The organism is Streptomyces sp. NPDC096013 (genome assembly GCF_044763565.1).
Taxonomy (GTDB): Bacteria; Actinomycetota; Actinomycetes; order Streptomycetales; family Streptomycetaceae; genus Streptomyces.
On the sequence record NZ_JBIWGK010000011.1, the window covers coordinates 1 to 115343 of the forward strand.

The 115343-nt window shown below is 70.9% G+C and carries 98 protein-coding genes, 1 tRNA gene and 1 pseudogene (1 of these 100 running past the window's edge); 63 read left to right on the forward strand and 37 right to left on the reverse strand.

Features of this window, described 5'->3' with window-relative positions:
- Positions 1-133: 133 nt before the first annotated feature.
- The gene (locus ACIRB1_RS31440) at positions 134-2425 is read right to left on the reverse strand and encodes a (Fe-S)-binding protein (protein WP_403467760.1); all 2292 of its coding nucleotides are present in this window, start codon (positions 2423-2425) and stop codon (positions 134-136) included.
- A gap of 240 nt (positions 2426-2665) precedes the next feature.
- Here ACIRB1_RS31440 and ACIRB1_RS31445 point away from each other — a divergent pair, with 240 nt between their 5' ends.
- The 6 genes from ACIRB1_RS31445 to ACIRB1_RS31470 all read left to right on the forward strand — a co-directional run bounded on the left by ACIRB1_RS31445 (position 2666) and on the right by ACIRB1_RS31470 (position 9419).
- The gene (locus ACIRB1_RS31445) at positions 2666-3688 is read left to right on the forward strand and encodes an MraY family glycosyltransferase (protein ID WP_403467761.1); all 1023 of its coding nucleotides are present in this window, start codon (positions 2666-2668) and stop codon (positions 3686-3688) included.
- 96 nt (positions 3689-3784) lie between these two features.
- A complete protein-coding gene (gene dnaK / locus ACIRB1_RS31450) occupies positions 3785-5629 on the forward strand; it encodes a molecular chaperone DnaK (protein ID WP_266770130.1) in 1845 nt (614 codons plus the stop codon).
- A complete protein-coding gene (grpE, locus tag ACIRB1_RS31455; RefSeq protein ID WP_352183868.1) occupies positions 5626-6300 on the forward strand; it encodes a nucleotide exchange factor GrpE in 675 nt (224 codons plus the stop codon). Before dnaK ends, grpE begins: the two co-directional genes overlap by 4 nt.
- A gap of 60 nt (positions 6301-6360) precedes the next feature.
- Positions 6361-7548: a molecular chaperone DnaJ gene (dnaJ, locus tag ACIRB1_RS31460; protein ID WP_352183869.1), complete on the forward strand. Its 1188-nt coding sequence runs from the start codon at positions 6361-6363 to the stop codon at positions 7546-7548.
- Positions 7549-7553: 5 nt separating this feature from the next.
- Positions 7554-8006, forward strand: a complete 453-nt coding sequence (locus tag ACIRB1_RS31465) for a heat shock protein transcriptional repressor HspR (protein WP_033284884.1) — start codon at positions 7554-7556, stop codon at positions 8004-8006.
- A gap of 306 nt (positions 8007-8312) precedes the next feature.
- The gene (locus ACIRB1_RS31470) at positions 8313-9419 is read left to right on the forward strand and encodes a substrate-binding domain-containing protein (protein ID WP_352183870.1); all 1107 of its coding nucleotides are present in this window, start codon (positions 8313-8315) and stop codon (positions 9417-9419) included.
- A 243-nt stretch (positions 9420-9662) separates the two neighbouring features.
- On the opposite strand, the gene ACIRB1_RS31475 is transcribed toward ACIRB1_RS31470, so the two are convergent.
- From ACIRB1_RS31475 to ACIRB1_RS31485, 3 genes are read right to left on the reverse strand one after another with little or no spacing between them, the layout of a single operon-like run.
- Positions 9663-10505, reverse strand: coding sequence for a transglutaminase domain-containing protein (locus ACIRB1_RS31475; protein ID WP_403467762.1), 843 nt, complete (start codon positions 10503-10505; stop codon positions 9663-9665).
- Position 10506: 1 nt separating this feature from the next.
- Positions 10507-11439 (reverse strand): alpha-E domain-containing protein, encoded by a 933-nt coding sequence (locus tag ACIRB1_RS31480; RefSeq protein WP_352183872.1) that lies wholly within the window; start codon positions 11437-11439, stop codon positions 10507-10509.
- On the reverse strand, positions 11436-12980 hold the full coding sequence (locus tag ACIRB1_RS31485; RefSeq protein WP_352183873.1) for a circularly permuted type 2 ATP-grasp protein: 1545 nt from the start codon (positions 12978-12980) through the stop codon (positions 11436-11438). The genes ACIRB1_RS31480 and ACIRB1_RS31485 overlap by 4 nt, the downstream gene beginning before the upstream one ends.
- Positions 12981-13242: 262 nt before the next feature.
- Between ACIRB1_RS31485 and ACIRB1_RS31490 the strand changes: the two genes are divergently transcribed.
- The gene (locus tag ACIRB1_RS31490; protein WP_352183874.1) at positions 13243-14304 is read left to right on the forward strand and encodes a helix-turn-helix transcriptional regulator; all 1062 of its coding nucleotides are present in this window, start codon (positions 13243-13245) and stop codon (positions 14302-14304) included.
- Here the strand turns inward: ACIRB1_RS31490 and ACIRB1_RS31495 are convergent.
- A complete protein-coding gene (locus ACIRB1_RS31495; RefSeq protein ID WP_403467763.1) occupies positions 14267-15238 on the reverse strand; it encodes a LuxR C-terminal-related transcriptional regulator in 972 nt (323 codons plus the stop codon). The two genes, ACIRB1_RS31490 and ACIRB1_RS31495, sit on opposite strands and share 38 nt — an antisense overlap.
- Complete coding sequence (locus tag ACIRB1_RS31500) at positions 15235-16272, reverse strand: helix-turn-helix transcriptional regulator (RefSeq protein ID WP_352183876.1); 1038 nt, start codon at positions 16270-16272, stop codon at positions 15235-15237. Before ACIRB1_RS31500 ends, ACIRB1_RS31495 begins: the two co-directional genes overlap by 4 nt.
- 297 nt (positions 16273-16569) lie before the next feature.
- On the opposite strand from ACIRB1_RS31500, the gene ACIRB1_RS31505 reads away from it, so the two are divergent.
- Positions 16570-16905 carry a hypothetical protein gene (locus ACIRB1_RS31505; protein WP_266770105.1) on the forward strand — a complete coding sequence of 112 codons (336 nt, stop codon included), beginning with the start codon at positions 16570-16572 and terminating at the stop codon, positions 16903-16905.
- A gap of 140 nt (positions 16906-17045) precedes the next feature.
- Here the strand turns inward: ACIRB1_RS31505 and ACIRB1_RS31510 are convergent, their stop codons facing one another.
- Positions 17046-17459: a pyridoxamine 5'-phosphate oxidase family protein gene (locus tag ACIRB1_RS31510; RefSeq protein WP_403467764.1), complete on the reverse strand. Its 414-nt coding sequence runs from the start codon at positions 17457-17459 to the stop codon at positions 17046-17048.
- 132 nt (positions 17460-17591) lie between these two features.
- On the opposite strand from ACIRB1_RS31510, the gene clpB reads away from it, so the two are divergent.
- Positions 17592-20213 carry an ATP-dependent chaperone ClpB gene (gene clpB / locus ACIRB1_RS31515; protein ID WP_352183879.1) on the forward strand — a complete coding sequence of 874 codons (2622 nt, stop codon included), beginning with the start codon at positions 17592-17594 and terminating at the stop codon, positions 20211-20213.
- Positions 20214-20338: 125 nt separating this feature from the next.
- Complete coding sequence (locus tag ACIRB1_RS31520; protein ID WP_352183880.1) at positions 20339-20872, forward strand: YbjN domain-containing protein; 534 nt, start codon at positions 20339-20341, stop codon at positions 20870-20872.
- A 140-nt stretch (positions 20873-21012) separates the two neighbouring features.
- Here the strand turns inward: ACIRB1_RS31520 and ACIRB1_RS31525 are convergent, their stop codons facing one another.
- Entirely contained in the window at positions 21013-22242 is a 1230-nt protein-coding gene (locus ACIRB1_RS31525) for a pyridoxal phosphate-dependent aminotransferase (protein ID WP_352183881.1), read from the reverse strand.
- A gap of 129 nt (positions 22243-22371) precedes the next feature.
- On the opposite strand from ACIRB1_RS31525, the gene ACIRB1_RS31530 reads away from it, so the two are divergent.
- The 11 genes from ACIRB1_RS31530 (at position 22372) to kynU (ending at position 34186) form a co-directional block, all read left to right on the forward strand.
- Positions 22372-22668: a hypothetical protein gene (locus ACIRB1_RS31530; RefSeq protein ID WP_352183882.1), complete on the forward strand. Its 297-nt coding sequence runs from the start codon at positions 22372-22374 to the stop codon at positions 22666-22668.
- A gap of 1092 nt (positions 22669-23760) precedes the next feature.
- Positions 23761-24342: a DUF2617 family protein gene (locus ACIRB1_RS31535; RefSeq protein WP_403467765.1), complete on the forward strand. Its 582-nt coding sequence runs from the start codon at positions 23761-23763 to the stop codon at positions 24340-24342.
- 148 nt (positions 24343-24490) lie between these two features.
- The gene (locus ACIRB1_RS31540; protein WP_403467766.1) at positions 24491-26086 is read left to right on the forward strand and encodes a polyamine aminopropyltransferase; all 1596 of its coding nucleotides are present in this window, start codon (positions 24491-24493) and stop codon (positions 26084-26086) included.
- Between the two features lie 164 nt (positions 26087-26250).
- On the forward strand, positions 26251-27150 hold the full coding sequence (locus ACIRB1_RS31545; RefSeq protein WP_403467767.1) for an SRPBCC family protein: 900 nt from the start codon (positions 26251-26253) through the stop codon (positions 27148-27150).
- A gap of 44 nt (positions 27151-27194) precedes the next feature.
- Positions 27195-28016, forward strand: a complete 822-nt coding sequence (locus tag ACIRB1_RS31550) for an aldose 1-epimerase (protein WP_403467768.1) — start codon at positions 27195-27197, stop codon at positions 28014-28016.
- A 162-nt stretch (positions 28017-28178) separates the two neighbouring features.
- Positions 28179-28727: an orotate phosphoribosyltransferase gene (pyrE, locus tag ACIRB1_RS31555; RefSeq protein ID WP_352183887.1), complete on the forward strand. Its 549-nt coding sequence runs from the start codon at positions 28179-28181 to the stop codon at positions 28725-28727.
- Between the two features lie 175 nt (positions 28728-28902).
- On the forward strand, positions 28903-29934 hold the full coding sequence (gene fbaA, locus ACIRB1_RS31560) for a class II fructose-bisphosphate aldolase (protein WP_328830608.1): 1032 nt from the start codon (positions 28903-28905) through the stop codon (positions 29932-29934).
- A gap of 70 nt (positions 29935-30004) precedes the next feature.
- Positions 30005-31477 (forward strand): MFS transporter, encoded by a 1473-nt coding sequence (locus tag ACIRB1_RS31565; protein ID WP_352183888.1) that lies wholly within the window; start codon positions 30005-30007, stop codon positions 31475-31477.
- Between the two features lie 92 nt (positions 31478-31569).
- On the forward strand, positions 31570-31983 hold the full coding sequence (locus tag ACIRB1_RS31570) for a DUF3151 domain-containing protein (RefSeq protein WP_352183889.1): 414 nt from the start codon (positions 31570-31572) through the stop codon (positions 31981-31983).
- A 153-nt stretch (positions 31984-32136) separates the two neighbouring features.
- Entirely contained in the window at positions 32137-32976 is an 840-nt protein-coding gene (locus ACIRB1_RS31575; protein WP_352183890.1) for a tryptophan 2,3-dioxygenase family protein, read from the forward strand.
- Complete coding sequence (gene kynU, locus ACIRB1_RS31580) at positions 32969-34186, forward strand: kynureninase (protein ID WP_403467769.1); 1218 nt, start codon at positions 32969-32971, stop codon at positions 34184-34186. The genes ACIRB1_RS31575 and kynU overlap by 8 nt, the downstream gene beginning before the upstream one ends.
- A gap of 15 nt (positions 34187-34201) precedes the next feature.
- Here kynU and ACIRB1_RS31585 read toward each other — a convergent pair whose 3' ends face one another.
- Complete coding sequence (locus ACIRB1_RS31585; protein ID WP_352183892.1) at positions 34202-34918, reverse strand: TetR/AcrR family transcriptional regulator C-terminal ligand-binding domain-containing protein; 717 nt, start codon at positions 34916-34918, stop codon at positions 34202-34204.
- 259 nt (positions 34919-35177) lie between these two features.
- Here ACIRB1_RS31585 and ACIRB1_RS31590 point away from each other — a divergent pair, with 259 nt between their 5' ends.
- From ACIRB1_RS31590 to ACIRB1_RS31605, 4 genes are all read left to right on the forward strand, one after another.
- Positions 35178-36104 carry an alpha/beta hydrolase family protein gene (locus ACIRB1_RS31590; protein ID WP_403467770.1) on the forward strand — a complete coding sequence of 309 codons (927 nt, stop codon included), beginning with the start codon at positions 35178-35180 and terminating at the stop codon, positions 36102-36104.
- A 122-nt stretch (positions 36105-36226) separates the two neighbouring features.
- Complete coding sequence (locus tag ACIRB1_RS31595; RefSeq protein WP_403467771.1) at positions 36227-37585, forward strand: sensor histidine kinase; 1359 nt, start codon at positions 36227-36229, stop codon at positions 37583-37585.
- Positions 37582-38250, forward strand: a complete 669-nt coding sequence (locus ACIRB1_RS31600; RefSeq protein WP_266770069.1) for a response regulator transcription factor — start codon at positions 37582-37584, stop codon at positions 38248-38250. Before ACIRB1_RS31595 ends, ACIRB1_RS31600 begins: the two co-directional genes overlap by 4 nt.
- Positions 38251-38327: 77 nt before the next feature.
- Positions 38328-39551, forward strand: a complete 1224-nt coding sequence (locus ACIRB1_RS31605) for a cytochrome P450 (RefSeq protein ID WP_403467772.1) — start codon at positions 38328-38330, stop codon at positions 39549-39551.
- A gap of 20 nt (positions 39552-39571) precedes the next feature.
- On the opposite strand, the gene ACIRB1_RS31610 is transcribed toward ACIRB1_RS31605, so the two are convergent.
- On the reverse strand, positions 39572-40255 hold the full coding sequence (locus ACIRB1_RS31610; protein WP_403467773.1) for a TetR/AcrR family transcriptional regulator: 684 nt from the start codon (positions 40253-40255) through the stop codon (positions 39572-39574).
- A gap of 154 nt (positions 40256-40409) precedes the next feature.
- Here ACIRB1_RS31610 and ACIRB1_RS31615 point away from each other — a divergent pair, with 154 nt between their 5' ends.
- Positions 40410-41105, forward strand: coding sequence for an MBL fold metallo-hydrolase (locus ACIRB1_RS31615; protein ID WP_403467774.1), 696 nt, complete (start codon positions 40410-40412; stop codon positions 41103-41105).
- Positions 41106-41208: 103 nt separating this feature from the next.
- Here the strand turns inward: ACIRB1_RS31615 and ACIRB1_RS31620 are convergent, their stop codons facing one another.
- Complete coding sequence (locus tag ACIRB1_RS31620; protein ID WP_403467775.1) at positions 41209-42819, reverse strand: ABC transporter permease; 1611 nt, start codon at positions 42817-42819, stop codon at positions 41209-41211.
- On the reverse strand, positions 42816-43748 hold the full coding sequence (locus ACIRB1_RS31625; RefSeq protein ID WP_403467776.1) for an ATP-binding cassette domain-containing protein: 933 nt from the start codon (positions 43746-43748) through the stop codon (positions 42816-42818). The genes ACIRB1_RS31620 and ACIRB1_RS31625 overlap by 4 nt, the downstream gene beginning before the upstream one ends.
- A 74-nt stretch (positions 43749-43822) precedes the next feature.
- On the opposite strand from ACIRB1_RS31625, the gene ACIRB1_RS31630 reads away from it, so the two are divergent.
- Positions 43823-44320: a GbsR/MarR family transcriptional regulator gene (locus tag ACIRB1_RS31630; protein ID WP_403467777.1), complete on the forward strand. Its 498-nt coding sequence runs from the start codon at positions 43823-43825 to the stop codon at positions 44318-44320.
- 31 nt (positions 44321-44351) lie between these two features.
- Here the strand turns inward: ACIRB1_RS31630 and ACIRB1_RS31635 are convergent, their stop codons facing one another.
- Positions 44352-45863 (reverse strand): APC family permease, encoded by a 1512-nt coding sequence (locus tag ACIRB1_RS31635; RefSeq protein WP_352183900.1) that lies wholly within the window; start codon positions 45861-45863, stop codon positions 44352-44354.
- Between the two features lie 150 nt (positions 45864-46013).
- Between ACIRB1_RS31635 and ACIRB1_RS31640 the strand changes: the two genes are divergently transcribed.
- The 3 genes from ACIRB1_RS31640 to ACIRB1_RS31650 all read left to right on the forward strand — a co-directional run bounded on the left by ACIRB1_RS31640 (position 46014) and on the right by ACIRB1_RS31650 (position 49136).
- Positions 46014-47402 carry an ethanolamine ammonia-lyase subunit EutB gene (locus tag ACIRB1_RS31640; protein WP_352183901.1) on the forward strand — a complete coding sequence of 463 codons (1389 nt, stop codon included), beginning with the start codon at positions 46014-46016 and terminating at the stop codon, positions 47400-47402.
- On the forward strand, positions 47399-48160 hold the full coding sequence (gene eutC / locus ACIRB1_RS31645; RefSeq protein ID WP_352183902.1) for an ethanolamine ammonia-lyase subunit EutC: 762 nt from the start codon (positions 47399-47401) through the stop codon (positions 48158-48160). Before ACIRB1_RS31640 ends, eutC begins: the two co-directional genes overlap by 4 nt.
- Before the next feature lie 262 nt (positions 48161-48422).
- On the forward strand, positions 48423-49136 hold the full coding sequence (locus ACIRB1_RS31650; protein ID WP_352183903.1) for a DUF4232 domain-containing protein: 714 nt from the start codon (positions 48423-48425) through the stop codon (positions 49134-49136).
- Positions 49137-49449: 313 nt separating this feature from the next.
- On the opposite strand, the gene ACIRB1_RS31655 is transcribed toward ACIRB1_RS31650, so the two are convergent.
- Entirely contained in the window at positions 49450-50325 is an 876-nt protein-coding gene (locus ACIRB1_RS31655) for a diacylglycerol kinase (protein ID WP_352183904.1), read from the reverse strand.
- A gap of 186 nt (positions 50326-50511) precedes the next feature.
- On the opposite strand from ACIRB1_RS31655, the gene ACIRB1_RS31660 reads away from it, so the two are divergent.
- From ACIRB1_RS31660 to ACIRB1_RS31670, 3 genes are all read left to right on the forward strand, one after another.
- Entirely contained in the window at positions 50512-51795 is a 1284-nt protein-coding gene (locus ACIRB1_RS31660; protein WP_403467778.1) for an adenylosuccinate synthase, read from the forward strand.
- 164 nt (positions 51796-51959) lie between these two features.
- Entirely contained in the window at positions 51960-53768 is a 1809-nt protein-coding gene (locus ACIRB1_RS31665; protein WP_352183906.1) for a 5'-nucleotidase C-terminal domain-containing protein, read from the forward strand.
- A gap of 157 nt (positions 53769-53925) precedes the next feature.
- A complete protein-coding gene (locus tag ACIRB1_RS31670) occupies positions 53926-54216 on the forward strand; it encodes a hypothetical protein (protein WP_352183907.1) in 291 nt (96 codons plus the stop codon).
- Positions 54217-54220: 4 nt separating this feature from the next.
- On the opposite strand, the gene ACIRB1_RS31675 is transcribed toward ACIRB1_RS31670, so the two are convergent.
- On the reverse strand, positions 54221-54436 hold the full coding sequence (locus tag ACIRB1_RS31675; protein ID WP_352183908.1) for a 4-oxalocrotonate tautomerase family protein: 216 nt from the start codon (positions 54434-54436) through the stop codon (positions 54221-54223).
- A gap of 134 nt (positions 54437-54570) precedes the next feature.
- On the opposite strand from ACIRB1_RS31675, the gene ACIRB1_RS31680 reads away from it, so the two are divergent.
- Entirely contained in the window at positions 54571-55443 is an 873-nt protein-coding gene (locus tag ACIRB1_RS31680) for a helix-turn-helix transcriptional regulator (protein WP_352183909.1), read from the forward strand.
- Here the strand turns inward: ACIRB1_RS31680 and ACIRB1_RS31685 are convergent.
- From ACIRB1_RS31685 to ACIRB1_RS31700, 4 genes are all read right to left on the reverse strand, one after another.
- Complete coding sequence (locus tag ACIRB1_RS31685; protein WP_328830633.1) at positions 55440-56090, reverse strand: hypothetical protein; 651 nt, start codon at positions 56088-56090, stop codon at positions 55440-55442. The two genes, ACIRB1_RS31680 and ACIRB1_RS31685, sit on opposite strands and share 4 nt — an antisense overlap.
- Before the next feature lie 90 nt (positions 56091-56180).
- Positions 56181-58586: a dolichyl-phosphate beta-glucosyltransferase gene (locus ACIRB1_RS31690; RefSeq protein ID WP_403467779.1), complete on the reverse strand. Its 2406-nt coding sequence runs from the start codon at positions 58584-58586 to the stop codon at positions 56181-56183.
- A 41-nt stretch (positions 58587-58627) separates the two neighbouring features.
- Positions 58628-59329, reverse strand: a complete 702-nt coding sequence (locus ACIRB1_RS31695; protein WP_352184082.1) for a GntR family transcriptional regulator — start codon at positions 59327-59329, stop codon at positions 58628-58630.
- Between the two features lie 150 nt (positions 59330-59479).
- Positions 59480-60835 carry an aspartate aminotransferase family protein gene (locus ACIRB1_RS31700; protein WP_352183911.1) on the reverse strand — a complete coding sequence of 452 codons (1356 nt, stop codon included), beginning with the start codon at positions 60833-60835 and terminating at the stop codon, positions 59480-59482.
- A gap of 291 nt (positions 60836-61126) precedes the next feature.
- Between ACIRB1_RS31700 and ACIRB1_RS31705 the strand changes: the two genes are divergently transcribed.
- Both ACIRB1_RS31705 and ACIRB1_RS31710 read left to right on the forward strand, forming a co-directional pair.
- Positions 61127-63898, forward strand: a complete 2772-nt coding sequence (locus ACIRB1_RS31705) for a protein kinase (RefSeq protein WP_403467780.1) — start codon at positions 61127-61129, stop codon at positions 63896-63898.
- Positions 63899-64039: 141 nt separating this feature from the next.
- Positions 64040-65566, forward strand: coding sequence for a substrate-binding domain-containing protein (locus ACIRB1_RS31710; protein ID WP_403467781.1), 1527 nt, complete (start codon positions 64040-64042; stop codon positions 65564-65566).
- Between the two features lie 30 nt (positions 65567-65596).
- Here the strand turns inward: ACIRB1_RS31710 and ACIRB1_RS31715 are convergent, their stop codons facing one another.
- On the reverse strand, positions 65597-66307 hold the full coding sequence (locus tag ACIRB1_RS31715; RefSeq protein WP_403467782.1) for an SLATT domain-containing protein: 711 nt from the start codon (positions 66305-66307) through the stop codon (positions 65597-65599).
- A gap of 262 nt (positions 66308-66569) precedes the next feature.
- Between ACIRB1_RS31715 and ACIRB1_RS31720 the strand changes: the two genes are divergently transcribed.
- From ACIRB1_RS31720 to ACIRB1_RS31730, 3 genes are all read left to right on the forward strand, one after another.
- Positions 66570-66917, forward strand: a complete 348-nt coding sequence (locus ACIRB1_RS31720; RefSeq protein ID WP_328830639.1) for a YbaB/EbfC family nucleoid-associated protein — start codon at positions 66570-66572, stop codon at positions 66915-66917.
- A gap of 69 nt (positions 66918-66986) precedes the next feature.
- Positions 66987-67586: a recombination mediator RecR gene (recR, locus tag ACIRB1_RS31725; RefSeq protein WP_403467783.1), complete on the forward strand. Its 600-nt coding sequence runs from the start codon at positions 66987-66989 to the stop codon at positions 67584-67586.
- Positions 67579-68238 (forward strand): DUF5063 domain-containing protein, encoded by a 660-nt coding sequence (locus ACIRB1_RS31730; protein ID WP_352183919.1) that lies wholly within the window; start codon positions 67579-67581, stop codon positions 68236-68238. The genes recR and ACIRB1_RS31730 overlap by 8 nt, the downstream gene beginning before the upstream one ends.
- Before the next feature lie 37 nt (positions 68239-68275).
- Here ACIRB1_RS31730 and ACIRB1_RS31735 read toward each other — a convergent pair.
- A pseudogene (locus ACIRB1_RS31735) lies at positions 68276-68513 on the reverse strand (sulfite exporter TauE/SafE family protein); the annotation flags it as partial.
- 167 nt (positions 68514-68680) lie between these two features.
- On the opposite strand from ACIRB1_RS31735, the gene ACIRB1_RS31740 reads away from it, so the two are divergent.
- Positions 68681-69193 (forward strand): SgcJ/EcaC family oxidoreductase, encoded by a 513-nt coding sequence (locus tag ACIRB1_RS31740; protein WP_352183920.1) that lies wholly within the window; start codon positions 68681-68683, stop codon positions 69191-69193.
- On the opposite strand, the gene ACIRB1_RS31745 is transcribed toward ACIRB1_RS31740, so the two are convergent.
- Both ACIRB1_RS31745 and ACIRB1_RS31750 read right to left on the reverse strand, forming a co-directional pair.
- Complete coding sequence (locus ACIRB1_RS31745; RefSeq protein ID WP_403467784.1) at positions 69159-70448, reverse strand: ATP-binding protein; 1290 nt, start codon at positions 70446-70448, stop codon at positions 69159-69161. The two genes, ACIRB1_RS31740 and ACIRB1_RS31745, sit on opposite strands and share 35 nt — an antisense overlap.
- A complete protein-coding gene (locus ACIRB1_RS31750) occupies positions 70445-71131 on the reverse strand; it encodes a response regulator transcription factor (protein WP_403467785.1) in 687 nt (228 codons plus the stop codon). Before ACIRB1_RS31750 ends, ACIRB1_RS31745 begins: the two co-directional genes overlap by 4 nt.
- A gap of 187 nt (positions 71132-71318) precedes the next feature.
- Here ACIRB1_RS31750 and ACIRB1_RS31755 point away from each other — a divergent pair, with 187 nt between their 5' ends.
- The 4 genes from ACIRB1_RS31755 to ACIRB1_RS31770 all read left to right on the forward strand — a co-directional run bounded on the left by ACIRB1_RS31755 (position 71319) and on the right by ACIRB1_RS31770 (position 76069).
- Entirely contained in the window at positions 71319-72590 is a 1272-nt protein-coding gene (locus tag ACIRB1_RS31755; protein ID WP_352183923.1) for an aspartate kinase, read from the forward strand.
- Positions 72590-73657 (forward strand): aspartate-semialdehyde dehydrogenase, encoded by a 1068-nt coding sequence (locus tag ACIRB1_RS31760; protein ID WP_352183924.1) that lies wholly within the window; start codon positions 72590-72592, stop codon positions 73655-73657. Before ACIRB1_RS31755 ends, ACIRB1_RS31760 begins: the two co-directional genes overlap by 1 nt.
- Positions 73658-74180: 523 nt before the next feature.
- On the forward strand, positions 74181-74756 hold the full coding sequence (locus tag ACIRB1_RS31765) for a SigE family RNA polymerase sigma factor (RefSeq protein ID WP_019063113.1): 576 nt from the start codon (positions 74181-74183) through the stop codon (positions 74754-74756).
- The gene (locus tag ACIRB1_RS31770; RefSeq protein ID WP_352183926.1) at positions 74753-76069 is read left to right on the forward strand and encodes a hypothetical protein; all 1317 of its coding nucleotides are present in this window, start codon (positions 74753-74755) and stop codon (positions 76067-76069) included. The genes ACIRB1_RS31765 and ACIRB1_RS31770 overlap by 4 nt, the downstream gene beginning before the upstream one ends.
- Positions 76070-76172: 103 nt before the next feature.
- On the opposite strand, the gene ACIRB1_RS31775 is transcribed toward ACIRB1_RS31770, so the two are convergent.
- On the reverse strand, positions 76173-76988 hold the full coding sequence (locus ACIRB1_RS31775) for an SURF1 family protein (RefSeq protein ID WP_403467786.1): 816 nt from the start codon (positions 76986-76988) through the stop codon (positions 76173-76175).
- Between the two features lie 150 nt (positions 76989-77138).
- Between ACIRB1_RS31775 and ACIRB1_RS31780 the strand changes: the two genes are divergently transcribed.
- Positions 77139-78938, forward strand: a complete 1800-nt coding sequence (locus ACIRB1_RS31780) for a prolyl oligopeptidase family serine peptidase (protein ID WP_352183928.1) — start codon at positions 77139-77141, stop codon at positions 78936-78938.
- Between the two features lie 230 nt (positions 78939-79168).
- Here the strand turns inward: ACIRB1_RS31780 and ACIRB1_RS31785 are convergent, their stop codons facing one another.
- Entirely contained in the window at positions 79169-81088 is a 1920-nt protein-coding gene (locus tag ACIRB1_RS31785; RefSeq protein ID WP_403467787.1) for an NAD-binding protein, read from the reverse strand.
- Between the two features lie 180 nt (positions 81089-81268).
- On the opposite strand from ACIRB1_RS31785, the gene ACIRB1_RS31790 reads away from it, so the two are divergent.
- From ACIRB1_RS31790 to ACIRB1_RS31815, 6 genes are all read left to right on the forward strand, one after another.
- Positions 81269-82411 (forward strand): permease, encoded by a 1143-nt coding sequence (locus ACIRB1_RS31790; protein WP_403467788.1) that lies wholly within the window; start codon positions 81269-81271, stop codon positions 82409-82411.
- Positions 82408-83181 (forward strand): TIGR03943 family putative permease subunit, encoded by a 774-nt coding sequence (locus ACIRB1_RS31795; RefSeq protein ID WP_352183931.1) that lies wholly within the window; start codon positions 82408-82410, stop codon positions 83179-83181. The genes ACIRB1_RS31790 and ACIRB1_RS31795 overlap by 4 nt, the downstream gene beginning before the upstream one ends.
- A gap of 275 nt (positions 83182-83456) precedes the next feature.
- Positions 83457-84203, forward strand: coding sequence for a hypothetical protein (locus tag ACIRB1_RS31800; protein ID WP_403467789.1), 747 nt, complete (start codon positions 83457-83459; stop codon positions 84201-84203).
- A gap of 136 nt (positions 84204-84339) precedes the next feature.
- Positions 84340-84729 (forward strand): MerR family transcriptional regulator, encoded by a 390-nt coding sequence (locus ACIRB1_RS31805; protein WP_352183933.1) that lies wholly within the window; start codon positions 84340-84342, stop codon positions 84727-84729.
- A 203-nt stretch (positions 84730-84932) separates the two neighbouring features.
- A complete protein-coding gene (locus ACIRB1_RS31810) occupies positions 84933-85136 on the forward strand; it encodes a cold-shock protein (protein WP_019063123.1) in 204 nt (67 codons plus the stop codon).
- A gap of 150 nt (positions 85137-85286) precedes the next feature.
- Positions 85287-85619: an SCO5918 family protein gene (locus tag ACIRB1_RS31815; protein ID WP_352183934.1), complete on the forward strand. Its 333-nt coding sequence runs from the start codon at positions 85287-85289 to the stop codon at positions 85617-85619.
- Positions 85620-85709: 90 nt separating this feature from the next.
- Here the strand turns inward: ACIRB1_RS31815 and ACIRB1_RS31820 are convergent, their stop codons facing one another.
- On the reverse strand, positions 85710-86768 hold the full coding sequence (locus ACIRB1_RS31820; RefSeq protein WP_403467790.1) for a PucR family transcriptional regulator: 1059 nt from the start codon (positions 86766-86768) through the stop codon (positions 85710-85712).
- Positions 86769-87039: 271 nt separating this feature from the next.
- Between ACIRB1_RS31820 and ACIRB1_RS31825 the strand changes: the two genes are divergently transcribed.
- The 3 genes from ACIRB1_RS31825 to ACIRB1_RS31835 all read left to right on the forward strand — a co-directional run bounded on the left by ACIRB1_RS31825 (position 87040) and on the right by ACIRB1_RS31835 (position 95005).
- Entirely contained in the window at positions 87040-87699 is a 660-nt protein-coding gene (locus ACIRB1_RS31825; protein ID WP_403467791.1) for a hypothetical protein, read from the forward strand.
- Between the two features lie 250 nt (positions 87700-87949).
- Complete coding sequence (locus ACIRB1_RS31830; RefSeq protein WP_403467792.1) at positions 87950-90097, forward strand: flotillin family protein; 2148 nt, start codon at positions 87950-87952, stop codon at positions 90095-90097.
- A gap of 96 nt (positions 90098-90193) precedes the next feature.
- Complete coding sequence (locus ACIRB1_RS31835) at positions 90194-95005, forward strand: DNA repair ATPase (RefSeq protein ID WP_403467793.1); 4812 nt, start codon at positions 90194-90196, stop codon at positions 95003-95005.
- Between the two features lie 285 nt (positions 95006-95290).
- Here the strand turns inward: ACIRB1_RS31835 and ACIRB1_RS31840 are convergent, their stop codons facing one another.
- Positions 95291-95650, reverse strand: a complete 360-nt coding sequence (locus ACIRB1_RS31840) for a hypothetical protein (RefSeq protein ID WP_352183939.1) — start codon at positions 95648-95650, stop codon at positions 95291-95293.
- 288 nt (positions 95651-95938) lie between these two features.
- Positions 95939-97432 (reverse strand): helix-turn-helix domain-containing protein, encoded by a 1494-nt coding sequence (locus ACIRB1_RS31845; RefSeq protein WP_403467794.1) that lies wholly within the window; start codon positions 97430-97432, stop codon positions 95939-95941.
- Between the two features lie 220 nt (positions 97433-97652).
- Between ACIRB1_RS31845 and ACIRB1_RS31850 the strand changes: the two genes are divergently transcribed.
- Positions 97653-98450 (forward strand): DUF4232 domain-containing protein, encoded by a 798-nt coding sequence (locus ACIRB1_RS31850; RefSeq protein WP_403467795.1) that lies wholly within the window; start codon positions 97653-97655, stop codon positions 98448-98450.
- Positions 98451-99483: 1033 nt separating this feature from the next.
- Here ACIRB1_RS31850 and ACIRB1_RS31855 read toward each other — a convergent pair.
- The 3 genes from ACIRB1_RS31855 to ACIRB1_RS31865 all read right to left on the reverse strand — a co-directional run bounded on the left by ACIRB1_RS31855 (position 99484) and on the right by ACIRB1_RS31865 (position 101757).
- Positions 99484-99557 (reverse strand) — tRNA-Pro (locus tag ACIRB1_RS31855).
- Positions 99558-99611: 54 nt separating this feature from the next.
- Positions 99612-100394: a Pr6Pr family membrane protein gene (locus ACIRB1_RS31860; RefSeq protein WP_403467796.1), complete on the reverse strand. Its 783-nt coding sequence runs from the start codon at positions 100392-100394 to the stop codon at positions 99612-99614.
- 436 nt (positions 100395-100830) lie between these two features.
- Positions 100831-101757 (reverse strand): metallophosphoesterase, encoded by a 927-nt coding sequence (locus ACIRB1_RS31865; protein WP_403467797.1) that lies wholly within the window; start codon positions 101755-101757, stop codon positions 100831-100833.
- 140 nt (positions 101758-101897) lie between these two features.
- On the opposite strand from ACIRB1_RS31865, the gene ACIRB1_RS31870 reads away from it, so the two are divergent.
- Positions 101898-102365, forward strand: coding sequence for a GatB/YqeY domain-containing protein (locus ACIRB1_RS31870; protein ID WP_266769940.1), 468 nt, complete (start codon positions 101898-101900; stop codon positions 102363-102365).
- A 106-nt stretch (positions 102366-102471) separates the two neighbouring features.
- On the opposite strand, the gene ACIRB1_RS31875 is transcribed toward ACIRB1_RS31870, so the two are convergent.
- Positions 102472-104760 carry a transglycosylase domain-containing protein gene (locus tag ACIRB1_RS31875; RefSeq protein WP_403467798.1) on the reverse strand — a complete coding sequence of 763 codons (2289 nt, stop codon included), beginning with the start codon at positions 104758-104760 and terminating at the stop codon, positions 102472-102474.
- A 406-nt stretch (positions 104761-105166) separates the two neighbouring features.
- Between ACIRB1_RS31875 and wblA the strand changes: the two genes are divergently transcribed.
- Positions 105167-105505 carry a transcriptional regulator WblA gene (gene wblA, locus ACIRB1_RS31880; RefSeq protein ID WP_019063745.1) on the forward strand — a complete coding sequence of 113 codons (339 nt, stop codon included), beginning with the start codon at positions 105167-105169 and terminating at the stop codon, positions 105503-105505.
- A 93-nt stretch (positions 105506-105598) separates the two neighbouring features.
- Here the strand turns inward: wblA and ACIRB1_RS31885 are convergent, their stop codons facing one another.
- Positions 105599-107035 carry an ArsA family ATPase gene (locus ACIRB1_RS31885; protein ID WP_352183960.1) on the reverse strand — a complete coding sequence of 479 codons (1437 nt, stop codon included), beginning with the start codon at positions 107033-107035 and terminating at the stop codon, positions 105599-105601.
- Positions 107032-108009, reverse strand: a complete 978-nt coding sequence (locus ACIRB1_RS31890) for an ArsA family ATPase (protein ID WP_403467799.1) — start codon at positions 108007-108009, stop codon at positions 107032-107034. The genes ACIRB1_RS31885 and ACIRB1_RS31890 overlap by 4 nt, the downstream gene beginning before the upstream one ends.
- 95 nt (positions 108010-108104) lie before the next feature.
- Here ACIRB1_RS31890 and ACIRB1_RS31895 point away from each other — a divergent pair, with 95 nt between their 5' ends.
- The 4 genes from ACIRB1_RS31895 to ACIRB1_RS31910 all read left to right on the forward strand — a co-directional run bounded on the left by ACIRB1_RS31895 (position 108105) and on the right by ACIRB1_RS31910 (position 110890).
- Positions 108105-108263 (forward strand): DUF4177 domain-containing protein, encoded by a 159-nt coding sequence (locus tag ACIRB1_RS31895; RefSeq protein ID WP_019063748.1) that lies wholly within the window; start codon positions 108105-108107, stop codon positions 108261-108263.
- The gene (locus tag ACIRB1_RS31900; RefSeq protein ID WP_352285342.1) at positions 108260-108727 is read left to right on the forward strand and encodes a RidA family protein; all 468 of its coding nucleotides are present in this window, start codon (positions 108260-108262) and stop codon (positions 108725-108727) included. Before ACIRB1_RS31895 ends, ACIRB1_RS31900 begins: the two co-directional genes overlap by 4 nt.
- A gap of 407 nt (positions 108728-109134) precedes the next feature.
- Positions 109135-110004, forward strand: coding sequence for an NUDIX hydrolase (locus ACIRB1_RS31905; protein ID WP_403467800.1), 870 nt, complete (start codon positions 109135-109137; stop codon positions 110002-110004).
- 55 nt (positions 110005-110059) lie between these two features.
- Positions 110060-110890, forward strand: a complete 831-nt coding sequence (locus ACIRB1_RS31910; protein WP_403467801.1) for an MBL fold metallo-hydrolase — start codon at positions 110060-110062, stop codon at positions 110888-110890.
- Here the strand turns inward: ACIRB1_RS31910 and ACIRB1_RS31915 are convergent.
- The 3 genes from ACIRB1_RS31915 to ACIRB1_RS31925 form a co-directional block, all read right to left on the reverse strand.
- Positions 110887-111711, reverse strand: a complete 825-nt coding sequence (locus ACIRB1_RS31915; RefSeq protein WP_403467802.1) for a nucleotidyltransferase domain-containing protein — start codon at positions 111709-111711, stop codon at positions 110887-110889. The genes ACIRB1_RS31910 and ACIRB1_RS31915 overlap by 4 nt on opposite strands.
- Before the next feature lie 92 nt (positions 111712-111803).
- A complete protein-coding gene (locus ACIRB1_RS31920) occupies positions 111804-112847 on the reverse strand; it encodes a PQQ-binding-like beta-propeller repeat protein (RefSeq protein ID WP_403467803.1) in 1044 nt (347 codons plus the stop codon).
- Positions 112848-112970: 123 nt separating this feature from the next.
- Positions 112971-113645: a Crp/Fnr family transcriptional regulator gene (locus tag ACIRB1_RS31925; RefSeq protein ID WP_019063754.1), complete on the reverse strand. Its 675-nt coding sequence runs from the start codon at positions 113643-113645 to the stop codon at positions 112971-112973.
- Between the two features lie 252 nt (positions 113646-113897).
- Here ACIRB1_RS31925 and nth point away from each other — a divergent pair, with 252 nt between their 5' ends.
- Both nth and ACIRB1_RS31935 read left to right on the forward strand, forming a co-directional pair.
- Complete coding sequence (nth, locus tag ACIRB1_RS31930) at positions 113898-114776, forward strand: endonuclease III (protein ID WP_403467804.1); 879 nt, start codon at positions 113898-113900, stop codon at positions 114774-114776.
- Between the two features lie 75 nt (positions 114777-114851).
- Positions 114852-115343 carry the 5' portion of a CoA pyrophosphatase gene (locus ACIRB1_RS31935; protein WP_352183983.1) on the forward strand. 204 nt of this gene lie beyond the right edge of the window, so 492 of the gene's 696 nt are visible here — the first part of the coding sequence; the start codon lies at positions 114852-114854; the stop codon falls past the right edge of the window.

Here is a 115343-nt window from a genome sequence, read left to right on the forward strand (position 1 = left end):
AAACACTCGGCTGGAAAACCCCAGCCGAGCGCCTGCGTGATCTACTGACAGCCGCGTAAGCCATCAGGTGTTGCGAGGACCCCAAGAATCCGCCGTGTGAGGGCGCGGGGCGTCGTCGTAGCCGAACGGGGTGTTACTTCACCGGCTGGGGCTCCGGGGCGTTCTCCGGTTCCGAGGTGCCCGCCGGGGGCTCGTCCTCGGTCGGCTTCTTGACCGAGTCGAGGAGGAGCTGGGCCACGTCGACCACCTGGACCGACTCCCTCACTGCCCCGTCGTTCTTCTTGCCGTTGACGGAGTCGGTCAGCATGACCAGGCAGAAGGGGCAGGCCGTGGAGACGATGTCCGGGTTCAGGGAGAGGGCTTCGTCGACGCGTTCGTTGTTGATGCGTTTGCCGATGCGCTCTTCCATCCACATGCGGGCGCCGCCGGCGCCGCAGCAGAAGCCGCGTTCCTTGTGGCGGTGCATTTCCTCGTTGCGCAGGCCGGGGACGCTGGCGATGATCTCGCGCGGGGGTGTGTAGATCTTGTTGTGGCGGCCCAGGTAGCAGGGGTCGTGGTAGGTGATGATGCCCTCGACCGGGGTCACCGGGACCAGCCTGCCCTCGTCCACCAGGTGCTGGAGGAGCTGGGTGTGGTGGATGACCTCGTAGTCGCCGCCGAGCTGCGGGTACTCGTTGCCGATCGTGTTGAGGCAGTGCGGGCAGGTCGCGACGATCTTCTTCGCCGACCTCGGCTTCGCCGACGCGGCGACCACCGCGCCGTCGTCGTCGAGTTCCTCGCCGAAGGCCATGTTCAGCGCCATGACGTTCTCCATGCCGAGCTCCTGGAACAGGGGCTCGTTGCCCAGGCGGCGGGCGGAGTCACCGGTGCACTTCTCGTCACCGCCCATGATCGCGAACTTCACGCCCGCGATGTGCAGGAGTTCCGCGAAGGCCTTCGTGGTCTTCTTCGCCCGGTCCTCCAGCGCGCCCGCGCAGCCCACCCAGTACAGGTACTCGACCTCGGTGAGGTCCTCGATGTCCTGGCCGACGACGGGGACCTCGAAGTCGACCTCCTTGAGCCATTCCAGGCGCTGCTTCTTCGCCAGGCCCCAGGGATTGCCCTTCTTCTCCAGGTTCTTCAGCATCGTGCCGGCCTCGGAGGGGAACGCCGACTCGATCATCACCTGGTAGCGGCGCATGTCGACGATGTGGTCGACGTGCTCGATGTCCACCGGGCACTGCTCCACACAGGCGCCGCAGGTGGTGCACGACCACAGGACGTCCGGGTCGATGACCCCGCCCTCCTCGGCCGTGCCGATCAGGGGGCGCTCCGCCTCCGCCAGGGCCGAGGCGGGGACATCCTTCAGCTGCTCCTCGGTGGCTTTCTCCTCGCCCTCCATGGACTTGCCGCCGCCCGCCAGCAGGTAGGGGGCCTTGGCGTGCGCGTGGTCCCGCAGCGACATGATCAGGAGCTTGGGGGAGAGCGGCTTGCCGGTGTTCCAGGCCGGGCACTGCGACTGGCAGCGCCCGCACTCCGTGCACGTGGAGAAGTCCAGCAGGCCCTTCCACGAGAACTGCTCCACCTGGGAGACGCCGAAGACGTCGTCGTCACCGGGGTCGGCGAAGTCGATCGCCCTGCCCCCCGAGGTCATGGGAAGCAGGGCGCCGAGGGAGGTGGCGCCGTCCGCGTTGCGCTTGAACCAGATGTTCGGGAACGCCAGGAAACGGTGCCAGGCCACACCCATGTCCGTCTTGAGGGCGACCGTGATCATCCAGATGAAGGAGGTCGCGATCTTCACGCCCGCGAAGAAGTACGTGAGGTTCTGGAGTGTGGAGACGTCCAGGTGGCGCAGCGCCGAGACGACGGGGTACGAGATGAAGAACGAGGCCTCGTAGGCGTCCACGTGGTGCTGGGCGCCCTCCAGGGCGTGCAGCATGAAGATGCACACGCCGACGATGAGGATGACGGCCTCTACGAAGTACGCCTGGCCGAAGTTGGAGCCGGCGAAGCGGGACTTGCGGCCCGGCTTGTTCGGCTTGTTCAGCTGGCGGATCGCGATGAGGACCAGGATGCCGAGGACCGTCATCGTGCCGATGAACTCGACGAAGACGTTGTACGGCGCCCATTCGCCGATGACCGGCAGCAGCCAGTCGGCCTGGAAGAGCTGGCCGACGGCGTTGACGATCGTCAGCAGCAGTGAGAAGAAGCCCACCGCCACGAACCAGTGCGCGACGCCGACGACACCCCAGCGGTTCATCCGGGTGTGGCCGAGGAACTCCTTGGCCACGGTGACGGTGCGCTGGACGGGCTCGTCGGTGCGGGTGCCCTTGGGCACGTTCTGGCCGAGTCGCATGAAGGTGTAGATCTGGAGGACGGCGCGGGCGAACAGCGCCACACCGACCACGATCAGAACCAGCGACACGATGATCGCGGCGAGTTGCATTTCAGGGCTCCTCGGGCCTGCGAGGGGTCAATGGCATCACCGCTCAGCACATTACTAAGCGGTAACTTAATCGGTTCGACCGAGACTACCCCTATCTTGCGTCGCACTGTAGCCAGCCGTGCGGTGACGTGCGTCGCTGAGGGTCGCCTAAAAAGACCTGCTCCGGGCAGTTCTCAAGCTTGTTACGGTCTGATCGTGTTATTCGTACTGAATTGGTACATTTGCGGCTAATTTGGATTCGTGCTCTACGGGATTCTCGCCGCCACGACCGCCCTCCTCCTCTCCGCCCTGCTCGCCGCACTGCTCCGAGTGCCCGCGCTCCGGGCCGGACTCGTCGACCGGCGGCGACGGACCCGACCCGTTCCGCTGCTCGGGGGACTGGCGGTCGCCCTCGCCGTCTCGGCGGTCACCTGGGCGTGCGACCGGACCGGACTCGCCCCCCTCGGCGACGGCGTCGACGGCCTGCTGGCCGCCGGGGGCGCGGTCGCCGGGCTGGGGCTCGTCGCCGACGTCTGGCGGCTGAAGACCCGGTTCCTGGTCCTCGGTACGACCGTGGCGGCCGCCTGTGTCGTGCCGTACGGCGAGATCGGGGTGCCAGGCGGGGCGCTGGCCGTGGTGTGGATCGTGTTCGTCGCTGGTGCCTTCAAGGGGCTCGATCACGCCGACGGGCTCGCGGGGACCATCGGGGTGATCACCGCCTTCGGGGTCGGGGCCTGTGCCGCGATGGAAGTGATGGACGGGCTCGCGGTGTTGCTCAGTGTGCTGGCCGCCGCGCTCACCGGGTTCCTGATGCACAACTGGCATCCCGCGCGGATCGCGCTCGGCGCGTGCGGGTCGCTGTTCACGGGGTTCCTGCTCGCCTCGGCCGCCGTGCTCACCCAGGCCGGGCGCGCTCCGGGTGACGGTGCGGGCGTGCTGTTCTCGCTCACCGCCGTCGCCAGCGCCGACGCCGTACTGGTGCTGCTGTCGCGGCGGCTGGCCGGGCGGGCGCTGCTGCGGGGCGGGCCGGACCATCTCGCCCACCGGCTGCGGCGGTTGGGGCTCACTCCGCAGGGGGCGGTGGTCCTCCTGGCGATCGGAGGGTTCTCCGGGGTGCTCGTCGGGGTGCTCGTGCACAACGGGTGGGTGGACGGTTCCGCCGTCATGTGGGTGGTGGGTGGGGCCCTTGTTGTCGTGTTCGGGCTGCTTAAAGTCTCGGTCTACGGGGGACGGCGTGCCGTATCGACGCAGGTCAGGGCGCAGTTGCGTGTAAGGAACGGATAAGAGTTGAGTCCGCCCGACTCAGCTCTGTTGACCCAGCGGTGAGTGTCGTGCACACTTGAGTCCGTTCCACTCAAGTCATTGCTGGAGGAATCAACCATGGCACGTGCGGTCGGCATCGACCTGGGCACGACTAACTCCGTCGTCAGCGTTCTTGAAGGCGGCGAGCCCACCGTCATCACCAACGCAGAGGGCGCCAGGACCACGCCGTCCGTCGTCGCCTTCGCCAAGAACGGCGAGGTGCTCGTCGGAGAGGTGGCCAAGCGCCAGGCGGTCACGAACGTTGACCGGACCATCCGTTCCGTGAAGCGCCACATGGGCACGGACTGGAAGATCGAGCTCGACGGGAAGAACTTCAACCCGCAGCAGATGAGCGCGTTCATCCTGCAGAAGCTGAAGCGCGACGCCGAGGCGTACCTGGGCGAGAAGGTCACGGACGCGGTCATCACCGTCCCGGCCTACTTCAACGACTCCGAGCGTCAGGCGACGAAGGAGGCCGGCGAGATCGCGGGCCTGAACGTCCTGCGCATCGTGAACGAGCCGACCGCCGCGGCGCTGGCGTACGGCCTCGACAAGGACGACCAGACGATCCTCGTCTTCGACCTCGGTGGCGGCACCTTCGACGTGTCCCTCCTGGAGATCGGTGACGGCGTCGTCGAGGTGAAGGCCACGAACGGCGACAACCACCTCGGTGGTGACGACTGGGACCAGCGCGTCGTCGACTACCTGGTGAAGCAGTTCGCCGCGGGCCACGGCGTGGACCTGGGCAAGGACAAGATGGCCCTCCAGCGTCTCCGCGAGGCCGCCGAGAAGGCCAAGATCGAGCTGTCCAGCTCCACCGAGACCTCGATCAACCTGCCGTACATCACGGCGTCCGCCGAGGGCCCGCTGCACCTGGACGAGAAGCTCACCCGCGCCCAGTTCCAGCAGCTGACGGCCGACCTGCTGGAGCGCTGCAAGACGCCGTTCCACAACGTCATCAAGGACGCCGGCATCTCGATCAACGAGATCGACCACGTCGTCCTCGTCGGTGGCTCCACCCGTATGCCGGCCGTCGCGGAGATCGTGCGCGAGCTGACCGGCGGCAAGGACGCCAACAAGGGCGTCAACCCGGACGAGGTCGTCGCCATCGGCGCGTCCCTCCAGGCCGGTGTCCTCAAGGGCGAGGTCAAGGACGTCCTGCTCCTCGACGTGACCCCGCTGTCCCTCGGCATCGAGACCAAGGGAGGGATCATGACCAAGCTCATCGAGCGCAACACCACGATCCCGACCAAGCGGTCCGAGATCTTCACCACCGCCGAGGACAACCAGCCCTCCGTGCAGATCCAGGTCTACCAGGGCGAGCGCGAGATCGCGGCGTACAACAAGAAGCTCGGGATGTTCGAGCTGACCGGTCTGCCGCCGGCCCCGCGCGGTGTCCCGCAGATCGAGGTCTCCTTCGACATCGACGCCAACGGCATCATGCATGTCACGGCCAAGGACCTCGGCACCGGCAAGGAGCAGAAGATGACCGTCACCGGCGGCTCCTCGCTGCCGAAGGACGAGGTCGACCGCATGCGCCAGGAGGCCGAGCAGTACGCGGACGAGGACCACCGCCGCCGCGAGGCCGCCGAGTCCCGCAACCAGGGCGAGCAGCTCGTCTACCAGACGGAGAAGTTCCTCAAGGACAACGAGGACAAGGTCCCCGGCGAGGTCAAGACCGAGGTCGAGGCCGCCGTCGAGGAGCTGAAGGCCGCGCTCAAGGGCGAGGACACCGCCGAGATCCGCACCGCCACCGAGAAGGTCGCCGCGGTCTCGCAGAAGGTCGGCCAGGCCATGTACGCCGACGCCCAGGCCGGTCAGGCCGCCGGCGGCGACGCCCCGGGTGCCGAGGCGCCCAAGGCGGACGACGACGTGGTGGACGCCGAGATCGTGGACGACGAGCGCAAGGACGGTGCCGCGTGACGGAGGAGACCCCGGGCTTCGAAGAGAAGCCCGACGTCCCCTCCGGCGCCACCCCCGACGACGCCGAGCCGCAGGCCGCCTCCCCCTCCAGCAGTGGGGAGGGGGCGGCCCCGGCAGGGGACGCAAGTGCACAGATCGCCGGTCTGACGGCCCAGCTGGACCAGGTGCGCAAGGCGCTCGACGAGCGCACCGCGGACCTCCAGCGGCTCCAGGCCGAGTTCCAGAACTACCGCCGCCGGGTCGAGCGCGACCGGATCGCGGTCAAGGAGATCGCCGTGGCGAGCCTCCTGACCGAACTGATGCCCACGCTCGACGACATCGGTCGCGCGCGGGAACACGGTGAACTCGTCGGCGGTTTCAAGTCGGTGGGCGAATCCCTGGAGACCGCCGCGGCGAAGATGGGGCTTCAGCAGTTCGGCAAGGAGGGCGAGCCCTTCGACCCGACGATCCACGAGGCCCTGATGCACTCGTACGCGCCGGACGTCACGGAGACGACCTGCGTGGCGATCCTCCAGCCCGGGTATCGCATCGGCGAGCGCACCATCCGCCCCGCGCGGGTGGCGGTCGCGGAGCCGCAGCCCGGCGCCGCGCAGACCGGCAAGGCGGAGTCCTCGGACGCCGCCGAGACGGCGGACGACGACAAGGAGAGCGGTGGCCCGGACGAGGGCTGACATCGCACCCCACGGGACTCGCACGGCGAGTAGCACCAGAGGAAAGGAGGGACGTCGAGGATGAGCACCAAGGACTTCATCGAGAAGGACTACTACAAGGTCCTCGGCGTCCCCAAGGACGCCACCGAGGCCGAGATCAAGAAGGCGTACCGGAAGCTCGCCCGCGAGTTCCACCCGGACGCCAACAAGGGCAACGCCAAGGCCGAGGAGCGCTTCAAGGAGATCTCCGAGGCCAACGACATCCTCGGTGACCCCAAGAAGCGCAAGGAGTACGACGAGGCCCGCGCCCTGTTCGGCAACGGCGGCTTCCGCCCGGGGCCGGGCGGCGCGGGCGGCGGCAACTTCAACTTCGACCTGGGCGACCTCTTCGGAGGCGGCGCCCAGGGCGGTGGCGCCGGGGGTGCCGGCGGCTTCGGCGGCGGGATCGGTGACGTCTTCGGGGGCCTGTTCAACCGGGGTGGCGCGGGCACGACCCGTACCCAGCCCAGGCGCGGCCAGGACATCGAGTCCGAGGTCACGCTCAGCTTCACGGAAGCGATCGAAGGGGCCACGGTGCCGCTGCGGATGTCCTCGCAGCAGCCCTGCAAGGCCTGTTCGGGCACCGGCGACAAGAACGGCACACCGCGCGTGTGCCCGACCTGCGTCGGCACCGGCCAGGTGGCGCGCGGCTCCGGCGGCGGCTTCTCCCTCACCGACCCGTGCCCCGACTGCAAGGGCCGCGGCCTCATCGCCGAGCACCCCTGCGTCGAGTGCAAGGGCAGCGGGCGCGCCAAGTCGTCCCGGACCATGCAGGTCCGGATCCCCGCGGGGGTCACGGACGGCCAGCGCATCCGGCTCCGCGGCAAGGGCGCACCGGGCGAACGCGGCGGACCCGCGGGCGACTTGTACGTCATGGTGCATGTCGACGCGCACCCGGTGTTCGGCCGCAAGGACGACAACCTCACGGTGACGGTCCCGGTGACGTTCGCCGAGGCGGCACTCGGCGGCGAGGTCAGGGTGCCCACCCTGGGCGGGCCCCCGGTGACGCTGAAGCTGCCCCCGGGCACGCCGAACGGCCGGACGATGCGCGCCCGGGGCAAGGGCGCGGTCCGCAAGGACGGCACGCGGGGCGACCTCCTCGTCACGGTCGAGGTGAGTGTCCCGAAGGACGTCACGGGGAATGCTCGTGACGCACTGGAGGCGTACAGAGAGGCGACCGCGGGAGAGGACCCGCGGGCGGAGCTGTTCCAGGCCGCGAAGGGAGCATGAGAGTGATGGACGGCCGTCGACGCAACCCGTACGAGCTGACCGAGGAGACCCCGGTCTACGTCATCTCGGTGGCGGCCCAGCTCTCCGGCCTGCACCCGCAGACGCTGCGTCAGTACGACCGCCTCGGCCTGGTCTCCCCGGACCGCACGGCCGGGCGCGGCCGGCGCTACTCGGCCCGCGACATCGAACTGCTGCGCACCGTCCAGCAGTTGTCGCAGACCGAGGGCATCAACCTGGCGGGCATCAAGCGCATCATCGAGCTGGAGAACCAGGTGGTCGCGCTCCAACAGCGCGTCGCCGAGCTCCAGTCGGCGGTCGAGGGCGCGGCGGCGACGATGCAGCAGCGCGAGGCCGCGGTGCACGCGTCGTACCGGCGCGACCTGGTGCCGTACCAGGAGGTCCAGCAGACCAGTGCGCTGGTGGTGTGGCGGCCGAAGCGGCAGCAGTCCTCGGACTGACGTCCACGCACACACGGAAGGGGCCCGGAGTTTTCTCCGGGCCCCTTCCGCATGCCGCCTGGCGCGGAGAGGGCGGAGTCGGTCGCGCCGATCTTTGCCCTTTCATGAACTTCCGCTGGATGGAGGGTCCGTAAAGGGTGTTTGAAGGTGATTTCGCGAGGTCTCCACATGCCGAACGGAACGTGGCGTTGCCATCTCGTTAAGTGGTTCCGCTTGACGGCGGTGGTCGCATCCGCGTTGGCTTTTCAGTCACCTGGGTTGCAATGCTGCACCCTCGTCCGGACGGCACCAGAAGTGAGCACCCCAATGCGTCGTATCGCCATACCCGTGGCCGCGTTCTCGCTGGCCCTCCCCCTGGCCGCCTGTGGCGTCCTCAACTCCTCGGGGAGCAGCTCGGACGCGACTCCGGCGAAGGGCAACGACATCACGGTGGGCGTGCTCATGCCGGAGAAGACGAACACGCGGTACGCGGAGTTCGACTACCCGATCATGAAGGCGAAGATCCAGGAACTCACCGCGAACAAGGGCAAGGCCGAGTACGAGAACGCCGGTGGCGTCGCGTCCGTCCAGGACAAGCAGATGCAGAAGATGATCGACGAGAAGGTCGACATCATCGTGCTCGACGCCGTCGACTCGCACGCCATCCGGACGATGGTGGCGAAGGCCAAGGCGGCCGGCATCCCGGTCATCGCCTACGACCGTCTCGCCGAGGGCCCGGTCGACGCGTATGTCTCCTTCGACGGCGAACTGGTCGGCGAGGTGCAGGGCCGCTCCCTGCTCGAGGCGCTGGGCGGCAACGTGGACACCTCCGACAAGATCGTGATGATCAACGGCTCGCCCACCGACCCCAACGCCGCGGTGTTCAAGGGCGGCGCGCTGTCCGAGTTGCAGGGCAAGGTGACGATCGCCGAGAGCTACAACACCAAGGCCTGGGACCCGGTCGTGGCCCAGAAGGAGATGACCGAGGCGATCGGCAAGCTCGGCAAGGGCAACATCGCCGCCGTGTACTCCGCCAACGACGCGATGGCCGGCGGCATCATCAAGGCCCTGAAGGCCTCGGGCCTGACGAAGCTGCCCCCCGTCACCGGCCAGGACGCCGAACTCACCGCCGTGCAGCGGATCGTGACCGGCGAGCAGTACATGAGCGTCTACAAGCCGTACCCCGACCTCGCCGAGGCCGCCGCGAAGATCGCCGTCGCCAAGGTCCAGGGCAGGGACATCGAGTTCGACGCCCTCACCCGTGACAACGTGGACAGCCCCACGAACAAGAAGATCCCCTCGCAGCTGGTGTCCGTGGTCGCGCTGACCAAGGACAACATCAAGACGACGGTGGTCGCGGACGGGATCTACAAGATCTCCGACATCTGCACCTCCGACTACAAGAGCGCGTGCGCGACCATCGGGCTGAAGTAGCGCCCGGTCGGCCGCTGTCGGCGACGACCGGGGTGGTGCGGACCGGGCCCGTGGCCGTGAAGCGCCGTCCGTGCCCCACCAGTGGCCGCGTCGAGGGCGTGGAGGCGCTCGTGGTCGTTCCCCGCGCACAGGGTGCCGTCCGCGCCCGTGGGGCCGACCGGACGGCCCCACGGGCGCGGAGGCGCGGTTCGTCGACTCGTCGACCGGCCGGCATGGTGAGGGGCGTGGCCCGCCGCCGTGCGCTCATGCCACCCGGGTGAACTCCACCGTCACCTCCGGCGGCCCGCCCGCCACTCCTCGGTAGATCCCCTTGTGCGGGGTCACGTCGTCGTAGTCCCGCCCCCGCCCGACCACCACATGGGACTCGTCGGGCCGGGTCCGGTTGGTGGGGTCGTAGCCGCACCAGTCGCCCGCCCAGTACTCGATCCAGGCATGGCTCTGGCCGGCCACCGGGCGGTGCAGCTCGGCCTCCCGCTCCGGGTGGAGATACCCGGAGACATAGCGCGTGGGCAGGCCGAGCCCCCGCAGCAGCGCGATGGTCACATGGGCGATGTCCTGGCAGACCCCGGCGCCCTGCTCCCAGGCCTCGGTGGCCGAGGTGTTCACGCCGGTGACGCCGGGCAGGTAGGCCACCCGGTCGGCGACCAGCGCGGAGACCGCCACCGCCGTCTCGTGCGGATCGAGCCCTACGGCGCTCCTGCGCGCCTTCTTCAGCAGCTTGGGCGGGACCGTCGTACGGACGGTGGGGCCGAGGAATTCCAACAGGCGCGAGTTCGCGGCCCGTTCGGTCACCTCCTGCCAGTCGGGCGCGGGCCCGAGCTCCTCCGGCGGGGACGTCTCGACGAGGCTCGACGCGGTGATCGTGAGATCGGCGTGCGGGTCCATGAGGTCGAAGCCGGTGACCTGGGTGCCCCAGTAGTCCCAGTACGACCAGGTCGGCGTCGTCGGGTTGACGGTCACGCGTGCGTCCAGCGTGGTCTGGCCGGGCAGCGTGAGCGGTGTCATCCGGACCTCGTTGTGGGAGGAGACGGCCGCCTGGGTGTACGACACGTGGGTGGTGTGACGGATGCGAAGCCTCCGGGTCATCTCAGGCTCCTTCCTGGGCCCACTCGACGGGCCCCTGGTACGGGAAGAACAACTCCGCGACCGCTTCCGCCGAGTCCATGCAGGCGTGCTGCAAGTCCTTGAGGAGGGCGGGCAGTTGCTCTTCCAGGGCGTGCGAGTCCAGGTATTCGAGACGGGTGCGCAGCCGGCCGATGGGACGGCGCGCCGGGTCCTGCCGCTGGCGCCCGAGCGCGGTCAGGCACTCCTCGGCCGTCGTCAGCGCGTGCAGCGCCGAGCGCGGGAAGTCCCGGTCCATGAGCAGGAATTCGGCCACGCGCGGGGTGTCCCCGAACCCGCCGTACACCCGCGCGTACGCCTCGTCGGCGCCGCTCGCGCTGAGCAGCGTCGGCCAGTCGGGCGCGTGCGCCGCGTCCAACACCCGTACCGACAGCAGCCGTACGGTCATGTCGACCCGTTCCAGGCTCCTGCCGAGGACGACGAAACGCCAGCTGTCGTCCCGGCTCATCGTCGAGTCGGCGAGCCCGAAGAACAACGCGGCCCGTCTGCGCACGAGTTCGAGATAGGAGTACGGGCCGGTGCGGCGGGCCGCGAGGCGCTGGTCGGCCAGGGCGTGCCAGGTGGAGTTGAGGCACTCCCACATCTCCGAGGAGACGGCCTCCCGGGCGCTGCGGGCGTTGAGGCGGGCGGCGCCGAGCGCGCCCTCGATGGAACAGGTCGACCGGGCGTCGAACGCGAGCTGGTCCAACACCTGCTGCATGTCCACGCGTTGACCGCCCGCGTCGACCCCGAGGATCGCGTACAGCGACCGGCAGGCCGCGTCCTCGTCGCGCCAGGGGTCCTCCAGCAGACGGTGCAGATAGGCGTCGAGGATGCGCCCGGTGGCGTCCGCCCGCTCGACGTAGCGGCCCGTCCACGTCAGGGCCTCGGCTATCCGGGAGAGGATCACGTCGTTCACTGCTGCGCCCCTTCCTGTACGACCGTGGGGTTGCCGTCGGGGCCGAGCTGGCGGGGTGCCACCTCGGGCAGTGCGCCGTCCGGGGCGGCCGGTTCGGGCTGTTCGGCGGGGCCCTCCGCGAGCACCCAGGTGTCCTTGGAGCCGCCGCCCTGGCTGGAGTTGACGATCAGGTTGCCCTCCTGGAGGGCGACGCGGGTGAGGCCGCCGGGCAGCACCCAGACGTCGGTGCCGTCGTTCACGGCGAACGGCCGCAGGTCGATGTGGCGCGGTGCCATGCGTTCGCCCGCGAGGGTGGGGGAGGTGGAGAGGGCGACCGGGCGCTGGGCGATCCAGCCGCGCGGGTCGGCGGCGACGGCTTTGCGAGTGCGTTCGAGGGTCTTCGCGTCGGCCTTGGGTCCGATGACGATGCCCATGCCGCCCGCGCCGTCGACGGGCTTCACGACCAGCTGGTCGATCTGGTCGAGGACCGCCTCCAACTGCCCTGGCTCGTCGGGCCGGTAGGACTCCACGTTGGGGAGAACCGGTTCCTCGGAGAGGTAGTAGCGGATGAGGTCGGGGACGTAGGTGTAGAGGAGCTTGTCGTCCGCGATGCCGTTGCCCACCGCGTTCGCGAGTGTGATGTTCCCGGCCTGGGCGGCGTTCATGATGCCCGGGCAGCCGATCACCGAGTCGGGGCGGAAGTGCAGCGGGTCGAGGAAGTCGTCGTCGAGCCGCCGGTATACGACGTGGACGGGCACCTCGCCGCGCGTGGTCCGCATCCACACCCGGTTGTTGCGGCAGACCAGGTCGTGCCCCTCGACCAGCTGCACGCCCATCAGCCGTGCCAGCAGGGCGTGTTCGAAGTAGGCGGCGTTGCTCGGCCCCGGGGTGAGGACCACGACGCGCGGGTCCTGGGTGCCGGCGGGCGCGGCGGCCCGCAGCGCGGCGAGCAGGCGTTGCGCGTATCCGTCGACGGGGACCACGTGCTGCTCGGCGAAGAGGGAGGGGAAGATCCGCGTCATGGCCCTGCGGTTCTCGATGACGTACGACACTCCGCTCGGCACCCGGACGTTGTCCTCGAGCACCCGGAAGTCGCCGGCCTCGTCACGCACGAGGTCGATGCCGGCGACGTGGATGCGGACCCCGCCCGGTGGCTCGACCCCCTGCGCCGCCCGGTGGAAATGGGTCGAGTTGAGAAGCAGCCGCCAGGGCACGACCCCGTCCTCGAAGGCGCGGCAGTGCGAGTACGCGTCGGAGAGATAGGCCTCCAGTGCCCGCACCCTCTGCGCCACCCCGCGCTGGATGAGGTCCCACTCCAGCGCGTCGATGATCCTCGGCACCAGGTCCAGGGGCCATGGTCGTTCCTCGCCCGCGAAGGCGTAGGTCACGCCGCGGTCGGTGAAGGCGCGGGCCATCTGGTCGGCCCGGAAGCGCAGTTCACTCGGCTCGATCGGCTGGAGTGCCGCCAGTACCGGCTCATAGGCGGCTCTGACCTCACCCGGCCGCACAAACATCTCGTCCCACGCATCGGCCAATGCGTATGCGTCAAATATGTCCGCCATGAGGGGACGTTAAGTGCGATACGTAACACCGTGATCTCTGAGTGATTTCCGGCAGCTCACGCGGAAAGTGATACGACGAGAGGCTCGATGGCACTGGCCGGACACCCCCCAGCTTGTTGCAAGGTGAGCCACGGAGGCCGGGATATAGCGGGCGATACCGGAGGTTTTCGGGGGCTGTTCGAGGGGGAGGCGTGTTGCGGAGCAGGTCGGGTCCGCGCATAGTTGCGCTGCAAAGAGGCGGGAAGCGGGGGTGGGATGGGCGATGGCCGGGCACGGGACGGACGAGCATCCACACGGTGCTGACCGACTCTGCGGCCCCGGGGACCGTGTGTACTCCCGGGCCGTACGGCGGGGCCGAGTGCCGCGCACGGACGCCGAACCGGTGCCGTGCCTGCTGGAGCTGGCCCTCCTCCACCCCGACCCCGACGACATGGCCTGGCTGGTGCCGACCTCCCCGCAGGAGGTCATGACCCGCCTGCTGCGCGGGGTCTACGACGAGGTCAGCGAGAGCCACCGGCGGGTCGGCTCCGCGGTCGCGGCCTTCGAGCGGTACGCCGGTCTCGGCCGCCGTATCCAGGCGCCCGCGACGGCGTCGGCGGCGCTGGAGGGCGGTGCCGCGATCCGCGTCCTGGACGGGCTGTCCCGTATCCAGGCGGCGATGGACGACGCGACGGAGGCCTGCACCGGCGAGGTCCTCACCGTCCAGCCCGGCGGCATCCGTCGCGAACCGGAACTCACCGAGGGCCTGCACCGCGCCCTCGCCCTGCGCTCACGCGGGGTACGGATGCGCGACCTGTACACCCATGTGGCCCGCCACGGCCAAGGCCTGCTGAACTACCTGGAGTTGATGGGCGACGCGGTGGAGGCGAGGACGCTCGACGAGGTCGTCGACCGCCTGATCCTCTTCGACCGCACGGTCGCCTTCATCCCCGCCAACGCCGACCACACGATGGCCCTGGAGCTGCGGCATCCCGCGCTGATCGAGTACTTCGTCACCGTCTTCGACCGCCTGTGGCGCCTCGCCATCCCGGTCGCCGCCCCCCTGCCCGACACCGGCATCGAGGGCATCTCCCACCGCGAACAGTCCATCGCCGCCCTCCTCGCGGACGGCCACCAGGACGCGGTGATCGCCGAACGCCTCGGCATAAGCGTCCGCACCTGCCGCGCCCACATCGCCCGCCTCTCGGAGACCCTCGGCGCGGCCAGCCGCACCCAACTCGGCGTCCGCATAGCGCAGGTGGGCCTGGACGGCCCCACGTCCCGCCACCCGGACGTCCCGGTCCAGCTCACCCCGGCGGATCGAGAATCCCCGACTGCCCGATGAGATAGCCGAGTTGGGCCCGGCTCTCGCTGCCGAGGGTGGCGGCGAGTTTGGCGATGTGGACGCGGGCGGTGCGGATGTTCATGCCGAGGCGGTCGGCGATGACGGCGTCGGTGTGGCCTTCGACGAGGAGGTTCGCTATGGCTCGTTGGCGGGGGGTGATGCCGTTCGTGGACGGGCGCTGGACCGCCTCGGGATACATGGGGGTGGCGAGGCGCCAGAGGCGGTCGAAGGTGGTCGCGAAGTAGTCGATCAGCGCGGGGTTGCGGACCTCCAGGGCGAGGCTCCGGTCCCTGCTGGCGGGGATGAACGCGACCCGGCGGTCGACGACGATGAGCCGGTCGGTGACCTCGTCCAGGGTGCGGGCCTCCGCGTCGCCCCGCAGCTGCTCGTAGCGGGCCAGGACGAGCGGCTTGTGACGCTGGGTGTGCTGGTACAGGGTGCGGATGCGGCCACCGCGGTCCAGCAGGGCCTGGTCGCGGACGAGCGCGACGGCCTGGGCCTCCTCGCTGCGCGGGGTGACGTTGGGCTGGATGGCGAGAAGCTCGTCCGTGGCGTCCGCCATGGCCTCGGTGATCGCCTCGTTGATGCGCGCCTTGTCACCGAGGACGGTGAGCGCGGGGGAGTCCGCGGCCGTACGGGACCCGTCGAGCCGCAGCAGCGGCGCGAAGGCGGTCTCCAGGCGCTCCTCACGGCGCCGCTCGTCCGCGATGCGCTCGGCCGACCGCCGCAGCAGACGGTGGAGCACGGAGGCGGGAGCGACCGGGCGCAGCCGCCCGGGATCGGCTTCGTCGGGATGCAGCAGTCCGAGACCGGCCAGGCAGGGTGCCGTGTCCGCGTCCTCGGCAGGGACTCGCCCGTCGCGCAGCGCGCGGATGTACAGGCTCAGGCCTTCCGCGCACAGTTCCTCCGCTCCGTGCGTGTGCGCCTCGGTCACGGCGGGCTGTCTCCCTCCTGCGCCGGCTGGTCCTTCTGAAGGATTCCCGACTGAGCTATGAGGAAGCCGAGTTGGGCGCGGCTGCCGCTGCCCAGGGCGGTGGCGAGCTTGGCGATGTGGGCCCGGCAGGTGCGCACGTTCATGCCCAGGCGCCGGGCGATGGCCTCGTCGACGTGGCCCTCGACCAGCAGCTTGGCGATGGAGTGCTGGATGTCGGTGATGCCGTCGGGGGCGGTCTCGTAGGGACTGCCGGCGCTCAGCGGGACCGCGCGGCTCCACATGAACTCGAAGACCTTGATCAGATAGCCGACGAGCCCCGGGTGGCGCAGCTCCAGGGCGACCTGCCGGTCGTCCCGGATGGGGATGAAGGCGACCGTCTCGTCGCAGATGATCAGGCGCTCGACCAGCTCGTCGATGGTCCGGTACTCCGCCTTGCCGTTGGCGAACTGGTCCACGTAGGCCAGCCGCTCGGGGATGTACCGGGCGGTGTGCTGGTACAGGGTCCTGATGCGCACGCCGCGCTCGATCAGGGTCCTGTCGCGCTCCAGGCCCTCGATGATCCGGCGCTCGGGATGGCGGACGCTGGGCTGCACCGTGAGCACCTCGTTGCGGCACTGGTCCGTGGCCAGGTCGAGGGCTCCGTTGATGCGGTCGAGGCCCTCCAGCACGGTGATCGAGTGCGCCGGGGCCGAGCCCTGCGCGGTGAGCGTCATGAACGGCTCGAAGACCTCGGCCAGCTCCATGGACGTGCGTCTGCGCTCGGAGATCTCGCGTTCGAGCGGGTTGAGCCGCAGGGACAGCGCCACCGCGGGGGGAACCGGCCGGAGCCAGTTCTCGTCGTCAGGATCGGCGTGCAGGAGGGCGAACTCCATCAGACAGGGAGCGGCCTCCACATCCACACGGGCGACCCGTCCTGTGCGCAGAGCGTTGGCATATACGCGCCTCCCCTCCTCACACAGTTCAGCGACGGTGTGGGGATGTGTCGCTTCTGTCGGATTTGTCGTCAAATCTCCACCCCCCAGGGTCCTGAACATGCAGGAACATGATGCACTCATTGTGTGGTCATGACGTGCCTGAATGAGCCATCGTCTTATCAGACGGGGGAAGAGGGGACCTTCAAGTGAGGACGAAGCCGACTATGCGTAAGAGAATGCTTCGCTCGGTGCTTGTCGCCGCCTTCTCCGCCGTTGTGGCCTTCGGAACGCTGAGTGGCCTCTCTGGTGCGAAGAGCGACATGCGAGCGGGGGACACCCAATGGTCAGCGGTGAGGGCCGACGCGGTCGTCAGCGATGCCGTTGTGGCCACACCCGGCGACACCCAATGGTCTTAACATGACAACACCTCCTGACGACCGCAGCTTCCGTCGCGAAATGGCCACGGCCTACCGCTCCGGCTGGCACTTCATCGACCTGGCCACCGCCATCCCCCACAGCGGTGACTCGCTCATGGTGACCGTGTTCGGTGAGCCGGTCGTCGTGACGCGGGACGAGGACGAGGACGTACGGGCGTACCGGTGTCTGCGGCGGCCTCGGGGGGCGCCGCAGCCAGTGCGATGTGCCATTCGGTACGGAATGATCTTTGTGAATCTTGACCAGCGAGACCACCGGCTGGTGGAACCGGATGCCCCCGACGTCCAGACCATCTCAGCCACCCCCCGCAGTGCCTGACGCGATTCCCCCGTCGTAAAAGATCGCTCAGGTGCTTCCCCCCGCAGCGGCGTCACCGTGACCTGAACACGGTGACGCCGCTGCAGTTTGTGCGGAATGTGCGGGTATGCCCCCCGCCGTAGTGGCCGGAAATGATCGCTTCAGCGCTTTCCCATGGCCCGTGTCAGCTCAATCTCGATCACCACGCGCGACGGGTTCGGCGACGGCGTCCGCCCATAGCGCTCCGCGTACCGGCGCTCCGCCTCGGTGACCCGGTCGCGTTCGGCGCGTACGAAGGCCCGGCCCTCCAGCGTGGCCCAGCGCCGCCCGTCCACCTGGCAGACGGCCACCCGCGCGCCCTCGGGGCCGGCGGCCAGCACGTTCGCCACCTTCCTGCTCGACTTGTTCGCGATGACCCGAGCGAGGCGCGCCTCCGGGTCGTATGTCACTCCGACAGGGACGACATGCGGGCTGCCGTCCGGGCGCGGGGTGGTGAGGGTGCACAGGTGCCGTTCCTGCCAGAAGCCGAGGTACGACGGGTCGGGGGCGCCCGGGTCGGCGGGGTGGGTGGTCATGTCTCCGGAACTTAGTCGCCGGATCGCTCCCACCACTGCCTTGAGTGGAATAGACTCAACTTTGTGCACGTTGACCGTGTCATTCCGTGCACGAAGGTCGCACGCAGGTCGTAGGAGGAGGAGTACCGGAACGTGGACGCCGAGCTGACCAACAGGAGCCGGGACGCGATCAACGCGGCCAGCAACCGTGCCGTGACCGGGGGGCACGCCGACCTGACCCCGGCGCACCTGCTTCTCTCGCTGCTCGCGGGAGAGGACAACGAGAACATCACCGACCTGCTGGCCGCCGTCGACGCCGACCAGGCCGCCGTACGCTCCGGGGCCGAGCGGGTGCTCGCCGGGCTGCCCAGCGTGACCGGGTCGACCGTCGCGCCCCCGCAGCCCAGCCGTGAGCTGCTCGCGGTGATCGCGGACGCGGGCGAGCGTGCCAGGGAACTCGGCGACGACTACCTTTCGACCGAGCATCTGCTCATCGGTATCGCCGCGAAGGGCGGGGCGGCCGGGGACGTACTCTCCCGGCAGGGCGCCGGTGCGAAGCAGTTGCTGGACGCGTTCCAGAAGAGCAGGGGAGGGCGCCGGGTGACCACACCCGACCCCGAGGGTCAGTACAAGGCGCTGGAGAAGTTCGGTACGGACTTCACGGCCGCCGCGCGCGAGGGCAAGCTCGACCCGGTCATCGGGCGGGACCAGGAGATCCGCCGGGTCGTCCAGGTGCTGTCCCGCCGCACGAAGAACAACCCGGTGCTGATCGGCGAGCCCGGCGTCGGCAAGACCGCCGTCGTCGAGGGGCTCGCGCAGCGGATCGTCAAGGGGGACGTGCCGGAGTCCCTCAAGAACAAGCGGCTGGTCTCGCTCGACCTGGGCGCGATGGTCGCGGGCGCGAAGTACCGCGGTGAGTTCGAGGAGCGGCTCAAGACCGTCCTCGCGGAGATCAAGGACTCCGACGGCCAGATCATCACCTTCATCGACGAACTCCACACCGTCGTGGGCGCGGGCGCAGGCGGCGACTCCGCGATGGACGCCGGCAACATGCTGAAGCCGATGCTGGCCCGCGGCGAACTCCGCATGGTCGGCGCGACCACCCTCGACGAATACCGCGAACGCATCGAGAAGGACCCGGCGTTGGAGCGCCGCTTCCAGCAGGTGCTGGTCGCCGAGCCGAGCGTCGAGGACACGATCGCGATCCTGCGCGGCCTGAAGGGACGCTACGAAGCGCACCACAAGGTCGTCATCGCGGACAGCGCGCTGGTCGCCGCCGCGACCCTCTCCGACCGCTACATCACCTCCCGCTTCCTCCCCGACAAGGCGATCGACCTCGTCGACGAGGCGGCGTCCAGGCTGCGGATGGAAATCGATTCCTCCCCGGTCGAGATCGACGAACTCCAGCGCTCCGTCGACCGGTTGAAGATGGAGGAGCTGGCCCTCGACAAGGAGAAGGACGCCGCCTCCATCGAGCGCCTGGAGAAGCTGCGCCGCGACCTGGCCGACCGCGAGGAGGAACTCCGGGGTCTCAACGCCCGCTGGGAGAAGGAGAAGCAGTCCCTCAACCGCGTCGGCGAGCTGAAGGAGAAGCTCGACGAACTCCGCGGCCAGGCCGAACGCGCCCAGCGCGACGGCGACTTCGACACCGCGTCCAAGCTGCTCTACGGCGAGATCCCCTCCCTGGAGCGGGACTTGGCGGAGGCCTCCCAGGCGGAGGAGGCGTTGGCATCGGCCGCCTCCGGCGGGGGCGCCAAGGACACGATGGTCAAGGAGGAGGTCGGTCCGGACGACATCGCGGACGTCGTCGGCTCCTGGACCGGCATCCCCGCAGGCCGCCTCCTGGAGGGCGAGACCCAGAAACTCCTGCGCATGGAGGAGGAGTTGGGCCGCAGGCTGATCGGCCAGCGCGAGGCGGTGGAGGCGGTGTCGGACGCCGTACGGCGCACCCGCGCGGGCATCGCGGACCCCGACCGCCCGACCGGCTCCTTCCTCTTCCTCGGCCCGACGGGCGTAGGAAAGACGGAACTCGCCAAAGCACTGGCGGACTTCCTCTTCGACGACGAGCGGGCGATGGTCCGCATCGACATGTCGGAGTACGGCGAGAAGCACAGCGTGGCCCGGCTGGTCGGCGCCCCGCCCGGCTACGTCGGCTACGAGGAGGGCGGTCAGCTCACCGAGGCGGTGCGCAGGCGGCCGTACTCGGTGATCCTGCTCGACGAGGTCGAGAAGGCGCACCCGGAGGTCTTCGACGTCCTGCTCCAGGTACTGGACGACGGCCGTCTGACCGACGGCCAGGGCCGCACGGTCGACTTCCGCAACACGATCCTGATCCTCACGTCCAACCTGGGCAGCAACTTCCTGATCGACCCGGTCACCGGCGAGGAGGAGAAGAAGAACCAGGTACTCCAGGTGGTGAGGGCGTCCTTCAAGCCGGAGTTCCTGAACCGGCTGGACGACCTGGTCGTCTTCTCCGCCCTCAACCGCGAGGAACTCGGCCGCATCGCCGCCCTCCAGATCGACCGGCTGGCCAAGCGCCTCGCGGAACGCCGCCTCACCCTGGAGATCAGCGACGAGGCCCTGACCTGGCTCGCGGACAACGGCAACGACCCGGCATACGGCGCACGCCCGCTCCGCCGTCTCGTCCAGACCGCCATCGGCGACCGCCTCGCCAAGGAGATCCTGGCGGGCGAGGTCAAGGACGGCGACACGGTCCGGGTGGACGGGTTCGGGGATGGGTTGATCGTGGGGCGGGCGACGGGGAAGACGCTGTAGGTGGCACCGTAGGGCCCTGGGCCGACTGGATCAGGTCAGCCCAGGGCGGACAGTCCCGGCAGGGGTTGCCACCCCCCTCCCCGGATGGGGGAGGATGGCGGAATCCGTACGAAGGGAAATACACGGTGAGCATCGACCCGTCCTCGATTCCGAACTTCGGGGGCCAGCCCGAGCCGAACCCCCAAGGACCGGCGGGCCCCGTCGTCCCGGATCAGGACCTTGTGAAGCAGCTCCTCGACCAGATGGAGCTGAAGTACGTCGTCGACGACGAGGGTGACCTCGCGGCGCCGTGGGAGCAGTTCCGTACGTATTTCATGTTCCGGGGCGAGGACGACCAGCTCGTCTTCTCGGTGCGGACGTTCTACGACCGCCCGCACGAGATCGACGCCAAGCCGCAGCTGCTGGAGTCCATCGACGACTGGAACCGTCGCACCCTGTGGCCCAAGGTCTACAGCCACACCCATGACGACGGCACCGTCCGTCTCATCGGTGAGGCGCAGATGCTGGTCGGTACCGGCGTCGACCTGAACCACTTCGTGTCCTCGACGGTCAGCTGGGTGCGCGCCGCGATCGAGTTCGACCGCTGGCTCGTCGAGCAGCTCGGCCTCACCGAGGAAGTCGACGAGGCCGCGGAGAAGCCCGAGGACGACGAGGAGTAGGTCTTCTCGGTCCTCCGGGTTCCGCCCGGTCCGGTACGGTACGGTCCGGTACGACGTACGACCTACGTCGTACGACGCGTGACGCACGGCCTGCGCCCGTCCACAGCCTGTGGACGGGCGCAGGCCGTTGTGCCTCGGTCTCAGCCGGCCAGCTTCTTCAGCCGGTCCACCGCTTCTTCCAGGACGCTCACCTTCTTGCAGAACGCGAACCGGACGAACGGCGCGCCCGCGTCACGGTGGTCGTAGAAGACCGCGTTCGGGATGGCGACGACCCCGGCGAGTTCCGGGAGCGCGCGGCAGAAGGCGAAGCCGTCGCCGTCTTTGGACAGCTCCGCGCCGAGGGGGCGGATGTCGGTGGTGACGAAGTAGGTGCCGGCCGGGCGGAAGACCTCGAAGCCCGCGTCCGTGAGGCCGGTCGCCAGGACGTCCCGCTTGGCCTGCATGTCCGCGCGGAAGGCGTCGAAGTACGAGTCCGGCAGCGCGAGGGCCTCCGCGACCGCGTACTGGAACGGGCCCGAGGCCACATACGTGAGGAACTGCTTCGCCGACCGTACGGCGGTGACCAGCGGGGCCGCGGCCGTCACCCAGCCGACCTTCCACCCCGTGAACGAGAACGTCTTGCCCGCCGACCCGATCGACACCGTCCGCTCCCGCATCCCCGGGAAGGTGGCGAGCGGGATGTGCTCGGCGCCGTCGAAGACCAGGTGCTCGTACACCTCGTCGGTGATCACCAACAGATCGCGTTCTACGGCGAGTTCGGCGACGGCGGTGAGTTCCTCGCGGGTGAGGACGGTACCGGTGGGGTTGTGCGGGGTGTTGATCAGGAGCAGGCGGGTGCGGTCGGTGACGGCGGCGCGCAGCTCGTCCAGGTCGAGGCGGAAGTGCCGGTGTGCGACTCCGTCGCGGGGGACCTCGGAGGGGCGCAGGGTGACCGGTACGCGGGTGCCGCCCGCCATGGCGATGCAGGCCGCGTAGGAGTCGTAGTACGGCTCCAGGGCGATGACCTCGTCGCCGGGCTCGACCAGGGCGAGGAGAGCCGCGGCGATGGCCTCCGTCGCGCCCGCCGTGACCAGGACCTCGGTGTCGGGGTCGTAGGAGAGGCCGTAGCGGCGCTGCTGGTGGGCGGTGATCGCGGTGCGGAGTTCGGGGACGCCGGGGCCGGGCGGGTACTGGTTGCCGCGTCCGTCGCGCAGGGCGCGCACCGCCGCCTCGCGGATCTCCTCGGGGCCGTCCGTGTCGGGGAAACCCTGGCCGAGGTTGATCGAACCTGTCTTCAGGGCGAGCGCGGACATTTCGGCAAAGATCGTGGTCCCGAACTCGGCGAGCCGGCGGTTGAGGAGGGGGCGTGCGGTGGAGGTCATGCCGGTCATCCTGCGCCCAAGCTCTGGAGTTCCTCAACTCTGCTTTGGCAGATGAGACGGCCGGGCATCTCTGCTTCACGCACCAACCGAGGCGCCCACGGGGGGCCGCTTCGGGGGAATCGGAAGGAGGGTGGGGCCATGTTCATCGGCATCATCCTGGCGATCATCGCAGTGGCTTTCGTAGGCGCGGTCGTCCGCGCCGGGCGCAAGGACAAACTCAGCAAGGGATCGCGTCGGCGGTCGGGGCTCTCCGGCGGCAGCGCGGCCGGTTCGACCAGCTGGTGGGCAGGGGACGGGGGTTCGTCGTCCTCGGGCGGCGGCGGACATCACGGGGGCGGCCACCACTCCTGCGGCGGCGGCCACTCGTCCTGCGGCGGAGGCTCCTCGTGCGGCGGGGGGTCGTCCTGCGGGGGCGGCTGCGGCGGGGGGAACTGAGCGGCGGGGGGTGCAGCGGGCGGGGTGACTCGGCCCCGGGGGGGGGGCGGATCGGCAGGGGGTTGCCGAGCGGGGTGACTCGGCCTCGGAGGGGGGATCGGCAGGGGGTTGCCGAGCGCCGGGAGACCGGCCCTGCGGGGGCGGGGCCGGCTGATCACCGCGAGGCGCTTCGCGCGGGCGGCGGTCGGGCGTTGTGGGGCGTCTCGGGTGGGGGTGGTCCATCCCGCGCGGGGCGCCTCCGGCGGTTGGGCGGGCACTGGGAGGCGTTTTGCGGGGGGATGGCTGGTACCGGGAGGCGTTTTGCGCGGGGTGACTCAGCACCGTTGGTCGTATCGGGCGACGGCGGTTACGTGCCGGGCGAGAGGCCGGGCGGGGTGGCTGGGTGCCGCGAGGGGTGTCGAGCGGGGCGACTGTGCACCACGGCAGGTATCAGGCGCGGTCGGCTACGCACCCCCCAAAGACATCCAGCCGCAAAGGCAACTGCCCCGTCTCAAGGCATCGGAGCGCAAAGGCACCGCCCCCCAAGACATCGGACCGCAGAGGCAATCGCCCCCCACGGCATTGAGCCGCAGAGGCAACCGCGGCACCCCAAACACACCGTGCCGCCGAGCCAAGCCCACCCCCCAAACCCACCGCTCCGCCGAAGCACCCCCACCCCCAACACACCGCCCCGCCAAGCGAACCCCACCCCCCAACACACCCCCCGCCCCAGCCAACCCCACCCCCCGAAAACATATCGAAAGCTATCGAAAAGTACCGGTCGGAACCCCACCGCTCCCGTCATGCCGCCGCCCGCGCCCCCCGCTCCGGCGTGCGCCTGACACGCGTGGGCGTACGCCTTGGTTGAACAGTTGAGCTGTGCAGCCCCCTGAGGGATGGAAACCCCACGAAGTTGGGTAAAAACGCTGTGGTGGCGCCATCGCTCATGATTCCCTCTAATACATCAACGCAGCCCCAACGCAGCCCCTCGGACGCCCGCAGGCACCTTCTCCTGACTGGGCTGACGGGCTGGCCGGGCCCCTCTCCCGGTGTCGAACGGGGTGTGCCGGACCCCACTCCTCCCCTTTCTTTGCGTGCTAGCGGAGCCGATCCATGCTCACGACCCTGAAGACCTCCTACACCGATACGCGCGCGGCCGACCTCGCCTGGACCCTGGGACGCGAGCCGCTGCCCGCCCTGGCCGCGCTCGATCTCGAACTGGCCGGTGCGAAGCTCCAGTTGAGACTGCTCGGCGCGTCCCACCAGGTACTCCTGGACGAGGAGCGGGGCAGCTGTTCGGAGACGGTCGCGTGCATCCCGGGTTCCAGCACACCGCTGCCGCTCGGCGTGGCCAAGCGGGTCGGCGACTGGGAGTACGAGTTCGCGGCCCGGGTCGAGGTGCTGTCGCCGGGACAGTTCGCGGGCCGCGCCCAGGAACTGCTGGCCCTCGTCGCCGACCATCCGAACGGCCTCGCCGGGGTCTTCCCCGGCAGCCCGCACGCCTTCACCGCGATGCTCGCCCAGCGGTACGAGGGCCAGGTGCACTGGCGCACCTGGCACGCCTATCCGCAGGACGGCCAACTGGTCGCCACCCGGACACGGGTGGGGGTACGGGTGCCGGTGGGGGCGGTCGGGGTGGTTGGGGCGACGGGGGCGATGGGGGCGGTGGGGCACGCGATTCCGTCGCCCGTATGAACCCCGGCCAGCCCCGACGACCCCGGTCGGCCACGGCCAGCCCTGACGAGCCCTCACGACCCCCGTCGGCACCGACCCGGGTCGCCGTAAACACATTCCACACGTGTGGGTGACGAAGCGTGCCCATCATGTGACGTAACGTCGCAGCGTGATCGAACCGCACGCCCCGGCCCGTCCGGGCACCCAGCCGCCGTGGGAAGGCCCCGCGCGGCTGCCCGTGCGGCCGGGTACGGGACGGTTCCTGGTGCTCGCGGGTGTCTTCGTCTGCGCGGCCTGCGGACTCGTGTACGAACTCGAACTGGTCTCCCTCGCCTCGTACTTGATCGGCGACTCGGTCACCCAGGCCTCCGTCGTCCTCTCGGTGATGGTCTTCGCGATGGGCATCGGCTCCCTCGCGGCGAAGCGGCTGCGCTGGCACGCGGCGGCCGGTTTCGGCGCGGTCGAGGCGGCCCTCGCGCTGATCGGCGGTTGCAGCGCGATGGCGCTGTACGCGGTCTTCGCCTGGACGGGGAACTGGGGCGGCCCGTGGGCCCAGGGACCGCGCTGCCTCCTGGTCGCCTTCTCCCTCGCCATCGGCCTGCTGATCGGCGCCGAGGTCCCGCTGCTCATGGAGCTGATCCAGCGCATCCGCCGCCAGGACGCGGGCGGCGCGGTCGCGGACCTGTTCGCGGCGGACTACGTGGGCGCGCTGGTGGGCGGCCTGGCCTTCCCGTTCCTCCTGCTTCCCTTCCTGGGCCAGCTGACCGGCACCCTGCTCACCGGCACGGTCAACGTGGTCGCCGGCGGCTCCCTGGTCCTCGGCCTGTTCCGCCGCGACCTCACCCGCCGGGGCCGCTGGCTCCTGGTCATCGCCAACCTCACCGTCCTCGGCCTGCTCGCCTCGGCCGCCGTCCTGGTCGACGACTTCGAACGGGCCGCACGGCACGCGATCTACGGCAAGGACGTCCGCGTCGCGCTCCAGACCGACGTCCAGGAGGTCGTCCTCACCGGCGGCGACCACGGCCGCCCCCTCGACCTCTTCCTCGACGGCCGCCTCCGGGTCAGCGGACGCGACGAGCACCGCTACCACGAGGCCCTCGTGGACCCCGCGATGAACGGCCCCCACGCGCGCGTGCTCGTCCTCGGCGGCGGTGACGGCCTCGCCGCCGCCGAGGTGCTGCGCCACGGGGGCGTGCGCCGCGTCGACATCGTCGAACTCGACGCGGGAGTCGTCCGGCTGGCCCGCCACGACCCGGCCCTCTCCGCCCTCAACGACCACGTCTACGACGACCCGCGCGTCCACGTCACCACGGGCGACGCCTTCGACCGCCTGCGCGCGGTCCGCCCCGGGACGTACGACGTGGTCGTCGCGGACCTCCCCGACCCCGGCATCACTGCCAGCACGAAGCTGTACTCCCAGGAGTTCTACGGCCTCGCCCGCCGCGCGCTCACGGACCGGGGCCGGCTCGCGGTGCACGCGGGCCCGGTCGCGTCCCGCCGTCAGGTCTTCTGGACGGTGGTCTCCACGATCCGCGCCGCCGGCCTCCACCCCGTCCCGTACCGCGTCGGCGGTCGCGCCTCGGGCTACGCGGCGGGCCCCGACCGTACGACCGGCACGTCCCGGGCACCGGGCGACTGGGGGTTCGTGCTGGCGGCGCGGGGAGCGACGCCCGCGGAGCCGGGACTGGAGAGCGAGGAACGGGCGGCGGAACGGACACGGGTGCCGGGGCTCGCGGCTTCCACGCTGGTGCACCCGCGGTACTGATCCCGTTGGCGCATCCGCGGTACTGATCCCGCTGGTGCACCTGCTGCCCTTCAGGGCCAAGCGGGGTCGGGGCGCGCGACCCCCGGGGACGCCCGCGTCAACACGCCGGTACTTCGCGGCAACGACAGGTGCACCCCCGGTCAACCTGGGTAGGCTCGGCAAGCATGGAGCATGAGGTGCACGTTCCGGTTCCGCCCGCCCGGCTGCGATCCGCGCTCGCGGACCCCGCGAGGATCGCCCGCGCAGTCCCCGGCCTCCAGCAGGACGCCGGCACCGAACCCGTCGCCGGCCGTCTGAAGGTCCGCGTCGGCAGCCACTCCATCACCTACCGGGGTGCGCTGCGCGTCTCCGTACGGGACGACGGTTCGTACGCCGTGGAGGGCGACGCGACGGAGACCCGCGGCACCGGCTCCGTCAAACTCGCCCTCACCCTGCGCGTCCACGACGCGGACGACGGCTCCACCGTCACCTTCGACGGCACGGCGACCGGAGACGGCCGTATCACCGAACTGGCCCCGGACGCGGTGCGGTCGGCGACGACGAGGCTGCTGGACCGGTTCGCGGAGAACCTGGGGGCGGATCTGGAGGAGCAGCCGGGACAGCCCGAACCCTCCAGCCTCGCCCCCGAGTTGGAGGCGGCGGAAGCAGGTGAGCCCGCCGACAGTGAAGCGCGCGATGCCGTCGAAGCGGCCGACGACAGCGATGCGCGCGACGCCGTCGAGGCGGCCGACGACGTCGACGACCCCGATGACGTCGACGGCATGCCCGAGATCGCCGACACCGTCGCCGGCATCGGTGACATCGGCGGCCTGGACGACCCGCACGTCTCCGAGACCTTCGACGAGACCCCCGTACCCCCCGCCGAAGCCGCGCACGCGCGCCGCACGATGATCGGCCGCAGCGCGGAGGAGGTCGACCACGCGCCCCCGCGGGGCCGTTACGCCCCCGTCCCCGCCCCGCAGAACGTCGCGTCGAATGCCACGCTCCGCTGGGCCGCCCCCGCCGCCGCGCTGGTCGTGGCCTCGGCGATCGTGGTCAACAGGGTGCTGCGCAAACGCCGTTGACGGGTCGCCGTCGGCCCTTCCGATCGGCCCAGTAGGGTCGTGCCGTGAGTAACGAAGAGATCACGCTGACCGCGGGCGACGCGGAAGTGACGGTGCAGCCGGGCAACGGCGGCCGTATCGGAGGACTGCGGATCGGCGGCACCGAACTCCTGCGCCAGGGCGAGCGGTTCGGGTGTTTCCCGATGGTCCCCTGGTGCGGGCGGATTCGGGACGGCCGTTTCCTGGACGGCGGGACCGTCCACCAGATGCCCCTCAACTCCCCGCCGCACGCCATCCACGGCACCGTCCGCGACGGCGCCTGGCGCACCGCCCGCCGCACGCCCGACGAGGCGGTCATCACATACGACCTGGTCGAGCCGTGGCCCTTCCCCGGCCGTGTCACCCAGGCCGTCGAGCTGACCGGCGACGCCCTGACGGTCACGATGGCGGTGGAGGCGCACGGGGACTCGTTCCCGGCGCAGATCGGCTGGCACCCGTGGTTCCACCGCAACCTCGGCGGCGAGGACGTGACCGTCGACTTCACCCCGGCCTGGCAGGAGGAGCGCGGCGACGACCACCTCCCCACCGGCAAGCGCGTCGACCGCACACCGGGCCCCTGGGACGACTGCTTCGGCATGCCGGGCGGTGTCGACGTCACGCTGACCTGGCCGGGGCAGCTGGAGCTGAAGGTGACGAGCCCGGAGGAGTGGGTCGTCGTCTACGACGAGCAGGAGGCCGCCGTGTGCGTGGAACCGCAGACCGGCCCGCCGAACGGCCTCAACACCCTGCCCCGCCTGGTCACCCCGATCGAGCCGCTGGAAGCCACGATGACCTGGACTTGGACGCGCCTCTCGGGCCTGCCCGGCGGACCACGTCGACTGCAGTGAACGGCGCCTTCGAGTACCGGTGAGCGGGGTCTGGTGCGTGCAACTGCAAGGCGGAGGAGGGAGGCGACGCGGAGCGTCGGCGACCGACGACAACGCCGCAGGTGTGCGTGCCAGACCCCGCGGCCCGACGTGGTCCGCCGGGCAGGCCCTAGGCTGACAGGCATGACGGACGTACGCGGCGTGGTGCTGCAACAGATCAAGGACAAGGCCGTGGTGCACGGCAAGGTGACCCTGTCGTCGGGTCTGGAGGCCGACTACTACATCGACCTCCGCCGCGTGACCCTCGACGGCGAGGCCGCCCCGCTCGTCGGGCAGGTGCTGCTGGACCTGACCGCGGACCTCGACTTCGACGCGGTCGGCGGGCTGACCATGGGCGCCGACCCGGTCGCCACGTCGATGCTGCACGCCGCCGCCGCGCGCGGCCGGACGCTGGACGCCTTCGTCGTGCGCAAGGCCGCGAAGGCGCACGGCATGCAGCGTCAGGTGGAGGGACCGGAGATCAAGGGCCGCCGCGTCCTGGTCGTCGAGGACACCTCCACCACCGGCGACTCCCCGCTCACCGCCGTCGAGGCCGTGCGCGCGGCCGGTGCCGAGGTCGTCGCCGTCGCGACCATCGTGGACCGGGCGACCGGAGCCGCCGAGAAGATCGAGCAGGGCGCGGGAGTGCCGTACCTCTTCGCCTACTCCAAGGACGAACTGGGCCTGGACTGACGCCCTCCGCCCCCGCGTCCGCCCGGGTCATCCACAGGGCGAGACGGCGGGGGCCACCAGCCGGCCGGGTCTGGAAAGATGGGGCCGACGATGACGTCGCACCCAAGGTCTAGGTCAGGGCCGTAGCACGCAGATCGCGAAGATCGCCAACCCGCAGATACCAAGGAGCGGACAGATGCCCATCGCAACCCCCGAGGTCTACAACGAGATGCTCGACCGGGCGAAGGCAGGCAAGTTCGCCTACCCGGCCATCAATGTGACCTCGACCCAGACCCTGCACGCTGCGCTGCGCGGCTTCGCGGAGGCCGAGAGCGACGGCATCGTCCAGATCTCCACGGGTGGCGCGGAGTTCCTGGGCGGCCAGTACGCCAAGGAGATGGTCACGGGTTCCGTGGCCCTGGCCGAGTTCGCGCACATCGTCGCCGAGAAGTACCCGGTCACGGTCGCGCTGCACACCGACCACTGCCCCAAGGACAAGCTCGACGGCTACGTCCGTCCGCTGCTCGCCGTCTCCGAGGAGCGTGTGAAGGCCGGCGGCAACCCGCTGTTCCAGTCGCACATGTGGGACGGCTCGGCGGAGACCCTCGCCGACAACCTCGCCATCGCGCAGGAGCTGCTGGCCCGCGCCGCCGCCGCGAAGATCATCCTTGAGGTGGAGATCACCCCGACCGGCGGTGAGGAGGACGGCGTCTCGCACGAGATCAACGACTCCCTCTACACCACGGTCGACGACGCGATCCGTACGGTCGAGGCGCTCGGCCTCGGCGAGAAGGGCCGCTACCTGCTGGCCGCCTCGTTCGGCAACGTGCACGGCGTGTACAAGCCGGGCAACGTCGTGCTGCGCCCCGAGCTGCTCAAGGAGCTGAACGAGGGCGTGGCCGCGAAGTACGGCCAGCCGGCCGGCAGCAAGCCGTTCAACTTCGTCTTCCACGGCGGCTCCGGCTCCACCCCGGAGGAGATCGCCACCGCGCTGGAGAACGGCGTCGTGAAGATGAACCTCGACACCGACACCCAGTACGCGTTCACGCGCCCGATCGCGGACCACATGTTCCGCAACTACGACGGCGTCCTGAAGGTCGACGGCGAGGTCGGCTCCAAGAAGACCTACGACCCGCGCACCTGGGGCAAGCTCGCCGAGGCGTCGATGGCCGCGCGCGTCACCGAGGCGTGCGCGAACCTGCGCTCCACGGGCACGAAGATCAAGTAACCCGCACCGCATCACTCACGGGCCCGGCGCTGTCTGTCTACGGCGCCGGGCTCGCTGTATACCTAGGGGCATGTCCGATGTCCGGCTCGCCTCGCCCCAGGGCAAGTGGATCCTGCTGACCACCGTCCTCGGTTCCAGCATGGCCATGGTGGACTCCACCGTCGTCAATGTCGCCCTGCCCCGCATCGGCCAGGATCTCGACGCCGATCTGGCCGCCCTCCAGTGGACCGTCAACGCGTACATGCTCACGCTGGCCGGTCTGATCCTCCTCGGTGGTTCGCTCGGCGACCGCTACGGCCGCCGCAGGATCTTCGTCCTGGGCGTGGTGTGGTTCGCGGCGGCCTCGCTGCTGTGCGGACTCGCGCCGAACGTGGGTGTCCTCGTCGCCGCCCGCGCGCTCCAGGGCATCGGCGGCGCGCTCCTCACGCCGGGCTCCCTCGCCCTCATCCAGGCCTCCTTCCACCCCGACGACCGGGCCAAGGCGGTCGGCCTGTGGTCCGGGTTCGGCGGCATCGGCGCGGCGGTCGGCCCGTTCCTGGGCGGCTGGCTGGTGGACGGGCCCGGCTGGCGCTGGGTGTTCTTCATCAACGTCCCCATAGCGCTCATCTGCGCCCCCATCGCCGTCCGGCACGTCCCCGAGTCCGATGGGGGAGGCCGCAAGCACGGCCGCTTCGACGTGCTCGGCGCGGCCCTCGGCGCCGTGGCGCTCGCGCTGGTGACGTACGCGCTGATCGAGGCGGGCGACGGTTCGCTCGTCGTCGTGGTGCTGACCGCCGTCGCGGGAGTGGCGGCGGGCGTCGCCTTCGTCCTCGTCGAGAAGCGCAGCCCCGATCCGATGATGCCGCCGGACATCTTCGGCTCGCGCCAGTTCACGGCGGTCAACCTCGTCACCCTCTGCGTGTACGCGGCCTTCGGCGGCTTCTTCTTCCTGACCGCGCTCCAACTCCAGGTGGTGGCGGGCTACTCGGCGCTCCAGGCAGGCACGGCCCTGCTCCCGACGACCGCCCTGATGCTCCTGTTCTCGGCCCGCTCCGGCGAACTGGCCCAGCGGATCGGCCCCCGCATCCCCCTCACGGTCGGGCCATTGCTGTGCGCGGCGGCGATGCTGATGATGCTCCGGGTCGGTCAGGACGCCTCGTATCTCGCGGACGTGGTACCGGCGCTGCTGGTGATGGGCACCGGCATGGTCACCCTGGTGGCCCCGCTCACGGCCACCGTCCTCGCCTCCGTCGACACCGCCCGCGCGGGCCTGGCCAGCGGCATCAACAACGCGGCGGCCCGCTCGGCCGGCCTCATCGCGATCGCCGCGCTGCCGCTGCTCGCCGGGATGGGCCCGGAGGCGTACCGCTCGGCCCCGGCCTTCGACCACGCCTTCGACCGGGCGATGCTGTGGTGCTCGGGCGTCCTGGTGGTGGGCTCGGTCCTGGCCTTCGCGACCGTACGGCGCCCGGCGCCGGGCTGTCGTCGCCCGGAGTGCCTGACCCATGGGTCGATCACGGCTCCGCCGCTGGAGCCCCAGGTGGGGAAGGGGCGCCTGGAGTAGCGGCTCGCCGGCGTGCGGCGCCGGGATGCCCGGACCGGGATGCCCGGACCTGGATGCCGGGCAATCGCCGTCGCTGGGGGAGACTGGAACCCATGACGATTCACGAGAACCTCCTCGGGGGCCCGCCCCCGACCCACCTCCCCGAAGACCCCGGCCCGCGCGACCTCCTCGCGGGCGGTACGGCGCCCGCCGATGTCGCCGCGAAGTACCCGACCTCCTCGCTCGCCTGGGCCCGGCTGGCCGACGACGCGTACGAGCGGGGGAGCGTCGTGGAGTCGTACGCCTACGCGCGTACGGGCTACCACCGCGGCCTGGACGCCCTGCGGCGCAACGGCTGGAAGGGCCACGGCCCGGTGCCCTGGGAGCACGAGCCGAACCGCGGCTTCCTGCGCGCCCTGCACGCCCTCGCCCGCGCCGCGCAGGCGATCGGGGAGCAGGAGGAGTACGCGCGCTGCTCGCAGTTCCTGAAGGACTCCTCGCCCACGGCGGCCCAGACGCTCGGCTAGTCCGGGGGCTCTGACGCAGGTCCGCCTGGTGTGACCAGGCGGACCTTGCGGACTCGGGGGACGATTGTGGAGGATGCCCGGTGGGGACCGGGGCCCCCGTGTCGGTAACGGCAGGGGCGGACCGCTACCCGGAGTACGCATCAGGAGACAGCGATGTCCCAGCCGGCTCAGGAAACCCAGGAGCCCGAGGCCCCGCATCTCGACTTCCAGGGGACCACCCCGTACGAGGACTACGTCCAGGCCGACGTCCTCACCCACCTCCAGCACACCCGCTCCGACGACCCCGGCGAGATGGTCTTCCTCGTCACCACCCAGGTCATGGAGCTGTGGTTCACCGTCATCGTCCACGAGTGGGAGACCGCCGCGCGGGCCCTGCGCGAGGACCGGGTGCCGGTCGCGGTCGACGCGCTGAAGCGTTCCGTACGGGAGCTGGACGCGCTCAACGCGTCCTGGCGGCCCCTCGGACAGCTCACCCCGGCCCAGTTCAACTCCTACCGCTCCGCTCTCGGCGAGGGCTCCGGCTTCCAGTCCGCGATGTACCGCCGGATGGAGTTCCTGCTCGGCGAGAAGTCCGCGTCCATGCTCGTCCCGCACCGGGGCGCGCCGCGCGTGCACGCCGAGCTGGAGAAGGCCCTGCACGAACCGAGCCTCTACGACGAGGTGCTGAGGCTCCTCGACCGGCGCGGGCACGCGGTACCCGAGGCCGTGCTGACGCGTGACGTGACGCTGCGGTACGAGCCGTCGGAGCAGGTGGAGGAGATCTGGACCGCCCTCTACTCCGGTGCCGCCGACGACGAACTCGCCCGGCTCGGCGAGGCGTTGACGGATGTCGCCGAGCTGGTGTGGCGATGGCGCAACGACCATCTCGTCGCCACCCGGCGCGCGATGGGCGCGAAGACCGGCACGGGCGGCTCCGCCGGGGTGGCCTGGCTGGAGAAGCGCGCGCAGAAGAACGTGTTCCCCGAGCTGTGGACGGCGCGGTCCCATGTCTGAACTCGCCGTTGAAGCGGAGAAGCTGGACGCCGTCGACGAACTGGCGGGCGTACGCGCGCAGTTCGTCCTCGACACCGCGTCCGATGATGCGGCCGACACTGCGGGCGTCTACCTGGACGGGAACTCGCTCGGCGCGCTGCCGGCCGGTGTCCCCGGCCGGGTCGAGGACGTCGTGCGCCGGCAGTGGGGCGAGCTGCGCATCCGCTCCTGGGACGAGAGCGGCTGGTGGACCGCGCCGGAGCGGATCGGCGACCGGATCGCCCCGCTGGTCGGGGCGGCGGCCGGGCAGATCGTCGTCGGCGACTCCACAAGTGTCAATGTCTTCAAGGCACTTGTCGGTGCCGTGCGCCTCGCGGGGGAGGGCCGGGACGAGATCGTCGTCGACGCGACGACCTTCCCCACCGACGGGTACATCGCCGAGTCGGCGGCACGGATGACCGGCTGCACCCTGCGGCCGGTGACCCCGGCGGAGGTGCCGGGCGCGCTCGGCGACCGTACGGCGGCGGTGCTGCTCAACCACGTCGACTACCGCACCGGCCGCCTGCACGACCTGCCCGCGCTGACGGCCGCCGTGCACGCGGCGGGTGCCGTGGTCGTCTGGGACCTGTGCCACAGCGCGGGCGCCCTGCCGGTCGGGCTCGACGAGCACGGGGTCGACCTCGCGGTCGGCTGCACCTACAAGTACCTGAACGGCGGCCCCGGTTCACCCGCGTACCTCTATGTGCGCCGCTCGCTTCAGGACCGCTTCGACTCCCCGCTGCCGGGGTGGAACTCGCACGCCGAGCCCTTCGGCATGCGGCCGGCCTACGAACCGGCGGCGGGTGCGCTGCGCGGTCGCGTCGGCACACCGGACATCCTGTCCATGCTCGCCCTCGAAGCCGCCCTGGAGGTGTGGGACGGCGACGGCGTCTCGATCGAGGCGGTGCGCGCCAAGTCCCTCGCCCTGACGGACTTCTTCCTCAGGTGCGTGGAGTCGTACGTCCCCGCCGGGCGGGTGGAGTCGGTGACTCCGGCCGCCCACGCGGAGCGCGGCAGCCAGGTCGCGCTGCGCTGCCCGGACGCCGGGGACGTGATGAAGCGGCTGATCGAGCGGGGCGTGGTCGGCGACTTCCGGCACCCGGACGTGCTGCGGTTCGGATTCACGCCGCTGTACATCGGGTTCGCGGACGTGGAGCGGGCGGCGCGGGTGCTGGGAGACGTGGTCCGCTAGAGGCTGTACCTGAATCTAACCGTCGTAAGGCGCGGAAGCGGTTAGTTTTTCGGTGGGCTTCGTGACGTACACCCCTGCCACGGCGGCGGCCCACGCGGCGCGTGCGGCGCGTTCGGCGGCGGGGGTGTCCGGGGCGGTCCCGGTGGTCAGCAACTCGTAGTAGAGGGGCGCCGACACGGCCCGTACGACCTGGGAGGCATCGGTTCCGGCGGGCAACTCCCCGCGCGCCACGCCCTGTTCGACGCAGGGCGCCCACTCGGCGACCCGTACCTCATAGAAGTGGCGCAGGGCATCGGCCGTACGGTCGTCGCAGGTCGCGGCGGCGATGACGGCGCGGAACAGGGCGCCCTGCCGGGGGTCGGCGAGGGTGCGCCGCACCAGCAGCGCGTTGGCGCGCAGGTCTCCGAGCAGCGAACCGGTCTCCTCGCGCGGCAGCGACTGCTCGGCCATGTCCACGAGGAGGTCGGCGACCAGCGCGGTCACCGAACCCCAGCGCCGGTACACCGTCGTCTTGCCGACCCCCGCCCGCCGCGCGACGTCCGAGAGGTCGAGCCGGTCGACGCCCTGCTCGGCCAGCACGTCACCCGCGGCCCGCAGCACCGCCGTACGCACGCGTGCGGTACGGCCGCCGGGGCGCAGGGTGCCGGGTTCGGGACCGGTTTCCGGACTGGCTTCCGGACCGGGCGCTGGGCCGGTTTCCTGGCCGGATTCGGGGCCGGGCTCGGCGGACATGGGGTCTCCTTGGAGTGCCGGGTGACGTGCCGGTGAGGTGCCGATGAAGTGCGGTGACGGGCACGGCGTCAGCGTAACGAAACAGGAGAACCGTTTAATCCTCACCCAGCGTGACATCCGCGTGTCCGCGCACGTCACCGGCCTGGTAGCGTCCCGCCCACGGCCGCAGTCTTTCCAGGTCCGTCACATCCGAACCATCCAAATCCTCCCCCAGTGCCGAAAGCCTGGGAGGTGCCCATCGTCGCTGAGAGGTTGGAGCATGCCGGACGCCGCCGCACATGCCGCCGCAGAAGAGGAGTCGGCCTTCTCGCACCCCGCCGTCGCCCCCGACTCCACCGCCGCGTACGGCGACCACCCCGACCAGGTGATCGACTTCTACGTCCCGCGCGGCGAACGCATGCCGGGCGAGGCCGCACCCCTGGTCGTCGTATTGCACGGGGGCGCCTGGCGTGCCCCGTACGACCGCGGGCACATCACCCCGTTCGCGGACTTCCTGGCCCGGCGGGGCTTCGCGGTGGCCAATGTGGAGTACCGGCGGGGTCCGGCGAGCCCCGCGGAGGGCGCCTCGATCCCGGCGCAGAGCGGTCCTGGCGGTTCCGCCGAGACCGCTGCCGGGGGCCTCGTCGCGGGCCGCTGGCCCGACACCTTCGACGACATCGCCGCGGCGCTGGACGCGCTCCCCGCGCTCGTGCGGGAGGCGCTGCCGCAGGCCGACCCGCGCCGCACGGTGCTCACCGGGCACTCGGCGGGCGGCCACCTCGCCCTGTGGGCGGCGGCCCGGCACGTCCTGCCGAAGGACGCCCCCTGGCACACCGCCGCCCCCGCCCCGCTGCGCGGTGTCGTAGCCCTCGCCCCGATCGCCGACTTCACGGTCGCCGAGAAACTGGCCGTGTGCGGCGGAGCGGCAGCCCAACTCCTGGGCGGCCCGGCCACGTTCGCGGAACGCCTCCCGTACGCCGACCCCTCCCTCCTCCTGCCCACCGGCATCGCGACCACCCTGGTCCAGGGCCGCGCCGACCTCGACGTCCCCCAGGCGGTCGCCGAGTCCTACGCGGACGCGGCGGCCAGGTCCGGCGAGGTCGTGGGCCTTACGCTCCTGGAGGATGTCGGCCACTTCCCCCTCATCGACCCGGCGGCGGACGCGTGCGCGGTGGTGGCGGAGGAGATCGCCCAGCTCGCGTGGTGAACGGCCTGGCGACGGGTCCCGTCCGGCCGGCCCGGTCGTACCCGTAGTACTTGAGGCGGAGGCTCCAGGACCCGTCTCACAGGTGACGACGGCTGCCCGCCCCGCCGCCTACCGTTCTGAGGGTGACCGAGACGACCCACACGCAGACGACGCCGCAGGGCGGCACGTTCGACGCCTATCAGCCGCGGAGCCCGGAATTCCGGGCTGCCGTGGACGCCCTGCGCGGAATGCGGCAGGACCTGTTCCACGACGCCTTCGCCTACCGCCCGCTCGCCCGCTCCACCGCCGACGGCCCGCTGACCAGGCGTCTGAAGGGGCGGGCCCGGGAGTACGCGGCCTGGGGCCCGCACGCCCTGATCGTCATGACCGGCCTGGTCGCGATGTACGTCGCGACGAACGACGAGGCCCGCGCCGCGAGCAGCAACGTCATCCTCGGTCTGCTCGCCCTGGCGCCGGTGCTGCTGACCATGGTGCGGCCGGTCGGCGCGTTCTGGCTGTCCATGGCCGCCACCCCGGTCGCCACCGCCCTGGCGACCGGGTTCTCCGGCCAGTGGCCGTGGCGGAACGGCAGCTTCGTCTGCCACCTGGCGGTGCTCACGATCGTGGCGATACGGACCCGCCCGCGCACGGCCGCCTGGATGTGGGCGCTGACGGCGTTCTACGGCATCGCCGCCACCACCGTCGCCGGCGGCCATGCCTACGGCTCGGACACCGCGCAGATGCTGTTCCTCTCCGCCATGCTCCTGTTCGGCGTCACGGTCCGCAACGTACGCCACGAGGCCCGGCGGGAAGTGACCGCGCAGCAGACCGTGACGGCCCACGAGCGGTCCCGGCGGACCCTCCTGGAGGAGCGCACGACGATCGCCCGCGAGCTGCACGACGTGGTCGCACACCACATGTCGGTGGTCGCCATCCAGGCGGAGGCCGCGCCCTACCGCGTGGAGAACCCGCCACCGGAGCTGGAGCGGGCGTTCGTCACGATCCGGGAGAACGCGGTGGCGGCCCTGACCGAGCTGCGCCGGGTCCTGGGCGTGGTCCGCGCGGAGGACTACGAGGCGCCGGACGCCCCGCAGCCCACCCTCGCCGACATGGACGCGCTGCTCGCCAATGTGCGCGACGCGGGCCTGAGCGTCGACAAGGTGGTGACGGGCGCGGTGCGTGAACTCCCGCAGGGCGTCGAGCTGTCGGCGTACCGGATCGTGCAGGAGGCGCTCAGCAACACCCTGCGGCACGCGCCCGGTGCGAGTGCCCGCGTGGAGATCGGTTACGTGCTGGGCGGGTTGGGCCTGCGGATAGTCAACGGCCCGATGCCCGAGCCGAGTCTGGTGAAGCCCTCGCCCGGCGCGGGGCACGGCATCACCGGGATGCGCGAGCGGGTCTCCATGCTGAACGGCGAGATGACGGCGGCCCCGGCGGACGACGGCGGCTACGAGGTGACGGTGTTCCTGCCGGTCCCGAGTGCGAGTGAGGGGGACGCATGACCATCCGCGTGCTGATCGCGGACGACCAGATGATGGTGCGCGAGGGCTTCTCGGTCCTGTTGGGCGCGATGCCGGACATCGAGGTCGTCGGCGAGGCGGTGAACGGACGCGACGCGGTGGAGCGCGTACGGGAACTGGCCCCGGACGTCGTCCTGATGGACATCCGCATGCCGGAGCTGAACGGCATCGAGGCGACCCGGGAGATCGTCGCGGCGGACGGCGCGGCGAAGGTGCTGGTGCTCACCACGTTCGACCTCGACGAGTACGTGTACCAGGCGCTGCGGGCGGGCGCCTCCGGCTTCCTCCTCAAGGACGCCTCGGCACGTCAACTGGCCGACGGGGTGAGGGTGGTGGCGGCCGGCGAGGCGCTGCTCGCCCCCTCCGTCACCCGACGGCTGATCACGGAGTTCTCGAAGCTGGCCGAGTCGCCCCGGGTGATGCCGGCCGCGGCACAGGGGACGTACGGGGAGCTGACCGAGCGGGAGACGGAGGTGCTGGTCCTCATCGCGCAGGGGCTGTCGAACGGGGAGATCGCCGAGCGGCTGGTGGTCGCCGAGTCGACGATCAAGACCCATGTCAGCCGCGTCCTGGTGAAGCTGGGGCTCCGGGACCGGACGCAGGCGGCGGTGTTCGCGTACGAGGCGAGGCTGGTGAGACCGGGGTGAGCCCGCGCTCCCCGGGGCGGCGCACGCCACGGAGGACACCCCTGGTCAGAAGCTCGTCCAGGGGTTAGCGTCCGTCCATGGCAGCTGCTGACGACCTCGTCTTCGACCCCTGGGACCCGGCGTTCGTGTCCGACCCGTACCCCGCCTACGCCGAACTGCGCGAACGCGGCCGGGTCACGTACTACGCGCCGACCGACCAGTGGCTCGTCCCCCGCCACGCGGACGTCTCGGCACTGCTGCGCGACCGCCGTCTCGGCCGTACCTACCAACACCGCTTCACCCACGAGGACTTCGGCCGTACGGCACCCCCGCCCGAGCACGAGCCCTTCCACACCCTCAACGACCACGGCATGCTCGACCTGGAACCCCCGGACCACACCCGCATCCGCCGCCTGGTCTCGAAGGCGTTCACTCCGCGCACGGTCGAGCGACTGAAGCCGTACGTCGGCCGGTTGGCGGGCGAACTGGTGGACGGCCTGGTGGCGAAGGGCGGCGGCGACCTGCTGACGGACGTGGCGGAGCCCCTCCCCGTCGCGGTGATCGCCGAGATGCTGGGCATCCCCGAGTCGGACCGCGCCCCGCTGCGCCCCTGGTCGGCGGACATCTGCGGGATGTACGAACTGAGCCCGTCCGAGGAGACGGCGGCGAAGGCGGTCCGGGCGTCCGACGAATTCTCCGCGTATCTGCGCGAGTTGATCGCGGCCCGCCGCAAGAACCCGGGCGACGACCTCATCTCCGGCATGATCGCGGCCCACGACGAGGACGACGTCCGCCTCACCGAGCAGGAGCTGGTCTCCACCGCCGTACTCCTGCTGAACGCGGGCCACGAGGCGACCGTGAACTCCACGGTGAACGGCTGGTGGGCCCTGTTCCGCAACCCGGACCAGCTGGCGGCCCTCCGCGCGGACCACTCCCTGATCCCGTCCGCCGTCGAGGAGTTGATGCGCTACGACACCCCGCTCCAGCTCTTCGAGCGCTGGGTGCTGGACGAGATCGAGATCGACGGTACGACGATCCCGCGCGGCGCGGAGATCGCGATGCTCTTCGGCTCGGCGAACCACGACCCGGCGGTCTTCACCGCCCCCGACCGCCTCGACCTGACCCGCGCCGACAACCCGCACATCAGCTTCAGCGCGGGCATCCACTACTGCATCGGCGCGCCCCTGGCCCGTATCGAACTCGCCGCGTCCATGGGGGCGTTGCTGGAGAAGGCGCCGACCCTGCGACTCGCGGCGGAGCCGGAGCGCAAGCCGAACTTCGTGATCCGGGGGCTGGAGGGCCTGAGCGTCGAGGTCGGGTGACCGGTCGCCCAGGTCGGCGGTCAGCCGGGTGCGGGGGCGGGCGGGAAGGCGAGCCGGCCGATGATCTCGTCCTCCAGGGGGCCGGGTGGCGGCCACGGGAACCGGGGAATCCGGGCGCGGAGCAGGATGAGGCCGTGCAGGGCCGCCCAGAGAGCGGTCGCCGTGGTGAGCGGGTCCTCCGCACGGGACGTGCCGTCGTGCATCGCGTCGGCGACGTCGCGCAGGAGTATCGAGAACGCCTCGGCGGGAGCGAGCTGACTCGCGACGGTCTCGCCGACGATGGGCGCGAGGAGGCGTACCGCCTGGTCGACGCGTTCTTCCGTGATGCTGCTGCCCCTGGGGCGCGGCCGGGAGAACAGCAGGGCGTAGAGCTCGGGCCGCTCGGCACCGAAGGCGAGATAGGCGCGGCAGTCGGCCAGAAGTCTCTCCCGCGCGCTTTCCGCTCCCGCCCGGGCGGTCTCCAGCTGACGCACCAGCAGTGAGCGGGTCTCGGTGACCACGGCCTCCACGATCTGGTCGGGCGTGTCGAAGTGCGCGTAGATCGACGGTGGCGCGATGCCGACCTTGCGGGCGATCGCCCGCAAGGTGACCGCGCTGTCCGATCCGGTCTCGATCAGCAGCTCGCGGGCTGCGGTCACGATCTCGTCGCGGAGCTGACCTCCCTGACCTCGGGGGTTGCGTCGCCGTGCTGCCGGTGGAGCCATGACGATGACTTTACAGTCGTAAGGTCTCGTGCTCTACTTACAGCTGTAAAGTTACATGCGTAGGGCGACAGAGGATGGTCATGGACCCTTCCGTTCGTATATCCACAGCCGACGGCCGCACGAGCGCCGGTGCCGGTGCGTCGCGGTGCGGCGCATGAGCGCCACGACCGTCACCCCGCTCTCCATGGGCAACAGCAACGCCTACCTCCTGCGGGGCGAGCAGGCCGTCCTCGTGGACGCGGGCGGACCGGAGGACGGCGACCGCCTGCGCGACGCGCTGTCCGCGCAGGGCCTTCGGCCTCGCGACATCGCCCTGGTCCTCCTGACCCACGGCCACAACGACCACAGCGGCACGGCGGCGTCGTTCGCGGACGCCGGCGTGCCGGTCGCGGTCGGCCTCGGCGACGAACAGCTCCTGCGCACCGGGCGCATCGGCGCACTCCCGGTCGGCCATCCGGCCGGTGCGCTGCTGAAGCCCGTGGTCCTCCGCGCCAAGGCCCGGCCGGTCGAGGCCGACATCCTGGTCGAGGACACGTTCGACCTGGGTCCCTACGGCGTCGACGCGCACGCCGAGCGGTTCGGCGGCCACACCCCCGGCTCGCTCGTCGTCCGCGTCGGCGACGACACGCTCGTCGGCGACCTGGTCCGCGGTGGCGTGCTGCGCCCGCGGAGCCCGAAGCGCCATTTCTTCACCGAGGACGCCGCCGGAGTGCGCAGGGCGCTCACGGCCGAGCTCGGCCGCCGTCCGCGGCGCCTGCTCCCCGGCCATGGCGGGCCCCTCGACGCGGACGAGACCCGGCGACGCCTCGACAAGGTCGCTCCGGTGCCCGGTCGCCGAGCGGCACCATGACTCCGCCCCACGAGCCCAACTCCCGCGCCCGGTAAGGCCGTCGGACATCCCCGGGCGGCCCGCGCACGCTGTCCCCCACCGGGGTTTCCCGCGCCGCCGTCGGTCAGGTGACGAGGTCGCGTCGCCGCAGACCCGTCAGGCCTACGGCGACCAGGGCCGCGGCGATCGCCGTGAGGACGACCACCGGGCCCCAGGCCATGTCCCCGCCGGGGAGCTTCGGGAGGTGGCCGAAGGGGGAGAGGTCGAGGACCGCCTGGGGGAGGTTCAGCGCCGGGCCGACCCAGCCGAGCGCCAGGGCCAGTCCCGCCACCGCCCAGGACGCGGGGGCGAGCCGGGGGGAGACGCCGTGGAGGAGGACCGCGAGAGCGCCCAGGGTCCAGATCGCGGGGACCTCGACCAGGCAGGCCACGAGGATCGGGCCCAGGTCCGCGCCGTGGCCGAGGGCCAGGCCGAGGCCGCTCAGCAGCATGATCAGGATCGCGCCGCCGAAGGCGATCAGCAGGTGGCCACCCGCCCAGTGCAGACGGCCCACCGCGTTCGCCAGGATCGGTTCGGCGCGGCCACCCGTCTCCTCGCTGTGCAGGCGCAGCACCGACGCGACCGCGTACAGCGCGGCCAGCATGCCGAACAGGCCGACCATCGTGGCCAGGAACGCGTTCTGGAGGCCGGACTGGCCGCCCATCCGCTCGATGATCTCGCGGGTCCTGGCGTTGTCGCCGACCAGGTCCGCCGCGCCCTTCGTGATCCCGCCGAACGCGACCCCGGCCGCGAGGAAACCCAGGCTCCAGCCGAGGACGCTGCCGCGCTGGAGCCGCCAGGCCAGCGCCGCCGCCGTGCCGAGACGGCCGTGGGCCGGACCCGGGCGGGCGGGCAGGAAGCTCATGCCGACATCCCGGCGGCCCGCCAACTCGTAGGCCAGAAAGCCCTGGACACAGGTCGCGGCCGCGAACAGGGCCAGTACCCACCAGCGTTCGGCCGCGAACGGGCGCAGGTTCTCCAGCCAGCCGATCGGGGAGATCCAGGTCGCAGGGGAGGAACCGTCGGTGCTGGTCGAGTCGCCCACCGCGCGCAGGACGAAGGCCGCGCCCACCAGCCCGCCCGTCAGGCCCTTCGCCAGACGGCCGCTGTCCGTGAACTGCGCGACGATCGCCGCGAGCGTCCCGAACACCATGCCGACCCCGCCGATGCCGAGTCCGAGTGCGAGGGCTCCAGCCGAGCCCTGCCCTGCCAGACCGCCCCAAATGAGCAGCGCGAGCGCGGAGTTGGCGGCCAGTGCCGTCAGCAGGGCAGCCGTCAGCGGTGCGCTGCGGCCCACCATCGCCGAGGAGATGAGTTCCTGGCGGCCGCTCTCCTCCTCGTCACGGGTGTGCCGTACGACGACGACCAGGCTCATGATCCCGGCGAGGATCGCGGCGTAGCCGCCGATGCGCCATGCGGTGAGACCGCCGAGCGAGTCGCTGAACACCGGGCCGTAGGTGGCACGCAGCGAGCTGTTGGTGAGCATCTGGCGGGCGATGTCGGCGCGTTGGGCGGGCGTCGCGTACACGCTCTTGAGGGAGCCGGGGAGGGAGAGGACGAGGAGGCCGGTCACGGCCACCCAGGCCGGGATCACCACGCGGTCGCGGCGCAGGTTGAAGCGCAACAGAGCGCCGGTACCGGCGAGTTGGCGTGAGGTGCCGCCCCTGCGTACGGCGAGGGTGGCGGCGGCGGTCATCGGGACACCGCGCCTTCCGCGGCCGTACCGCTGCCCGTATCGCCGTCCGCGTCCTGGTAGTGGCGGAGGAACAGCTCCTCCAGTGTCGGCGGCTTCGAGGTCAGGGACCGTACGCCCGACTCGCTCAACGAGCGCAGGACGGCGTTGAGTTGGTCGCTCTCCACCTGGAGCCGTACCCGCTTGCCCTGGATGTCGAGGTCGTGGACGCCGACCAGGGTTCCCAACCTGCCGGGGTCGCCGATCAGTTCGGCCGTCACGCTGGTGCGGGTGAGGTGGCGCAGGTCGGACAGGGAACCGGTCTCCACCGTGCGGCCCCTGCGGATGATGCTCACCCGGTCGCACAACTCCTCCACCTCGCTGAGGATGTGGGAGGAGAGCAGGATCGTCCGGCCCCGGTCGCGCTCCTCTTCGACGCAGCGCTGGAAGACCTCCTCCATCAACGGGTCCAGGCCCGACGTCGGTTCGTCGAGGATCAGCAGGTCCACGTCCGAGGCGAACGCGGCGACGAGGGCGACCTTCTGGCGGTTGCCCTTGGAGTACGTGCGGCCCTTCTTGGTGGGGTCGAGTTCGAAGCGGTCGATCAGGTCGGCGCGCCGGGACCTGTCGAGGCCGCCGCGCAACGTGCCGTAGAGATCGATGACTTCGCCGCCGGAGAGGTTGCGCCACAGCGTGACGTCGCCGGGGACGTAGGCGACCCGGCGGTGCAGTTCGACGGCGTCGGTCCAGGGGTCGCGGCCCAGGAGCCGGGCGGCGCCGGAGTCCGCGCGGAGGAGGCCGAGCAGGACGCGGATCGTCGTGGACTTGCCGGAGCCGTTCGGGCCCAGGAAGCCGTGCACCTCGCCGGCCTCGACGTCCAGGTCGAGACCGGTGAGGGCATGCGTCGTGCCGAACGACTTGTGCAGCCCGGAGACGCTGATTGCCTTCGTCATGGTTCAGAACGTACGCTTCGTTCAGAAATTTGTGAAGTTAAGGAAGTGTGTGAAGCCCGGGTTAGGGTGAGGGCATGACGGATACACCTGGTGCGCGTGACGCGGAGTCCGTGTCGAAGTTCGTCGAGTCGTTCGCGGCGCAGCTCGTGGAAGCGGGGATGCAGCGGATGCCGGCGCGGATCTTCGCCGCGCTGCTCTCCTCCGACGAGGGGGCGATGACCTCCGTCGAACTGGGGGAACAGCTGCGGATCAGTCCTGCGGCGGTGTCGGGTGGGGTGCGGTACCTGGCTCAGCAGCACATGGTGGCCCGCGAGCGGGAACCCGGGTCGCGGCGCGAGCGGTACCGGGTGCAGGGGAACCAGTGGTACGAGGCGTTGACCAACCGCGAGGCCGTGCTCAAGCGGTGGGAGGCCGCGTTGGGCGAGGGGGTGGCGAGTCTCGGCGCGGATACGCCCGCGGGGCGTCGTATGGCGGAGACGCTCGCGTTCTTCGAGTTCGTCGAAGGGGAGATCGCGGCGATGATGGAGCGGTGGCGGGTGCACCGGGAAGCACGGTTCGGCGACACCCCTTGAGGGGCGCGGTTCCCCGCGCCCCCGGGGCGATTCAGCGTTCCTTCGTCTCCTCCAGCACCGTCCGCCCCAGCAGCGCGTACCGCTCGGGCGCCCGGCGCTTCAGGTACTGGGCGTAGCCGATGCCCGTGGCCGCGACCAGGAGCACCAGCCACGGGGTCGCCTTCAGCACCGGCGAGTCGGACTCCGAGCCCGCCGCGACGCTCATGTTGGACACCAGGAGCAGCACCACCGCCAGCATCGCGATGCCCCCGACGAGAGGCGCGGTGAACGTCCTGAACCAGTGCCGGCTCTCGGGGTGGTTCGTGCGGAAGTACGCCAGCACCGCGAACGAGCACACCGCCTGCACCACCAGGATCGCCATGGTGCCGAGGATGGCGAGAAGGACGTAGAGCGCGTTGGCCGGGTCCTTGGTCGTGGCCCAGAACGCGACGATCAGGACGGCGCTGACCACGGTCTGCACGAAGCCCGCGATGTGCGGGGAACCGTGCTTGGCGTGGGTGCGGCCGACCGTGTTCTTCAGGGAGGGGAGGACGCCCTCGCGGCCCAGCGCGTACATGTAGCGGCTGGCGCAGTTGTGGAAGGCCATGCCGCAGGCGAGCGAGCCGGTGATCATCAGCCACTGCATGAGGTCGACCGCCCAGTGGCCGACGTAGTGCTCGGTGGGGTTGAAGAAGAGGGCGAGCGGGTTCGCCGACGAGGCGACCTTCACCGCCTCGCCCTCGCCGTTGCCGATGATGGCCATCCAGGAGACGAAGACGTAGAAGACGCCGACGCCCAGGACGCTGATCATCGTCGCCTTGGGGATGATCTTCTTCGGGTCGCGGGACTCCTCGCCGTACATCGCCGTCGACTCGAAGCCGACCCACGACCAGAACGCGAAGAACAGGCCGAGACCCGCGCTGGTGCCCTTGAAGGCGTTGACCGGGTTGACCGGGCCGAAGGTGAAGCCGTGCGGGCCGCCGCCGTGCAGGGCGACCGAGATCGCCATCGCGGCGAGGACCGTCACCTCGGTCCCGAGGAGGACGACGAGCAGCTTCTCGGCGACCGAGACGCCGAACCACGTGCCCGTCGCGTTGACGGCCAGCATGACGATCGCGAAGACCCACCACGGGACGTCAAGTCCCGTCTGGTCCTTGAAGGTTCCGGTGGCGAAGGTGGAGAAGATGCCGATGAGGGCCGGCTCGAACACCATGTAGGCGAAGGTGGCGAGCATCCCGGACGCGAGTCCGACGGTGCGGCCGAGGCCGTAGGAGATGAAGCCGTAGAAGGCGCCCGTCGAGGTGATGTGCTTCGCCATCGACGTGAAACCGACGGAAAAGATTGCCAGGACGACCATTGCGACGAGATAGCTCGCCGGGGCGCCTATGCCGTTGCCGGACGAGACCATGAAGGGCACGTTGCCGGTCATCGCGGTGATCGGGGCGGCGGTCGCGACGGCCATGAAGACCACGCCCAGCAGGCCGATGGCGTTGGGCTTGAGCCGGTGAACGGCGCCATCCTCGCTTACGCCCGGCGCGGGGGCGACTCCTTCGTCCACTGCCATCGGGATGGCTCCTCTCCTGCTGCTCGGCTGGTGTGTCGAACCGGAACTCTGTAGGCCGAATAAGTCGGGCAAGGGTTGCGGGACGTTAAATGTTTGTCAACCAGACCATTAGAAATCTGGCCGCAACACGCCCCTCGTACGGTCACCGGCATGAGTACGTACACCTCCACGCTCGGCGGCCACCGCTACCGCTTCGGCTCCCTCGCGCGCCTGCTCGCCGCCGCGAGCCCGGAGCGGTCCGGGGACCGGCTGGCGGGGCTGGCCGCCGAGTCCGCGCAGGAGCGGGTGGCGGCTCGCTGGGCGCTGGCGGACGTGCCGCTGACCGCGTTCCTCGCCGAGCCGGTGATCCCGTACGAGACCGACGACGTGACCCGGCTGATTCTCGACACGCACGACACGGGCGCGTTCACGGCGGTGGCCGGGCTGTCGGTCGGCGGGTTCCGGGAGTGGCTGCTCGCGGCGGACAGCGGTGAACTGGCCGCCGTGGCGCCCGGGTTGACGCCGGAGATGGTGGCCGCGGTGTCCAAGCTGATGGGCAACGCCGACCTCGTCGCCGTGGCGCGCAAGGTGCGGGTCGTGACCGCCTTCCGCTCGACGATCGGTCTGCCGGGACGGCTCGCCACCCGCCTTCAGCCCAACCACCCCACCGACGATCCGGCCGGTGTCGCCGCGGCCCTCCTCGACGGGCTGCTGCTCGGCTCCGGTGACGCGGTGATCGGCATCAACCCCGCGACGGACAGCCCGAAGGCGGTACGTGACCTGCTGGAACTGCTCGACGGAGTCATCCAGCGGTACGCCATCCCCACCCAGTCCTGCGTCCTGTCCCACGTCACGACCAGCATCGACCTGATGGCGTCCGGCGCCCCCGTCGACCTCGTCTTCCAGTCCATCGCGGGCACCCAGGCGGCGAACGCGTCCTTCGGCGTCACGCTCGGGCTGCTCGACGAGGCGTACGAGGCGGCGAAGGCGCTCGGCCGGGGCACCGTCGGCTCCGACGTCATGTACTTCGAGACCGGGCAGGGCAGCGCCCTCTCCGCCGACGCGCACCACGGCGTGGACCAGCAGACGGTCGAGGCACGGGCGTACGCGGTGGCCCGGCGCTACGACCCGTTCCTGGTGAACACCGTGGTGGGCTTCATCGGCCCGGAGTACCTGTACGACGGCCGCCAGATCCTCCGCGCCGCCCTGGAGGACCACTTCTGCGGCAAGGTGCTCGGCCTGCCCATGGGCCTGGACATCTGCTACACCAACCACGCCGACGCGGACGACGACGACATCGCCACGATGCTCACCATGCTCGGCGTGGCCGGCGCGTCCTTCGTGATCTGCACCCCGGGCGGCGACGACATCATGCTCAACTACCAATCCGCCTCGTACCACGACGCGTTGTACCTGCGCGAGGTCCTCGGGCTGCGCCCGGCACCGGAGTTCGAGTCCTGGCTCGACTCGATCGGCCTGCTGGGCGAGGGCGGCGCGATCCGGGACGTGTCCGGCACGGCCCACCCGTTGACCGCGATCGGAAGGGAACTGGCCGCATGACGAACAGTCACGTTACTTCCGCGGAGCGGGACTTGTGGCCCGCCCTGCGCCGGCACACGCAGGCGCGGATCGGGCTGGGGCGGGCCGGGTCGGGGCTGCCCACGCGGCACCGGCTGGAGTTGCAGGCCGCGCACGCGGCGGCCCGGGACGCCGTGCACTCACCCTTCCGGCCGGACCTGGTGGCGGGGGCGCTGCGGGGTGAGCCGACCGTGCGGGTGCGCAGTGCGGCGCCCGACCGGCTGGCCTATCTCCAACGGCCCGATCTGGGACGCCGGTTGGATGCCGCCGACCGGGCGCACCTTCCGGTGGGGGAGTGGGACGTCGTGTTCGTCGTGGCGGACGGGCTGTCCAGCCGGGCGGTGCACGAGCACGGGGCGGCGATGGTGCGGGCCACCACGGCGCTGTTGCCGACGGTGTGGCGGGTGGCGCCGGTGGTGCTCGCGGAGCAGGCGCGGGTCGCCCTCGGCGATGACGTGGCGTGTGCGATGGGGGCGGCGATGGTCGTTGTGTTCGTCGGTGAGCGGCCCGGGATGTCGGCGGCGGATTCGCTGGGGGCGTATCTGACGTACCGGCCCGTGCCGGGGGTCACGACGGACGCGTCCCGTAACTGCCTCTCCAATATCCGGCCGCCGTCGGGGATGGCGTACGAGGTGGCGGCGGGGAAGTTGGCGGGGCTGATGGGGAGGGCGCGGGAGTCGGGGGTCACGGGGGTGGGGTTGAAGGACGACGCGGACGTGGTGGTGGGGCTCTCGGGGTGAGGGCCGGAGGGGGCCCGTGTCGGCGGGGTTCGCCGGGTGGGTCACGGGTTTGTCCCAACGGGGGTTCGGCGCGGGCGGGTTGACGGCAGGGGCCGGAACGCCTGTCGGGGCCGGGCTGTGGGCGGTGACCGGGGTTTTCGTGTCGGTAGGTGTGTGTAACAGGCATGTCTTGGGAGGGGGGCGGGGGGAACGGCGGGGCGGTGCCGGACGCTCCTCCTGGTCGGAAACGCTCACTGCCGACCGACCCCGAGGAAACAAGACGATGCGCGTTCACAAGCTCACCTTCGCCGCCCTGGCCGTCGCCGCCGGTCTCTCGCTCACCGCCTGCCAGAGCGGGAACGACAACGCGGGCCAAGGGCAGAGCGACCCGTCGTCCACCTCCTCCGCGTCGACCGGGGCCGGGTCCAACTCCGGCTCCAACTCCGGCGCCAACTCCACTTCCACGAGCGGCAGTTCGGGTACGAACGCCTCCGACCGGAGCGGTGCCTCGACGGGGACCGGCAGCTCGTCAGGTTCCGGCTCCGGCTCGGGCTCGGGCACCGGAGCGAGCGCCAAGACCGGCAAGTGCCGTACCGCCGATCTGAGGATCACCGCGCAGGACGGCACCATCGGCGGTGACACCGACGGCACCGTCGTCGTCACGCTGACCAACCGCAGCGGCCATGGCTGCACCGTCGCCGGGTACGCGGGCGTCGACCTGAAGACCGGCGCGGGGACGCTGTCCGCGAAGCGCACCGGTCAGGGGACCGTGTCGGCCGTGCTCAAGAACGGCGAGTCGACGTACTTCCCCGTCAGCTACCCGCTCAACACATCGGGCGGCTCCGGCGTCCGGATCACCGGGCTGGTCGTGACCCCGCCGGACGAGACCCACTCGGTCACCCTCGCCTGGCCGGGCGCCACGTCCCTGCCCGTCACCGACGGCTCCGGCGCCTCGGTCAAGGTCGGCCCGCTCGGCAGCGCCGGCCAGGGCGGCTGAACCGTACATCCGCCGGTCCCTCCGGCCACCGATACACCGGAGGACGACCACACCCCGCCCGCCCGGGTTCCCCAGGGGCGCGGGGACTGCGCGCCCAGCCACGTCGGTGGCCCGCTCGGCAGCGCCGGCCAGGGCGGCTGAACCGTACATCCGCCGGTCCCTCCGGCCACCGTTGCGCCGCAGGACGACCACACCCCGCCCGCCCCGGTCCCTCAGGGGCGCGGGGAACTGCGCGACCAGCCACGTCGGACCCGCACTCCGCACACAACCGGAACCACCCACCCCACCCCGGCCCGCCACCAACCTCAGGACCTCACCCCGGCAACGTAAGCCCCCAGGCCCCCTCCCGAACCACCCACGTCCGGGTCCGTACCGGCCCCCCGACCACCGCATCCGCCCGGTACCGGAAATCCGCCCCCGACACGGTCACGCTCCGCCCCCGCGCGTACAGCGGTGACGCCTCCGCGCCGACCGAGACGGGCCGCACCTCCACCTCGGCGAAGCCGGCCGCACCCGGGGTCACGGACACGCCGTCCACCGGCTGGTCCAGGTCCACCAGGGTCACGCCGTCCACCTCGACCCGCAGCCGCGCGGGACCGAGCCGGGTGACGCCGGTGAGGGGTTCCCGGGACGGCCGGGGCGGTACCAGGGTCCGTACCAGGGACTGGCAGGTCCGCAGCCAGGACGCGTGGCCGGTACCGGACGGCACCGGGGTCCGCTCCTCCGCCGGAGCCGCCCGCACCGGCAGCGAGGGTATCCGCAGGGCGCCGAGCACCACCCCGTCGCTCTCGTCGACGAGCAGGTCCTTCCGCCGTACGACCCCGTCGAGCACCGCGCGCGCCGCCGCGACCGCGCCCGTGGGGACGCCCAGCGCCCCCGCGAGGGAGAGGGCGGCTCCCACCGGCACCATCGACAGGGCACATCCGGCCAGTTCCCGCTGCCGGTACAGCAGGGACACCGCGCGGAGCAGGGCGCGGTCGTCGCCGATCACCACCGGGCGGCGCGAGCCCCGCCGGGCGAGGACCCGGGCGAATTCCTCGGGCCCGTCCGGCAGGCACACCTTCGTCGCCGCACCCGCGCTGAGCACGTCTTTCGCGATACGGACGGACTCCGCGTCGGCGCGCCGGGCGACCGGATCGATGACGACCAGCAGCTGATCTGAAGTCGCGAAAGTCGCCACCTCGGCCATGCCTCGCTTCCTCGGGTAGCATCTTTGTGCAAGAGCCCCTTGCGCTATTGCGCCAGGGGCTTCGTCTATTCCGGGGCATCCGGTCCGACGGGTTGCGGCCGACGAGGGTCGCGGGCGTACGAGGCACACCTGTGTCACGTACGCCTCTGACCTTGGACATGCCCCGCCCGGAAGGGGTGTACGCGCGTGCCCGCACTTGTGCTGCTCGGTGCTCAGTGGGGTGACGAAGGCAAGGGAAAGGCGACGGACCTGCTAGGTGGGTCGGTCGACTATGTGGTGCGCTACCAGGGCGGCAACAACGCCGGCCACACGGTAGTCGTGGGCGATCAGAAGTACGCCCTTCACCTGCTCCCTTCCGGGATCCTCACACCGGAGTGCACTCCGGTCATCGGAAACGGTGTCGTCGTCGACCCGTCGGTCCTGTTCTCCGAGCTGGACGGGCTGAACGAGCGCGGCGTCGACACGTCCAAGCTCCTGCTCAGCGGCAACGCCCACATCATCACGCCCTACAACGTGACGGTGGACAAGGTGATCGAGCGCTTCCTCGGGAAGCGGAAGATCGGGACGACGGGCCGCGGTATCGGGCCCACCTACGCGGACAAGATCAACCGCGTCGGCATCCGGGTCCAGGACCTCTACGACGAGTCGATCCTGACGCAGAAGGTCGAGGCTGCCCTCGACGTCAAGAACCAGATGCTCACCAAGCTCTACAACCGCCGCGCGATCGCCGTCGAGCAGGTCGTCGAGGAGCTGCTGGGCTACGCGGACCGGCTCAAGCCGTACGTCGCCGACACCGTCCTGATCCTCAACAAGGCGCTGGACGACGACAAGGTGGTCCTCTTCGAGGGCGGCCAGGGCACGCTCCTGGACATCGACCACGGCACGTATCCCTTCGTGACGTCGTCGAACCCGACTGCGGGCGGTGCCTGCACGGGTGCCGGTGTCGGCCCGACGAAGATCAGCCGGGTCATCGGCATCCTCAAGGCGTACACGACCCGCGTCGGCTCGGGCCCGTTCCCGACCGAGCTGTTCGACGAGGATGGCGAGGCGCTGCGCCGCATCGGCGGCGAGCGGGGTGTCACCACCGGCCGTGACCGGCGCTGCGGCTGGTTCGACGCGGTCATCGCCCGCTACGCGACCCGCGTGAACGGCCTGACCGACTTCTTCCTCACCAAGCTCGACGTCCTGACCGGCTGGGAGGAGATCCCGGTCTGCGTGGCGTACGAGATCGACGGCAAGCGCGTCGAGGAACTCCCGTACTCGCAGAGCGACTTCCACCACGCGAAGCCGATCTACGAGACCCTGCCCGGCTGGAGCGAGGACATCACGAAGGCCAAGACCTTCGCGGACCTCCCGAAGAACGCGCAGGCGTACGTGAAGGCGCTGGAGGAGATGTCCGGCGCGCCGATCTCCGCGATCGGCGTCGGGCCCGGCCGTACGGAGACGATCGAGATCAACTCGTTCATCTAGCGCGGCGGTTGGCTGGGGTGCTTGGGCCGGTCTTGGGAATCCTTGACCGGCCCTTGGGCTGTCCGTGGTTACGCCGGTAACGGGCGGAGGCCAACATCTACGCGGGTAGTCCGCCGCGCCCCGTATGCCAGCACCAGCCCTCTGCGCCCCTTCAGGAGTCCTGAATGCCCGTCAATCCCATGAATCGCCGCGAGTTCGTGCAGAAGTCCGCCGTCACGGGCGCTGTCGCGGCCGTCGCGGGGACGGCGGCGGTGACCCCGGCCGAGGCGGCCGACCGCCACCACAAGCCCCGTCCCCGGCCGAAGACCTGGTCGTTCTCCATCCTGGGCACGACCGACCTGCACAGCCACGTCTTCGACTGGGACTACTACTCGGACAAGGCGTACTCGGACAGCAAGGGCAACTCCGTCGGCGTCGCCCGCGTCGCCACCCTCATCAAGCAGCAGCGCGAGGCGAAGGGCGAGGGCCGCGTCCTGCTCGTCGACGCCGGTGACATCATCCAGGGCACCTCGCTGGGCTACTACTTCGCGCGCGTGGACCCCATCACGAGCGGCGCCAAGCACCCGATGGCCACGGCCATGAACCACATGCGCTACGACGCCGCAGCCCTCGGCAACCACGAGTTCAACTACGGCATCGACACCCTGCGCAAGTTCGAGCAGCAGTGTCACTTCCCGCTGCTCGGCGCCAACGCGCTGGACGCGAAGACCCTGCGCCCGGCGTTCGCGCCGTACACGGTGAAGCGCATCTGCGTCCCCGGCGCCCCCGACATCAAGGTCGGCATCCTCGGCCTGACCAACCCGGGCATCGCGCTGTGGGACAAGGACAACGTCAGCGGCAAGATGGTCTTCCCCGGCCTGGTCGAGCAGGCGAAGAAGTACGTCCCGCGGCTGCGCGCGCTCGGCTGTGACGTCGTCTTCCTCACCGACCACTCGGGCCTGGACGGCAGTTCGTCCTACGGCGACGAGCTGCCGTACGTCGAGAACGCCTCCAACCTCGTCGCCGAGCAGGTCCCCGGCATCGACGCGATCCTCGTGGGCCATACCCACGTCGAGGTCCCGTCGTACACGGTGAAGAACGAGCAGACCGGCGCGGACGTCCTCCTCTCCGAGCCGTACTGCTGGGGCTACCGCCTGAGCGTCTTCGACTTCGAGCTCGAACTCGTCCGCGGCCAGTGGAAGATCACCGGCAAGACGGCGCAGACCCTCAACCCGAACACGGTGGACGAGGACCCGGAGATCAAGAGGCTCCTGGAAGCGGACCACGAGCTGGTCGTGAAGTACGTCAACACGGCGGTCGGCACCTGCACCGAGGACCTCTCGGCGGCGGAGTCCTGCTGGAAGGACGTCCCGATCATGGACTTCATCCAGCAGGTGCAGATGGACTCGGTCAAGGCGGGCCTCTCGGCCGCCGACGCGGCCCTCCCGCTGATCTCGGTCGCGGCCCCCTTCAGCCGCACGGCCGACATCCCCAAGGGTTCCGTCACCATCAAGGACATCGCCGGCCTCTACATCTACGACAACACCCTCTACGGCAAGAAGCTCACCGGCGCCCAGCTCAAGGACTACCTGGAGTACGCGGCGAAGTACTACCACCAGGTCCCGGCGGGCACGAAGGTCGACACCGCGACCCTCACCAACGCCAACAGCTTCTGGGACTACATGTACGACGTGGCCGCGGGCGTCTCCTACGACATCGACATCGCCCAGGCCGAGGGTTCGCGCATCAAGAACCTGACGTACAACGGCACTTCGGTCACGGACGACCAGGTCTTCGTCGTCGCGGTCAACAACTACCGCGCGAACGGCGGCTCCGGCTACCCGCACATCGCGGCGGCGGAGACCGTCCACAGCGCCCCCGACCAGGTCCGCGATCTGATGATCGCCTACGTCACGGCGAAGGGCAGCCTGGACCCGGCGGACTTCGCGGCGGTGAACTGGAAGCTGACCCAGGCCGGTACGCCGGTCTTCTAGCCCGACCGCCCCGCCCCGCCCGGTCCGTCGTCGAGCCTGGCGGGGTGCGCACGGTGTACCGCGCGCACCCCGCCAGGCTCATCGAACATCAGCCGCATATCGGGCATATCCTGACGGTGTCCGTCTCGCGCACGCCAACCCGAAGAAGGTGACTGCGATGCGCATGATGCTGAAGGCGTCCATGGACACCGAGAAGGCCAACGACGCCATCCGGAACGGGACCCTGGGGAAGCTGATCCAGGAGTCCATGGAACAGATCAAGCCCGAGGCCGCGTACTTCACGGCGGAGAACGGCAAGCGGACCGCGTTGATGTTCTTCGATCTGAAGGACCCGACCGACATTCCGGCGATCAGCGAGCCGCTCTTCCTCAACCTGGGGGCCGAGCTGACCTATGTGCCGGTGATGAACCCGGAGGAGGTCGAGGCGGGTCTCGGCAAGGTGCGGTAGGGCCTCATTCCCGCGAGGTGCCCTGGATCTTGGCGAGGGTCAGGACACCGCCGCCGATGCCCCAGCCCGCGTCGGCGACCTCTTCGACCAGGACGAGGGTGGTGGCGCGGGCGCCGTCGCCGAAGATCTCGGCGTACAGGTCGGTGGTGCGCGTGATGATCTGCTCCTTCTGCTCCGCGGTGAGGGCGCCGGCGGGGACCTTGAAGTTGGCGAAAGGCATGGTGCTCTCTCTCCTCGTGGTGCTGTGCGGGACGGCTCAACCCTGCGCCCCCGGCACCCGCCCGGCCAGGGCTGAGCCCACCCGGGGGTTGGCGGCCCCTGGCTCGGACCTCGGGGAGAGGGCACGATGGGCGGGTGGACCTTCCCGAGCTCGCGGCGTTCCTGAAATCCCGGCGTGACCGCGTCCGGCCGGCCGACGTCGGGCTGCCCGTCGGGCCCCGGCGCCGGGTGCCCGGTCTGCGGCGGGAGGAGGTCGCGCAGCTGGCGGGGCTGTCCGCCGACTACTACACCGAGCTGGAGCGGGGGCGTGGCGCCCAGCCCTCCGCGCAGACCCTGTCCGCGCTCGCCCGTGCGCTGCGGCTGGGCGGCGACCAGCGGGACCATCTCTTCCACCTCGCCGACCGGCCGCTGCCGGAGTCGGCGCACGGCGTGGGCGCACGGCACGTCCAGCCCGCCCTGCTGGGGCTGCTGGACCGGCTGACGACGACCCCGGCCCAGGTGATCACCGACCTGCACGAGACCCTCGTACAGAACGAACTGGCGGTGGCGCTGCTCGGGCGGGCGCCGGAGCCGCGTGGGCCCGTCACCGGGTTCGCGTACCGCTGGTTCACCGATCCGGGCTCCCGCGCGATCTATCCGCCCGAGGACCACGCGCACCACTCGCGGGTCTTCGTCTCCGACCTGCACGCGGTGGCCGCCCGCCGCGGCCGGGACAGCGAGGTCGCCGGGATGACGGCCGCGCTGCGGCGGCGCAGCGCGGAGTTCGCAGCGCTGTGGGACACGCAGGAGGTCGGCCTGCGGCGCACCGATCACAAGCGGATCGTGCATCCCACGCTGGGCGTCATCGAGCTGGACTGCCACAGCCTGTTCAGCGAGGACGGCCGTCAGCGCCTCCTGTGGTTCACCGCCCCGCCCGGCACCGAGGGCGCCGCCCAGCTCGAACTGCTCGGCGTCATCGGCACACAGGACATGGCGGCGGACGAGGACTCCTCCCGGACCGCCGGTTAGCTGAACACGATCATCGAGCCCTGGGCCAGGCTGCGGGTCGCCGCGGCGTGCAGGCCCAGCCACACGTGCCGCTCGCGGGCGAACGGGCTGGGATCGTACGGCGCGGGGACGGCCGGTTCCTCCAACTCCGTCGGAGCGGCGGGGGGTTCGGGTGTCGCCGGCGGGTTCGCGGGGTCGATGCCGATCGTCGGGGCGACGAACTCCAGCTCGCGGAGCAGGGTCTGGGACGAGCCCAACGGGCCCCCGCCCGCGAGGAGTTCGTCGTTCGAGAGCGGGTGCGGGAAGTCGACCGGGACATAGGCGCCCGCGTGGTCGTAGTGCCAGACCAGGTGGGACTGCTGGGCCGTGTTCTCGAACATCTCCAGGAGCTGTTCGTAGTCGCCGCCGAGTTCGTCGACCGGCGTCACCGGGAGGCCGCAGACCTGGAGCAGGTAGGCCCGGCGCAGGAAGTGCAGCGCGTCGTAGTCGAAACCCGCGACCGGGGCGACCTCGCCGGAGAGTCCCGGCATGTACTGGTACACCGGCACCGGGGGGAGCCCGGCCTCGGCCAACAGGGAGTTGTAGAGCGCGAGTTCGTCGGCGAACGGGTTGTCGGGGGTGTGGCACAACACGTCGACGAGCGGGACCAGCCACAGGTCACAGGCCAAAAGGGGGCTCCTCGGTTACTCGCTGCGCATCGTGGATCTCGCATGGTGGTCAGGCAAGAGTAGGGGGAAGAGTAGTCGGTGCGGCCCGGGTCAGCTCCCCTCGTGCAGGTCCCATACCCACACACCGTCCACCCACTTACCGGGGCGCCCCACCAGCTTCTCCACCGCCGTGCGGAGCTTGTCGTCGTTGGGCTGCGGCGCGATCACCAGCGCGCCCGCGTGCCAGTACGCGAAGTCGGCCTTGGCCTGCGCCCGCCAGTTCTTGCCGATGGTCGGGATGACGCCGGTGTAGCGGACGTCCCGCAGCATGTTGGAGGTGTAGCGGGGCGGGGCGCCGTAGATGCCGATGCGGTCGTCGCCGTAGGGACCGTTGAAGTAGCCGCCGGGCATCTTGAAGCCGAGGCCGGCGGCGGTCTGCCAGTGCAGGGGCTCCGCCGCGCCGGGGTCGGCGAGGGGGAGCGGGACGATCGATTCGCCGGCGCGGACGTACGACGTGTAGGTGCCGTCGGTGAAGAAGGCGGGCACCGTCGCCCGCTCGACGGCCTTCAGGGGCGCGGGGATGATCGGGATCAGGGCCATGGACACGGCGAGCAGGCCCACGTACTGCGTGCCGGGCTGCCGGGTCGCCGCCAGCTTGTCGACCGCGATCGCCAGCAGCATGCCCAGCGCGGGCGCGCAGATCATCGCGACCCGGCCCTCGATCACCGACTCGAAGAGCGGCTTGTGGGCGAGCAGGGCCCAGGGGCCGGGGTAGACCGTGTCCGTGAGCGGGATGCGGATCTTGGGGCCCATGGAGAGGATCGCGGCCGCGACCGCGGTGAACGCGAGCGCCTTGACGAGGGCGTGCTCCCACAGCCGTACGACGATGGCGAAGGCGAGGGCGACGAGCGGCCAGCCGTAGAAGGCGTTCTGCTCGGTGGGGTTGAGGGAGAGGGAGTTCGCGCGGACCTCGTTGCCCGCGATCAGGGAGCGTTCGGCGAAGGAGAGCAGCGCGAGGGGGCTGTTGCCGGCGTTGTCGCCGTGCAGGACGCTCTTGTAGCTCTGCGGGCCCGCGAACTGGTAGTAGATCGGGATCAGGATGATCGGGGCGCAGACCGCCGCCGCGATGCCCAGGCCCTTGAGGAGCGGGCGCCAGGACGCCTTGACGACGTCCCGGTTGAGGACTCCGTAGGCGGCGGCGAACAGGATCATGCCCATCGTGGCCAGGAGCAGGGGCTCCTCGCCGAGGAAGATCTGGTAGGCCGCCATCAGGCCGAGCACGATCCCGTCCCGGACGACCCGGGTGCCCGCGCACAGGCGCAGGGCGCGGTCGATGATCAGCGGGATCATGAAGAGGATGACGAAGTTCGGGTGCGCGTTGGCGTGGCTGACCATCGGCGGGGCGAAGGCGGCGAGCGAGGCGCCGACGAAGGCCGCGGCCCGTTGCCGTACGACGCGCTTCACGATCAGCCAGTACCAGGCGGCGGCCGTGACCGCGAGGCCCAGCGCCATGCAGACGCTGAGGGAGACCGCGGGGCCTGCCAGCAGGGTGAGGGGCGTGAAGGGGACCGAAAGGCCCAGCATGACGGTGTTGGCCATGAGGTTCACGCCGTCGGGGAAGCCCTGGAGGTCCGTGAAGAGCGGGTTGTGGAAGTGGGCGACGTTGTGGGCCGTGACCGCGAAGAACCACTCCCACTGGTTCTGGTCCTGGAGCGAGTCGACCAGGTAGCGGTGGTTCGGGTCGAAGAGGCGGCCCGAGTAGAGGCCGACCGACATCAGGAGGAAGAGGACGACGACCAGGACGTCGGCGGGGCGCAGGGCGCGGGCGCGGAGGCGGCCCAGTTCCGTGAGGACCTTGGCGTAGTCGAGGGGTCGTACCTTCGAGCCGGACTGGTGGGCCCAGCGCACCGGTACCTCGGCGACCTCCCAGTCGGCCCGGCGGAAGTGCTGGAGGACTTCCACGTCGATGCCCCAGCCGTTGATGCGGGAGGCGGCGAAGGCCTCGCGGGCGCGGTCGCCCTCGAACAGCTTGAAGCCGCACTGGGTGTCCCGTATGCCGGGCACCGCGGCCTGGCGTATGAGGAAGTTGCCCGCGCGGCCCAGGAGTTCACGTATCGGGTGCTGGTGGCTCTCGATCGTCGCGCCGGGCGCGGCGCGGGAGCCGATCGCGGCGGCGCGGCCCTCGCTCAGCTCCTTGTCGAGCTTCTCCAGCTCCTCGATGGGCGCGGCCAGATCGGCGTCCGTGACCAGCACCCGGTGGCCGCGCGAGGCGGCGACGCCGAGGCGCAGGGCGTGGCCCTTGCCTCGGTTGCGGGGGCTGGTGACCAGCTGCACCCGGGGGTCGGCGCGGGAGGTGACGACCTCGCGGGTCCCGTCGTCGGAGCCGTCGTCGGCGACGAGGATCTCCCACTCGCCGAAGCGGCCCTCGTTGTCGGCGAGATACGTGGTGATCGCGTCGAGCGTCGGCCCGAGCCGCCGTTCCTCGTTGTAGGCGGGCACGACGACGCTGAGGTCCACGCAGGCACTGTCCACGGCCGGAGCGGCCCTTTCCGGTCCGGTCACCGGGCGGCCAGCCGCTCGATGAGGTCGAGGGAGTGCGTGTTGTACGCGAGGATGATCGAGCGGGCGGCCGGGGTGTCGCGGCGCGCCAGGGCGTCGACCAGTTCGGTGTGCTCGGACCACAGCCGGCCGCGCAGATCGGTCAGCCGGCGCAGATGCTGCACGGTGCACACCCAGGACTGGACGCGCAGCCGGTGCAGGAAGTCGCCGAGGTAGGGGTTGCCGAACATGGCACTCAACTCGCGCCAGTAGCGCAGGTCGTAGCCGATCAGCACGGAGAGGTCACCGGCGTCGGCGGCGCGCTGGGCCTCCTCGCCGCGGCGGCGGACCCCGGCGAGCGCGGCGACCGTGCGCGGGTCGTCGGTGCGGTCGAAGACGGGGTGGCCCTCGATCATGGCCAGGAACATGCCCTCGGTGACCAGGGCGCGGGCCTCGATCATCCCGCGGTGGTCGGCCACCGAGTACTCGTGGACGCGGAAGCCGCGGTGCTGGTCGGCTTCCAGGAGTCCCTGCGCGGAGAGATCGACGAGAGCTTCCCTGACCGGGGTGGCGGAGACGCCGTACTGCTCGGCGATCTCCTTCACCGTGAACTCCTGTCCGGGCTGGAGCCGGCCGGCCAGGACCTCGTCGCGAAGCGCGTCGGCGATCTGCTGCCGCAGGGTGCTGCGGGTCACGGCGCCGCTGCCGCTGCTTCCGGGCATCGTCGGGGCGTCTCCCTCGTCGCGTTCGATGGCGTACTCGTATATGTCTACGAGCACGCCACCTTACGCGTTCGGGTTCCCGCCCTGCCCGGATGCGGGCACCCACTCCGTGGAAGGGCTGATTCCGGTCCCCGTCCGGGGACGCGTGGACTATTCCGTGAACTCGTCCGCCACGGAAAGCGCCGTGTCCAGGGCGGCGAGGCCCTCCTTCAGCTCGGCCTCGCTCACGTTGCAGGGCGGGACGACGTGGGTGCGGTTCATGTTCACGAACGGCCACAGCCCCTGCTGCTTGGCGGCACCCCCGAAGGCGGCCATCGCCGCGTTCGCCTCACCGGCCGCGTTGTACGGCACCAGCGGCTCCCGCGTCTCGCGGTTCCTCACCAGCTCCAGCGCCCAGAACATGCCGACCCCGCGCACCTCGCCGACGCTCGGGTGCCGCTCGGCCAGCGCCCGCAGAGCGGGTTCGAGGACGGTCGTACCGAGGGTCCTGGCATTCTCCACGACCCCCTCCTCGGCCATGACGTTGATCGTCGCGACCGCGGCGGCACAGGCCAACGGGTGCCCGGAGTACGTCAGTCCGCCCGGGTAGGGCCGTGTGCCGAAGGTGTCCGCGATCGCGCCGGAGATGGCGACACCGCCGAGCGGGACATAGCCGGAGTTCACACCCTTGGCGAAGGTCATCAGGTCCGGTACGACGTCGAACAGGTCGGCCGCGAACCACTCACCGGTCCGCCCGAACCCGGCCATCACCTCGTCCAGGACGAAGACGATCCCGTACTTGTCGCAGATCTCACGGACCCCGGCGAGGTAGCCGGGCGGCGGCACCATGATCCCGGCGGTGCCCGGAATGGTCTCCAGGACGATCGCGGCGATGGTCGCCGGGCCCTCGAAGGCGATCGTCGTCTCCAGGTGTTCGAGCGCGCGCTCGCACTCCTGCGCCTCGGTCTCGGCGTAGAAACGGGACCGGTACAGGAAGGGCGCCCAGAAGTGCACCACCCCGGCCGCGCCGCTGTCGCTGGCCCAGCGGCGGGGATCCCCGGTGAGGTTGATCGCCTGCTGCGTACCGCCGTGGTACGAGCGGTAGGCGGAGAGCACCTTCGGGCGACCGGTGTGCAGCCGGGCCATGCGCGTCGCGTGCTCGATGGCGTCGGCGCCGCCGTTGGTGAAGAAGATCTTGTCCAGGTCGCCGGGCGTGCGCTCGGCGATCAGCCGGGCCGCCTCGGAGCGGGCCTCGATCGCGAAGGCGGGCGCGAAGGTGGTGAGGGTCGCGGCCTGCTCCTGGATCGCGGCGACGACCTTCGGGTGCTGGTACCCGATGTTCGTGTAGACGAGCCCGCTGGTGAAGTCCAGGTAGCGCTTCCCGTCGTAGTCCCAGAAGTACGACCCCTCCGCGCCGGCCACGGCGAGCGGGTCGATGAGCTCCTGCGCGGACCAGGAGTGGAACACATGCGCACGGTCCGCGGCCTTCACGGCGGCGCCGGCCTGGGGATGGGGCTGAGGGGTCATGCGGTGAGGGTAAATGTCCGCGATGCGGAAGCGGTATCGGCGTCCTGTCTGCGGTCGGCCGCTTTCCGCGACAGGTTGTCCAGGGGGGTCGCCGGAGGCTGGGGGTAAAACTACCCGCTGTGCGGGCGGATGACCGGTTAGAAAAGGTCCCAGCCTGCGGAGGGTGCCCAGGGTCTCCTGTTACGGAACCGTAGACACCGCCCCGGTCATCGGGCCCGGTCCCCGCACTATTGTCGGTCTCGCGCAGGGCACAGGGGTGTGACCGGGGATTTCGGGGGAGGCGGCGCGGCCATGGAGAAACTGGGGGCGGCCGATCCGCAGCGGATCGGGGCGTACCGGCTGGTGGCCCGGCTGGGTGCCGGCGGCATGGGGCAGGTGTACCTGGCCCGCTCGGACCGGGGACGCACGGTCGCGGTGAAACTGGTGCGCGAGGATCTGGCCGCGCAGGAGGAGTTCCGGGCCCGGTTCCGGCAGGAGGTGCGGGCCGCGCGGCGGGTCGGCGGCCACTGGACGGCACCGGTGCTGGACGCGGACACCGAGGCCGAGGCGCCGTGGGTGGCCACCGGGTATGTCGCGGGACCCACGCTGCAACAGGTCGTCGGGCGCGACCACGGGGCACTGCCCGAGCGTTCGGTACGCATCCTCGCGGCCGGGCTCGCGCACGCGCTTCAGGACATCCACGCCGCCGGGATCGTCCACCGCGACCTCAAGCCGTCCAACGTGCTGGTGACCATCGACGGTCCCCGCGTCATCGACTTCGGCATAGCGCGGGCCCTGGAGACACTCGCCGGGGACGGGCTCACCCGCACCGGCTCGCTGGTCGGCTCGCCCGGGTTCATGGCACCGGAACAGGTGCGGGGCGACCGCATCACCCCGGCCTGCGACGTCTTCTGCCTCGGCTCCGTCCTCGCCTACGCGGCGACCGGCACCCTGCCCTTCGGCACCGCCGGCAGCGGAGTCCACGCCCTGATGTTCCGCATCGCCCAGGAGGAACCCGACCTGTCGGGCGTCCCCGAGGGCATCGCCGACCTGGTCCGCGACTGCCTCCGCAAGGACCCGGCGACCCGCCCGACCCTCCACCACATCCTCGACCGCACGGGCGCCGACGACACGGTCTCCGACGGCCGCTCCCGCGACCCCTGGCTCCCCAACACCCTCGTCGCCCAACTGGGCCGCCACGCAGTCAAGTTGCTGGACACGGAGGACCCGGAAACAGCGGAACGCGAACGGATGCCTCTGACGGCGACGGCGCCAGCGCCGGGCTCGGAGGAGCCGACTCGGGAGAGTGCCGGGCGGGAGAGCGCCGGTCGGGTGGGTGCCGCTTCGGTGGGTGCCGGTCCGGAGAGCGCCGGTCGGGAGGGTGCCGCTTCGGTGGGTGCCGGTCCGGAGAGCGCCGGTCGGGAGGGTGCCGCTCTGGAGGGTGCCGGTCCGGTGGGTGCCGGTCTGGAGGGTGCTGCTTCGAAGGGCGCCGGTCGGGAGGGCGTCGGTCTGGAGAGCGCTGCTCCGGAGGGCGCTGGTCCGGTGGGTGCCGGTCTGGAGGGTGCCGCTTCGGGCGGTGGCGGTCCGGAGGGTGCAGCTTTTGAGGGCGTCGGTCCGGAGGACGCCGATCCGGAGGGTGCCGGTCTGGTACGGGCTGGCTCGGAAGGTGTCGGCTCGGGCCGGCCCGACTCGGAGCGGCCCGGCTCGGGGTCGGCGTCTCCGGGTCGGATGAGCCCGGAGGGGCAGGCTCCGGAGACGCGGAGCCCCGGCGAGCAGAACCCGACCGCCCAGATCCCGACCGGCCAAGACCCGGGCGCCCAGATCCCGACCGGCCAAGACCCGGGCGCCCAGATCCGGACCGGCCAGGACCCGGGCGCCCAGATCCCGACCGGCCAGGACCTCGGCGTCCAGAACTCGGCCGTCCAGAACTCGGCCGCCCAGAATCCCGGCGTCCAGAATCCCGGCGGCCAGATCCCGACCGCCCAGAACCCCGGCGGCCAAAACCCTGCCCTGCGGAACCCGGAGGCGCACGGCGCGGCGGCGGCCGAAGAGACCGTGCCCACCGTCCCGCCCGTCCCCCCGGTCACTCCCGTCCCCCCGGCCACTCCCGTCACCCTGGAGAAACCGGAAACCCTCCTCCGCGAAACCCCCACCCCCGCTTCCTCCGAGGCCTCCCCCGAACACGCCCCCGCCTCCGACGACTCCTCCCCGACGCCCACCGCACCGGACAACCCCCTCCCCACGGCGGTCGCCGACGGGACGGGAACACCCCGCACCCAGAACCCGCCCGCCCCGCACCCGGCCTACGGCTCCCCGCAGCAGCACCCCCAGCCCACCGCCTACAACCCCCCGCCACCGCCGGCCGCCTATGGCTACCCGCAGGAGCCCCCCGCCCGCCAACTCGTCGGCTGGGGCGGCCAGGTGCCCTACAACCCCTACCCCCACAACCACGACGTCGGCCTCGGCCCCACCCCGCCCTACGGCCCGGTCCGGGGCGGCGAGCCCCAGGCGCCGCCCCGCAACGGGCGGTCGACCGCGCTGCTCGTCGTGGTCGCGCTGATCGTCGCGCTGGGCGCCGGCGGTTCGGTGTACGCGCTGATGAAGGACGGCGGCAACGGCAGCCGCACGAAGGCCGGTTCGGGCGGCGGCCCGGCCACCGGCACCGCGCCCACCACCCCGGGCCCGAGCACCGGTGAGCCGAGCGCGTCGCCCTCCCCGTCGGCCACCCCGACCGGCGACGGCGCCGTACCGGCCGGCTATCTCGGCACCTGGAACGCGTCCATCGACAACGACACCGGCCACAACACCCGCCAACTCACCATCCGGCAGGGAAAGGTGGGCGACCCGGTGCTGACGCTGGTCGCGGACGGACCCGGCTACCACTGCGAGTTCAGCGCCGACCTCGCCCAAGAACCGGGCGGTGAGAGCCCGTTGGCGATCGGCGCCTCCACCGTCACCTCGGGGCAGCCGCGTTCGTCCTGCAACCCGGGCGCCGCCACCGAGATCACCCTGCTGTCGGACCGCACGCTCCAGCGCGTGAACACCAGCACCGGCGAGAAGCTGACGTACACCAGGTCGGGCTGAACACTCCCGGCACGTCCCGGCAACTCCCTTCACCACGGCTCCAGTTGAACGTCACGCGAACTTCGGCCAAGACCCCCTGCGGGTTTCCCGGTGCCGCTCGTACCGTGACCCCACGATCCGGCTGGGGAGCGGGGGCCCGCAGTGGAGTGGCTGAGCGCGGAGAACGTCGTCGCCGTCGGCACGGCGGTGCTCGGCATCGTCGCGTCCGGCGTGATGGTCTGGTACGAACGCCGGGTGCCGCGCCGCAAGCGGATCGGCTACCGCGTCCAGATGGACAACCCCATCGGCGACGACGTCCGTTCGGGCCGCGCCAACAGACGCCTCGGCCTCTTCGACGAGGCCCCCGGCATGTCCGACGCCACCCTCGTCCTGCTGCGCATCGAGAACGACGGCTCCCAGAGCATCGCCGACAACGACTACACCGGACGCGAACTCCACGGCCTCACCGCGGTGTTCACCGACCGCACGATCCGCGGCGTCTCCGTCACCCAGCCCGTCGGCACCGACCATCTGATGGACCACTTCACCCCGGCGGCCGGCCTCGGCTACGACGGCAACACCCTGCGCATCCCGCGCGTCCCGCTCAACCCCCGCGACCACTTCAAGCTGCTGGTGCTGCTCTCCGGCGGTGACGTCGGCTGCCCGATACGGCTCATCGGCGGCATCCGCGACGGCGAGGTGCACCCCAACCGCAGCGCGACCCCGGACGACAAGGCGCCCCTGTTCAGCCGCGCCTCCCGACTGATCACCATCATGCTCACGGTGTGCGTGGTGACCCTCGCGGCGATCGTCGTGCTCCGCGACGACTCCCCGCCCCCGATCGGCTGCGCGCGCGGCACCCTCGCCGTCACCGGTTCCACCGCGTTCGCGCCGGTGGTGGAGGAGGTCGCGAAGAAGTACGCGCGGGACTGCGAGGGCGCGCACATCACCGTCGACCCGCACGGATCGACCGCGGGCGTACGGGAGTTGGAGGCCACCGGGCTCGCCGCGAAGAAGGGCTCACCGGCCGTCGTGGCGCTGTCGGACGGCCCCAAGCCCAGCGACATGCCGCAACTGCGGGAGAACCGGATCGCGGTGTCGGTGTTCGCGATCGTCGTCAACAACGGCATCCCCCTGAAGAACCTCTCCACCGCAGACGTACGACGGCTGTACCGGGGCGAGATCAGGAACTGGAAGCAGCTCGGGGGACCGGACCTCGCGGTGCACCTGGTCAGCCGGGACGCCAACTCCGGGACGCGCCAGGTGTTCCAGCGCCGGGTGCTGAAGCGCGGCGAGATCGCCAACTCCTCCGTCGACTGCGTGCACAAGGACGACCCGACCGCGCCGGTCATCCGCTGTGAACTCGACTCCACGGACCAGGTGTTGACCCAGGTCGCCGCACTCCCCGGGGCCATCGGCTACAGCGAACTCACCCTCGCCTCCGGCGCCAAGGGCCTGCACACCCTCGGCCTCGACGGCCACCCGCCGTCCGTGGACGCCATCGAACACGGCACGAGCGACTACCCGTACCGCGAGATCGAGTACGCCTACACCTACGGCCAGCCCCCGGCCGACTCCCTCGCGTCGAGCTTCCTGACCTATCTGTCCCGGGGCAACGGCCAGGACGTGATCCGCACCCACGGCCACATCCCGTGCTGGACCCCGGAGGGCCTGAAACTCTGCGCCTAGCGTCAGCCGGCGGGCCGGCTCACGGCCGACTCACCGGGGCTCCGGCGGCCGCTGCCTCGGCATGTTCGGCCGCGTCCCCCCGCCCGGCCCCGGCGGCATCGGGAACCTGCCGTGCACCACGGTCCCCTCCTGCCGCCCGCCCGGCACTACCGCCGACTGGATGCCCAGCGGCCCCGCCCCGGTCCGGAACTCCACCATCCAGTCGGCGGTCTCCACCCGGACCAGTTCCGTCAGGTCCTCCGAGAACCGCCGCAGCACCGCGAGGCACCGGTCCGCGGCCTCGCTCGCCGTGCCCTCCGCGGGCCCCAGGAACTCCCGGACACCCTCCGAGGCCCAGTCGAACTGGAGCACCTGAAGCCGCCGCTGCACGGCCTGCGCCGTCGCCACGTCCCGCATCCACCCGGACGTCATCCCGAAGAATCGGTCCCCGGCCACGCACGCGGCCCCCAGCAGCAGCGCCAGATAGCCCCACGGTGCCGCCCCGCCCGCCGCCCCGGTCAGGTCGAGCAGCGGCAGCGCCGCCCCCGCCACCGCGCCCAGCGCCGCGCCCGCGCGCAGCACCCGCGCCCCGCGCCGCTTCCACACCCGGCCGGTGAGATAGCAGGAGGCCGTCTCCAGCGCCCCGCGCTCGACCCACCGGTACAGCTCGTCCAGCCGGGCCGTCGGCTCGCCCCAGTCCCCGAGCGGGAACGGCCGCCCGGCCAGATCGCCACCTTCGGGCTGAATCTCGGGCTGACCCACCCGGCACTCCCTTACGTCGTGTGACATCTGATGCTGATGTGCCGGACCCTTCCTACCGCCCAATGGGTGGCGAAGGATCTGGTTTCACCTCTTTTCCGCCCGGAAGTGGGTCTTGATCAGGTATAGGACACGGTGAAGACTCACTCGAAAGAGTGCTGAAGCGATGACTGCCCGGACCACGTAGGCTCGTGCCGAGCGGGGAAAACCTTCGCCCATGCAGCCGTATCCATGACTGACAGCCGTACGAAACCAGGAGCTGATCGTGATTCCCGGTGGTGGCCAGCCCAATATGCAGCAGCTGCTGCAACAGGCCCAGAAGATGCAGCAGGACCTGGCGAACGCGCAGGAGGAGCTGGCGCGGACCGAGGTCGAGGGACAGGCGGGCGGCGGGCTGGTCAAGGCCACCGTCACCGGCTCCGGCGAGCTGCGCGCGCTGAAGATCGACCCGAAGGCCGTCGACCCGGACGACACGGAGACGCTCGCGGACCTGATCGTCGCGGCCGTCCAGGCGGCCAACGAGAACGCGCAGACCCTCCAGCAGCAGAAGCTCGGCCCGCTGGCCCAGGGTCTCGGCGGCGGCGGCAGCGGTATCCCCGGTCTGCCTTTCTAAGACGGCCCGCGGCCAACTACGGTACGTACGGCACGTACCCGCACGACTCCAGGAAGGGCAGGCAGTCCGTTGTACGAAGGCGTGGTCCAGGACCTCATCGACGAGTTGGGGCGACTCCCCGGCGTCGGTCCCAAGAGCGCGCAGCGGATCGCCTTCCACATCCTTCAGGCGGAGCCGACGGACGTCCGTCGGCTCGCGCAGTGCCTGATGGAGGTCAAGGCGAGGGTCCGCTTCTGCGCGACCTGCGGCAATGTCGCGCAGGAGGAGCTGTGCAACATCTGCCGCGACCCGCGCCGCGACCTCACGGTGATCTGTGTCGTGGAGGAACCGAAGGACGTGGTCGCGATCGAGCGGACGCGTGAGTTCCGGGGCAAGTACCACGTCCTGGGCGGCGCGATCAGTCCGATCGAGGGGGTCGGACCCGACGACCTGCGTATACGAGAACTTCTCGCGCGGTTGGCCGACGGTTCCGTCACGGAACTGATCCTTGCCACGGACCCGAATCTGGAAGGCGAGGCCACGGCCACGTACCTCGCCCGCATGATCAAGCCCATGGGCCTCAAGGTCACCCGCCTGGCCAGCGGCCTCCCGGTGGGCGGCGACCTGGAATACGCGGACGAGGTGACTCTCGGCCGCGCCTTCGAGGGGAGACGACTCCTAGATGTCTGACGCCACGCTGCATGACACTGCGCAGGACCCGGACGACTTCGCGGTCCAGATCGCGGACCAGGTCGAGAGCTTCCTGGTGGCCGTGTCGGAGGTAGCCAAGGGCGAGGACCCCGATTCGGCGGTCCCCTTCCTGCTCCTTGAGGTGTCCCAACTCCTCCTGGCGGGCGGCCGGTTGGGCGCGCACGAGGACATCGTCCCGGACGAGCGCTACGAGCCCGACCTGGGCCCGGAGGCGGACGTGGACGAGATCCGCGAGCGCCTCGCGGTGATGCTGGAGCCGATCGACGTGTACTCGGAGGTCTTCGACCCCTACGAGCCGCGCAAGGCCCCGGTCCCGGCCCGTATCTCCGACGACCTCGCCGACGTCCTCACCGACCTCCGCCACGGCATGGCCCACTACCGCGCCGGCCGCACCACGGAGGCCCTGTGGTGGTGGCAGTTCTCCTACTTCTCCAACTGGGGCTCCACGGCCTCGGCCGCCCTGCGCGCCCTCCAGTCCCTGGTCGCCCACGTCCGCCTCAACCAGCCCCTCCCGGAACTGGACGGCCTGGACACGGACGTCAGCATGGGCGACGAGACCCTCGAGTTCGAGGCGGGCGCGGTCATGGCGCAGGAGATCGCGGGCCCGCTGGGCATCAGGCCGGTGAAGTAACCGCACCACTGCCGGACAGAAGGGGGCTCGGCGGGCGTCACAGCCCCCAGGCCCCCTTTCCCACAGCCGTGAGCCCACCCGCCGGCGCCGGCGTCAACACCAGTGCCCGCGCCCGGTGTTCGGGAATCCGCCCGGCGAGAAGGCGTTGACGACGACGCCGTAGAACCGCGCGTTGGGGACGAACTCCCGTACCGCCCAGCCGCGTTGACCGCGTACAGGGAGATCGGCGGCCTGCCCACGCCCGCCGCCGCGTTCATGAAACCCCCGCCGCTCCCGCCGCGACGCACATGGGGCGACATCATTCAGGGGCGGTGCCCGGCCCGCCACAGCGCGTGAATTGGATCAGCCCTTGCCGACCCCTGTACGTCCGCTGCACAGGCCCTAACCAGCTGAAAGCCAGTCTGGAGTCATCCCAAGAGGCACCAGTACCACTGGAGTTGAGATGACCCGCCGGTCCATGAGCAAGCGCGCAGCCGTCGTCACCGTCACCACCGTCCTGGCCCTCGGCACCGTCGGCACCGTCGCCGCGACCGCCGGACCCGAGCGTGGCGGGCACCAGGACGCCAAGCCCGCCAAGAAGCAGATCGCCGCCCTCTTCGACGGCTGGAACCGCGCGTTGCGGACCGGCGACCCGGAGCAGGTCGCCGCCCGGTACGCGCCGGACGCCGTGCTGCTGCCCACCGTCTCCAACAAGATCCGCACCGACCACGCCGAGATCGTCGACTACTTCGAGCACTTCCTGGCCAACAGGCCGGTCGGCAAGAAGGTCGAGACCATCGTCAACGTGCTCGACGGCAACTCCGCGATAGACACCGGGATCTACGAGTTCACCCTCACCGACCCGAAGACCGGGAAGAAGCGTGTCGTCGAGGCCCGCTACACCTACGAGTACGAGAAGCGCGGCGGCACGTGGCTGATCGTCAACCACCACTCCTCGGCGATGCCCGAAGGGTGATGACCACCGACAGACCGCCCCCGGGCGCGTCCCGCAGGGTCACCGTCCCGCCGTCGTCCGCCACCAGCTGGCGTACGACGGCGAGGCCCAGGCCCGAACCGGCGCGCCCGGTGAGGCCCTGACCGCGCCAGAAGCGGTCGAAGGCACGGGACTTGTCCGCGTCGGGCATGCCGGGACCCTCGTCCAGGACCGCCAACTCGACCTCGTCACCCCGTGATCGCGCCCGCACGGTGATCGTCGCCCCGTCCGGCGACACCTCCAGGGCGTTGGAGAGCACGTTGTCCAGGACCTGTTCGAGATGACCGGGACTGGCCAGCACCAGCGGCCGGCCGTCGGCCACTTCCCCCCTGAGCGCGATGTGGACTCCGCGCTCGTCGGCGGCCGGTCTCCACACCGAGAGGCGCTCGGCGACGATCTCCTTCAGCGGCAGCGGTTCGGCCGCCGTCACCTTCGCCTCGGCCCGCGCCAGCACCAGCAGTCCGTTGACCAGTCGGCTCATCCGGACCACCTCGGCGGTCGCCTGTTCCACGTCCTCGCGGACGGACCCGTCGTCCGTGCCGTCCGCGATGTTGTCCAGCGACAGCCGCAACGCCGTGAGCGGGGTGCGGAGTTGGTGCGAGGCGTCGGCCACGAAGATGCGCTGCGAGGCGATCAGGGTGTCCAGCCGTTCGCCCGCCTGGTTCAGGGTGCGGGCGAGCGTCTGCGTCTCGTGCGGGCCCGCCACCGGAGTGCGTGCCGTCAGGTCGCCGTCGCTGAACCTGCTCGCCATGTCGTTGAGCTGACGCAGCGGGCGGGTCAGCCGGCGGGCCACGAGCGCCCCGAGACCGGCCGCCACCGCCAGCACCGCCAGCGCGAGGACCGCCCGGAAACCCCAGATGCGCCACAGGCGTTCGGTCAGATCCGAGGTCGGATACGTGATGCGGACGGCGCCCACGGTCCGGCCGTCGCGCTCGGCCGGCTCGGTCACCTCCAGCGCCCCGTCGCCCCAGTGCGTCGCGGTCTTGGCCCGCGCCGCCGGCAGCACCTCGGCCGTGCCGGGGGTCTCCTGCGCGTACGCCACCACCATGCGGTCCAGCGCGGCGCGCGAGGCGGCGTCGCCGCTCAGCAGCAGGGCCATCGTCCGGGCCTCCCGCCGCACGGACTGCTCGGTGTCACCGCGCAGTTGGGAGGTCAGCGTGAACGCCACGGGCACGGTGAACGCGGTCAGCGCCACCGCCACCAGGAGGACGTAGCTGACGATGAGCTGCCGGATCATGAGGGCGTCGCGCCGTCCGTGATCTCCAGCCGGAAACCGACCCCCCGTACCGCCTCGATCGTGACCGCGCCCGCCAGCTTCCGTCGCAGCGCCGCCACATGGACGTCGAGCGTCTTCGTCGGGCCGAACCAGTTCGCGTCCCAGACCGCTTCCATGATCTGCTCGCGCGACATCAGCGCGCCCGGCTCCTCGGTGAGGAACGACAGCAGGTCGTACTCCTTGGGGGCGAGCGGCACCTCCTCGCCGTCGAGGCGGACGCGGGCCGCCTTGCGGTCGATGGTGAGGCGGCTGCCGTACGCGTCGGGACCGGCCGCCTCCGCGACCGCCTTCGGCTGCGCGCGGCGCATCACCGCCCTTATCCGCGCGATGACCTCCCGCACCCCGAACGGTTTCGACACATAGTCGTCGGCGCCCAGCTCCAGGCCGACCACCCGGTCCGTCTCGTCGCTGCGCGCGCTGATCACGATGATCGGCACGTCGCCGCGGGCGCGCAGCGCCCTGCACACGTCGAGGCCGTCGGTGTCGGGCAGGCCGAGGTCGAGGAGGACGACGTCGTAGGGACCGGGATGGCTCAGTGCCGCCGTGCCCGTGGTGACCCACTCCACCTCGAAGCCGTAGCGCAGCAGACCGCGGCGCAGCGACTCGGCCACCGGTTCATCGTCTTCCACCAGAAGTACGCGCACACGGCGCACCTTAGTGCGGTAAAACCAATTCCTCGGGGTCACCTGTGACACTCGGCACTTTTCCCGCAGCTCGTAAGTGGGCATGCGCTGACCTGGGCGTCCGAATCTCACCATGCGATACCGCGGAAGCGAATTTCGGGCGCTCGTTAAACTGAGCCGACACACCAGGACTGAGCGAGGAGCGCACGTGGGCCTTGTCGTGCAGAAGTACGGAGGCTCCTCCGTAGCCGATGCCGAGGGCATCAAGCGCGTCGCCAAGCGAATCGTCGAAGCGAAGAAGAACGGCCACCAAGTGGTCGTCGTCGTTTCCGCGATGGGCGACACGACGGACGAGCTGATCGATCTCGCCGAGCAGGTATCTCCGATGCCCGCCGGGCGTGAGTTCGACATGCTGCTGACCGCCGGAGAGCGGATCTCCATGGCGCTGCTGGCCATGGCGATCAAAAACCTGGGTCATGAGGCCCAGTCGTTCACCGGCAGTCAGGCAGGCGTCATCACCGACTCGGTCCACAACAAAGCGCGGATCATCGACGTCACGCCCGGTCGTATCCGCACCGCGTTGGACGAGGGCAACATCGCCATCGTCGCCGGGTTCCAGGGTGTGAGCCAGGACAAGAAGGACATCACCACGCTGGGCCGCGGCGGCTCGGACACGACCGCCGTCGCGCTCGCCGCCGCGCTCGACGCCGAGGTGTGCGAGATCTACACCGACGTCGACGGTGTGTTCACCGCCGACCCGCGCGTGGTGCCGAAGGCGAAGAAGATCGACTGGATCGCCTTCGAGGACATGCTGGAGCTCGCCGCCTCCGGCTCCAAGGTGCTGCTCCACCGCTGTGTGGAGTACGCCCGCCGATACAACATCCCGATCCATGTGCGGTCCAGCTTCAGCGGACTTCAGGGCACCTGGGTCAGCAGTGAGCCGATTGGGGACCAGAAGGTGGAGCAGGCCATCATCTCCGGTGTCGCGCACGACACCTCCGAGGCCAAGATCACGGTCGTCGGCGTGCCCGACAAGCCGGGCGAGGCCGCGGTGATCTTCCGGACGATCTCCGACGCGCAGGTCAACATCGACATGATCGTGCAGAACGTGTCGGCGGCCTCGACCGGTCTCACGGACATCTCGTTCACCCTCCCCAAGGCGGAGGGCCGCAAGGCCATCGACGCCCTGGAGAAGAACCGCGGCGGCATCGGCTTCGAGTCGCTGCGCTACGACGACCAGATCGGCAAGATCTCCCTGGTCGGCGCGGGCATGAAGACGAATCCCGGCGTCACCGCCGACTTCTTCACCGCCCTGTCCGACGCGGGCGTCAACATCGAGCTGATCTCGACCTCCGAGATCCGTATCTCGGTGGTCACCCGCGCCGACGACGTCAACGAGGCCGTCCGCGCCGTGCACACGGCGTTCGGCCTGGACTCCGACAGCGACGAGGCCGTCGTCTACGGAGGCACCGGCCGCTGATGGCCAGCACCGGAGCGACCCCGCGTCCGACGCTCGCCGTGGTCGGCGCGACCGGGGCCGTCGGCACGGTCATGCTCCAGATCCTGTCCCAGCACGCGGACATCTGGGGCGAGATCCGCCTGATCGCCTCCCCGCGCTCGGCCGGCCGCAAGCTGGCCGTGCGCGGGGAGCAGGTCGAGGTGGTGGCCCTGACGGAGGAGGCCTTCGACGGGGTCGACGTCGCCATGTTCGACGTCCCCGACGAGGTCTCCGCCCAGTGGGCGCCGATCGCCGCCGCCAAGGGCGTGGTCGTCGTCGACAACTCGGGTGCCTTCCGGATGGACCCGGAGGTGCCCCTGGTGGTCCCCGAGGTCAACCCGCACAAGGTGCGGCACCGGCCGCGCGGGATCATCGCCAACCCGAACTGCACGACCCTGTCGATGATCGTCGCCGTGGGCGCGCTGCACGCCGAGTTCGGGCTGCGCGAGCTGGTGGTGTCGTCGTACCAGGCGGTGAGCGGGGCGGGCCGGGCCGGGGTCGACACCCTGCGCCAGCAGCTCGCCCTCGTCGCCCACACCGAGCTGGGCACCAAGCCCGGTGATGTGCGGCGGGCGGTGGGCGACAACACCGGGCCGTTCCCGGAGCCGGTCGCGCTCAACGTCGTACCGTGGGCCGGGTCGTTGCGCGAGGACGGCTGGTCCTCGGAGGAGATGAAGGTGCGGGACGAGTCCCGCAAGATCCTCGGTCTGCCCGCGCTGCCGGTCGCCGTCACCTGCGTGCGGGTGCCGGTGGTCACCACGCACTCCCTCACCGTCCACGCCCGCTTCCAGGGCGAGGTCACCGTCGACGGCGCGCGCGAGATTCTCGCCACGGCCCCGGGGGTCGTCCTCTTCGACAATCCGGCCGCCGGGGAGTTCCCCACGCCCGCCGACGTGGTGGGCACCGACCCGACCTGGGTGGGGCGGCTGCGGCGGGCGCTGGACGATCCGACCGCGCTCGAACTCTTCGTCTGCGGGGACAACCTGCGCAAGGGAGCCGCCCTCAATACCGCGCAGATCGCCGAGCTGGTGGCGCGCGAACTGGCCTGAGCGCGGACCCAACTCGCCCTGCCCGACCGTAAATCCGCTGGCCAGTGGCGCACGAGTTTGTAGGATCGGCGTGCGCGATGTGGTCGGATTAATGGTTGGTAACCCTTGAATCCGGCCACCTCCGCATCCGAAGATTTCACTCCCCGCTTCCCGCAACCATGCGGCGAGCGGGGAGCGTCTTTGCGAACGCCCTTCAGGTGGGCGCGCGGTGACGCGGTAAGGGGCGTGGGGACGCCCCGGACTTTCGTGACACAGGGGAAGAGCGGGTAGGCATGAGGGTGTTCGACGCACTGCCGGTTGCGCTGCCTGACACCAGACGGGTGGGTGATGTCGCCGGACGGCTGGGCGGTGGCGCCGGCCGGTCGGGTGGACGGTGTGTTCCGTCTGACGTAAATGTGACGGCCGACGCGTACAACCCCCAAGGGGGGAAGCGTGTCCAACTGGCGTGGCTCAGGTACTCGACTTCTCTGCGGCACGCGGCACGGCCCTCCGGCCCCCGCGTGGATCCCGTGCGCCCGGCGGCATGCCGGTGATCGCGCCGATGCCCGCAGCGCGGCCCGCCCGCATCCCGAACCAGCGCGACGGTGTCGACGACGCCGTCGCGGCCGGCACGACGGTCGACCATCTCACCGAGACCTACCGGGCGCACTACCGCTCGCTGCTGGGCCTGGCCGCACTCCTCCTCGACGACACCGCGTCCTGCGAGGACGTCGTCCAGGAGGCGTTCATCCGGGTCCACTCGGCGCGCAAACGCGTCCGTGACCCCGAGAAGACCCTGGCCTATCTCCGCCAGACCGTCGTCAACCTCTCCCGCTCGGCCCTGCGCCGCCGCATCCTCGGCCTCAAGCTCCTCTCGAAGCCGATGCCGGACATGGCCAGCGCGGAGGAGGGGGCCTACGACCTCCTGGAGCGCGACTCCCTCATCAAGGCCATGAAGGGACTGCAACGCCGCCAGCGCGAGGTCCTGGTCCTGCGTTACTTCGCGGACATGACGGAGGCGCAGGTCGCCGAGTCGCTCGGCATATCGCTGGGCTCGGTGAAGGCGTACGGCTCGCGCGGGATCGCCGCCCTCCGGATCGCCATGGAGGCCACGGCATGACCGACAAGGCCGACGGAAACGGAAACGGCTCGCACGCACGGCGTGAGCCGGACGTCCGGCGCGGCCCGACCTGGGCGCGCAGGGAACAGCCGAACGAAACACACGCTGGGAACGGAACTGTGAACCACGGCCCCGACGAACAGAGCCCCACCGGGCCGAGCCTCGACGGGAACCTCGAGAACCGGGAGAACCCCGAGAACTCCGCGGACACCGAGGACATCGAGGAACGGCCCCCCGTCGAACCCGGAGGACCCCTGGGGTTCCTGGGGGCAGCGGGACAGGGCTCCCACGACCACGCCGACGACCTCCACGCCCCCGAGGGCTTCGGCCCCGACGAACTGGCCCTACGGCGGCTGCTGCACCAGGCCGTCCAGGAGGTCGAGCCGCGCGACGGCACGCTGGACCACCTGCGCAAGGCGGTACCGGCCCGCCGGGCCCGCAAGCGCCAGGCCCTCGTCGGCATGGCCGCCACCCTGCTCTTCTTCGGCACCGCGATCCCGGCTCTCGTGCACGTCTCGAACTCCACCGGCTCCAACCCGGACCCGTCCATCGCGGGCAACAGCTCCCAGGCACAGGGCGGCACCAGCCAGGGCAAGGGCCCCGACGGCGGCGCCGGCACCACGGGCGGCGCCCCGGGCCGGGCCTCGGAGAACCCCGGCGGCCACAAGGACGACGGCGCGGGCAAGACCCCCGGCCACGGCACGGTGAGCGCGAACCCCTCGGCCAGCGCCGGGACGGCGTCCGCCGTCTGCACGGCCGCACAACTCGGCTCGTCCAGCTCGACGGTCGACGCCCCCGACGCGTCGGGCGTCGTCTACGGCACGTTCACCGTCACCAACACCTCCGGCACCAGCTGCACCGTCGGCGGCCCCGGCACGGTCGGCACCTACGCGATCGGCGCGGCCGACAACTCCAAGATCACCGTGGTGCAGCACAGCGCGGGGGACCCGGCGGCCGGACTGCCCGACCCGTCGACGGAGACCTCCCAGCTGGTGCTGGCACCGGGCTCCGCCTACCTGGTCAAGTTCGCCTGGGTGCCCTCCGAGACCTGCCCCACCAGCGGCACCAGCACCGGCGGCACCACCACCGGCGGTTCGACGGCCAGCCCGTCGCCCACGGAGGACGCCGGCACGAGCAGCGGTTCCACGACCGGCGACACCGGGACGACCACCCAGCTCCTGGAGGACGGCACGCTCGACGGCAGCGTCCAGGTCACCCACACCCCGTCGACGGGCTCGCCCTCGGTCACGGCGACCGTGACGAACGCGTGCGCGGGCACGGTGTACCGGACGGGCGTGCTGGCGGGGTCGTAGGAAGGGCGGGGTCGAAGGCCGTCGGCCACGGGGGACCGGCGTCACCCGGCGGACGTCAGGCGATGGATGTCAGAGGACGGCGGATGTCATACAGCGACGGATGTCATACGGCGGTGACACGCGCCTGGTCCGGCGCGTCCTCGGTCTCGCCTTCCGGAATCAGGCCCAGCTCGGCGTCGCGGGCGAACTCCACCTCGCGGCGCAGCAGCCGGAACCACATGAAGACGACGAAGCCGGCGAAGACGAACCACTCGCCGGTGTAGCCGAGGTTCTGGAAGGCCTTGAGGTCGAGGCCGGTGTTGGCGGGCGCGGTGGCCGGCACGGCCTTCATCCCGGAGTCGCCCTTGTCGAGGGTGATCCACGCGTCGTACAGGTGGTACGGGACGAGGTTCACCAGCGAGGCCGCGCTGATCGCGGCGGTCTGGCCGGACGGGAGGCCGCTCTGCGCGCTGACGCCGTTGTCGCCGGGGGTCTCGGACGCCTGGAGCGAGCCGGTGACGGTGACCTCGCCGGTGGGCGCGGCCGGTGCCTTCGCCGCGTCGGGCTCGCCGGGAATCCAGCCGCGGACGACGGGGAGCGCCTTGCCGGTGTCGGTGCGCAGCAGGGTGAGGACGTAGAAGCCGTTCTTCCCGTCCAACTGGCGGTCGGGGACGAGGAGTTGCTTGCCGTAGCGGCCGGTCGCGGTGGTCTGGCGGCCCGAGGTGCTCTGGTCGACCGGCAGCAGTGAGGCGAGGGGGCGCGCGGTCTCCGTGCGGTCGGTCTCGACCTGCTTGGTGGCCTGATGGCTGCTGTCCACGCGTGCCTGGAACCGGCTCAGCTGCCACGACCCCATGAAGACGCAGAAGGGGATGGCGAGCAGTACGAAGACGTTGATGCCCCACCAGCGCGATGTCAGCAGAAACCGGTACACGCCTTCCACGGTACGGGGCTCCCGCGGGGCCCTTGGCCCGGGGGTCGGCCCGAGGGTTCACCAGGCGTCGGCAATGCTCCGACCGGGACTTGGTCGAAGTTATCCACAGGCTGAGGATCCGGCCAGTGCAATGTCGTCGTGGGCGGGCAGTATGGGGCCATGACTGAGAGCAACGGGTCCGAGAACACACCGGACTGGGAGAAGCGCTTCCGGGCGCCCCGCGTGTCCCTGCCCGACTGGGCGGAGGACGCACCCGACCGTTCCCTGTTCGTGTCGAACGCGACGGGGACGTATGAGCTGTACGCCTGGGACCGTGCGTCGGGCGAGCAACGCCAGGTGACGGACCGGCCGAACGGCACGACGGACGGTGTGCTCTCCCCGGACGGGGAGTGGATCTGGTGGTTCGACGACAAGGACGGGGACGAGTTCGGCGTCTGGCGCCGCCAGCCCTTCAAGGGCGGCCCCGACGAACCGGCGGTACCGGGCCTGGAACCCTCCTATCCGGCAGGACTGGCCCTGGCCCGCGACGGGAGAACGGCGGTGGTGGGCCGCTCCACGGACGAGGACGGTACGACGATCCACCTCGCCCGCACCGGTGAGGAGACGACGCTGATCTACCGCCACCGCGAGTCGGCGGGCGTCGGCGACCTCTCGCACGACGGTTCGCTGATCGCCATCGAGCACACGGAGCACGGCGACGCGATGCACTCCGCGCTGCGCGTCCTGCGCCCGGACGGCACCGCGGTCGCCGACCTGGACGACACCAAGGGCGGCACCGAGGAGCTGGGCCTTGAGGTCCTCGGCTTCGCCCCGGTGGACGGCGACACGCGTCTCCTCATCGGCCATCAGCGGCGCGGCCGCTGGGAGCCCCTGGTGTGGGACGTGGTGAAGGGCGGCGAGACGGACCTGTCCCTGGACCTGCCCGGCGATGTGAGCGCGGAGTGGTACCCGGACGGCTCGTCCCTCCTCATCGCGCACAGCTTCGAGGCCCGCAGCGAGGTCTTCCGCTACGACCTCGCGTCGGGCGAGCTGGAGAAGGTGCCCACCCCGCCCGGCACGGTCTCGGGCGCCACGGCGAGGCCGGACGGCAGCGTCGAGTACCTCTGGTCCTCCGCCGCGGAACCCTCCGCCGTGCGCTCGACGACGGGCGAGGTGGTCCTCGACCCGCCCGGCCTGAAGTCACCCGGTTCGGTCCCGGTGGAGGACGTGTGGGTGGAGGGCCCCGGCGGTCGCATCCACGCCCTGGTCCAGAAGCCGGCGGGCGCGACGGGCCCGCTCCCCACGGTCTTCGACATCCACGGCGGCCCGACCTGGCACGACAGCGACTCCTTCTCGGCGGGCCCGGCGGCCTGGGTGGACCACGGCTACGCGGTCGTCCGGGTCAACTACCGCGGCTCCACCGGCTACGGCCGCGCCTGGACCGACGCCCTGAAGCACCGGGTCGGCCTGATCGAGCTGGAGGACATCGCGGCGGTCAGGGAGTGGGCGATCGACTCCGGCCTCGCCGACCCCGCCCGTCTGATCCTCACCGGCGGCTCCTGGGGCGGCTATCTCACCCTGCTCGGCATCGGCACCCAGCCCGACGCGTGGACCCTCGGCATCGCGGCGGTCCCGGTCGCCGACTACGTCACGGCGTACCACGACGAGATGGAAGCCCTGAAGGCCATGGACCGCACGCTGCTGGGCGGCACCCCGGAAGAGGTCCCGGCCCGCTTCGAGGCGTCCTCCCCGCTGACGTACGTCGACGAGGTCACCGCCCCGGTCTACATCTCGGCGGGGGTGAACGACCCACGCTGCCCGATCCGCCAGATCGACAACTACGTGAAGCGGTTGGAGTCCCGGGGCGCGGTGCACGAGGTGTACCGGTACGACGCGGGGCACGGGTCGTTGGTGGTGGACGAGCGCATCAAGCAGGTGAAGCTGGAACTGGACTTCGCGGAGCGGCATTTGGGGAGCTGACGCCGGGGCCTCCGAGCGCGGGTCGGCCCAGTCCAGCCTGTCCGGCACCTGTCCAGGACAGACCGCCAACACCCAGCCCGTCCGGCACCTGTCCAACTCAGGGCCGCCAATACCCAGCCCGTCCGGCGTTTGAGGACGAGGCCCCTTCAGGGCCGAAGCGGGGGTCTGGGGGCGCAGCCCCCGGCAACGCCCGCTTCGGCACCGGGTACCTGCTCAAGTACAGGGCACCGTCACGCCCCCGCGCGATTCCGGGGCCGCCGCCCCAGCAACTCCGCCAGGCCCCGACGGGTAGCCGCGAGCACCACCCGGTCCGACCCGGCCAGCACATACGAGTCGGGCAGGTCCCACACCAGCCCCGACCGCCGCACGTCCTCCGCCGCGTCCCGCGTGGCCGTGTCCAACGCCAGCACCCGCCAGGACCCCGCCCGGAACGCCTCCGCGACCGTCTTCCCCTCCAGCTGCGGATGCCCGCCCACGGTCATCGCCGCGAACAACAACACCCGCCGCTCGACGGGAATCGCGCCCAGAATCTGCCGCCCCATCATCGCCCCGGCGAAGGCGGGCGCGGCCAGATGGGACACACTCCGGCTCCGGGTGAGGGCGCCGGGGTGAGCCGCCCGCAGGGTCCGGTAGACGGCGGTGGCGAAGTCGTCGTCGTACAGCCGGAGCACGACCCGCAGATCCGGCCGCACGGACCGTGCGTACAGCACCGCTTCGAGGTTGGTCGTGTCGGAGCTGGTGACCGCGAGCAGCGCATGGGCCCGATGGATCTTCGCGGATTCGAGGACGCCCTCCTGGGTGACATCACCCAGGATCACCGGCACCCGCAGCCGCCGTGCGACAGCGAGCCCCCGCGCCTCGGGATCGGCCTCGACACACACGACGGGGATGTGCAGTTCACGCAGCCGGGTCAGCACCCGGGTACCGATCTTCCCGAGCCCGAGCAGCACGACATGCCCGCCGAGACCACGCGGCGGCTTGCGCAACGCCGACGCCGTACGGAACGTACCGAGGGCTTCGAGCACCGCGGCCAGCAGCACCGGAAGCATCAGCAACCCGACGAGCCCGGAGAGGAGTTGAAGGATCTGCCGCCCCAGAGGTGCCCCGATCGCGGGGTTGTCGATCGCGAACAGATCGAGCAGGGTCAGATAGAAGGCGGTCAGCGGATGGATCTGCGTCACCAGCCACAGCGAGACGGCGAGCGCGATCACACACGCCACCATGCCCGCCAGCGACCACCGCAGCCGCCGCGAGAACAGCGAGGAGAACGCGGGCACGACCCCGCCCCCGCGCCCGCCGGGCAACTGCGGTCCGGCGTACGACACCTGCTCCAGGACGACGGTCCCGCGCCCGGTGGCGGAAGCGACCGCCGCCGCGTCGGGCAGCAGCCGTGGGCCCTGTTCGCCCATGCCCTCGGAGCCGTCCGCACCGGCCGGGTCGCTGCTGGTCGCCGAGAGCAGGGCGAGCGTGGCGAGCCCCGGGTCGGCGACCTCCCCGGGGGCCGGCGGCGGCCGTTCCACCGCGCGCAGCAGCAGCCCGTCGGTCTGGACGACCTTGCTGGTCCCGGCCAGCGCGGTCGCGGCCAGCGCGGGCGCGGCCGTGTCGGCGTCGGACAGCACGGTCGTCGACGCGTCGAACCCGGTACCGGACCCGCCGCCCGCCCCGCCGCCCGTGCCGTCCCCGGTCGCCAACGCGGCGGCCTGGTCGAGGAGTTCCTCGATGTGCTGGCCGAGCCGCCGGTTGTAGAGGCGGATCACCAGCCGGATACGGGGGTTGAGGCGGCGGGCGGTGAGGGCGGCCCGGATGTTGGTCTCGTCGTCGTCATAGACGAGGGCCAGCGCGGTCGCCCGCTCCACACCGGCTTCGGCGAACACGGCCTCGGTCAGCTCGGCGACCTCCAACACCCGTTCCCCGCGCGGGGGTTCGGGGGAGACGGTGCCGCCGTTGGCGCCACCGTTGGCACCCGTCCTGCCCACCGCCGCGTTGACCCGGTCGAGCAGCGCGGCCGAGGCGGCACGCGCGCGGCCCACGACGGGCGGCCGTGCGGTGGCCTCGGAGAGCGGGACGACGAGGGTGATCTGTTCGCCGTAGACACTGCGGAGTTCGGCGGCGAGCCGGTGCGCGAGGGCGTCGTCTCCGCACACCAGCATGTGCGCACGGGGACCGCCCGGCGGGGTCTGATTCGGAACGCTGCTCGCCACGAGGGGAAAGACTGCCCCAAGGAGGCGGGTGGTTCCAGTATTCCGCTGAACACCCGTGCCCCGGCTGCCGTATGCAGAGACAGGGAGCAAAACTCGCGAAACCAGGCGTCTGCCGGAGGTATCTCACCCGTGGCCATCACCACCGAACCAGCCGCGCCGACCACCGGGACGCCGCCGGACCCACAAGCGGGCCGACAAACGGACCCACAGGCGGGCCCACAAACGGAGCCGGGCACGGAACCGGAGACGAAACCGGGCACGAAACCGGCCGCGCCCGCCCAGGCGTCACAGGGCGCCGAGCCCGCCAAGGCGTCGAAGGACGGCTGGCAGCTCAACTCGCCCCTCGTGCTCACCATGGTGCTGCTCGTGGTGGTGCTCGCCCAGGGCCCGATCCGCCAGGCGCTCTCCGCGCCCGTGATGCAGAGCTGGATGACGGTCTTCGTCGCCGTGGTCGTGCAGGCGCTGCCCTTCCTGGTGCTGGGCGTGCTGCTGTCGGCCGGGATCGCGGTGTTCGTACCGGCGACCTTCTTCGCCCGCGCGCTGCCCGACAACGCCGTGCTGGCCGTGCCGATCGCGGGCATGGCGGGCGCGATCCTGCCCGGCTGCGAGTGCGCGTCGGTGCCGGTGGCCGGGGCGCTGGTGCGGCGGGGCGTCACCCCGGCGGCGGCGATCGCGTTCCTGCTGTCCGCCCCGGCGATCAACCCGATCGTGCTGACGGCGACGGCGGTGGCGTTCCCGCGCAACCCCGAGATGGTGCTCGCCCGGTTCGTCGGCAGCCTGCTCGTGGCCTGTGTGATGGGCTGGCTGTGGACGCGCCTAGGCCGCACCGACTGGCTGCGCCTGCCCGCTCACGAGCCGCACGAGGGGGAGACCAAGGGGGCCGCGTTCTGGGGCTCGGTCCGGCACGACGTGATGCAGGCCGGCGGATTCCTGGTGCTCGGCGCGATGTCGGCGGCGACGCTCAAGGCGGTCGCACCGGCGAGCTGGCTGCGCACGGCCGCCGACAACCCGGTGGTGGCGATCCTCGCCCTCTCGATCCTCGCCGTCCTGCTGTCGATCTGCTCGGAGGCCGACGCGTTCGTCGCCGCGTCGCTCACCCAGTTCTCGCTGACGGCCAAACTCGCGTTCCTGGTGGTGGGCCCGATGATCGACCTGAAGCTGTTCGCCATGCAGGCGGGCACGTTCGGCCGCGGCTTCGCCCTGCGCTTCGCACCCGCCACCTTCGTCCTCGCCATCACCGGCGCGGTCGTGACCGGGGCGGTGCTCCTGTGAACCGGCAGGCACAGGCGGCGGTCCTGTTCCTGGTCGGCGCGGCCCTGCTGCACGCGGGCTTCACCAACCTGTACCTGCGCTACGTCAAGGCAGGCCTCCAACCGCTCCTCCTGCTCTCCGGCGCGGTCCTCATCGTGACGGCGCTGGCGACGGCGTGGTACGAGTGGCGCCGGACACGGCTGGAGAAGGCGCACGCCGAAGCCCAGGCGGAAGCGCACACGGAGGCTCACACCGAGGCCGGCGCTCACGGGGGCCACGTCCACCGCGAACCCCGCATCTCCTGGTTCCTGATCCTCCCCCTCCTCGCCCTCATCCTGGTCGCCCCGCCCGCCCTCGGCTCCTACAGCGCGGTCCGCACCGGCACGGCCATCCAGCAGCCGTACGGCCTGCTCAAGCTCCCCGACAGCAACCCGCTCACCATCGGCCTGGTCGACTACGCGAGCCGCGCGGTCTACGACCACGGACGGTCCCTGGGCACCCGGCAGTTGAAGGTCACCGGCTTCGTCGCGCTGGACAGGTCGGGGTCGCCGTTTCTCGTCCGCATGGCCCTCAACTGCTGTGCCGCGGACGCCCAGCCGGTGAAGATCGCCCTGACGGGCAAGGTCCCGCCGGTGCTTCAGCCCGACACCTGGCTGGAGATCACCGGCACATACAGCCCCCGGCAGACCAAGGACCCCATCAACAACCGCCCGATCCCCTACTTCCAGGTCACCCAGGCCAAACCGGTCCCGACGCCGAAGGACCCGTACGACGAGAGCTGGAACCAGTAACGGCCGGAGCGACCAACTCCCGCCACCTCACCTGAGGTTGACGACCGCGCCCGGTCGAGCGGCGGGCCGCTGCGCTCCACGCCGGGAGCCGTGCGGAGGTCCGCGTCGCCATGGGCGGCCGGGTCCGCGCCGGAGGCAGGCCGCCCCCCTGCGCGATCCGTGGGCGTACCGTGAAGAGACCGGGAATCTCTCGTGTGCCGGATCGCACCGGTGCCGTTCCCGGCGAACCACGACGCCGGGCCGGACGTGTCCGCGCCCGGGGCAGGGCTCGGCCCATGACCGTGAACGTGCCCGGTCGGCCGGCGGCCGCGGAGGCGACCGCGGCCCCCGGCGGGGACGGTGCTGCCGGTACGGCGGCCGGGGCGGACTCCGGTTCCGCCCGCGACCGCGGCCCCTCGCCCTGGCAGGGCGACCGCGTCCGACCGCTCAGCCGCCGCCAGATCGAGGACCGCCTCCAGGACCTGGGCGTCCTGTACGAGGAGACCTGCGGTGGCGGCCGCGACGGCGACCGCGCCGCCTTCCTCCGCCGCCTGTCCGGCGAGGTCCGACGCCCCGGTTTCACCCTGCTCATCGCCGAGAACACCACCCTGACGGCCTGCGCCTACGGCTTCCCCGTCCGCGCCGCCGACCCCTGGTGGCAGGGCCATGACGCCCGGCTGCCCCGGCGCCTGCACGGCCTCGCGCTGACCGGCGGGCTCTTCGCGGTCTCCGGGATCGTCGTCCCGCTCCGCGTGCGCACCCACTACCAGGACCGCGACTGGAACCTCGCCCGCCGCCTCCAGCGCCGGCTGCTCGCCGACCACGCCCCGGCCGTCGGCGTCACCCTGATCCCCCGCACGGACACCGCGACCCTCGCGGCGTACCGCGCGTGGGGCTGGCAGGAGGTCGCGCCGCGCGCCGCGGCTGACCCCATACGTCCCGTACGCCCCGTGCGAGCCGCCGAACGAGGCTCCCCGGGGGACCCGAATGGCCTTGATCCACGGCTTCCGGGCTCCTGCCGGGTGCTGATCCTGAGCCTCTGAACGCGCCGATCGGCGTCAGGACATCTGTGTTCGCCGCGACAGGGATTCCACCGGTGCGACTAGAGTTCCCTCACGGGGGAACCAGGTCTCCCGGGGGCGGCCGTCCCGACCCCGGTGGTCCGCAGGAAAGGTGTACATGCCCGCAGAAAGCCAGCAGCCCGCGGCCGACCGGCTCGACGACGACGACTACCCCGCCTACACCATGGGCCGGGCCGCCGAGCTGATCGCCTCCACCCCCGGTTTCCTCCGGTCACTGGGTGAGGCCGGGCTGATCACCCCGACGCGGTCGGACGGCGGTCACCGCCGCTACTCGCGCCGTCAGCTCCGTACGGCCTCCCGCGCCCGCGAACTGGTCGACCAGGGGACCCCCATCGAGGCCGCCTGCCGCATCATCAGCCTGGAGGACCGGCTGGACGAGGCGCTGCGGGTCAACAAGGAGCTGCGGTCCCCCGACCGGCTGCATGTCCATGACGGACAGCATGCGCACGACGGCCTTCACGGCTCGTCCCATGGTGAGAAAATCTGATGTCCCCGAAACAGAAATTCACCGTTTCGGGCGGCCCTTTTCGAGCCCAATTCCCCCGTCGCGAAAATGGGTTCCGTGCTAGGCTGACATCAGTTGCAGTTGTGGTTGCCAATTTTGAACCGGACATCCGGTGCAGGTGATCATCACGGCGATGGAGGAGATTCGTAAAGTGCGGATCTCGTGCACTGCCTAGGAGTTAAGACATGGCCACCGGTACCGTGAAGTGGTTCAACGCGGAAAAGGGCTTCGGCTTCATCGAGCAGGACGGCGGCGGCGCTGACGTCTTCGCCCACTACTCGAACATCGCCACCCAGGGCTTCCGCGAGCTGCAGGAGGGTCAGAAGGTGACCTTCGACATCACGCAGGGCCAGAAGGGCCCGCAGGCGGAGAACATCGTTCCCGCCTAAGCACGCGAGACTGCGAAACAGGGGCCCGCACCTTGGGTGCGGGCCCCTTTTCGTATCTGTTCATTTACCCGCCGTTCCACGGCCGTTGTTCGCTTTCCCCGAGGAGAAATCCTCCCCTCTCCTCCCGCTCGAACCCCTTGGTGAGGCACCATGCGCTGCGTGATCGCCCGTTACCCCTTCGATCTGACGAAGAGCGAGGTGGAGGAGATGCTCAAGGGCATCCGGCCGGAGCAGCCCGTCACCGGTCCCTGCGCCGTCATCAGTCGCAAGCTGTACCCGGTGAAGCAGGTCGGTGAGGTGATCACCAAGCAGGACCGCCGTGACTTCACCGCCTTCGAGGTGACCAGGGCCCTGACCCGGCTCGGCTTCACCTGCCACGAGACGCCGCCCGCGCCCGCCACCCCCGCGCCGGCCCCCGCCGCGGAGAACCCCGGGGACTCGGGCCCGGACTCGACGTCGTACATCGGCACCACCCTGGGCTGACGCCTCCGCCCGCACGTCCCCGCACACCCCGAGCGACCACGCCGCCGTAGAACCATTCGGGCGCGAGGTCGCTCTTTGCTTTCCCGCCGGTCACAGCTCCTTGTCGGGCCAGTCCAGCAGGCGGGCCCCGATCACCGCCGTCTGGAGCGTGTACCGCTGGCCGGGGTCGGCCGGGTCCGCGCCGGTGAGCTGGTGGATGCGCTCCAGCCGGTAGGTCAGCGCGCGCACGCTCAGTGACAGCCGGCGGGCGGTCTCGGCGGCCACACAGCCACTGTCGAAGTACGTCGACAGCGTCTCCAGCAGTGGCCGCGGGCCGCCGCGCGCCCTGGTCAGCGGGCCCAGCGCGTCGAGCACCAGGTCCGTCATCGCCTGCCGGTCGCGGGTGAGCACCGGGTAGACCAGCAGGTCGGCGGCGCGCAGCAGCGGGCCCTCCAGCTGGAGCCGCTCGGCGAGTTCGAGCGTGTTCAGGGCCTCTTCGTACGACTGGACGATCCCGCCCGCACCCGGCCGCACCCGGCCGATCGCCGCGCGGCTGCCCTCCGCGGCGGCGTACGCCTGCTTGGCGAAGTGGGTGAGGATGTCGTCCTGGTCGCCGGGCGCGACGCACAGCATCCGGCCGGCCTTCGTGGTGAGCAGGATGTTGCGGTCACCGAAACGGCTGATCATCGCGCGCTCCACCTGACGCGGCACCGGCGCGCTCTCGTCGTACGGCGTCGGGCCCTGGACGACCGCGACGGCATGCGTGTGGGAGAGGCGCAGACCGAAGCGCTCGGCGCGCTCCGCGAGCCGGCCGAGGTCGCTGCGGCCGTAGAGGAGGTCGTCGATGAACTCCCGTCGCGCCGCCTCCTCCTGGCGTACGGCGAGCCGCTGCGCGCGTTCGTAGCCCTCGGCGAAGGCGTCGACGGCCTGCTGCACCGCGGCGAGGGTGCAGTCGGCGGCACCCGGGATCTGCGGCCAGGCGGCGCGGGTCGCGGCGAGATGGGCGCTGACCAGGGCACGCAGTTCGTGGCCCGCCTCGGCGGCCTGCTCGCCCAGGGTGCGGCGGGACGCCAACTCCGCCCGGGTCAGACGGCGTCCGGTACCGGAGACCTCCGCCAGGAGCCGCGCGTACCCCGCCAGATACTGCTCAGGTATTCCGCGCTCCGGCAACTCCGCCCCCGTTTACCTTGACGCCCCGATGACGCTTTCTTAGCGCGTCACCGGCATCAAGACCCTAATGAACACTGCCGGGTTCCGGCAATGCGCGGGCGTGCACCCCGCGTGCACCATGGCGCCAGGGGAGCACCGCGGAAGGTACCGGTGCCGGACACCGGCAGGTGTCCAGCACCGGTACCGCGATCCGCGCATCCCCGGAATCTTGACGCGTGCCGCACGCGCGACACGCGTCGCGGGCACTGGACGGGGACGGGGGGCCGGGATCATGGGGGCGTTTCTCGCTGCCGCGGCCGGTTTCCCCACCGTCGTCTTCACCGCGGCGCTCGTGGTCGTCGTCCTGTTCTGGCTGCTGGTCGCGCTGGGCGCGGCGGACGCGCACGGACACGCTCACATGCACCTCAACTCCCGTGCTCACGGCGAGGGTTGGGGCCTGGGCGGGGTCCCGGTGACCCTCGCCTTCTCGCTGTTCGTCGCCATCGGCTGGCTGATCAGCTACTGCGCGAGTGTGCTGCTCGTCCCCTCCGGGCCCCTCGGATTCCTGGTCGGGGCGGCCGTGCTGATCGGCACGGTGTACGTCTCCTGGCGCGCGACCAGGCTGTTCGTACGCCCCCTGCACCGCCTGTTCCCCGACGAACCCGGACCCTCGCGGCTGGACTTCGTCGGCCTGACCTGCACGATCCGCACCGGACGGGTGGACACCGGGTTCGGCCAGGCCGAGGTCAGGGCGGGAGACGGTTCGGCGGCGGTGGTCCAGGTCCGGCTGCCGGCCGGCGACGCCGCGACGGGCGTGCTCGGCAGCGGCAGCACGGGGTTGCTCTACGCCTACGACGAGGTGGGCGAGTTCTTCTGGGTCACCCCGTATCCGCCGGACGGCGGGCTGGGGCCGGGCTCGGGGCTGCTGGCTCCGCCCGGCACGCCGGGATAGGCCGATGCGCCCCCAACGGGAGCGCGGCTGAGCCCAGTTGGTCCACGCGGGTTGCCCACGACCCGCAGGTACGGGCCAACGGCGGTCGACCCACGGGCGTCCGCCCCCCCGGTCACGACCCCAGGGTGTTCGCCGCCCGGCGTCCGCCAACAGCCGTGGAATCCGCCCCTGTTGGCTCGCACGGGGTGCCCAACACCCCCTTCACCACCCACCACGATCCAACCCCTCTCACTCAACGAGGACCCATGTCATGAACGCCATCACCGTCGGCATCGGTGTGTTCGTCGCCGTAGTCCTGCTCATCGCGCTCACCCTGCTCCTCGTGGTCGGCCGGTTGTTCCGGAAGGTGGAGCAGGGGCGGGCGTTGATCGTGTCGAAGACGAAGAAGGTCGATGTGACCTTCACCGGGGCGGTCGTGCTGCCGGTGCTGCACAAGGCCGAGTTCATGGACATCTCGGTGAAGACCATCGAGATCCGGCGCACCGGGCGCGAGGGCCTGATCTGCCAGGACAACATCCGCGCCGACATCCATATCAGCTTCTTCGTGCGGGTCAACAAGACCGTCGAGGACGTCATCAAGGTCGCGCAGGCCATCGGCACCCAGACGGCGAGCGACCCGGCGGCGATCCAGGACTTCTTCGCGGCGAAGTTCTCCGAGGCGCTCAAGACCGTGGGCAAACAGCTGGACTTCGTCGATCTCTACACCAAGCGCGAGGAGTTCAGGGACCGGATCATCCAGGTCATCGGCACCGACCTCAACGGCTACCACCTCGACGACGCGGCCATCGACTTCCTTGAGCAGACGCCGATGACGCAGCTCGACAACCAGAACATCCTGGACGCGCAGGGCATCCGGAAGATCACCGAGCTGACGACGATCGAGCATGTGCGCACGAACGAGTTCCAGCGCACCGAGCAGAAGGAGATCACCCGGCAGAACGTCGACGCCCGGGAGACCATCCTGGAGCTGGAACGCCGGCAGGCGGAGGCGGAGATCCGGCAGCGGCGCGAGGTGGAGACCCTGCGCGCGAAGGAGGAGGCCGCCACCGCGAAGGTGCAGGAGGAGGAACGCCTCGGTGCGCAGACCGCGTTCCTGCGCACCGAGGAGCAACTCGGCGTCCAGCGCGAGAACCAGGCCCGCGAGATCGCCGTGGCGCAGAAGAACCGCGAGCGGGTCATCGCCGTGGAGAACGAGCGCATCGAGAAGGACCGGCTCCTCGAAGTCATCGCCAGGGAACGGGAGACGAGCCTGTCCGGGATCGCCCGGGACAAGGAGGTCGAGGCGGAGCGGCGCGAGGTCGCGGACGTGGTCCGGGAGCGGATCGCCGTGGACCGTACGGTCGCCGAGCAGGAGGAGGCCATCAAGAAGCTGCGGGTGGTCGAGGAGGCCGAGCGCACCCGCCAGTCGGTGATCATCGCCGCCGAGGCGGAGGCGCAGGAGAAGCTGGTCAAGGACATCAAGGGCGCCGAGGCCGCGGAGGCCGCCGCCAAGCACCGCGCCGGTGAACAACTCACGCTCGCCGAGGCCCGGTTGAAGTCCGCCGACCTCGACGCCCGGGCCAAGCTGCGGCTCGCCGAGGGCATCCAGGCGGAGGCGGCGGCGGCCGGACTCGCCGAGGTCCAGGTCCGCGACAAGGAGGCCGAGGTCACCGTGAAGGCGGGCCGCGCCGAGGCCGAAGCCACGGGGGCGCGGCTGCGCGCGGAGGCGGAGGGCACCGAGGCCAGGCTGCGCGCGGAGGCCGAGGGGACCCGGGCCAAGGCGCTCGCCGAGGCCGAGGGGGCGCAGGCGAGGGTGCTCGCGCAGGCCGAGGGCGTCCGGGCGAACGCGCTCGCGGAGGCCACCGGCATCGGCGAGAAGCTCAAGGCCGAGGCGGAGGGCCTCACCGAGAAGGCCGCCGCGATGGCCGCCCTCGACGACGCCTCGCGCGGGCACGAGGAGTACCGGCTGCGGCTCCAGGCCGAGAAGGAGATCCGGCTCGCCGGGCTCGATGTGCAGCGGCAGGTCGCCGAGGCGCAGGCCACGGTCCTCGCGACCGGTCTGGAGCACGCCGACATCGACATCGTCGGCGGCGACTCGGTCTTCTTCGACCGGCTGCTGTCGTCGATCTCGCTCGGCAAGAGCGTCGACGGTTTCGTCGCCAACTCCCAGACGGCACAGGCGTTGGCGCGTCCCTGGCTGGACGGCACCTCGAACATCGCCGACGACCTCGCCCGCGTCCTCGGTTCCGTCTCCACCGCCGACGTGCAGAACCTGACCGTGTCCGCGCTGCTGATGAAACTGATGACCTCGGACACGGCGAACGCCGGTCAGCTACGGCAACTGCTCGACAAGGCGGGCGAGTTGGGCCTCGCGGACACCCCGCTGGCCGCGCTCAACGGCCACCCGGCGACGGTCTGAACCATCGACGGTCTGACCCCACCGACGGTCCGGAACTGCCGCACAGGGGACGGCAGTTCCGGACTCAGCCTAGCCACCGAGACCTGAGAGGGACCCATGACCACCGGCGTGGACAGCGGCACCTACGAGGTCCTGCGCGACCGCCTCGCCGCACAGGCCGCCGAACTCGCCCGCCGTGCCGAGGCGCTCAACGCCCGCCGCACCGAGGAGTTCGGCTCCACCCGCCTCGAACTCACCGGCACCGAACGCCTCGACACCGAGCACCCGGCCACACCGCGCGACCTGGTCGCCGTAGGGGACACCCTCCTCTTCGGCCGCCAGGTCTCCCACGGCGTCACCCGCGAGACGGCGATCGCCGACGTCCTCGCCCTGCACGACCGCCACGACCTGCGCCGGCTGCCCGAGGACGCCGTACCCGGACTCCTCGACGACCCGGACTTCGTACGGGAGTTCACGGCCCTGCACCGGTACTACCGTCAGGCCCGGCTGCTTCAACTCCGGTGGACCGACGGCAAGTTGCTCGCCGTCTTCCGCACCGGCGAGAAGGCCGACGACATCCGGGTGCTGCGCTGGGCGGTGACGGAGGACGGCCGGGCGGCGACTTTCCTGGACGCGCACGGGGAACGCGATCACGTCCTTCCGCCGCCGTACGACATCGACTGGACGGAAACCACCCGCGAGGACCAGGTCCCCGGACGGCATCCGCATGTCCGCATCCAGGACGGGCTGTACGTGGGCACGGTCGGCGGCCTGCTCACCGTGAAGGTGGAGGACGACACCGAGACGGGGGAGGGGATCTACTCCGAGCCGGTGGACGAGCCGTTGCAGTCGGCGGCCGACGCGGAGATCGGGTACGCGCGGGTGGGGGCGCTGGTGCTGCTGCGGGTCCGCCCCTACAAGGAGGAGAGCCGCCGCCATCTGGTCTTCAACACGCTGACCGGGGGAGTCGTACGGCTCGACGGGATCGGGCTGTCGTGTCAGCGGCTGCCGGAGGAGCAGGGGATCGTGTTCCCGGGCGGGTACTGCCTGGCCACGGGGGCCTGGAAGACCTTCGAAGTGGACTCCACGGGGCTGGAGTTGGAGCGGGTGGTGCGCTCGCCCAACGGTGAGGACGTGCTGTTCGCGTACCGGGCGCGGGTGCCCGGCCGGAGCCTGCTGCTGCCGTACAACATGATCCGCAAGGAGATCGCCAACCCGCTGTCCTGCCAGGGCTGGGCGCTCTTCGACGACGGTGTGCTGACGGTGCTGCGCGCGGACGGAGAGGGGGAGCCGGGCCGGGTCCATCCGGTGCGGGTCTGGCGTACCCCGTATGTCTCCGACACCTACGCCGCCGCTCGACCCGTCGGTTCGGGGCCACTGTCCAGGGTCGGCAACGCCGATCTCGTGCGCGGGATCTCCGACTGTCTGTCCCTCGCGGGGGCGGTCGCCGGGATGGAGCCCACGGCGGAGGTGTACGAGGCGCTGGTCGGCGCGTGTGTGCGGGCGGCGGACGCGTACCACTGGCTCGGGGAAGCCGAACTCGGCGATCTGGGCGGCCCGTTGGAGGAGGTGCGGGGCACGGCGGAACAGGTCCTGGCCGAGTTCGGGACGGTCCGGACGCTGACCGGCCAGGCCGCCGACGCCCTCGCCGGGGCCTCCGAGCGGCTCACCGGGCTGGTGCGGCGGCTGCGGGGCGAGGTGCCCCGGGACGCGGCCGGGTGGGTCGCGGGACTGACCGAACTCCGGCGCGCGCAGGGACACGTGCTGACGCTGAAGGAGCTGCGGTACGCGGACACCGCGCGCATCGACGAGGTCGCGGGCGAGGCGGAGGCGGAGCTCGGGGCGTTCGGACAGCGGGCGGTCGCGTTCCTGGGGCGGGAGGACGCGTTCGCCGGGCACCACGAGGTGATCGGCGGGCTGGTCGCGGAGGCGGGGGAGCTGGCCACGGTCGCGCAGGCGGCGCCGGTGTCCGTCCGGCTCGACGAACTCACCGACGGGCTGCGGACGGTGACCGAGGTGATCGCCGGGCTCGACATCGGTGACGCCACGGTCCGTACCTCCATCCTGGAGCGGATCGCCGAGGTCCTGGGCGGGGTCAACCGGGCCCGCGCCACGCTCGACGCCCGGCGAAGGGAACTCCAGGACCGGGAAGGCCGGGCGGAGTTCGCGGCCGAGTTCGCGCTGCTGGGCCAGTCGGTGACCGCCGCGCTCGCGGACGCGGTGACACCGGAGTCCTGCGACACCCAACTGGCCAGGTTGCTGGTGCAGTTGGAGAACCTCGAAGCCCGCTTCACCGACTTCGACGACATCCTCGCCGAACTGACCGGCAAACGCACCGAGATCTACGAGACCTTCGCCGCCCGCCGACAGACCCTGGCCGACGAACGCGCATGCAGGGCCGAGCAGTTGGCCGCCTCGGCGGTCCGCGTCCTGGAGACGGTGGTGCGGCGGGCGGCCACGCTCACCGACGCCGACGCGGTCAGCACGTACTTCGCCTCCGACCCGATGGTCACGAAGATCCGCCGCACGGCCGCCCAACTGCGGGACCTGGGCGACCAGGTGAGGGCGGAGGAACTGACCGGCCGGCTGGCCTCGGCCCGCGAGGAGGCGGCCCGCGCCCTGCGCGACCGCGCCGACCTCTACACGGACGGCGGCCGGACCCTGCGCCTGGGCCGCCACCGTTTCGCCGTGAACACCGAGCCCCTCGACCTCACCCTGGTCCCGTCCGGCGACGGCCTCGCCTTCGCCCTCACCGGCACCGACTACCGAACCCCGGTCAGGGACCCGGAGTTCGCGCAGACCCGCCGCTTCTGGGACCGCCCGCTGCCCTCCGAGTCACCCCAGGTCTACCGGGCCGAACATCTCGCCGCCCGCCTCCTCGACGAACACGGCGCCCAGGCCCTCGCCCAGGAAACCGACCTCGCCGCCCTGGTCCGCCGGGCCGCGCAGGAGTCGTACGACGAGGGCTACGAACGCGGTGTGCACGACCATGACGCGACCGCGATCCTCGCCGCAGTGCTCCGCCGGTACGAGGGCGCGGGCCTGCTGCGACACCAACCCGGCCCCCGAGCGCGGGCGTTGGAGTTCTGGGCGCATGGCACGAGCCCGGAGGAGCGGGCGGGCTGGGGCCGCCGGGCGCGGTCGCTCGCGCGGGCCCGCGACACCTTCGGGCCGACCCCGGCCGTCGCCGACTTCCTCACCGAGCTGGCGGGACACACGGGCGAGCCCGCCGCCGCGTACCTCTTCGACGAGCTGACCACCGGCCCCGAGGGCTTCGTGATCAGCGCCGCCGCCCGCACCCTGCTCGACAAGTTCCGCCGCGCGGTGGGGACTTCGGCCTACGACGACGATGTGCGCGCCGTCGCAGACCTGCCCGCCCGCCGCCAGCTGGTGGAGGCGTGGCTGACCGCGTACACGACCGCGTCCGGCACGGAGACCGACCCGGGGGACCTCGCGGAGGCGGTGGCCGTCGAACTCTGCCCGGACGTACCGCGCTACGAGTCGGACGCGCGGCTGACGGAGACGGTCGGAGGACTGCTGGGCACCCATCCGCGCATCGAGGCGGGGGTTCTGCCGCTCCGAATCGATGAATTCCTCGGCAGAACAGAGGAGTTCAGGGCATCGGAGGTCCCCGGTCATCGCGCGTACCAGCGCCGCCGTACGGCACTCGTGGCGGCCGAACGTGCCCGGCTGCGGCTCGACGAGTACCGGCCGCGGGTGATGTCGACCTTCGTGCGGGGGCGTCTCGTCGACGAGGTGTATCTCCCGCTGGTCGGCGACAACCTGGCGCGGCAGATCGGCACGACGGGGGAGGGACGGGGGACCGGCACGAGTGGCCTGCTGCTGCTCGTCTCGCCGCCGGGGTACGGGAAGACGACCCTCATGGAGTACGTCGCCGAGCGGCTCGGGCTGGTGCTGGTCAAGGTCAGCGGGCCCGCACTCGGTCACGGCGTCACCTCCCTCGACCCGGCCGAGGCACCGAACGCGACCGCCCGCCAGGAGGTGGAGAAGATCAACTTCGCGCTCGCGGCCGGCAACAACGTGCTGCTCCACCTCGACGACATCCAGCACACCTCGCCCGGACTCCTGGAGAAATTCATCCCGTTGTGCGATGCGACGCGGCGGATGGAGGGCGTGTGGGAGGGCGTACCGCGTACATACGACCTACGGGGGAAACGGTTCGCCGTCTGCATGACCGGCAACCCCTACACCGAGTCGGGCGGGCGGTTCCGGGTCCCCGACATGCTGGCCAACCGTGCCGACGTCTGGAACCTCGGCGACGTCCTCACCGGCAAGGAGGCGGTGTTCGCGCTGAGTTTCGTCGAGAACGCGCTGACCTCCAACCCGGTGCTGGCCCCGCTGGCCGGCCGCGACCGCACCGACCTGGACCTCCTGATCCGGCTCGCGGAGGGCGACCCCTCGGCCCGCGCGGACCGGCTGTCCTACGCCTGCGACCCCGCCGAACTCGGCCGTGTCGTCGCGGTGTTGGGGAAGCTGCTCACCGCACGGGACACCGTGCTCGCGGTCAACTCCGCGTACATGGCGTCGGCGGGGGCGTCGGACGCGGCCCGCACGGAACCGCCGTTCCTGCTCCAGGGGTCGTACCGCACGATGAACCGCATCGCCCAGCGCATCGAGCCGGTGATGAACTCCCGTGAGCTGGCCGCCGTGGTGGACGACCACTACACCGCCGAGGCACAGACCCTGACGACCGGCGCCGAGGCGAACCTGCTGAAGCTCGGGGAACTGCGCGGCACGCTGAGTGCCGAACAGGCGGTGCGGTGGGGTGAGTTGAAGGCCGCCTACGTGCGGGATCGGGATGCGGTGGAGGACGAGCCGCTGCGCCGAGCGGTCGCCGCACTCGGGGTGCTGGCTGAGCGGATCGGGGCGGTGGAGTTGGCGATTAACCGGGTGGGCGGGGCGAGTTGACGGTTATGGGGCTGCGGTGGGGTGGGCGATCACTCGGGCGGGCGGGCCGAGTTGACGGCCGCTGGGCTGCGGCGGATTGGGCGATTACCCGGGTGAGCGGGTCGAGTTGACGGTCACGGGGCTGCGGTTGAGTGGGCGATCATGCGGGCAGGCGGGCTGAGTTGACGGCCACGGAGCCGCGGTGGGGTGGGCGATCACTCGGGCGGGCGGGCCGAGTTGACGGCCACGGGGCCGTCGTAGAGCCGCGGCCTTGACGTGATGACCGCCGACCCGCCCGGTCAACTGCTAGAGCTGCAAAAGCCGTTGGGTGATCTCGCGGTACTGGCGCAGCGCCTGGCGGAACTCCTCGGACTCCGACTCCGACTGGGCCTCGGGGTCCTGGTCGGCCCAGGTGGCGCGCAGGGCGTCCCGGCGGGCCGCGAGGGCGGTGACGAGGTGGGCGGTCGCCTCGTCGTAGGCGCTCTCCGCCTCCTGCAACGCGTCGCGAGGGGTGTCCGCGAAGGTGTTCATCGCGTGCCGCAGCCGCTGGAGCACCTGGTCCCGCTCGCCCGACGGAAGGAGCGGCTCCGGGCCCGGGGTGCGGCGCTCGGAGGGAACCTTGTTCTGGCCTGCGGGTTGTTGGGCGCGTGTCTGGTCGTACATCATCGGGAGTCGCTTCCGTTCCGCCCGAAGGCGTTTCTGGGATTCGTCCGTGCACCGGCCACTGCCCTGCGCCGTGCTGCCAGTCAACGTGCGGCGACGGTTCGTGTCAACGCGGGGGTCATGCGGCCGTGGCCGCCACCTGACGAGCTCGGCGGCGCGTCTTCCTGCTGCCGTTCGTGGGGCGCGGGCCGTCGGCTGCTGTGGGGGCGAGAGCCGGCAGGAGCCATTTCCGGCTGATGGCGGATGAACTGGCCAGGTGCGGGTGTGGGTGCGAGTGCGGGTGTCGGCTCGCTAGTCGTCCTGGTGTGGTACCCACTCGCTCGTGTCGAGGGAGTAGCCGTAGCGCGGGCGTCCGTTCATCCCGCTGGTGTGGAACGGCTTCCCCTGGTCGTCGATGCGCAGCACCCCGTGCCGGGTGCCGCTGGACCACGCCAGCTCCAGATACCAGCGCACGTCGTGCGAGGCCGCGGCGGCCGTGATGTACAGGACCTCGGGGTCACTCTCGCTCACCTTGTACGGCAGCCCGGTCTGCCCGGCCTTCGGTGTGGCCACCGGCCGGGTCGCGTCCAGCCCGACGTCGATGGAGCGCGTGGGCACCCCGCCGCCGCAGCCGACGCCGACATACCCCATGGCGTACGCGTTCCGGGCGAGCGGCGCCCCGCTGCCGACCACCCGCACGTTCAGCGACTGAAGTACGACGGTCTCCTCACCGGTGCCCTGCACGGTCAGCTCCAGATACTGACTGCCGGCCGACACCGCCCCCAGCGCACTCACCCAGCTCGGCGCGTCCTGCTCGGTGGGCGGCGGCGGCACCTTCGCCGCGTCCTGGTCGACCAGGTAGGTCTGACTGCACGGACTCTCCCAGGCATACGGCCGGGTCGTGACGGTCAGCGGAACGGCCGCGGTCTGGTCCGTGCTGCCGCCTCCGCCTCCTCCGCCGAGGCCGCTTGCCGTGCCCGCGGATGCGTTGCCGCTTGTCCTCGCGGACTCGGAGGGGGAGGAGGAGGGCGAGGGCGAGGAGGTCGCCTTCGACGTCGACTTCGGCGGGGTGGAGGTCGATCCGGTGCCGGTGCCCTGCCCGCTGGAGGTGACGGAACCGGCCTCCTGCTTGCGGTCACCGCTGCCGTCGTGTCCGGAGACGAGACGGGGGACGAGGGCGGTGACGGCGAGGACCACAGCTACGGCGGCTGCGGCGAGGAGGGTGGTGCGGCGGCGGTTGTGGGGGGTGGGTTTGTTGGGGGTGGGGGGTTCTGAGGTGGTGGTGGGGGGTTCGGTGCCGGTGCCGGTGCCGGTGCCGGTGCCGGTGCCGGTGCCGGTGCCGGTGTTGGCGTGGGCGTTGGCTTCGGGCTCGGCTTCGGCCTCGGTGGGGGCAGGGGTGTTGGGGTTGATGGGAGCGGGGTTGCCGGGGTCGGTGCCCGGCTCCGGGGTTGTCGTGGCTGCCCCGCTGGTTGCGGCTGCCCCACTCGCTGCGGCGGTCGCGCTCGCCGTGGCGCTGGCGCTGGCGGTGCCGGTGATGGCGGCCTTCCGCTCCCGCTGGCGTGCCCCGTCGGCCAGGATCCACCGGCGGTGGGCCTCGACGAGCTCGTCCGGGGTCGCCTTGCAGAGCCGGGCGAACCGCTCGACGGGGGCGTACTCCGTGGGTACGGCATCGCCGTTGCAGTAACGGTGCAACGTCGACGTACTCATGTGCAGCCGCTTCGCGAGCACGCCGTAACTCAGCCCCGACCGGTCCTTCAGCTCCCGTATCAGCGCCGCGAAATCGGCCGTCTCCTCAGGCCCCGCCACCGTGTCCCCATTCCAGTCGCGCGTTCCAGGGAGTCACTGTTCCCCCAGGTAAGAGCCGGTGCGAACGTTCCAGGTTCCCGTAGCTCCCGGCTGCCGTAGCGGGTGGGACGGAAAGCGGCACAGGCTGCGGTCATCAAAGCACGCCGCCCGCCGAACGATTGGCCGGCCGCCCACCTTCAGCCATTCCCCACCTTTTCCCACGCTTCCGAAAGGGATCACCATGTCCGCGTACACCGCCCGTCCCCGTCCCCGTGCTCGCCTCCTCGCCGCGGCCACCGTCGCCCTCGCCGCCCTCTCCCTCACCGCCTGCAACGACGAACTGGGAGTACAGGACGAGGGAGCGGCACAGACCAACACGACGGCGCCGACGCCGACGCGGGCTCCGGAGAAGACGGGCGGGACGGGGCAGACCGGCGGTTCGACGGAGGGCAACTCGTCGACCGGGGGCAACAAGGGCTCGGGCAGCACGACGGGTTCGAACGGAGGCAAGGCGAGCGGGGGCGAGTCGAGCGGCGGGAGGACGAGCGGGGGGTCTGGAACGGACGCCGGCGCGGAGACGGGCGCGAACTCCGGCTCGGACACCTCGGCGAGCAGCGTCCCGTGCAGCAGCGCCAACACGAAGGTGACCGCCCAACTGGTTACCCGCCCCATCAACCACATGCTGCTCACGGTCACCAACACCGGCACCAAGACCTGCGACCTCTACTACTACCCCGCCCTCAACTTCGACGACGCCCAGTCGGTGCCCCCGGTGATGAAGGAGTCCCAGCCCCAGGCGGTCACCACCCTCACCCCGGGCCAGTCCGGCTACGCCGGCGCAGCCCTCGCCGGCGGAGACAACGGCACCGGCACCCACGGCCGCACCGCCAAGTCCCTCGCCGTCTACTTCTTCGACCGCAACAACAACAGCATCAGCCCGGCAGCGACCCCGACTCTGCCGACGAACGGCGTCCACGTCGACGACACGCTGCGGGTGACCTACTGGCTGCCGAGCGCACAGGACGCGCTGACGTACTGAACACGGGGCGTGGGGTGGGAGGGGGCCGGTACTCATGTGCGTACCGGCTCCGTGACGTGCTGCGCGGCGGGTGGGGTGGCGGGTGGGGTGGCGACTTCTGAACTCAGGGTTCCTTCGTCCCGAAGAAACTCGAGCGAGGACACGGCCTTGGTCTGGTACGCCTCTCAACTGAGCAGATGGTCCGAAGGAGTTGGCGCTCGTCGGCCATAGTTCGTCGGCGTTGTTGTCACACAGCCGAACACTCATGGCTGCCACGCATCTCATTTCGCTGCCGTGTTCCGGGCGTGAGCTTCGTGCCGCAGTCGGCGCTCGTGATCAGCGATTTTGAAGGGCTACGGCGGCGCTGGTGGCAGTTTTCGGCTCAAACGACCGTTTTCGCGATCGACCAGGAGGGGGCCGTTGCCCCCAGCCGAGGGTGCCGACCGCTCTGGCGCTCCCGGACTGATCCCGGACTGCTCCCCAGGAGAAGATCCACCCGAGTAGCAAGCCTTCTAGGCGCAGGAGCTGGAAGTCATAATCAACGTTGCCTCGCAGACCGCCGTCGATCTCGGCCAGCACCAGTCGGCTCGTTCCTCATCGAGCAGCACCGCTCGATGATGCCGGGTGGCCTCAACACGCTTAGGGCTCCTTGCCTGCTCGCGCGCACCCCGAGTTGATCCGAGCCCGCTCCGGAGGCTGTCGTCGACGGGCGTGACGGACGGCCGGACAGAGACGCCGGACGGATCGGGCACAGCCCGCAAGCCATCACGCCGGAGTCTTCAATGGCCGACTTCAGCGCATGCGTATGCGCGGACGCGAACCCCTTGGGCTGGAACGGGCAGTGCAGCTCATCCGAGAGCACGGCCAACCCGTACGCACAGGGCTGATCGATTCTGCCGATCGAGCACGGACCACCCTGCTCTTCCTCACCGAGGACGGCAGCGCCCTGCTGGCCTGCGTCGGCTGGCCACCGCCTCCGAGGAAAGAGCCACGCACAACACCAGAGGACCCGGTGCAACTTACACACCAGGCCCTCTGAACTGCTATTTGGCAGTCGGGGTGGCGGGATTTGAACCCACGACCTCTTCGTCCCGAACGAAGCGCGCTGCCAAGCTGCGCTACACCCCGATGTCGCCACTCATCTTGCGAGTGTTGCTGCTCATCGCGGCGACGTCGTTTACTTTAGCCCACCGGTGGCTGGAGACGAAATCCGGTTTTGGCGCGGTGGCGGACGAGGTTCGGGCGGGCGTGGTCGAGGGCCACGAGGAGGACGGAGAGGGCGTAGAAGGCGAGGCCGAGGAGGAGGGCGTTGCCCAGGACGCTCTTGTAGCCGTGCCGTTCGACGTCCAGGAACGGGTAGAGGTAGCGGCCCGGTGTGCCGGGGAGGATCAGTTCGCCGCGGCCCAATGACACCGCCAGGTACGTCAGCGGGTACAGCAGCCACGTCGCCGCCATCCGCAGCCGTAGCCGGCCGGGGGCGGTCAGGAACAGCCAGTCGATCACCGCCGCGATCGGCGTCACCGTGTGCAGGACCTGGTTCGTCACCGCCTGCCAGCCCGTGACGGTTCCGCCCGTCATGGCGAACGGGCTCGACGCGTGCGGCACCAGGATCAGGTGGTACACCAGGCTCGCGATCGTGATGTAGAGCAGTGCCGCGCCCGTGACCAGGGGGGAGACCGGTCGGCGGGCCGTCCACGCTCGGCGGGCCGTGGCGAGCATGACCAGCGCAAGCAGGATGTTGCTCTGGATCGTGAAGTACGTCAGCACCCGGATCGGGCTGCCGAGGAGCAGGTCGACGGTCACCGCCGCTGCCGCCACCAACGCGACCAGCAGTCGGTACGCCGCCGTCAGCGGGCGGGAGTACGGGGCCACCACCGCGGTGGCGGGAACGGGTGAGGCGATCAGCGCGGGCATGCCGGGTACGGCGGGGAGGTCCGGGATGTCCCTGGGTATCGGGGCGGTCATGCCCTCACGCTAGGCAGTCGGGACTAATCGGGCGATATAGGTGGGCTGAACGAGTTACGCCGGCCTCCGCCCTACCGACCCCGGTCGAATCGACCCCGGCCGAACCCACCCCAGCTACAACGACCCCGGCCGAACCCATCTCGACCGCACTGGCCCCGACCGCACCGCACCGACCCCGGTCCGACCCTCACGCGGCCCCTAGGAACACCCCGACCCCCGTCCCGCCATCGCCCGCCCCCTCACTACACGCCGACCCCGCCCTGTTCCGGGTACACCCGGACCGCCCGACCCCGACCCACCCCTCAGCACGTCCGCCCAGGCCTTAAGCGCTCCCCGCCCCTCCCCCCGAGGCACGCCCCGCTACCGCACCCCCATTACCCCCGACTCCCGCCCCCCTCGGAGGAACCCCCTACATCCGCCCCCGTCGGGAAACCCCCTACTCCCGCCCCACCAACGTCATCAACGTAGCCTCTGGCGGACAAGCAAACCGAACCGGCGTATACCGACTCGTCCCGCACCCCGCCGACACATGCAGATACGACGTCCGCCCCTCGGCCGTATGCCGGGACAGCCCCTTCACCCGGTCCGTGTCCAGGTCGCAGTTGGTGACCAGCGCGCCGTAAAACGGGATGCACAGCTGGCCGCCGTGTGTGTGGCCGCCGAGGATCAGGGGGTAGCCGTCCGCCGTGAAGGAGTCCAGGACGCGGAGGTAGGGCGCGTGCACGACGCCCATGGAGAAGTCGGCGTCTTCGGACGGGCCGCCGGCCACGCGGGCGTAGCGGTCGCGTTTGATGTGGGGGTCGTCCAGGCCGGTCAACTCCACGGTGACGCCCTCGAACTTGAGCGTCCCCCGGGTGTTCGTCAGGTTCAGCCAGCCCGCGGCGTCGAAGCCGTCCCGCAGGTCCTCCCACGGGTTGTGGACGACGCCGGTGACGGGCGGGTTGCCGTTCAGGCCGTGGCGGCCGGCGCTCTTCTCCAGCAGGTACCGGGCGGGGTTGCGGAGTGTGGGGCCGTAGTAGTCGTTCGAGCCGAAGACGTACGCGCCCGGGAAGTCCATCAGCGGGCCCAGCGCGTCCAGCACCTCGGGGACGCCCTCCGGGTCGGAGAGGTTGTCGCCGGTGTTGATCACGAAGTCGGGGCGCAGGCCCGCCAGCGAGCGCAGCCAGCGCTGCTTCTTGCGCTGGCCGCCGACCATGTGGATGTCGGAGACCTGGAGGACTCTGAGCGGGCGCATCCCGGCCGGCAGCACCGGGACCGTCACCCGCCGCAGCCGGAAGGAGCGGACCTCGAAGCCCGCCGCGTAGACCAGACCGGCGGCGCCGGCCGCCGCAATTCCCAGGGGTACTCCGTATCGCGCGCGCATACCGCCATCGTGTCAGACCGCACTGACAGCCCGTCGGGCGCGGCCGCTTAGGCCACGCCTGGGCCTCCCTGCGACGGCTCCGCACGCGGCCACCGAAATCTGCGGGCGCCCGCACTCACGCACCTGCGAGAATCAAACCCATGACCACCACGCTCAAGTCGAAGCTGCAGGAAGACCTCAACGCCGCGATCAAGGCGCACGACAAGCTGCGCTCCTCCACGCTCCGGCTGACGCTCTCCGCGATCACCAATCAGGAGGTCGCGGGCAAGGAGAAGCGCGAGCTCTCCGACGACGAGGTCCTCAAGGTGATCACCAAGGAGGCGAAGAAACGCCGCGAGGCCGCGGACGCCTTCGCGCAGGGCGGGCGTCCCGAGCAGGCCGCGCAGGAGAAGGCGGAGGGCGAGATCCTCGCCGAGTACCTGCCCAAGCAGCTCGGTGACGAGGAGCTGGCCGCGATCGTCTCCCAGGCGGTCGAGGAGGCGAAGGCGGCCGGCGCCGAGGGCCCGCGCGCCATGGGCGCCGTCATGAAGATCGTGAACCCGAAGGTCGCGGGCCTGGCCGACGGCGGACGCGTCGCCGCCGCGGTGAAGAAACTCCTCGCCGGCTGACCCGCCCGCCTGGCGAGAGCTGTTTCGCTACGACGACGGGGGCGCCCCTTTTCACCAGGGGCGCCCCCGTCGTCGTAGACGAGAAGCCGGATCGGGCGGTGGGGGGCTAGCCCCTGTTGCCGCCGTTTCCGTTGCCGTTGTTTCCGCCGTTTCCGTTGCCCTGGAAGAAGCCGGTGGGGAAGGAGAACGTCGGGTTGGGGGTGGTGCCGCCGTTGGTGCCGCCGTTGGTGGTCAGGCCGCCGTTGTTGTTGCCCCCGTTGTTGTTTCCGCCGTTGTCGTTGTTCTTGCCGCCGTCGTTGCCGTTGCCGTTGCCCTTGTCCTTCGCGGGGTCCGGGATGTTGACGAGGGTGAAGGACTGGGCCTGCTTGCCTTCGAGGGCGCCGGACATGGCGTCCTTCCAGATCGGGCCGGGGGTGTCGGCGCCGTAGACCTGGTCGTGGTAGACCCCGCCGATGCGGATGTTGGTCATCTCGACGTTCTGCTTGGGGCTGCCGACCCAGACCGCGCCGGCCAGGTTCGGGGTGTAGCCGACGAACCAGGCGTTCTTGCGGGCGTCCGTCGTACCCGTCTTACCGGCGCTCTCGCGGTCGGTGAGGCCGGCCTCCTGGCCGGTGCCGGAGTCGACCACGCCGCGCAGCACGGTGTTGACGGTGTCGGCGGTCTTCTTGCTCATCGCCCGTGAGCAGGTGGACTTCGGGACGGCGAGCGACTTCTCCTCGTTGCCCACCTTCTGGGTGATGGACTCGATGGCGATCGGGGTGCAGTACGTGCCCTCGTTGGCGAAGGCCGCGTACGCGGTGGCCATCGTCAGCGGCGAGATGCCCTTCGAGCCGAGCGCGATGGCCGGGACCTCGGGGATCTTGTCGCCGTTGCCCTGCACGACGCCGAGCTTGCTGGTCATGCTCACGACGGGGCACAGACCGATGTCGGAGATCATCTGCACGAAGTAGGTGTTGACCGACTTGGCCATCGCCTCCTTCAGCGCGTACGGACCGTGCTCCGACTCGCTCTCGTTCTCGACCGTCGCGCCGCCGGTGTTGACCCAGTTCTTGCCGCTACAGGTCGAGACGGGGCTCGGGTAGTCCATCGAGTACGGCGCCGGGTACTGCTGCGTGGCGGGCAGGCCCTGCTCCAGCGCCGCCGCCGCGACGAACGGCTTGAAAGTCGAACCGGTCGGGAAGCCGAAGTTCGAGCCGCCCATGTCGGCGTTGACCGAGTAGTTGTACTCCGTCTCGTTCTTGCCGTAGCCGTACGGCCTCGACTGGCCCATGCCGAGGATCTTGCCGGTGCCGGGTTCGACCAGGGTGGCCGCCGCGGCGACCGAATCCGACTTGTAGATGTGGTCCTTGAGCGAGGCCTGCACCGAGTCCTGCGCCTGTGGGTCCAGCGTCGTACGGATCGTCAGGCCGCCCTGGTTCCAGATCTTCGCCCGGGCCTCCTTGGTCTTGCCGAAGACCGGGTCGCTCAGGAAGACGTTCTCGACGTACTTGCAGAAGAAGCTGGCGCCCTTGACGGCGGTGATGCAGCCGTTCTTCGGCTGGCTGACCTTGAGGCCGAGGTCCGTCTTCTCGGCCGCGTCCGCCTCCGCCTTGGAGATGTCGCCGACCTCGGCCATGCGGGCCAGCACGGTGTTGCGCCGCTTCTTGGCCTCGGCCTCGTCGTTGATCGGGTCGTAGCGCGTGGGCGACTGGACGATGCCCGCGAGGAGTGCCGACTGCTGGAGGGTGAGGTCCTTGGCGTGCCGGGAGAAGTAGCGCTCGGAGGCGGCCTCGACGCCGTAGGCCTGCTCTCCGAAGAACGTGATGTTCAGGTAGTTCTCGAGGATCTTCTTCTTGCCGAGCTTCTCCTCGATCTGGATCGCGTACTTCAGCTCCTTGACCTTGCGGCCGAGCGTCTGCTGGGTGGCCTGGGCGACCTTCGTCGGGTCGTCACCGGCCTCCTCCACGAAGTAGTTCTTCACCAGCTGCTGGGTGAGGGTCGAGGCGCCCTGGGAGACCCCGCCGCTCTGCGCGTTCTTGTTGAGGGCGCGCAGGACGCCCTTCAGGTCGATCGCGCCGTGCTGGTAGAAGCGCGAGTCCTCGATCGCGACGATCGCCTTCTGCATGTACGGCGAGATGTCCTTGAGCTCCACCACCGTGCGGTCACGGGAGTAGACCGAGGCGATCTGGTTGCCCTTGCTGTCCAGGATCGTGGTGCGCTGGCTCAGCTGAGGGCTCTTCAGATTGTCCGGGATGTCGTCGAATCCCTGGACCGAGCCCTTGGCGGCGAGTCCGAGCGCGCCGGCCGCGGGCATCGCGATTCCGGCCATGACGGCACCGGCGAGCACACTGACACCGAGGAACTTGGCGGCCTGCTGCATGGGGGACAGACCACCACCCGAGCGCTTTTTTGGCATGGGGGCAGCCTACGTTCTCATTCGCCGGACACGTGTATAGGCGTTGGCCTAAGCTGCTCTCAACTGTCACAGCAGAGCGGTCACGTATCAATACGTCCGGCGACCCCGAATCGTTCCGGTCGTTCCCTGTTTTTTATCGGGGGCGTGTCCGAATCCGCCTCCTGTGTCACCTGGTGCCCCTTGTGGCGCATGTCAACTGTCCCGGTTTGCCGGGATAGTCGCGCATGTCGCCAGCTCACTCCCCCGGGTGATCTGCCGCTTACCCATAGTCCGTTCGGGCCATTCAAGATTGGGCCCGAAGGGGGTGTTGCGCTGTGCCCACCTTCCGTAACGTCCTCAACTGGCGGCGGTGAATATGCCGCTGCCGCCGTGGGGGAGCCTCGATTCGGGAGAGGACGGCGCCGGTATGGGCTGGGTAACCGACTGGAGTGCGCAGGCGGCCTGCCGCACTACCGATCCGGATGAACTGTTCGTTCAAGGAGCAGCGCAGAACAGGGCGAAGGCAGTGTGCACCGGATGTCCGGTACGCACGGAGTGCCTCGCCGATGCGCTCGACAACCGCGTCGAATTCGGCGTGTGGGGAGGAATGACGGAGCGGGAGCGCCGCGCACTGCTGCGCAGGCGGCCCACTGTCACTTCATGGCGCCGGCTACTGGAGACCGCGCGTATCGAGTACGAACGAGGGGTCGGCATCATCCCCCTCGACGACGACGAGATCTACGAGAACTACGCGGCGGTGGGCTGACCCCCACCGGTCCCCCTCGGGGCCGACCCCGGGCGATCCCCGGGGCGTGTGTTCGGGGGTGACATCCCCGGGTCCGGTTCCCCGGGGTGCGCGTCAGACCTTCGTCTCGGGCAGCTCCGGCCGACCGGCCGCGAGCCGGTTCCCGATGTCCCGCAGCCCCGCGAGGTCATGCACATCGCCGGGCAGCGCGGCCACCTCGGCCACGGCCACCTCGGGGTGACGTGCGGTGAAGCGGTCACGTGTGCGCTGCTCGCGGGAGAGCAGCCGCATCCGCTCGGCGTGCAACTTCAGCAGGCCTGCGGTGAGTTGATCGACGGATCGCTCGTCGTCGGACTGCTGGTCGACGGAACGCCCGTCATCGGACTGCTGGTCGGCGGATCGCTCGTCGTCCGTGGTGGCGGGGGAGCCTTCGTCACGAGCCGATGCCTGGGAACCGGGAGAGCTGGGACCGGGCGAATCTGAACTGCCGTACGTGTCGGGAGAGTTACGAAGTCCAGCTTTCCCGCCCATCTGATCGACAATGCGGGGCTCTTCAAGATTTTCCGCGGCGGCGAGTGCCCGCTCGGCAGACAGCCGGGCGGCTCCGCTGCCGTGCACCCGGTTGAGGACCAGACCGGCCAGCGGCATCTCCTCGGCCGCCAGCCGCTCCACGAAGTACGCCGCCTCGCGCAACGCGTCCCGCTCCGGGGCCGCGACCACCAGGAACGCCGTACCGGGCGCCTGGAGCAGCTTGTACGTCGCGTCCGCGCGGGTGCGGAACCCGCCGAAGGTGGTGTCCATCGCGGCGATGAACGTCTGGATGTCCTTGAGCAGTTGACCGCCGAGCAGCTTGCCGAGCGTGCCGGTCATCATCGACATGCCGACGTTGAGGAACTTCATCCCGGCCCGCCCGCCGAGCTTGGCCGGCGCGGTCAGCAGCCGGATCAGCTTGCCGTCCAGGAACGAGCCGAGACGTTTCGGCGCGTCCAGGAAGTCGAGTGCCGAGCGGGACGGCGGGGTGTCCACCACGATCAGGTCCCAGTCGTGCTGGGCGCGCAGCTGGCCCAGCTTCTCCATCGCCATGTACTCCTGCGTGCCCGCGAAGCCCGCCGAAAGCGACTGGTAGAAGGGGTTGCTGAGGATCGCGGCCGCCCGCTCGCGGTCCGCGTGCGCCTCGACGATCTCGTCGAAGGTGCGCTTCATGTCGAGCATCATGGCGTGCAGTTCGCCGTCCCCGTCGACGCCCTTCACCCGCCGCGGGGTGTTGTCCAGGGAGTCGATCCCCATGGACTGGGCGAGTCGCCGCGCCGGGTCGATGGTCAGCACGACGACCCTGCGTCCGCGCTCGGCGGCCCGCAGCCCGAGCGCCGCCGCGGTGGTCGTCTTGCCGACCCCGCCGGAGCCGCAGCACACGACGATGCGGGTCTCTGGGTCGTCGATCAGCGGATCCACGTCGAGCACGCGCGCGTGGGTGATGCGGTGGGAGCGGGAGTCCTGGGTGGTCTCGCGGTCGCGGGCGGGGTCCTGCGCGTGGGCCGGGTCCGGACTCATGACATCCCCTGCTTCCGCAGCTCGCTGGCGAGTTCGTACAGGCCCCCGAGGTCCATGCCCTCGGTGAGCAACGGCAGTTCGTGCAACGGCAGGCCCTGCTCCGCCAGTACGGCCCGCTGGTCGTGCTCCAGCGTGTACCGCGCGGCGTACTCCTCGGCCTGGGCGAGCAGCGGGTCGACCAGCTTCTCGGCGTTGCCGCCGCGCCGGGCCCCGCCGAGGCCTGCCGAGGACAGCGCCTGCGCCACGGCGGTGCGCGGAACGGACCGCACGAGCTCGAGGTCGGTCGCGTCGAGGACCTCGGGGCGGACCATGTTGACGATGATCCGGCCCACCGGCAGCCGGGCCGCCCGGAGTTCGGCGATACCGTCCGCGGTCTCCTGGACGGGCATCTCCTCCAGCAGCGTCACCAGGTGCACGGCCGTCTCCGGCGACTTCAGGACCCGCATCACCGCCTGCGCCTGATTGTGTATCGGGCCGATCTTCGCGAGGCCGGCCACCTCGTCGTTGACGTTGAGGAAGCGGGTGATGCGGCCGGTCGGCGGGGCGTCCATCACGACGTAGTCGTAGACGAACCGCCCGCTTTTCTCCTTGCGGCGGACGGCCTCGCAGGCCTTGCCGGTCAGGAGGACGTCCCGGAGGCCGGGCGCGACCGTGGTGGCGAAGTCGATCGCCCCGAGTTTTTTCAGGGCCCGGCCCGCTCCGCCGAGTTTGTAGAACATCTGGAGGTAGTCCAGAAGGGCCAGTTCGGGGTCGATGGCCAGGGCGTACACCTCCCCGCCCCCGGGAGCGACGGCGATCTTCCGCTCCTCATAGGGCAGCGTCTCCGTCTCGAAGAGCTGCGCGATGCCCTGGCGACCCTCGACCTCGACGAGAAGCGTCCGCTTCCCCTCGGTGGCCAGGGCCAGCGCTAGGGCCGCGGCCACCGTGGTCTTGCCGGTACCGCCCTTGCCACTGACGACCTGGAGCCTGCTCACGTCTTCGAGCCTAACCAGTCCGCGCCCGAACCAAGCCAGAGGCTGTGGATAACGCGACCGAGGGCGGCCGGTTCGCAGCGGCTAAAGTCGGCCGCATGACCAAGTGGGAATACTCGACTGTGCCGCTGCTCGTCCACGCCACGAAGCAGATTCTGGACACCTGGGGCGAGGACGGCTGGGAGCTCGTCCAGGTTGTGCCCGGGCCGAACAACCCCGAGCAACTGGTGGCCTACCTCAAGCGGGAGAAGGCATGAGCGCCGTCGATGCCCGGCTGGCCGAACTCGGTCTGACCCTGCCGGCGGTCGTCCCCCCGCTCGCCGCGTACCAGCCCGCCGTGCAGAGCGGGGTCTACGTGTACACCTCGGGCCAGCTGCCCATGGTGGACGGCAAGCTTCCCGTCACCGGCAAGGTGGGCGCCGAGGTCACCGCGGAGGAGGCCAAGGAACTGGCCCGCACCTGCGCGCTGAACGCCCTCGCGGCGGTCAAGTCCGTCGCCGGTGACCTGGACCGTGTCGCACGCGTGGTGAAGGTCGTCGGCTTCGTCGCCTCGGCCTCCGACTTCACCGGCCAGCCCGGTGTCGTCAACGGCGCGAGCGAGCTGCTCGGGGAGGTCCTCGGCGACAAGGGCGTCCACGCGCGCAGCGCGGTCGGCGTGGCGGTACTGCCGCTGGACTCGCCGGTCGAGGTCGAGATCCAGGTGGAGCTGACGGAGGCGTAGCCGGTGTCCCGGGGCGGCGACGGGCCGAGTTGACCGCCGTCGCCGCCCCGGGGTGCACGACGGGCTGTCTCGGTAGTTCTCGCCGTCCCGGGGTGGACGACGAGCTGGCTTGGTTGTTCTCGCCGTCCCGGGGTGCACGACGGGCTGGCTTGGTCGTTGTCGCCGCCCCGGGTGGACGACGAGCCGCCTTGGCCGTCGTCGCCGTCTCCGGATGACTGATCACCGGTGATCGCCGTCCCGGGGCGCACGATGACCTCACGTGACCGCAATCACTCGTCCCGGGACGAGTGATCGGCCGTAGCCGCCTTCCTGGAGCGGGGGATCGGGCGTATCGGATGTCATCGCAGCCCAGGGGGTACGTCTTGTTGCCTCTCGAACATCCGCGCGCTACGGGATAGCCTCCGCCCATGGCGAACGGTCAGTGGTACCCGGCGGAGTGGCCCGAGCGGATCAGGGCGCTCACGCAAGGGCAGCTCACGCCGGTGGTGCCCCGGCGGGCGGCCACGGTGATGCTCCTCAGGGACACCGGCACCGGCCCCGTCGTCCACATGCTGCGCAGACGCGCCTCCATGGCCTTCGCCGGGGGCGCGTACGCGTACCCGGGCGGCGGTGTCGACCCGCGCGACGACGACCTTCACGTCCGCTGGGCGGGCCCCGCGCGCGCGTGGTGGGCGGACCGGCTCGGCGTCGACGAGACGGCGGCCCAGGCGATCGTGTGCGCGGCCGTACGGGAGACGTACGAGGAGGCCGGTGTCCTGCTGGCCGGGCGCACCCCCGACTCGGTCGTCGGCGACACCACGGGCGCCGACTGGGAGGCGGACCGCGCCGCCCTGGTCGCCCGTGATCTGTCCTTCGCGGAGTTCCTCGACCGCCGAGGCCTGGTCCTGCGCTCCGACCTGCTGGGCGCGTGGGCCCGCTGGATCACCCCGGAGTTCGAATCCCGCCGCTACGACACGTGGTTCTTCGTGGCCGTCCTCCCGGAGGGGCAGCGCACCCGCAACGCCTCCACGGAGGCCGACCGCACGGTGTGGATCGCCCCGGGCGAGGCGGCGGAGTCGTACGACAAGGGCGATCTGACGATGATGCCGCCGACCATCGCGACCCTGCGCGGGCTGATCCCGTACGGCAGCGCGGCGGAGGCCCTGTCGGCGGCCCCGGGGCGCGACCTCACGCCTGTCCTCGCCCAGGCCCGTCTGGAGGCCGGGGAGATCGTCCTGACCTGGCCGGGCCACGGGGAGTTCACGAAACGCATCCCTACGGGTGGGGCGTCCGCATGACCACCCGCACCGACGGCACCCCTCGCCCCGCCACCGCCAAGGAAGGCGCCCTGATATGACCGACGCAGCCGCCCTCCCCGGTCAGCCACGCGGCGGGGTGCTCAGCGGGCCCGCCACCGCGCGGGCCGTCAACGTGCTCGCGCCCAACGCGTCCGCGATGACGCTGGACGGGACGAACGCGTGGATCGTCGCGGAGCCGGACTCCGAGTCGGCCGTGGTGATCGACCCGGGGCCGCTGGACGAGGGGCATCTGCGCACGGTCCTCGACGTGGCCGAGAAGGCGGGCAAACGCGTCGCGCTGACCTTGCTGACGCACGGGCACCCCGACCACGCGGAAGGCGCCGTCCGGTTCGCCGAGCTGACCGGTACCAAGGTGCGCGCGCTCGACCCGGCGCTGCGGCTCGGGGACGAGGGGCTGGGCGCGGGGGAGGTGGTCCGCGTCGGCGGGCTGGAACTGGTCGTCGTGTCGACGCCCGGGCACACCGGGGACTCGCTGTGCTTCCATCTCCCGGCCGATCAGGCCGTCCTGACCGGGGACACCATCCTGGGGCGCGGTACGACCGTGGTGGCGCATCCTGACGGCCGCCTGGGGGACTACCTGGACTCGCTGCGGCGGCTGCGGTCGCTGACCGTCGACGACGGCGTCCACACCGTCCTGCCGGGGCACGGGCCCGTCCTGGATGACGCCCAGGGTGCCGTCGAGTTCTATCTCGCCCACCGCGCCCACCGGCTCGCCCAGATCGAGACGGCCGTCGAGAACGGTCACCGGACCCCGGCCGAGGTCGTCGCCCACGTGTACGCGGACGTCGACCGCTCCCTGTGGCCGGCGGCGGAGCTGTCCGTACGGGCCCAGCTGGACTACCTGAAGGAACACGGCCTGATCTAGTCGGCGGGGCGTGACGCCTTGACGCCGTGCACGCGCGCGTACTCCTCGGCCAGCCAGGGGCCCAGCTCGTCGACGTAGGAACGCAGGACGTCCGCGTCGCCCGTCGGTTCGTGTCCGAGTTCCGCCGCCCCGCGCAGGGCCTCCGCGCGCTCCGGGTAGTACGCGGCGAAGGCTTCGGCCATCTCCCCGAGGTCGCTGGTCCAGCCGTTCCAGCGGGGCATCACCAGGGTGAAGCCGGTGCGGACGAGGTGGCGGGACATGAAGCGCACCAGGGGGCGCCGGGCCCCGTCCGTGTCCCCGGCGGCGGCGATGCGGTCGCGCCAGCGGGGGAGGAGCAGGGCGAGGTCACCGTTGGTCTCCCGGGCGAGGAGGGAGTCGGGGCGGTAGCGGGGCAGGTCCTCGGCGAGGTCCTCCCCGAGCAACGGGGTGCACAGGCACGCCACGAACCACCCCAGGTCGTACGTCTCCGGCTCGCTCAGCAGCCGTGCCCGGCCGTACAGCAGCGTGCCGACGCCGTCGATCTCCGGGAACTCCTTGTCGAGCGCCTCGCCGAGACTCCGGGCCGCGTCCCGGTCCTCCTCGGTCGGCTCCTGCCGGGTCACCACGAGGAGGTCCAGATCGCTGCGCCCCACGCGCGCGGTGCCGCGCGGGATCGACCCGTAGAGGTACGCGCTGTTGAGGCGTCCCCCGTAGACGTCGAGCAGCCGGTCACGCGCGGCGGCGACGACCGGCCGGAAGGCGGGCGGGACGCGGCCCAGGGAGCCCTCGCGCTCGATGTATCCCTGGGCGTCGAGCCCTCTGCGGTGAACGGTTCCGGCCATGGGATCACTGTGCCGGGAGACGGGCTCCCGGGGGGTGCTTTTCCGGCCGCCGGGCGGGGTCGTCCCCAGCGGGTCCGCCTGGGGGAGCGTGGTCATCTCCAGCGGAACACCCGCAGCCCGTGGCTGTAGTCGCCCGCCTCGCAGCCCACCGCGATGAGGTCCCCGGAGGCGGCGACGAGCGAGTCGAACGCGGTGCCCCGGAGTCCGCGCCGGGCCACCACCCGTCCGTCGGCGGGGTCGAGCACGCTGAGCCGGCCGCCGTAGCCGTGCACGATCAGCAGCCAGCCGCGGTGGGCGAGCGGGGTGTCGTGGTGGGTGTCCCCGCCCCGCCACTGCCAGATCAGCTCGCCCGAGGTGAGGGAGTACGCGCCGAGCGGGCTGCCCAGGTCGTGCTCGGTGCGGTCCTTGGGGACGAGGCCCACCACCAGGACGCCCCCGGTCACGGCGACCCGCTCGCCGAACTTCTCGTACCCCTCCGGGAGTTGCAGCGTGACGGCTTCCGTCTCGCCGTCGCCCAGGAAGAGGAGGCTGCGTCGGCCGCGTGCGCCGCGTGTCTTCAGGGAGGCCACGAAGGGGCTGGCGCTGATGACGGAGGCGCTCTCCACGCGCGGGTCGGTCAGTTCGTGTTTCCAACGGACCTCGCCCGTGTCCACGTCCAGGGCGCGCATCACCGGCCGTGTCTCCCAGTCCTTCCAGGACTCGCCGGCCGTCGCGAGCAGGCCCCCGCCCAGGGCCACCCTGGAGGGGAGGTGCCCCAGGGGAGCGGCGTCCTGTTTCCGGCGCCGTACGACCTCGCCCGTGGTGACCGCCAGGGTGGTGAGGCCGACGCGGCGCACGTCCCGGCGCGACTCTTCGTAGTGCATCACCACGCCCTCGCCGCCCTGGGCGTCGGCGGACACCAGCCCGACGATCTGGCCGCTGGGCGGCTGCCAGGTCCACAGCGGCTCGCCCGTGGCCGTCCGGTAGGCCCGCACCCCCTCGACGCGGGCGACGACGACGGTGTCCTCCGTCAGCCACAGGCCCAGGGGTCTGCCGCCAGGGTCGTCCGTCTGGTCGGGGGTCCGCCACAGCCGGCGCGCCGATCTGCGCCACCAGGAGCGTCTCCAGACCGACTCCGGCGCCTTGTCCTCGTCCATCCCCACCCCTTGGGCCCCACCCGGCGGTACACGAAGGGCCCCGCCGTACGAGCGGGGCCCTTCGAAGGCGTATGCAGCACGCGTCCGTACGAAGAACTCATACGGAGACGTCGCACGGAATGATCAGCGGGAGCGCTTCGCCAGTCGCTCCACGTCCAGCAGGATGACCGCGCGGGCCTCCAGGCGCAGCCAGCCGCGGCCCGCGAAGTCGGCGAGGGCCTTGTTGACCGTCTCGCGGGAGGCGCCGACCAGCTGGGCCAGCTCCTCCTGGGTGAGGTCGTGCACCACGTGGATGCCTTCCTCGGACTGCACGCCGAAGCGGCGGGAGAGGTCCAGCAGGGCGCGGGCCACGCGGCCGGGGACGTCCGAGAAGACCAGGTCGGACATCGCGTCGTTGGTCTTGCGCAGCCGGCGGGCGACCGCGCGCAGCAGCGCGGAGGCGACCTCGGGGCGGGCGCTCAGCCAGGGCTGGAGGTCGCCGTGGCCGAGGCCGAGCAGCTTGACCTCGGTCAGCGCGCTGGCGGTCGCCGTGCGCGGACCCGGGTCGAACAGCGACAGCTCGCCGATCAGCTCGCCGGGGCCGAGGACCGCCAGCATGTTCTCGCGGCCGTCGGGGGAGGTGCGGTGGAGCTTCACCTTGCCCTCGGTGACCACGTACAGCCGGTCGCCCGGGTCGCCCTCGTGAAAGAGGGAGTCCCCGCGCGCGAGGGTCACCTCACTCATGGAGGCGCGCAGCTCCGCGGCCTGATCGTCATCGAGCGCCGCGAAGAGCGGGGCGCGCCGCAGAACGTCGTCCACGAGTTCTCTCCTTGTCGACCTGCTCAGGGGAAGGTGTTCCCCCTTGGTACCAGGGGACCGTGCTCCCCGTTTTGCCGGACCGTCCAAACAGTGTGATCTGTCACAAGGATGCCGCACAGGTGTCCCGAGGTAAGCGGCAGGGGTCCAATTGGGGGCTGATCTTCAGGGTCCGGGGCGGATGTCAGTGCCGGGCTCTAGGCTGGCCGGGTGTCCAAATCGCCGGTGAGAGCACAGGCCAAGGGGGCTGGGCGGATGGTTGTACCTCGTGATTCCGCTGTGGGCGAACAGGGCCCTGACGGCGGCAAGAGTGACGGAAAGAAAGCGGCGAAAGGGGCAAAAGTGGCAGCTGGTGTGAAGACCGAATCGCACACCGCCCTCGTCCGCCGCGCCCGCCGGATCAACCGCGAGCTGGCGGAGATCTATCCGTACGCCCACCCGGAGCTCGACTTCGAGAACGCCTTCCAGCTGGTGGTCGCCACGGTCCTGTCCGCGCAGACCACCGACCTGAGGGTCAATCAGACGACACCGGCCCTGTTCGCCAAGTACCCCACCCCCGAGGACCTGGCCGCCGCCGACCCGGAGCAGGTCGAGGAGATCCTCCGCCCGACCGGGTTCTTCCGGGCCAAGACCAAGTCGGTGATAGGGCTCTCCAAGGCGCTGGTCGCGGACTTCGGCGGCGAGGTGCCCGGCCGGCTCGAAGACCTCGTCAAGCTGCCCGGTGTGGGCCGCAAGACCGCCTTCGTGGTGCTCGGCAACGCCTTCGGGCGGCCCGGCATCACCGTGGACACGCACTTCCAGCGGCTCGTACGGCGCTGGAAGTGGACCGAGGAGACCGAGCCCGACAAGATCGAGGCCGCCGTGGGAGCGCTCTTCCCGAAGAGCGACTGGACGATGCTCTCGCACCACGTGATCTTCCACGGCCGCCGGATCTGCCACGCCCGCAAGCCCGCCTGCGGCGCCTGCCCCATCGCCCCGCTCTGCCCGGCGTACGGCGAGGGCGAGACCGACCCGGAGAAGGCGAAGAAGCTGCTCAAGTACGAGAAGGGCGGCTATCCGGGCCAGCGCCTCAACCCCCCGCAGGCCTACCTGGACGCGGGCGGGAAGCCGGCGCCGCCGCTGGGTGCCGTATGACGACGATGTCGGGGGCCGGATGACGGAACGATCTCGGAGGTACCGGGCGTTGATCAGTGGGAACGGGGGTGGGGGATGACACGCGCGAGCCATACCCAGGGCGTGGGTCTCAGCAAGGACGGGCTGCCCGGCTGGCTTGATCCGGTGGTGCACGCCGTGGAGACGGTGGAGCCGCTCCAGCTGAGCCGCTTCCTGCCGCCGGAGGACGGGGCGGGACGGCAGTCGGCGGTCCTGATCCTGTTCGGCGACGGGGACGGGGAGCGCGGGCCCGAGCTGCTGCTCATGGAGCGCTCCAGCTCGCTCCGGTCCCATGCGGGACAGCCGTCCTTCCCCGGCGGCGCCCTCGACCCCGAGGACGGTGACCCGACCGGCGACGGACCGCTGCGGGCCGCTCTCCGCGAGGCCGAGGAGGAGACCGGGCTCGACCCGGCCGGTGTGCAGCTCTTCGGGGTGCTGCCCAAGCTGTACATCCCGGTGAGCGGCTTCGTGGTGACACCGGTGCTGGGCTGGTGGCGGGAGCCGACCCCGGTGGGCGTGGTCGACCCGAACGAGACGGCGCGCGTGTTC

Coding starts and splice junctions, on each gene's coding strand:
- ACIRB1_RS31440 (WP_403467760.1), bottom strand. CDS start 2,425: ATGCAACTCGCCGCGATCATCGTGTCGCTGGTTCTGATCGTGGTCGGT.
- dnaK (WP_266770130.1), top strand. CDS start 3,785: ATGGCACGTGCGGTCGGCATCGACCTGGGCACGACTAACTCCGTCGTC.
- dnaJ (WP_352183869.1), top strand. CDS start 6,361: ATGAGCACCAAGGACTTCATCGAGAAGGACTACTACAAGGTCCTCGGC.
- ACIRB1_RS31465 (WP_033284884.1), top strand. CDS start 7,554: ATGGACGGCCGTCGACGCAACCCGTACGAGCTGACCGAGGAGACCCCG.
- ACIRB1_RS31470 (WP_352183870.1), top strand. CDS start 8,313: ATGCGTCGTATCGCCATACCCGTGGCCGCGTTCTCGCTGGCCCTCCCC.
- ACIRB1_RS31475 (WP_403467762.1), bottom strand. CDS start 10,505: ATGACCCGGAGGCTTCGCATCCGTCACACCACCCACGTGTCGTACACC.
- ACIRB1_RS31485 (WP_352183873.1), bottom strand. CDS start 12,980: ATGGCGGACATATTTGACGCATACGCATTGGCCGATGCGTGGGACGAG.
- ACIRB1_RS31490 (WP_352183874.1), top strand. CDS start 13,243: ATGGCCGGGCACGGGACGGACGAGCATCCACACGGTGCTGACCGACTC.
- ACIRB1_RS31500 (WP_352183876.1), bottom strand. CDS start 16,272: ATGTTCAGGACCCTGGGGGGTGGAGATTTGACGACAAATCCGACAGAA.
- ACIRB1_RS31505 (WP_266770105.1), top strand. CDS start 16,570: ATGACAACACCTCCTGACGACCGCAGCTTCCGTCGCGAAATGGCCACG.
- ACIRB1_RS31510 (WP_403467764.1), bottom strand. CDS start 17,459: ATGACCACCCACCCCGCCGACCCGGGCGCCCCCGACCCGTCGTACCTC.
- ACIRB1_RS31525 (WP_352183881.1), bottom strand. CDS start 22,242: ATGACCGGCATGACCTCCACCGCACGCCCCCTCCTCAACCGCCGGCTC.
- ACIRB1_RS31530 (WP_352183882.1), top strand. CDS start 22,372: ATGTTCATCGGCATCATCCTGGCGATCATCGCAGTGGCTTTCGTAGGC.
- ACIRB1_RS31535 (WP_403467765.1), top strand. CDS start 23,761: ATGCTCACGACCCTGAAGACCTCCTACACCGATACGCGCGCGGCCGAC.
- ACIRB1_RS31545 (WP_403467767.1), top strand. CDS start 26,251: ATGGAGCATGAGGTGCACGTTCCGGTTCCGCCCGCCCGGCTGCGATCC.
- pyrE (WP_352183887.1), top strand. CDS start 28,179: ATGACGGACGTACGCGGCGTGGTGCTGCAACAGATCAAGGACAAGGCC.
- fbaA (WP_328830608.1), top strand. CDS start 28,903: ATGCCCATCGCAACCCCCGAGGTCTACAACGAGATGCTCGACCGGGCG.
- ACIRB1_RS31565 (WP_352183888.1), top strand. CDS start 30,005: ATGTCCGATGTCCGGCTCGCCTCGCCCCAGGGCAAGTGGATCCTGCTG.
- ACIRB1_RS31570 (WP_352183889.1), top strand. CDS start 31,570: ATGACGATTCACGAGAACCTCCTCGGGGGCCCGCCCCCGACCCACCTC.
- ACIRB1_RS31575 (WP_352183890.1), top strand. CDS start 32,137: ATGTCCCAGCCGGCTCAGGAAACCCAGGAGCCCGAGGCCCCGCATCTC.
- kynU (WP_403467769.1), top strand. CDS start 32,969: ATGTCTGAACTCGCCGTTGAAGCGGAGAAGCTGGACGCCGTCGACGAA.
- ACIRB1_RS31585 (WP_352183892.1), bottom strand. CDS start 34,918: ATGTCCGCCGAGCCCGGCCCCGAATCCGGCCAGGAAACCGGCCCAGCG.
- ACIRB1_RS31590 (WP_403467770.1), top strand. CDS start 35,178: ATGCCGGACGCCGCCGCACATGCCGCCGCAGAAGAGGAGTCGGCCTTC.
- ACIRB1_RS31600 (WP_266770069.1), top strand. CDS start 37,582: ATGACCATCCGCGTGCTGATCGCGGACGACCAGATGATGGTGCGCGAG.
- ACIRB1_RS31605 (WP_403467772.1), top strand. CDS start 38,328: ATGGCAGCTGCTGACGACCTCGTCTTCGACCCCTGGGACCCGGCGTTC.
- ACIRB1_RS31610 (WP_403467773.1), bottom strand. CDS start 40,255: ATGGCTCCACCGGCAGCACGGCGACGCAACCCCCGAGGTCAGGGAGGT.
- ACIRB1_RS31615 (WP_403467774.1), top strand. CDS start 40,410: ATGAGCGCCACGACCGTCACCCCGCTCTCCATGGGCAACAGCAACGCC.
- ACIRB1_RS31620 (WP_403467775.1), bottom strand. CDS start 42,819: ATGACCGCCGCCGCCACCCTCGCCGTACGCAGGGGCGGCACCTCACGC.
- ACIRB1_RS31625 (WP_403467776.1), bottom strand. CDS start 43,748: ATGACGAAGGCAATCAGCGTCTCCGGGCTGCACAAGTCGTTCGGCACG.
- ACIRB1_RS31630 (WP_403467777.1), top strand. CDS start 43,823: ATGACGGATACACCTGGTGCGCGTGACGCGGAGTCCGTGTCGAAGTTC.
- ACIRB1_RS31635 (WP_352183900.1), bottom strand. CDS start 45,863: ATGGCAGTGGACGAAGGAGTCGCCCCCGCGCCGGGCGTAAGCGAGGAT.
- ACIRB1_RS31640 (WP_352183901.1), top strand. CDS start 46,014: ATGAGTACGTACACCTCCACGCTCGGCGGCCACCGCTACCGCTTCGGC.
- eutC (WP_352183902.1), top strand. CDS start 47,399: ATGACGAACAGTCACGTTACTTCCGCGGAGCGGGACTTGTGGCCCGCC.
- ACIRB1_RS31650 (WP_352183903.1), top strand. CDS start 48,423: ATGCGCGTTCACAAGCTCACCTTCGCCGCCCTGGCCGTCGCCGCCGGT.
- ACIRB1_RS31655 (WP_352183904.1), bottom strand. CDS start 50,325: ATGGCCGAGGTGGCGACTTTCGCGACTTCAGATCAGCTGCTGGTCGTC.
- ACIRB1_RS31665 (WP_352183906.1), top strand. CDS start 51,960: ATGCCCGTCAATCCCATGAATCGCCGCGAGTTCGTGCAGAAGTCCGCC.
- ACIRB1_RS31670 (WP_352183907.1), top strand. CDS start 53,926: ATGCGCATGATGCTGAAGGCGTCCATGGACACCGAGAAGGCCAACGAC.
- ACIRB1_RS31675 (WP_352183908.1), bottom strand. CDS start 54,436: ATGCCTTTCGCCAACTTCAAGGTCCCCGCCGGCGCCCTCACCGCGGAG.
- ACIRB1_RS31695 (WP_352184082.1), bottom strand. CDS start 59,329: ATGCCCGGAAGCAGCGGCAGCGGCGCCGTGACCCGCAGCACCCTGCGG.
- ACIRB1_RS31700 (WP_352183911.1), bottom strand. CDS start 60,835: ATGACCCCTCAGCCCCATCCCCAGGCCGGCGCCGCCGTGAAGGCCGCG.
- ACIRB1_RS31705 (WP_403467780.1), top strand. CDS start 61,127: ATGGAGAAACTGGGGGCGGCCGATCCGCAGCGGATCGGGGCGTACCGG.
- ACIRB1_RS31730 (WP_352183919.1), top strand. CDS start 67,579: ATGTCTGACGCCACGCTGCATGACACTGCGCAGGACCCGGACGACTTC.
- ACIRB1_RS31740 (WP_352183920.1), top strand. CDS start 68,681: ATGACCCGCCGGTCCATGAGCAAGCGCGCAGCCGTCGTCACCGTCACC.
- ACIRB1_RS31745 (WP_403467784.1), bottom strand. CDS start 70,448: ATGATCCGGCAGCTCATCGTCAGCTACGTCCTCCTGGTGGCGGTGGCG.
- ACIRB1_RS31760 (WP_352183924.1), top strand. CDS start 72,590: ATGGCCAGCACCGGAGCGACCCCGCGTCCGACGCTCGCCGTGGTCGGC.
- ACIRB1_RS31765 (WP_019063113.1), top strand. CDS start 74,181: ATGCCGGTGATCGCGCCGATGCCCGCAGCGCGGCCCGCCCGCATCCCG.
- ACIRB1_RS31770 (WP_352183926.1), top strand. CDS start 74,753: ATGACCGACAAGGCCGACGGAAACGGAAACGGCTCGCACGCACGGCGT.
- ACIRB1_RS31780 (WP_352183928.1), top strand. CDS start 77,139: ATGACTGAGAGCAACGGGTCCGAGAACACACCGGACTGGGAGAAGCGC.
- ACIRB1_RS31785 (WP_403467787.1), bottom strand. CDS start 81,088: ATGCTGGTGTGCGGAGACGACGCCCTCGCGCACCGGCTCGCCGCCGAA.
- ACIRB1_RS31800 (WP_403467789.1), top strand. CDS start 83,457: ATGACCGTGAACGTGCCCGGTCGGCCGGCGGCCGCGGAGGCGACCGCG.
- ACIRB1_RS31805 (WP_352183933.1), top strand. CDS start 84,340: ATGCCCGCAGAAAGCCAGCAGCCCGCGGCCGACCGGCTCGACGACGAC.
- ACIRB1_RS31810 (WP_019063123.1), top strand. CDS start 84,933: ATGGCCACCGGTACCGTGAAGTGGTTCAACGCGGAAAAGGGCTTCGGC.
- ACIRB1_RS31815 (WP_352183934.1), top strand. CDS start 85,287: ATGCGCTGCGTGATCGCCCGTTACCCCTTCGATCTGACGAAGAGCGAG.
- ACIRB1_RS31825 (WP_403467791.1), top strand. CDS start 87,040: ATGGGGGCGTTTCTCGCTGCCGCGGCCGGTTTCCCCACCGTCGTCTTC.
- ACIRB1_RS31830 (WP_403467792.1), top strand. CDS start 87,950: ATGAACGCCATCACCGTCGGCATCGGTGTGTTCGTCGCCGTAGTCCTG.
- ACIRB1_RS31835 (WP_403467793.1), top strand. CDS start 90,194: ATGACCACCGGCGTGGACAGCGGCACCTACGAGGTCCTGCGCGACCGC.
- ACIRB1_RS31840 (WP_352183939.1), bottom strand. CDS start 95,650: ATGATGTACGACCAGACACGCGCCCAACAACCCGCAGGCCAGAACAAG.
- ACIRB1_RS31850 (WP_403467795.1), top strand. CDS start 97,653: ATGTCCGCGTACACCGCCCGTCCCCGTCCCCGTGCTCGCCTCCTCGCC.
- ACIRB1_RS31860 (WP_403467796.1), bottom strand. CDS start 100,394: ATGACCGCCCCGATACCCAGGGACATCCCGGACCTCCCCGCCGTACCC.
- ACIRB1_RS31865 (WP_403467797.1), bottom strand. CDS start 101,757: ATGCGCGCGCGATACGGAGTACCCCTGGGAATTGCGGCGGCCGGCGCC.
- ACIRB1_RS31870 (WP_266769940.1), top strand. CDS start 101,898: ATGACCACCACGCTCAAGTCGAAGCTGCAGGAAGACCTCAACGCCGCG.
- ACIRB1_RS31875 (WP_403467798.1), bottom strand. CDS start 104,760: ATGCCAAAAAAGCGCTCGGGTGGTGGTCTGTCCCCCATGCAGCAGGCC.
- wblA (WP_019063745.1), top strand. CDS start 105,167: ATGGGCTGGGTAACCGACTGGAGTGCGCAGGCGGCCTGCCGCACTACC.
- ACIRB1_RS31885 (WP_352183960.1), bottom strand. CDS start 107,035: ATGAGTCCGGACCCGGCCCACGCGCAGGACCCCGCCCGCGACCGCGAG.
- ACIRB1_RS31895 (WP_019063748.1), top strand. CDS start 108,105: ATGACCAAGTGGGAATACTCGACTGTGCCGCTGCTCGTCCACGCCACG.
- ACIRB1_RS31900 (WP_352285342.1), top strand. CDS start 108,260: ATGAGCGCCGTCGATGCCCGGCTGGCCGAACTCGGTCTGACCCTGCCG.
- ACIRB1_RS31905 (WP_403467800.1), top strand. CDS start 109,135: ATGGCGAACGGTCAGTGGTACCCGGCGGAGTGGCCCGAGCGGATCAGG.
- ACIRB1_RS31910 (WP_403467801.1), top strand. CDS start 110,060: ATGACCGACGCAGCCGCCCTCCCCGGTCAGCCACGCGGCGGGGTGCTC.
- ACIRB1_RS31915 (WP_403467802.1), bottom strand. CDS start 111,711: ATGGCCGGAACCGTTCACCGCAGAGGGCTCGACGCCCAGGGATACATC.
- ACIRB1_RS31920 (WP_403467803.1), bottom strand. CDS start 112,847: ATGGACGAGGACAAGGCGCCGGAGTCGGTCTGGAGACGCTCCTGGTGG.
- nth (WP_403467804.1), top strand. CDS start 113,898: ATGGTTGTACCTCGTGATTCCGCTGTGGGCGAACAGGGCCCTGACGGC.